Origin of the sequence: Mycobacterium kiyosense, assembly GCA_021654635.1 — a bacterium.
Taxonomy (GTDB): Bacteria; Actinomycetota; Actinomycetes; order Mycobacteriales; family Mycobacteriaceae; genus Mycobacterium; species Mycobacterium kiyosense.
Genome location: AP025179.1, coordinates 5,410,114 through 5,523,211 on the forward strand (window position 1 = coordinate 5,410,114; position 113,098 = coordinate 5,523,211).

Genomic DNA, 113,098 nt, shown 5'->3' on the forward strand with positions numbered 1-113,098 from the left:
GCGTCCCACCATCGCGCCGGCCACCAGCATCGCCGAGGACAACAACACGATGAGCTGTCCCGCCCCGAACCCACGGGTGTGCGGCAGGCTGCCGTGGACGCCTCCAATCGCACTGGCCCAACCGCCCTTCGACGTCAGCCACGGCAGCCAGGTGCTGGCCGACAGCACCACGGCGCACAGCGCAACCAGCCAACCGGGGCGGGGACGGCGACTCATGGTTGCGAGGTTAACCCGTCGCCTCCCGCAGGCCGGCGCGGTGACACCGTCCGAGCCGACGCAGGTGGAGTTTTCCCACCAATACCAGGGAAAACCCTGGTTCGCCGACGCCCGCCGCGGACTATCGTTGCGTCAGTGAGCCCGCCGGCCGAGCCGTACTTCCTGGTCGAGTGGTATCGCCCTGACCTAGTCGAGCGGTACCGCGACGAGCCGATCGACTGGCTGGGTTTGCCGACGGCAAACGCGACCGCTGCGAGTCATCCGGTGCGGTTGCTGTTGACGGTGGCCACCCCGGCCGACGAAACGGTGTTCGGCCTGTTCAGCGCCGACTGCGCGGATGCGGTGGTTCAGAGCTGCCAACTGGCCGGCTGGCCGGTCGACCGGATCACCTCCGGCGTCGACGTGAAATTCAGACCGACGACGGCCGACCGCCGACGGTGAGGCTCAGCCGCGACTCGCGGCGTTATCGCCGCCGCTGAGCTTGGCGTGCAGCTGCGAGCGCGAGCGGACGCCGAGTTTGCGGTACACCCGGGACAGGTTCATTTCCACCGTCTTCGGCGAGACGAACAGCTCGGCGGCGATGTCGCGGTTGGACAGCCCGACGGCAGCGCGCTCGGCGATACGCAACTCCGCCGGGGTCAGCCCACCCCCGTCGGAGGCGGCGGCGTTGACCCGCGCCAAGTCGGCCCGGGCGCGGGCCGCCCACAACGGCGCGCCGACGGCGTCGAACCCGTCGAGCGCCTCGGTGAGCGTTTCGACCGCCGCCTGCCGCCGCCGGCGACGGCGCTGCAGCTGGCCCAACAGCAACTGGGTGCGTGCCCGCTCGAAGGGCATCGGCAGCCGCGCATGGTGTGCCAGCGCCTGCTCGGCGAGCTCCGCGGCGGCGCCCAGGTCCCCCTGCGCGGAAAGTAGCATCGCCCGGCCCCGCGCCGCCGTCGTCAACATCCAGGGCCGGTCCAGCCGTGCGCCGTTGGTTTCCAGCGCGGCCACCAGGGGTTCGGCGTCATCGAGGTGACCCAGGGCCACCAGGGTCTCGATCGCGTCGGGCAGGAATCCACCCACCACGATCTCGGTGCCGTGGATCGGGTCGAATACATCCAGCATCGGCTTGAGCAACATATGGGCGGCTTCGTAATTGCGCAGCGACACCTCCAGGAAGACCAGGGGCGCGGTGGCCGCCGCGATCTTGAAACCGAAGCCGTTCCCGGCGGCGGCGTCGATCGCCGCGTTGGCCGCGAGCCGAGCTTCGTCCTCGCTGCCGCGGTGAGCGGCGACGGCGGCCTGGCACGTCAGCGCGTCGATGAGCGACAGCGCGCCGCCGATCTGCTTGGCATGCTGCACCATCTCGTCGGCGGCTTGCGCCGCATCGTCGAAATTGCCCAGCCAGAGTTCGACCGTCGTGCTGAATTGGGCGGCCCAGACGACGTCGACCTCGTTGCCGCGATCTATGCAGCGTTGCGTTATCGCGGCCATCTTGGCGCGCGCGTCGTGCAGGTTGCCGGTCCAGGTCTGATTGACCGCGGCCACTGCGCTGGGTTGCAGGGTGATCGGAGCGGGGACATCATGGTTCTCCAGTTCGAGCGCGGTACGCAGCGCGTCCTCGTCGGTGCCCAGTCCGTACATGAAACTCACGTGCGCCCACAGCGCGAGTGCGTGACTGCGTGCCGTCGCGTCGCCTGCCTTTTCGGCGTCGGCGACCGCGCGCCGGGCGTAGTCGACCGACGAGCTCATGTCGCCGGTGAGGCCGACCGCGAGCGCCAGCAGCAACAGACCCTGCACACGCAGGCCCGGGCTGTCGTCCCCCACCTCGGCGAGGCCCTGCTCGAGCATCGGTACGGCCAGCGTGAAACGGTCACCATATCCATACACGGCGCCACGCAGCATCAGCGCCAGCGCTCGCAGCGTGCCCGGCGGTGTCGTGTCGATGACCTGTTGCAGGTGCTGGTCAGCGCGATCGAAAGCGCCTGCGCGGAAATGCTGTTCGGCGACACCGAGACGCCGTAACGGGTTGTCGCCGCCGAGTCCGATGGCCAGTTCGATCAGTTCGGCGGCAGCGCTGGGCGCGCCGCGCGCGGCTGCTGCGGCGGCAGCTGAGTCCAGCGCCTGCAAGGTCGCCTCGTCGGCACTGACCGCCGCCAGAGCCAGATGTCGGGCACGCAGCTCCGGAATGCCGGTCAGCGACGCCAGGGTGCGGTGCATGGCGCGACGTTGCGAAGCACCGGAATGGACGTACACGCCGTAGGACAACAACGGGTGAGTGAACTGCACCCGGTTTCCATCCAGGACGATAATGCCCTGCTGTTCAACGCTTTCCAGCAGTGCAACCACTTGTTCGACCGAAGTGGAGGTGGCTTGAGCCAGTTCCTCGACGGTGGGATCCGCCGCGCACGCGGTCGCCAGGAGCAACCGGATCGCCTCGGAACCCACAGTCTTCAGATGCTGTTCCACCAGTTCCCGCAATGACGGCGGGAATCCGAGGTGGCCGTCCGCGCGATCCGCGTCGACGGTGCGGGCCAATTCCAGCGCGTAGAACGGGTTGCCGCCCGAGATCTGGTGGATCCGGGTGATCACCGGTCGCGACAAGGTCCGACCCAGCCGGGTAGCGAGCACGGCGTGCAGAGCACCGAGACTCAGTGGACCGAGCTTCAGTCGGTCCACTGCGTCGGGATGGGCGAGTTGCAGCCATGAAACGTCCGGGACTTCAGCAACATTGGTGGGTGCGGTGACCAGCACCCCGACCGGGCCGTTGAACCGGCGCGCGGCATAGCCCACGACGGCCTGACTGGCCGCATCCAGGAACGGCAGGCCGTCGATGGCCACCAGCACCGGCGACTGCCGAGCCATCGACTCCACCACCGACCGAAAAGCCGCAGCAGCCACCCGCTCGTCGGTGGCCGGCCCTTCGGCGCCGCGCAGCAGCACTCGATCCAGCGCCAGATGCTGCACACTCGGCAACCGTTCCAGGACGGCGGGTTCGACGTCGTCGAGCAAGTCTGCCAGCACGGAGAATGTCAGGCGTGTCTCCGACGGGCTGGCCCGCGCGGTGAGTACCCGAAACCCGGCCTGCGCCCCCCGCTGTAGGACTTCGGCCCACAACGTGGTCTTGCCGATACCGGCCTCGCCCTCGATCAGCAACCCTGCCGGGCCCGCGGCGGCGCGCGCTAGAAACGCGCTGACCGCGCGCGTCGCCGCCCCAGCCTCCCTGGCCCGGTGATGCCCCATCGCGCCATGATTTCAGTTATTAGACAGTCATCTCACAGGAATCGCCAAACTTTTTGCTATTGATCTCACGTAGTTGATCAGCTAGCTTGCTTCGCTCGGCAACGACTGCCGATGATCACCGTCCCGCCGTTGTCGACCAACACGTCAGCGGTGCAGAACGCTGTCGCCGTTCGTACCGGGATCGGGACGGGCGAACACCCTGACGAAGTTCTGCAGCGACTCGCTGATGTCGCTGCGCAACGCGGCGGCCACCACCATTCCGATCGGCCCGAACAGCGCCGGCCCGCCGAGGTGGACGTCGAAGCCAACCACCGAGCCGTCGTCCTTCGGCGACACCTTGGCAATCAGCTTCACCTTCACCCCGCCGACACCGTCGCCGTTGAGGGTCATGCCCTCGGGCGGCTTGTACCGCACGATCGTCCACTTGATCCGGTTGGTCATACCTTTGACCTCCACATAGGACTCCAGCACGGTGCCCTTCTCGATGACCTCGGGCAAGGTGCTGCGCCAGACCTTGTGGATGGTCAGCCACTCCTTGTACCGGGACAGATCCGAGGCGTGTTGCCACGCCCGTTCGGGCGGCAACGGGACGTCGATGGCTCCCGACAGTTTCGCCATGCCCGGTTACCCCTGCTGCTCGCCCGGTGCGGCGACCTTCTTGGCTTCCTCCTGCACCTTGTGGATGGTGTCGGAGTATTTGTGCTGCGTCTTCTCGTCGACGAATTCGCCGGCCTTGTTGATTGCCGTCTCGACCTTGTCGGCGTTCTGCGACAGCAGGTCCTTCGCTTTATCCATGAAACCCATGGCAGTGTTCCTTTCCCCGGTCCTGTCCCAGCGCTGCTCCCCCGGGAGCCCTGACTCGCTCGGCAAAACCCTACTTGGCACGCCACACTCGCGGTTTGACGCCCAGTATCCGCGCCCGAATCCACCACATGGCCTCGATAGCCCCCGCTCCCAGCGCGCCGATCCCCAGGGCCGTCGCGGTTGCCGTCAGGTTCGACGGGTCGAGGAAGAACTTCTGTTGCGTCCAGGGCAGGCTGAAGATCACCAGGTATGCCACGGCCGAGACGACGACCAGTGCCAAGCGCCACCACTGGTAGGGCCGGGCGGCCACCGCCAGCACCCACACCGCGCACACCAGCAGCGTGATGAGGGCGGTCGTGGACGCCTGGTCGTGCTGCACGCCCGTCGCATTCCGGCCGTGATAGGCGGTGAGATACGACGCGAAGGTCGCGATTCCGACGATCAGTCCCGACGGCAGCGCGGAAGTCAGCACCCGCCGCACGAAGCCCGGGTAGGCGCGTTCGTTGTTGGGGGCCAGCGACAGGATGAACGACGGGATGCCGATCGTGAACCACGCTGCGATGGTGACGTGAATCGGCTGGAAGGGAAAGAGCAGCGGGTCGACCCCGAACGGCTTGGCGAGCAGGCACTCCAGGCCCACCAGCAGCGCCAACAACGCCGAGTACACGGTCTTGGTCAAAAACAGGCTGGCGACGCGTTCGATGTTGCCGATCACCCGCCGGCCCTCGCCAACCACGTAAGGCAGCGTCGCAAACTTGTTGTCCAGCAACACAAGTTGCGCCACGGCGCGGGCTGCCGGGCTGCCGGCCCCCATCGCGACGCCGATGTCGGCGTCTTTGAGGGCGAGTACGTCGTTGACGCCGTCACCGGTCATCGCCACGGTGTGCCCGCGGGCTTGCAGCGCGTGCACCATGGCACGTTTCTGGTCGGGGCGGACCCGGCCGAAGGTGGTGTGGGTGTCCAGCGCTTCGGCCAGTTCATCCGCGTTGTGCGGCAGTCGGCGCGCATCCATCGTCTGACCGCGCAATCCGAGTTCGCCGGCCACCGCGCCGACCGACACCGCGTTGTCCCCGGAGATCACCTTCACCGTGACATCCTGCGCGGCAAAGTAATCCAGCGTCTGGCGCGCGTCGGGGCGCACCTTCTGTTCGAGCACCACCAACGCGACCGGGGTGACCGTGCCCGGGGCGTCGGGCTGATCCACCCCGGCCGTGGCCGAACCCAGCAGCAGTACCCGCAGTCCCTGCGCGCCGATCTCCTCGGCCCGCGCGGCCGCCGCCGAATCCGGTTCCAGCAGCACGTCGGGAGCGCCGATCACCCAGTTGCCGTGCTCGCCGAATGACACCCCGCTCCACTTTGTTGCGGACTTGAAAGGCGCTGTGGCGGTGGCGGTCCAACCCGGATCCGTGTCGTAGGCCTCGGCGATAGCCTGCATGCTGGCGTTCGGTCGGGGGTCGGCGGCGGCCAGGGCGGCCAGTACGTCGGCGACTTTCTCGGTGGCCGAGTCGAGGTCTTCGACGGCGGATATCCGCATGCCGTTCTCGGTGAGGGTGCCGGTCTTATCCGCGCAGACCACGTCGACCCGGGCCAGTCCCTCAATCGCGGGCAGTTCCTGCACCAGGCACTGCCGCCGGCCGAGTCGTACCACGCCGACAGCGAACGCGATCGACGTCATCAGCACCAGGCCTTCGGGCACCATCGGCACCAGCGCACCCACCGTCGCCAGCACCGACTCGCGCCACCCCACGTTGGTGGTGAACAGTTGGGTGTAGATGGTCAGCAGGCCCACCGGAATCAACAGGTAGGTGATGAACTGCAGGATCCTGTTGATGCCGTTGCGCAGTTCGGATTTCACCAAGGTGAACTTGCTCGCTTCGGCGGCGAGCTTGGCCGCGTACGCCTCATGGCCCACCTTGGTGGCCCGATAGGCGCCCGATCCGGAGACGACGAAGCTGCCCGACATCACTTGTTCGCCAATGTCTTTGGCGATCGGGTCGGCCTCACCGGTGAGCAACGATTCGTCGATCTCGAGGTTGTTGGCTTCCAGGATTTCTCCGTCGACGACGATCTGGTCGCCCGGGCCGATCTCGATGATGTCGTCGATCACAACTTGGTAGGGTGGCACGGTGCGGGTGCCGGACTGCCTGCGGACCAATGGTTTTGCTTGCCCGACGATGGCGAGCTTGTCCAGCGTCTGCTTGGCGCGGATCTCCTGGACCATGCCGATCACGCTGTTGGCGATGATGAGTATGCCGAACAAGCCGTTGATCACCGAGCCTGTTACCAGCACGATGGCGAACAGCACGCCCAGGATGGCGTTGATGCGGGTGAAGACGTTGGCCCGCGCGATGTGGGCGATGCTGCGGGTGTTGCGTTGCGGAATGTCGTTGGCATGGCCTTCGGCAATCCGTTGCGCCACTTGCGCATCGGACAGCCCGGTGACCGTCATCGGTTGAACGTCCCCAGCTTGGCGGAGTCGAAGTACTCGAGGTTGAGTGACGCGCCCGTGAAGGTGGCTTTCGAAATCGATCCGGGCAAAGCGTTTTCGGTTGCCAGCGGGAAGGTGAAAGTGTCGCCGTCCCAGTGTGTCAGCTCGAAGGTCTGGTTCTTCGGCCCGAGCGCCAACTGGAGTCGGCCGTAGTGGTCGGTGACGGTGGCCGGCCCCCAGAAGTCGTTGTGGTAGACACCGACGTAGTCGCTCAGCGGCCTGGGTGGCGCGGGGTTGGCCGGGGGGCGGCTTGCCGACCAGCGAACCGTCCGGGTTGTTCATCGGCGTGAGTATCTGGCGGTACAGGTTCGCCCAGTCCTCGCGCAGCTGGCCGTATTGCACCAGGTCCATGAATTCGGCGGTCAACGCCTCCGGCACACCGTGGGGTGCGGCGTTGGTCAAGGCGATGATGCCGACGTCCTCGGAGGGCAATACCACGAAATTGGTTGCGGCGCCCAGACCGAACGCGCCGGAGTGGCTGTACTGGGTGCGTCCGGAGGAGGTCACCGATACGTTGAAGCCGTGGCCGTAGGTGCCGGCGCGGGCCTTCGGGTTGCTCGCTGCGACCGAGATGACCTGCGGCGTGATAGCGGGGAGTAGGGCTTCCGGCGAAGTGATCCGCTGACCGTTGTAGGTGCCGTTGGCCATCACCATGGCCAGCCAGCGTGCCATGTCGTTGACCGATGAGCTCACCCCGCCGGCCGGCGTCTGGTCGTCGGGGTCGCGTTGGTAACGGGCTTCCCATTTGTCGCCGACCTTGATGTGGTTGACGGCGTGGTTGGGGCGGGCCAGGAAGTCGGCGAATTTCGAGCTGGTGGACGACATGCCCAGTGGGCGGTAGAGCACCTCGTCGGACAGCTCCTCCCAGGGCTTGCCGGCTGCGGCGGCGACCGCCTCGGCCGCGGCGGTTACGCCGAAGTTGGTGTAGGCGTAGCTGATTCGAAACGGCGCCAGAGAGAGGTACTTCAGCCTTTCCAGCACCTGTCGACGGTCGTAGCCCAAGTCTTCGAGGGCGTCGCCGGCGTGGTCGGGCAGCCCGGAGCGATGCGAGTAGAGGTCGGCGACGCTGACGTGCTGGGTGACGTAGGGATCGCTGAGGGTGAACCACGGCAGCTTCGTCACCACCGGGGTGTCCCAGGTGATAGCGCCTTCGGTTACCTGATGGGCCACCACCGTGGCACCGACCGACTTGGAGATCGAGGCCAGCTGAAAGACGGTGTCGGGGTTCACCTTATTGTCCGGATTATCCGGCTTGCTGGCGTCTCTGATGCCGAAACCCTTGGCGTATAACGTTTTACCGCGGTATACGACGGCAACGGCCATGCCGGGGATGCCGCTGTCCTTCATCAGCTCCGCCACCAGGCCGTCGACCTTGGCGACGGCTTCGTCGATGCGCCCGGCGGGGATCTGCAGACCTGACATTTCGTTAGGGGGCACGTTCGCGGATGTGGTTGCGGGGGTGGAGGTTGGTTGGGTCGGGCTGCAGCCCACCAGCGCCAGCAGCGTCAGGAGTGTGGCCGTTGCCCGACGTGTCCTCATTGCCGAACTTTAGCCCGGGCCTCAGCCCGGCGACGATGCGCGCCGCGAGCGGCGTGAGGAGGAGCCGGGCAATCGGGCTTCAGCCCGGCGACGATGCGCGCCGCGAGCGGCGTGAGGAGGCCGGCGAATCTACAACCGCCACCACGGGTTGAACCGCAGCGTCTCCCCCGAATCAATCCGCTGCCCCGGCGTCGGCACCGCCACCTGGACCTGATGAGGCTCAGCGGCCTTCAACACCCGCTCGACCGGCTCCGACCACGGGTGCGGCGCCAGCCGGAACGTTCCCCAATGGATCGGCACCAGCAGCCCCGAACCGGAGTCGGTGACGTCCAGGTGGCCGCGCACCGCCTCCTCGGGGTTCATGTGGATGTCGGGCCACGCGCTGTTGTAGGCCCCGATCGGCATCAACGTCAGATCGAACGGCCCGTGATCGGCGCCGATCTGCGCAAAGCTCTTGGTGTAGCCGGTGTCGCCGCCGAAATAGGTGCGGTGCGACGGCCCGATGAACGCCCAGGACGCCCACAGCGTGTTGTTGCGGCTGAAGAACCGGCCCGAAAAGTGCCGCGCCGGCAGGCAAATCACCGTCAGCTCGTCCACCGAAGCGCTCTGATTCCAGTCCAGCTCGATAATGCGCTCGTCAGGAACCCCCCACGCCCGCAGGTGCGCACCCACCCCGAGCGGGACGAAGAACGGTGCCCGCTGCATCCGGGCCAGCGCCAGCACGGTGTCGATGTCGAGGTGGTCGTAGTGGTCGTGGCTGATCACCACCGCGTCGACGGCGGGCAAGCCTTCCAGCAGCACCGGCGGCGGGTGCAGCCGCTGCGGGCCCACCAGGTCCGACGGCGAGCAGCGGTCACTCCACACCGGGTCGGTCAGCACCCGATAGCCGTCGATCTCGACCAGGGCCGTCGAATGCCCGAACCAGCTGACCGCCAGCGGCGCCGGCTCGCCCTGATAGATCGACGGTGCGGCCAGCGGGATCGGCTTGGCGGGCAGGCTGCCGCCTCGTCCGCCGACCAGCTCCCAGGCGATCTGCCGCATCTCTTCGCGGTTCATCACATACAGCGATGCCGGGTCGATATTGACGAACACCCCGTCGCGGTAGTTCGGCGAACCTTCCGACACCGCCGCGATCGCCGAGGGATCAGCGCCGAGCGCGGCGGGTGCGCCGTGCAGCGCCCGCAACAGCCAGCCGCCCGCCGCCAAGGAGGCGGTTCCGGCCGCCAGTCGCAGCGCCTGGCGCATCATGATCAAGCTCCCTGGAACCTCGGTGGCCGCTTCTCCACGCGCGCGACCTGCGCTTCGATCACATCCTGGCTGGCCCACGCCTTGTCGAACAGCTCCTTGTGCTCGGGCCGCTGCTCTTCGATGGAGCCGTCGTCGTTGAGCACCCGCTTGGCGTGCTGGATGGCCAGCGGCGCCAGCCCGGCGATCTCGGCCGCCCACTCCTGCGCGTCGGCCAGCGTCCCGATCCGGTTGGCCATCCCGGTGTGCAGCGCCGCATCGGCGGTCAGCTTCTCGGCGGCCAGCAGCATCGCCCGCGCCCGTCCGTGCCCGACCAGCGACGCCAGCCGGCGAATGCTCCAATTGTCCAAGGCCAGACCGTATTTCGACGTCGGGAATTGAAAGAACGCCTCCGGGGAGACCACCCGCAAGTCGCACTGCATGGCCAGCTGCAGACCGGCGCCGATAGCCGGTCCGTTGATGGCGCCGATGATCGGGATCAACGTGGCGTCCATGACCCGGTGCAGTTCGATGAGCCGGTCGGGGTAGTCGGCGGCGAAGGCATCCCCGGACAGGTCCGCGCCGGCGCAGAAGGCGGTGCCCTGCCCGGTCAGCACGATGGCGCGCGTGGCTCCGTCGCCTGCCTTCACCAACGCCTCCCGCAACTCCTCGACAAGCTGGGAGTTCAGGGCGTTGCGCCGGTCTGGCCGCTGCAGCTCAATGGTCATCACGGCTTCGTCGTGGGTGATACCGATCATGGGGGCCAGGATAACTAGCCTCGTCGCTGTGAGCCGTATCACGACCGACGAACTGCGCGACGCGGTGCTGGACGAGGGCACCTTCGTCAGCTGGGACAGCGACCCTGTCCAAGTCCCGACCTCCCCGGAATATGCCCGCGAGCTGGCCAAGGCGCGGCAGGCCAGCGGCCGCGACGAGTCGGTGTCCACCGGTGAGGGACGGGTGTTCGGGCGCCGGGTGGCGGTGATCGTCTGCGACTTCGATTTTCTGGCCGGCTCGATCGGGGTGGCGGCGGCCGAACGCATCACCGCCGCGGTGGAGCGTGCGACGGCCGAGCGGCTGCCGCTGCTGGCCTCGCCGTGCTCCGGCGGCACCCGGATGCAGGAGGGCACGGTCGCGTTCCTGCAGATGGTCAAGATCGCCGCCGCCGTCCGGCTGCACCGCCACGCCCACCTGCCCTACCTGGTCTACCTGCGGAATCCGACCACCGGCGGGGTGTTCGCGTCGTGGGGGTCGCTGGGCCACGTCACCTTCGCCCAGCCGGGCGCGCTGATCGGGTTCCTCGGCCCCCGGGTCTACGAGCTGCTGTACGGCGAACCGTTCCCGTCGGGTGTGCAGACCGCGGAGAACCTGCAACGCCACGGCGTCATCGACGATGTCGTCGAGCTCACCGAGTTGCGCGCCACGCTGGACCGGGCGCTGACGGTGATCGCCGACGACCCGGAGGCTCCGCCGGCGCCGGCAGCACCCGAGCAGGTTCCCGACGTACCCGCGTGGGATTCGGTGCTGGCCTCCCGTCGCCCGGATCGGCCCGACGTGCGCGACCTGCTGCGGCACGGCGCCACCGACGTGGTGCTGCTGTCGGGGACCGGACGGGGCACGACGACGTTGCTGGCGCTGGCCCGGCTCGCCGGTCAGCCGGTGGTGGTGCTCGGCCAACAGCGAACCGCGGGCGGGGCGGGCAACACCGTCGGGCCCGCGTCGCTGCGCGAAGCCCGCCGCGGCATGGCGCTGGCCGCCGAACTGCGGCTGCCGCTGGTGCTGGTGATCGACACCGCCGGACCGGCGCTCTCGGCCGAGGCCGAGCAGGGCGGGCTGGCCGGAGAGATCGCCCAGTGTCTGGCCGAGCTGGTCACGCTGGACACCCCGACGGTCTCGGTGCTGCTGGGGCAGGGCAGCGGCGGCCCGGCGCTGGCGATGGTGCCCGCCGACCGGGTGCTGGCCGCGCTGCACGGCTAGCTGGCGCCGCTGCCGCCGGAGGGCGCCAGCGCGATTGTGTTCCGCGACACCGACCACGCCCCCGAACTCGCTGCGGCACAAGGCATTCGGTCGGCCGATCTGTTGGCGTCCGGGATCGTCGACGCCATCGTGCCCGAGCATCCCGACGCCGCCGACGAGCCGGTGCAGTTCGCGCGGCGCTGGGCGCGGGCCGTCGCGGTCGAGGTCCACGCGCTGCGTTTGCTGCCTGATGTGCAGCGTCTCGGCGCCCGGCTGAGCCGTTATCGTCGCGTCGGTTTGCCCGACGACCTGTAGAACACCGCGGCCGCCGCCTGGCTGACCCAGCTGCCGAACGTCGTTCTGACCCGACAACCGCAGCCGGTTCCGCCTCCCACCGCCGCACCCGTCGATCAGGCAAGATGGGGCGCATGGACACTGGTGCCAACTCACCTCGCGTGTTGGTCGTCGACGACGACTCCGACGTGCTCGCCTCCCTGGAACGCGGCCTGCGGCTGTCCGGCTTCGAGGTGTCAACGGCGGTCGACGGCGCCGAGGCCTTGCGCAGCGCCACCGAAACCCGCCCCGACGCGATCGTGCTCGACATCAACATGCCGGTGCTTGACGGCGTCAGCGTGGTCACGGCGCTACGGGCCATGGACAACGACGTGCCGGTCTGCGTGCTCAGCGCGCGCAGCTCGGTCGACGACCGGGTCGCCGGGCTGGAGGCCGGCGCCGACGACTACCTGGTCAAGCCGTTCGTGCTGGCCGAGCTGGTGGCCCGGGTGCGTGCCCTGCTGCGGCGCCGCGGCGCCACCGCCACCTCGTCGTCGGAAACCATCACGGTCGGCCCGCTGGAAGTGGACATCCCCGGCCGCCGGGCCCGGGTCAACGGCGTCGACGTCGACCTGACCAAGCGGGAATTCGACCTGCTGGCTGTGCTGGCCGAGCACAAGACGGCGGTGCTGTCCCGCGCGCAGTTGCTCGAGCTGGTGTGGGGTTACGACTTCGCCGCCGACACCAACGTCGTCGACGTCTTCATCGGATACCTGCGGCGCAAATTGGAGGCCAACGGCGGCCCGCGGCTGCTGCACACCGTGCGGGGAGTCGGGTTCGTGCTGCGGATGCAGTGAGGCCGCGCCGTTGTTGATGAACATCCTGTCGCGGATCTTTGCCCGGACTCCTTCACTGCGCACCCGGGTGGTGATCGCGACGGCGATCGGTGCGGCGATTCCGGTGCTCATCGTCGGCGCCGTGGTGTGGGTGGGCATCACCAAGGACCGCAAGGAACGGCTGGACCGCCGGCTCGACGAGGCCGCCGGATTCGCGATCCCGTTCGTGCCGCGCGGCCTGGACGAGATCCCCCGCTCCCCCAACGACCAGGATGCGCTGATCACGGTGCGCCGCGGCAACGTGATCAAGTCGAACTCCGACATCGAACTGCCCAAGCTGCAGTCCGACTACGCCGACACCTACATCCACGGGGTGCGTTACCGGGTGCGCACGGTCGAGATACCCGGTCCCGAACCGACGTCGATGGCCGTCGGCGCCACCTACGACGCCACCTACGCCGAGACCAACAACCTGCATCGCCGGGTGCTGCTGATCTGTAGTTTCGCGATCGGCGCCGCGGCGGTATTCGCTTGGCTGCTAGCTGCTTTCGCGGTGCGCCCGTTCAAACAGCTCGCCGAGCAGACCCGCTCGATCGACGCAGGCGACGAGGCGCCGCGCGTCGAGGTGCACGGCGCCAGCGAGGCCGTCGAGATCGCCGAGGCGATGCGCGGCATGCTGCAGCGCATCTGGAACGAGCAGAACCGCACCCAGGAGGCGCTGGCCTCGGCGCGGGACTTCGCCGCGGTGTCCTCCCACGAGTTGCGCACCCCGCTGACCGCGATGCGGACCAACCTGGAAGTGCTGTCCACCCTGGATATGCCCGAAGACCAGCGCAAGGAGGTGCTGGGCGACGTGATCCGCACCCAGTCGCGGATCGAGGCGACGCTGAGCGCGTTGGAGCGGTTGGCCCAGGGCGAGCTGTCCACGTCCGACGATCACGTGCCGGTCGACATCACCGAACTGCTCGACCGCGCCGCCCACGACGCCATGCGCATCTATCCCGACCTGGATGTGTCGCTGGTGCCCTCGCCGACGTGCATCATCGTCGGGATGCCGGCTGGGCTGCGGTTGGCGGTGGACAACGCGATCGCCAACGCGGTGAAGCACGGCGGCGCCACCCAGGTGCAGGTGTCGGCGGTGAGCTCGCGGGCCGGGGTGGAGATCGCCATCGACGACAACGGCAGCGGGGTCCCCGAGCAGGAGCGCCAGGTGGTGTTCGAGCGCTTCTCCCGGGGTTCGACGGCGTCGCATTCGGGGTCGGGACTGGGTCTGGCGCTGGTGGCCCAGCAGGCCCAATTGCACGGCGGGACTGCGACGTTGGAGAGCAGTCCGCTGGGCGGCGCGCGGCTGGTGCTGCGCTTGCCCGGGCCGAGCTAGTCAGCTTTTCGCGCGCTGTTGCGGCCCGGCGTGAAAAATGCTCGGGTCGCGAAATCCTCGTTCTCGAACCAGACTTGGGCTTCGATGTCGTCGTAACCCTCGTCGTCGGGAGTGTAGAAGAGCCGAGAGTCGGTGCGCCCCTTCACCGGCCACCCCTCGGGCCCATTGCCGTCGGGGTCGGCGCGCATCGAACCGGGGCCGTACGGCGCATAGGGCACCAAGGGAGCCGGTGGCGCCTGCGCCTCGACAACCGAAATGCTTTCTCTCACGGGATCTTTCGGTCTGACCTTCTTCGCCGGCGCTTTCTTGCCGGGGACCTTCCGGCCCGGCACCTTCTTCGCCGGCCGCTTCCTGGCGACTGGAATCCGTTCCTTCGCCTCATCTCTGGGCACGGGCCGGCGTTTGGCTGGTGGTGCTTTGGAGACTGCTTTCTTCTTGACGGGCCGGGGCCTGGCGACGGGTATCTCCTCCGTCGGCGCCTCAGCGGCGGGCACTCTCATGGCCGGCGGCTCGGGCTGGGGGTGTGGCGCCGGTTGGGCAAGAACCCAGGCCGGCATCTGCGTTTTGGTGGGGCGGGCAGTCAGCGTGACTGTCAGCACCATGCCCAGTACAAACGAGGCGGCGGCCAGCCACCAGTGCATGTGATCGGTCACCGTCGTGCCCCCAGGCCGGGCCATTGGGACGGAGGGCCGGGCCACTTGGCTTGAGGCAGTTCATGCTCAGGGTCGGACTCCGACTCGTCGGACAGGGGGTCAGGTTCGGGCTCCGTGTGGAATTCGACCGGCTCCGGCTCCGGCTTAGGCTCCGACTCTGGCTCTGGCTCTGGCTCCGGCTTCGGCTTTGGCTCTGGCTCTGGCTCTGGCTCGGCGAGCAAATCAGAAATCCCCGAAACCGGCTGTGGTACTTGCGCTTCCGCGGGTGACTCGACCGCCTCCGGCCCGTCCACATCCGGCTCGACAACCTCGGGCTCAACCGCCTCGGGCTCGGCGAGCGCCCCTTCAGCTACCGCTGCCTCGGAAACCTCAGGGACCAGCTGGATTTCGTCCGTCTCGAGCTCCGGCGCCGGCTCTGGCTCGACGTGAAGCTCAACCGTCTCGGGTTCCGGCTCGAACGACGGGTCGGGCCAAAGCGGCTGCGGCGACTCGGATTCAGCCGGGTGCGCCTGCGACTCGGACATCTCCGGCTCGATCGCGGTTTCAGCCGGTTCGAGGCGTCCGGAATCAGCCTGCCTGGAACCGCTCCTGGTCATCACCGCGACAATCCCGTAGGCCACCGCGGAACCGGCCACGAAGGCGGCCAGGTAGATCAGCCACTGGATCACAAAACCCATGCCCGATTCTCCCTAGCCGACCACAAGCTCGACGCGCCGGTTCTTGGCGCGTCCCTCGGGCGTGTCGTTGCTGGTGATCGGGTTGGCCGAACCCAACCCCTTGGCGGTGACGCGGTCGCGGGCCACACCGTTGGCTATCAGGAACTCGGCAACCGCGGTGGCCCGCTGGGTGCTCAACGGAATGTTGATGGCTTCGGCGCTGGCGTTGTCGGTGTAACCGTTTACGGTCAACCGCGCGGTGGGACACGTCTTGAGCTTGTCAGCCACCCGGATCAGGACCTGGGTGTCCTGGGTGGTCAGGCTCACTCCGTCGTCGCCGAAGGTGAGCGGGCCTCCGGTCAGGGCGTTGAGGGCGGCCTGCAGATCGTTGCATCCGGTTGGCGGCGGCGCCCCAGGTGCCGGAGGGGCGCCCGGCGGCGCCGGGGCGCTGGGCGTGATCTGGGTTTTGGCGACGATCCTGTTGACGATGTTCACGTTGGGCCAGACACCCGCGACCGCCCGCGCCACCGCGTCCTTCTGATCGCGCGACGTGACGGTCCCACTCAACGTGACGGTGTCCCTCTCCACCGTGAGGTTGAAGTCGGGGATCGGTGCGACCGCGACGAACACCGGGTCCGCGCCGGTGAAATCGAGCGTCTGCACCGTCGGGTCGGTGCGGAGCTGGTCGACGACGTTGACGCCGGGGGCCAGCAATCCCCTGAGCGACTTCATCAATGCCGCCTTCGACACGGCGTCCGGCACGTCGCCGATCAGCGTGACGCTGTTGCCGGTGTGGCTGATCGACAGCAGCGCCAGCGACAGGCTCGGCGCGATCGACACGCTGGTCGAGGGTTTGGTGAGGGTCGGCAGATCGCCGGATGGACCGTTGACGGCCATGGGTCGCCCGTCGACGCCGTACCCGATCAGGGCGAGCAGCAACGGGATCACCGCCACGCCGATCAGCCACGGCCGACCCGGCCGCACCCGACGGAACTTCGGGGTCGACGGCGCGTGGTCGACGGCTTCGGCGGTTGCGGGCGCTTCGCCAACACCCACCTCGGTACCGACCATCGCTCCTCACTCGGCTGCTATTCGGGGTTTGTCCGCGATTTCCAGGCGATATGCAGCCTACCGAGTACTTGCCGGTGCCAGCGGCATCTACGGAGAACTGTCGGGCAGACTGAGGCGATGACCCACGGGAGAAAACCCAACGAACACGACACCCTGGCGCATATCCGCGACCTGGTCGCCCAGGAGAAAACGCTGCGGACCCAGCTACAGCAGGGCGAAATCTCGACCACTGAGGAGCATGAGCGGCTGCAACGGATCGAGATCGAACTCGATCAGTGCTGGGACCTGCTGCGACAGCGGCGGGCGCTGCGCGAAACGGGCGGTGACCCCCCGGGAAGCTGCCGTGCGGCCGGCCGACGAGGTCGAGGGCTACACGGGCTAGCCGCAGATGGACTACGACGTAGTCGTGGTCGGCGGGGGGTCACAACGCCCTGGTCGCGGCCGGCTATCTGGCCCGCGGCGGTCTTCGGGTGCGCGTCCTAGAGCGTCAAGGCCAGGTCGGCGGGGCGGCGATCTCGGCGCGGGTCTTCGACGGCGTCGACGTGCGACTGTCCCGCTATTCGTACCTGGTCAGCCTGCTGCCGTCGCGCATCCTGGCGGACCTGGGCGCGCAGGTCCGGCTGGTCCGGCGGGCGTACTCCTCCTACACCCCGGACCCCGGCACGGGCGGCCGCACCGGGCTGCTGGTGGGCGCACCCGGCGGGTTCGGCTCGATCGGCGCCGGCGCCGACGAGCACGGCTTCGAAGACTTCTACCGGCGCTGCCGACTGGTCACCGAGCGGCTCTGGCCCACTCTGCTGGAACCGCTGCGCACCCGCACCCAGGTACGTCGACTCGTGGTGGACGGGTCGGACCGGGACTCTGCGGTGGCGTGGCGGGCGCTGACGGAGGAGCCGGTCGGCCACGCGATCGCCGCTGCGGTGGACAACGACGTGGTGCGCGGGGTGATCGCCACCGACGCTCTGATCGGCACGTTCGCCCGACTGGACGACCCGTCGCTGATGCAGAACATCTGCCTGCTGTACCACGTGCTCGGCGGCGGCACCGGCGACTGGAACGTCCCGATCGGCGGGATGGGCGCGATGACCTCAGCGCTGGCCGCCGCGGCAACTCGCTTTGGGGTCGAGATATCAACGGGCGCTGACGTTTTCGCTATCGCCCCGGACGGCGAGGTGCGGTATCGCAGCGCGGGCGACGAACATGTGGTTCGGGGCCGGTTCGTGCTGTCCGGCATCGCTCCGTCGGTGTTGGCCGGCCTGATGGGTGACACAGCGCCTGCGTCGGCGCCAGGTGCGCAAGTCAAGGTGAACATGGTGCTGCGACGCCTGCCCTGCCTGCGCGATCAGACTGTCACGCCGGAGCAGGCCTTCGCCGGGACGTTCCATATCAACGAGACCTGGTCGCAGCTGGACGCCGGCTACCTGCGGGCCGCCGGCGGTTCGGTGCCGGATCCGCTGCCGTGCGAGGCCTACTGTCATTCGCTGGCCGACCCCAGCATCGTCTCACCCGAATTGACCGGGGTGCACACCATGACGGTGTTCGGCCTGCACACCCCGCACTCGTTGCGAGCCGATGCCGCCGCACTCACCGATGCCGTGCTTGAGTCGCTGAATTCCGTTCTGGCCGAACCGATTCAGGATGTGCTGCTACCCGACGCGCACGGCCGCCCATGTATCGAGACGACGACCACGTCGGACTTGCAGGACAAGCTGGGCATGACGGCGGGCAACATCTTCCACGGTGCGCTGGACTGGCCGTTCGCCGCCGACGACGATCCGCTGGACACCCCGGCCCGCCGATGGGGCGTGGCAACCGGGCACCCCCCGAATCATGGTGTGCGGTGCCGGCGCACGCCGCGGCGGCGCTGTTTCAGGCATCGGGGGTCACAACGCCGCGATGGCGGTGCTGGACACCCTCGGCGGTGGTGACCCACCCCCCCGCGAGCGGAGACTAGCGCCCGTCCATGCCGACGTAGTCGCGCTCGGTGTAGCCGGTGTAGATCTGCCGCGGACGGCCGATCTTGCTGTCGCCCTCGTCGTGCATCTCGCGCCAGTGGGCGATCCAGCCGGGCAGCCGGCCGAGCGCGAACAACACGGTGAACATCCGGACCGGGAATCCCAGTGCCCGGTAGATCAGGCCGGTGTAGAAGTCGACGTTCGGGTAGAGCTTGCGCTCGATGAAGTAGTCGTCGGTCAGCGCGGCCTCTTCGAGCTGCTTGGCGATGTCGAGCAGCGGGTCGCCGCCGAGCTTGGCCAGGATCTTGTCGGCCTGCTCTTTGACGATGCGGGCGCGCGGGTCGTAGTTCTTGTAGACCCGGTGGCCGAAGCCCATCAGCTTGACGCCCTCTTCGCGGTTCTTCACCTTGCGGACGAACTCGCCGACGTCGTCGCCGCTCTCCTTGATCTGCTCGAGCATCTCGAGCACCGCCTGGTTGGCACCGCCGTGCAGCGGGCCCCACAGCGCGTTGATGCCGCCGGAGATCGAGGTGAACAGGTTGGCCTGGGACGAGCCGACCAGCCGTACCGTCGACGTCGAACAGTTCTGCTCGTGGTCGGCGTGCAGGATCAGCAGCATGTCCAGGGCACGGACCACCTCGGGGTCGGCCTGGTAGGGCTCGGCCGGCAGCCCGAACGTCATGCGCAGGAAGTTCTCCACCAGGGTCAGCGAGTTGTCCGGGTAGAGGAACGGCTGGCCCACCGACTTCTTGTAGGCATAGGCGGCGATGGTGGGCAGCTTGGCCAGCAGCCGGATGGTGGACAGCTCGACCTGCGTGTTGTCGGTCGGGTCCAGCGAGTCCGGGTAGTACGCCGAGAGCGCATTGACCGTGCTGGACAGCACCGGCATCGGGTGGGCGTTGCGCGGGAAGCCGTCGAAGAACCGTTTGAGGTCCTCGTGCAGCATGGTGTGCAGCTGGATCTTCCCGGTGAACTCGGCCAGCTGGTCGGCGGTGGGCAGTTCGCCGTAAATCAGCAGGTAGGACACCTCGATGAAGTTGGACTTCTCGGCCAACTGGTCGATCGGGTAGCCGCGATAACGCAGGATTCCGGCGTCACCGTCGATGTAGGTGATGGAACTCTTGCAGGCTGCGGTGTTGACGAAGCCGTTGTCGAATGTGGTGTGTCCGGTCTTGGACAGCAGCGGACCCAGCGCAATACCGTCGGCACCTTCGGTGGCATGGACGACCTTCAGGTCGATCTCGCCACCCGGGTACTTCAGAGATGCGGTGTCGTCGGTGTCGCCCACGAGAACCCCTTTGCGCTCAGGCTTGATATGGCTGCCCGCCCCGGTGCGTACGCGTGTGCACTGGGTGCGTCATAGGTGAAGGTAGTCGTTATCGCAGCGGCGTGCCTGCCCGGGGTCGGGTCTGCAGGTCTGCGGGCCTCCGAGCGTCAGTCCGGTGTCGCGCTGGTGTTCGAGGATGACCCCCGAAGCCCCTCGGCTGACAGAAACTACGGGTAGCCGATCACAGCCGGGGCGGTGGTCGCGACAGCGCTCCCAATACCGGGCGTATCTGGACCCGGCGGCAGCGAAGCACGCGAACGCGCGTATCTCACCGTCGTGCCAGCAACGTTGCCGGCGCAGCGGTCGAGGGGATCAACCCACCCGTTCAATCCGCATAAATGTACGGATACGAAATCGGCGCCCCGGTGAGCACCTCGAGAAACAGCGTCAGGAACTGCTGAGCGACAAGGAAGGGGAGCAAGGGCAGAATTGGCCAGAGCAGCGGAATCACCAGAAAACCCACTATTGCTGTGGGGATGTTGACCAGCATTGATAGCAACGCTCGCCCGGCGGTCGTGTAGTAGGCCACGTTGGCATCCACTGCCTGCAAGAGCGATGCGATCGAATCCTCGGCGGCGGCGTAGGACGACCCGCTCGCCGTCAAGGCCTTGACGAACTGCTGCTGGTAGGTCGTCGCCTGCTGGGCCACCGCGTGAAAGTCCTGGGCGTGTTCAGCAAAGAGGCGCGCAATGCCGGCCGACACTTCGTCCGCGGCTGGCGGCGCCACGTCCAGGGTCGCGGGGGCCACCGCTTTCTGAACCTCGCCCAGCTTCGAACCGATAGATTCCAGATCCCCCGCCGCCGCCTGCACGACGTCCGGCGCCACCATCACCTGAGACATGTCGAAAGTCTCACCCGATGCAAGTCGACCAGCTTGAGTAGCCGACTACTCAATCTCGCCGTGGGAGTGACGATGGCGCGCGGTACCGGATGAATGCCGGCGCAATCAAGGCGGCGACGACCACACCGAGCACCACCAGCGCCCCGCCACCGGCCGCCGCTGCGGTCGTTCCGACCACCGCGGCCGCGGCGCCGTGCAGGGTGTCGGCCAGCCGCGGGCCGCCGCCGACCACCACGGCGAACACCCCTTGCAGCCGCCCCACCACGTCGTCGGAGGCAGCCTGCTGCAGGATGGTCGACCGGAATGCCGCCGACACCATGTCCGCCGCGCCGCCGACGGCCAGGAACGCCACCGCGCCCCACAGCACTGCGCCTGTCCGGCCGTGCGCCAGCCCGCTGGCCAGCCCGAACCCCACCATCGCCAGGCCCCACACCACGATCGAGACGACGATCACCAGCCCCTGGCGCCGGACCTTCGGAAACCACCCGGAGAACACTCCCCCGGCCACCGCGCCGACCGCGATGGCCGCCGACAGCAACGCCATCGCCGACCCTCCTTCGATGGGGCCGCCGAAGCTCTGATGCGCCAGCTGCGGGAACAGTGCGCGCGGCATGCCGAAGATCATGGCGATCAGGTCGACGACGAACGACATCAGCACCACGGTGTTGCCGGCCAGGTACCGGAAGCCGTCCAGCACCGCCCCAAGACCCCACCGGTTTGTGCCGTCGGGTTCCAAGGCGGGCATCGGCGCCAGCCGGAATGTCGCCCAGATCGGCAACAGGCACGTCACCGCGTCGAGCAGATACAACGCGGACAGGTCGACCCAGTTCAGCAGCACCCCGGCCAGCAGCGGACCGGCAATCGCGCCGAACTGCCCCACGGTCATGTTCAGCGCATTGGCGGCCGGCAGTTGCTCGCCGGGCACCATCCGCGGGATGGCCGCCGAGCGCGCCGGCGAGTTGACGGCGAAGAACGCCTGCTGCACCGCCAGTAGACACAGCACCACCCAGACGTCGTTGAGCGCCAGCAGCGCCTGCAACCACAGCAGCACCGAGGACACCGCCAGCCCGCAAGACGCGACGATCAGCAGCACCCGCCGGTCCATGGCGTCGGCCCAAGCTCCACCCAGCAGGCCGAACACCACCAGCGGCAGCAATGAGAACAAACCGGCCAGCCCGACATACGCGGAGTTCTGGGTCAGCGCGTAGATCTGGACCGGCACCGCGAAGATCGTCAGGTTGGCGCCGATGACGGTCGGAATCCCGGCAACCCAGAGTCGGCGGAAATCGGGCGAGCGCAAGGGCGCGGTGTCCGCGAAGAGGGGCATCGTCGACGAGCGTAGTGGTGCGCCGCGAGTCAAAACGCAGCTGGCAGGGCTAGGCTCGCTGCGTGCGCGCGTTCGCATGTCCGCTCTGCCACAGCTTCGTCCCTTTCGAGTCGCGACGCTGCCCGGGCTGCGCGGTGGAACTCGGCTTGCACGTCCCCAGCCGTGCCATGGTCGCGACCTCGTCGGGCGTGGCGAAAATCGACAGCCAGACCTGGATTCCGTGTGCGAAATCGACCAGCCTGGACTGCAACTGGCTGGTGCCCGACGAACACGAATTGGGCGGTAAACGAGGGCGGTGTCTGGCCCATTCCCTGATCCGTCGCGAACCCGAAGCCGATGACACCATCGCGCAGGAAAAGCTGGTGTCCACCGGAATTGCGTTGCGGCGGTTGGTTTATCAGCTGATCGACATCGGCTTGCCCGTCGACCCGTTCTGGCGCAAAGACGGCGGCCTGGCGTTTGATCTGCTGTCCAGTCACAGCGATGGTCAGCGAGTCACGATCGGCCACGCCGGCGGGGTGATCACCATCGACTTGGTGGAATCGCTGGACGCATACCGCGAATCACTGCGGGTCCGACTCGGCGAGCCCTACCGCACCATGCTGGGCCATTTCCGTCACGAGGTCGGCCATTACTACCAGAACATCCTGGTGGAAACCGGCGACCAGCACTATCTCGCCGAGTGCCGGGAGATCTTCGGCGACGAGCGCGCCGACTACCAAGCCGAGATTGCCTGGCACTACAAGTTCGGCGCCCCGCCCGATTGGGCCGACTCGTTTATCTCCGAGTACGCGACGATGCACCCGTGGGAGGACTTCGCCGAGTGCTTCGCCCACTACCTGCACATCACCGGCACCATCGACACCGCCCGGGAGTCCGGGCTGATCCTGCATGCCGAGAAGGTCCGTTTCTTGATGCAACGTGACGTCGTGCCCCGGGAGTCCTACGAGGATGCGCCGATCGAGGCGCTGCTGGAGGACTGGAAGTGGTTGGCGCTGAGCTTCAATCGCGTCAACACCGCCATGGGCAAGAACCCGTTGTACCCGTTCGAGATTCCGCCCGCGGTGGTCCGCAAGCTGGCGTTCGTGCACAAGGTGATCCGCGAGACGGCGCGTGCAGCGCATTAAGGAGCTCAGACATGTGTCGGTGGGTTGGGTACCTGGGTGCCCCGATCGCGCCCCGCGAGCTGTTGCATGATCCGCAGCGCTCACTGATCGAGCAGAGCCGTCGGCACGCGCCGAACATGGACATTCCCAACGGGGACGGCACCGGACTGGGCTGGTATGAGCACCGCGCCGAGCCGGCTCTGTTCCGCAGCATCACCCCGGCGTGGGGTGATGACAACCTGCTCGAGCTGGCTACCGAGATCCGCACCCGACTGTTCCTTGCGCATGTGCGTGCGGGTACCGGCACTCCGGTGCAACAGACCAACTGCCACCCATTCCGTTGGCGTAACTGGCTTTTCGTACACAACGGGCACGTCGGCGAATACCGGCGGCTGCGACGGGATCTGCTGTTGGCCGTGCGCCCGGACCTGTTCGACAACATCGCCGGCTCCACCGATTCGGAGCTGTTGTTTCACCTCGCGCTCACCTTCGGTCTCACCGACGACCCCCTCGGCGCCCTGGCGCGGATGGCGGGTTTCGTCGAAGCGGCCGCCACCGCGGCCGGAGTGGCCGAACCCGCGCTGCAGATGACATTGGGGGTCAGCGACGGGCAACGGCTCTATGCCGTCCGCTATGCGAGCGGCCCGGAGGCCAACACCTTGTTCGTGAGCGAAGATCCGGATTCGGTGCGGATGTTGTATCCCGAGAGTGAACGGTTGGGGCATTTTGGTGACGCCGCCCGAGTGGTTGTTTCCGAGCCGCTGACCGAGCTACCCGGGATGTGGCGCGAAGTGTCCGCAGGGTCGGCACTGGTCATCGGCGAGGACATTGAAGAGCAGCCGTTCCGGCCGATCGGTCCGTGACGCTGTCCGCGGTCTTTACTCGACCTTGACCGCGCGTTGAATCGTCTTACCGACGATGGCTGATGTGACTACCCTTCAAGACGTGGAACTGGGGGTTTTAGGGCCTCTTCAGGTCCGGCAGGGCGGCGCGCCCGTCGTCATACCGGGCGCCAAACCACGCGCTCTGCTCACCATGCTGGGCCTGCACCTCGGCTCCGTCGTCCCCGCGGACACCCTCCTGGAACTGCTGTGGGGCACCGATCCGCCCCGCACCGCGGACAAGGCCCTGCAAACCCACATCTCCGCGCTGCGACGCACCCTGGGCGACGGCTTCGTGTTAACCGAGGGCTTGGGCTGGAAGCTCACCGGGGCGGACATCGATGCCTCGCGTTACCGGGCGGCTGCCCGCGCGGGACGGGATGCGGCCGCCGCCGGCGACCCCGGACAGGCGGTGGCCCGCTTCGAGGAAGCGCTGGCGTTGTGGCGCGGAATCCCCGAACTGCCCGACGGCCGGCGCGGCATCTCGGAAAAGACCCGCTGGATCGAAGGCCACGCCGCGCTCGTCGAAGACCGGGCCGACGCACTGTTGGCAACCGGCCGCGCCGCCGAGATAATCGGCGACCTCGAAGCCGCGGTGGCCGAGGCGCCGCTCCGCGAAAGGCGTTGGGGCCAGCTGATGCTCGCGCTCTACCGGGCCGGCCGGCAAGGGGAGGCCCTCGGCGCCTACCAACGGGCCCGGACAATGCTCGCCGACGAGCTGGGAGTGGACCCCGGACCGGAACTGCGGCGCCTCGAGGCGGCTCTGGTCGCGCAGGACGCATCGCTGGACGTCTTTGTGGAACAACAACTCCCGTCCGTAACGCGGGCAGTTACCTTCCTGCTGACCGATATCGAGGGATCTACTGCCGCCTGGGAATTGGACGCCGGAGCCATGGCGATCGCACTGGCCCGTCACGACGAACTCGTCGAGCAGGTCGTGACCGCCCGCGGCGGACGGCTGGTCAAGACGCGTGGCGAGGGCGACGCGACCTTCTCGGTGTTCGAGCGTCCGTCCGCGGCGGCCGCCGCCGCCATCGAGATGCAGGAAGCGATCGGTCACGAACCGTGGGAGTTGGCGCAGCCGATGCGAATTCGGGTGGCGCTGCATAGCGGTGAGGTCGAGCTTCGCGACGGCGACTACTTCGGCCGGGCGGTCAACCGCGCTGCGCGGCTACGCTCGCTGGCCACCGGCGGGCAGATCCTATGCTCGGGTGCCGTCGCCGAACTCGTCGTCGACTCCCTGGCCGACGATGTCGTGCTCGACGATCTGGGTATGCGCAACCTGAAGAATCTGGCGCGACCCGAGCACGTTTTCGAACTGCGGCTGGACACCGCGCCGCAGCCGCGGCCGACGGCGGCGCCCATCGAGCGGCCGGCGCTGCCGCCGGTGCTGATCGGACCCGGCCCGTTCGTCGGCCGCGGGCCCGAACTCGCGCAACTCATTTCGGCCTGGCAGGCCCGTGGCACGCACGCCGTGCTGATCGCCGGCGAACCGGGCGTCGGCAAGACGCGCCTGGCCGGCGAATGGTCGCAACAGGCGTACGGGCACGGGGCGGCGGTCCTGTACGGCCGCTGCGACGAAGACCTCGGCGCGCCGTATCAGCCGTTCGCCGAAGCGTTGCGTTGGCTGGTGCCGTGCGTCGGTGCCGATCGGCTACGGGGACTGCGCGGTGTCGAAGCGCTGCTCCCGCTGGTTCCCGGATTGCCAGACATCGTCCCGGATTTGCCGGCACCGGCCAGTGCTGATCCCGACACGGAGCGCTACGCATTGTTCGACGCCGTCGTCGCTTTGCTCGAAATAACTTCTGCTGCAGCGCCTTTGGGTCTTATACTCGACGACTTACACTGGGCCGCCAAGCCGACGCTGCTGCTGTTGCGCCACCTGCTGCGCTTCGGGGACCACGCCCGTGTCCAGGTGGTGGGGACCTACCGCAGCACCGACCTGGACCGCTCTCACCCGCTGGCGGCGATGCTGGCGGACCTGCACCGTGACGGCACCGCGAGCCGGTTGAGCCTGAGCGGCCTGGACGAGCACGACGTGACCGCCTATGTCGCCGAGGCCGGTTACGAAGACGAGCAACTCGCCCACGCGTTGGCATCGGTCACCGGTGGTAACCCGTTCTTCCTCATCGAGGCCTTACGACATGTCGACGAGAGCGGCGGTGTGTGGGACCAGAGCACCTTGCCGCAGGGTGTGCGGGAGGCGGTGAGCCGCCGGCTTTCTCGACTCTCCATGGAGACCAACAAGGCCCTTTCCGCCGCGGCGGTGGTGGGCAGCCGGTTTGCGGTTGAGCTGGTGGAGCAGGTGGTCGGTGAGGATCTCGTCGACGCATTCGACGAAGCGGCCAAAGCCGGCCTGGTCATCGAGGAGCCCGGTGGTCGTTACCGGTTCAACCACGCCCTGGTTCGTCAGTCGCTGCTCGCCGAGTTGGCTTCGGTGCGACGCATGCGGCTGCACCAGCGCATCGCCACCACGCTGGAAAACCAGCCAGGCGCTGACGACCCGATGCTCGCCGAGTTGGCCCACCACTACTTCGAATGCGCCTGGGCCGGAAACGCATCCAAGGCAGTGTTCTACTGTCGTCGGGCCGCGGATCAGGCGATGGCCCGGCTGGCCTACGAAGGGGCGGCCGACTTGTACGGCCATGCGCTGCACGCGTTGGAGGAAATCGACGAGGAACTGCCTGACCGCGACGAGCAGGCCGCCGAGCTGCTGGTGGCGCGCTGCGAGGCGCTGCTGGCCGCGGGTGACATGGCGTCGGCATCGGGCGCCGTGGCGCAACTACGTTCGGCGACAGCTCATTTGATGCGGTTGGCGGCGTGGGCGACGTGCTTCGACGGGCAACTGTCCATGCTGATCCGCCCCGAACGGCTCGACGAGGTCGAAGCCGCGCTCGGCGCGGCAGCCGCCAGGCTGGCCGAACTGGACGACGCGGCAGGGGAAGCCAAGGCTCATACCGTTCGGGCCGGGTGCCTGGCCCGCCTCGGGCGTATCGGCGACTGCGAAGTCGCCCTGGACGACGCCCTGACCGCGGCCCGGCGGGCACGCGACCACCGCCGGGTGAACGCGGTGCTGGCGGGCGCACCCGTGGCGGCGCTGTGGGGTCCCAATCCCGTTCCGCGAGCCGGTGGTCGGTGTCTTGACGTGGTGCGACTGCTGCGCATCACCACCGAATCACCCACGGTCGAGGCCACCTCGACACGGTGCCAGGCCGTGCTGGAGGCGTTTCGCGGTCGCGCGGCCGCGGGCCGGCGCATGATCGACTCGGCCCGGCGCACGGTCACCGAGCTCGGCTTGCGGCACGCACTGCTCGAGGTGGAGCAGTTCGCCGGCATCGTCGAAATGGTCGCCGGTGATCCTGCCATGGCTGAGCGGCATCTGCGCAAGGCCTACAACGGTTTCCGTCGCTTGGGCTTGGATGCCGATACCGCCGAGACCGCCGCGCTGCTGGGTCGGGCCTGTCTGCTGCTCGATCGTGAACCCGAGGCGGCCGAGTTGTGTTCGGAAAGTGAGCGGTTGGCCGGCCACGTGTTGAAGGCGTCGATTGCGTGGCGCACGCTGCGGGCGCACTTGCTCACCCGCTCAGGCGATCACGAGCAGGCCAGAAGGATCGCCGAAGATGCCGTCGCTCTGGCCGAGCGTACCGACGCGTTGGTCGATCACGGCGATGCGTGCCTCACACTCGCAACGGTCCTGCACGGCGCCGGCGACATGGCGGGATCTCGCGCGGCCGCCGAGCGAGCCGTCGATCTGTACGAGCGGAAACAGGCAGCCGCACTTGCCGATACGGCACGTCTTCTGCTCGCCGGCCACAGTTCGACGTTGGCGCCCGCCGCAGCCGTAGCAGCCAGCGTCGAACTGGACAACGCCTGTGTGCGGTCAGCCGGCCAAGTCGCGGTGGCGGTGGATCGCGAAGCTTGGGACGAGCTGGAGCGGCTGTTTTCGCCGTCGGTAATCGTGGAGAGCCGCCGCCGAGTTGTCGGCTTTGCCGTCGATGACCTGCCTGCCGGCCCGTGGCCGCAGAAAGTCAGGCGGGTATGCGAGAACGGCGCACTGCGGTTCCGCATCGTCGGCGTCGTCGCTGTACGAGGAGACCGCCTGGCACTGACTCGACTTACGGTCGGGACCGCCGACGCGAGCGCGGGATCACCACACGACGAGTTCCTTCAACTCTGCCGCATCGACGCGGACGGGCGGATCGACCTTCAGGTGTGGTTCGACCTCGAAGACATGGACGTGGCGGTCACTGAACTCGACACCACTCACGCACGGCTGCAGCAGGCACGCCCGCGAACTACGTTGCACAACAGTGCGACTCGAGTGGGCGACCAGCGCTACGCATTCTGCGCTGCTGGACGGCTGGACGAAGTCGGCGCGTTGTACGCCGACGACACCCGAGTCGATGATCGACGGCAGGGGCTACGCCGCGAGACCGGCGGCCGCGCTGCAGCGATCGACAAGGTCCGCGCGATTTCGGGCTCGGCCGCGGGCATCGCCACGACACCGCTCGCGCTGCGAGGTGAACGCCTCTGCCTTCGCCGCGTGAAGTTCGAGGCGCCTGACCCGCGCTCCGACGCGTTGGGCGTCGAAACATTGGAGATCACTGAGATCGACACCACCGGGAGGGTCTCGGGCACGGTGATATTCGACCCCGCTGACCTCGACGCCGCCTTCGAGGAACTCGATCGCCGATATCTGGCTGGCGAGGCGTCCGCGTACGCCCACACCTGGTCGGTGATCATGCGGAACTTCGCGGCGTTCAACGGACGCGAACTCCCCTCCGTGACGCCGGACTGGGTGAATCTCGACCACCGCCGAGCAAGAGCGTTCTCTCCGGGCGACCTCGTCCCGTATATCCGCGCCACCTGGGAACTCGCGCCGCAGTCCACCATCTACGTGGTGGCCGTGCATCGACTGAACGACCTCGGGGCGGTCGTCGCCGAGGCGACGGATGTGACGTCGCCGGAGGGTTTCGACGCCGAGTGGCAAGAGATCAACCTCCTAACCATCGAAGGCGACCTGATCGACCGTAGCGAGGTATTCGATGAGGCGGACCTCGGCGCTGCGCTGGCAAAGTTCGATCAGCTCAGCGAACAGGTGGTACGACCCGAAAACGCAGCGACCAGAGTGTGCCGGCGGATCGACTCGTATTTCGTCGCCGGCGACTGGGACGCAGTGGCGCAAGCGCTGGCCACCAACGCCTTCTAGGACGATCGCCGCAAGGTGGTGGGGTCTGGACTTCGGCAGGGCCGCGGCGAGGTGATGGCCGAAATCTCGGTAGTCGCCAGGGCCGGGGTTGTGAGCATGGTCACTGACACCATCGCGACCCGCGGGGAGCGTGTCGTGCTGAACCGTGTCCGTACTGCGTTCGGCGACGATCGTCCGGACGCATTCGGCATCGATGTGCTCGCCGTGGTCGAAATCGATTCCGACGAGAAGATATTAGGGCGCGTCGTGTTCGACCTCGATGACTTCGACGCCGCCATAGCGAAACTCGATGACTGCTATCTGGCCGGCGAGGCCGCCCCCTACGCACGCACCTGGTCGGCCATCACTGATGGTTACGCCGCGCTCAATCGGCGCGAAATCCCGCTGACTACACCGGATTTTGTCAATATCGACCATCGCCCGGTGGCGTTCGCACCCGGAGAGCTCACCGAATTCTTCCGTGCCTCTTGGGATCTCTATCGGGAACAAACCGTCTATATCGAGGCCGTACACCGACTGGGTGAATCCGGAGCCGTTGTCATTCACGCGGCGCGAGGGACCTCGAATCAAGGACTGCAGACAGAGTCGCGGTATGTCAACCTCGCGATGCTCGACGGGGAGGTGTGCAACCGCTGCGAGATTTTCGACGAATCCGATCTAGACCTCGCGATCGCGAGATTCGATCAGCTCAGCCAGCCAACACCGCAGCTTGAGAGCGCAGCATGCCAGGTGTACGAACGTTTCTTCAGGCGCTTCGCCGCTCGCGACTGGACTGCCCTGGCGCAGATGTATGCCGAAGACATCTGCACAGACGATCGCCGCCAGGTGGTGGGCTCGGGAACGCTCCGCGGTCGAGAGGCCAATGTCGCGAATATGCGGGCCATCGCCGAAGCCGGTACCAGCGACCTGACTTCATCTCCAATTGCGAACCGCGGCACGCGTATCACGCTCACTCTTCTGCATTCTGCGATGTTCCAAACCGACGTGCTCAACCTCGTCGAGATCGATGCCGACGAGCGGATCAAGGCGGTCGTCGTATTCGACCCCGATGACGTCGATGCTGCCTTCGCCGAGCTGGACGCCCGCTACCGTGCTGGTGAGGCCGCGCCGTACCTGGACACCTGGTCGGCGATCAACCAGGGTTTCGCCGCGCTCAACCGTCGTGAACTCTTTGCAGCAACACCGGATTGGGTGAACATCAATCACCGCAAAGGGGCGTCGATTGCGCCCGGCGAGATGCCCGCGCTACTCGACGCGGCATGGCGGGCGCCGTCCGAGCTGAGTTACCGCATTGTGGCGGCGCCACGTTTGAACGAACGCGGAGCCGTCATCACCCACTTGACCCGCGAGACCTCGCACGAGGGTTTCCAAGCCGAGTGGCGGGTGATCAGCGTGATCATCTTCGAGGGCGAATTGGTGAGTCGTTGCGAGGTTTTCGACGAAAAGGACCTTGACGCCGCACTTGCCCGCTTCGACGAACTCTCGCGAAGGTAACCCCACCGCGAAATCCAGCCCCGAAAATCTCGGCCCGGTCACACTCGCGGCTAAGGCTCAAGCCGAAATCAGTTAGGGCTGCAGCCGCTCCACGACACCACCGGCTACCCGAATCCTGTTGTGCACCCGATTCTCTCGGCCCTGCCAGAACTCCACCACCTCGGGCGCGATCACATACCCACCCCAGTTCGGCGGCACCGGCACCCGCTCCATGTCGGCGAACCGCGCCGTCACCGCCGCGAGCTGGTCGAGCAGCGCCGCCCGCGAGGCGATCGGCTGCGACTGATGGGAGGCCCAGGCCCCCAATTGCGACCCGCGCGGCCGTTTGGACCAGTAATCCTCGGTCGCCTCCGGTGCGACCTTGGTGACCGCACCCCGGACATGGATCTGACGCCCCAGCAGATACCAAGGAAAGGTCGCCGACGCGTACGGCGTCGCCGCCAACTCGAGTCCCTTGGCCGAGTTGTAGTGGGTGAAGAAGGTGATCCCGTTTTCGTCGGCGCCTTTGCACAGCACCGATCGGCTCACCGGCCGTCCCTCGGAGACGGTGGCTACCACCATGGCGTTGGGTTCGGCGACTCCGGCGCGTTCGGCGTCGTCCATCCAGCTGCGGAACAGAACCAGCCAGCCATCGGCCAACCAGTTCGCATCGAGATCCGGGCTGCCGTCCTTCTCGACGGATCCATACTCCGCCCGCATCGCAGCCAGGCGATTCTCCTCAGGTCCGGTCACCGCGCCCACGCTACTCGTCGCCGGTTACCGGCCGGTAGTAACCGACCGGCGCGTAAGTGCAAGAATCAAGCCCCATGACTGTGGTCCCCGAGGATTTCGTCCCAGGCTTGGAAGGCGTGGTGGCATTCACCACCAAGATCGCCGAACCGGACAAAGATGGCGGCGCGCTGCGCTACCGCGGCGTCGATATCGAGGACCTGGTAGGCCGCGTCCATTTCGGTGACGTCTGGGCACTCCTCGTCGACGGTGACTTCGGGCGCGGCCTGCCGCCGGCCGAACCGTTCCCGTTGCCGATCCACACCGGCGACGTACGCGTCGACGTTCAGGCGGGCTTGGCCATGCTGGCGCCCATCTGGGGGTACAAGCCGCTGCTGGACACCAACGAGCCCACCGCTCGCGACCAACTCGCCCGCGCATCGGTGATGGCGCTGTCCTACGTCGCGCAATCTGGGCGCGGCATCTACCGGCCCGCGGTTCCGCAACGCGTCATCGACGAATGCTCAACCGTCACAGAACGTTTCATGACCCGCTGGCAGGGCGAACCGGACCCCCGCCACGTCGAGGCGATCGACGCCTACTGGGTGTCGGCGGCCGAGCACGGGATGAACGCCTCGACGTTCACCGCGCGGGTGATCGCCTCCACCGGGGCCGACGTGGCCGCGGCGCTGTCCGGCGCCATCGGAGCGATGAGCGGCCCCCTGCACGGCGGCGCTCCGGCCCGGGTGCTACCCATGATCGAGGAAGTCGAGCGCACCGATGACGCCCGCGGCCTGGTCAAGGGCATCCTGGACCGCAACGAGAAGCTGATGGGTTTCGGGCACCGCGTCTACCGCGCCGAAGACCCCCGCGCCCGGGTGTTGCGGACCGCCGCCAAGCGGCTGAACGCACCGCGGTACGAGGTCGCTGCGGCTCTCGAGCAGGCCGCCCTGGCTGAACTGCGGGAGCGCCGCCCCGACCGGCCGATCGAGACCAACGTCGAGTTCTGGGCAGCCGTGATCCTGGACTTCGCCCAGGTACCCGCGGAGATGATGCCCGCGATGTTCACCTGTGGCCGCACCGCCGGCTGGTGTGCGCACATCCTGGAGCAGAAGCGGCTCGGCAAGCTGGTCCGCCCGTCCGCGATCTACGTGGGCCCCGACCCGCGCAGCCCGGAATCCGTGCCGGGTTGGGACGCCGTCCTCGCCCGGGCGTGAGCGCCCGGCGCCCTCGCCCGCTAAGGCAACTGGCGAATTCCGAGCGCTGAACAGCGATGAGTTTTCGTCATGACCCTGGTCAATACCGGCGAAGGCACATCGAACCCTAGGAGTAAGCCATGGCCATCACCGTCCAACCCACGCTGTCCCCCCACCTCGTCGTCGACGACGCTGCCGCCGCGATCGACTTCTACGTCAAGGCATTCGACGGCGTCGAACTCGTCCGCATCCCCGGCCCCGATGGCCGGCTAATCCACGCCTCGGTGCAGATCAACGGCTTCATGGTGATGCTCGCCGACGACTTCCCGGAGATGTGCGGCGGCAAGTCGATGACCCCGAAGGCCCTGGGCGGCACCCCGGTGACCATTCACCTGACCGTCACCGACGTCGAAGCCAAGTTCCAGCGCGCTCTGGACGCCGGCGCCACCGTGGTGATGCCGCTGGAAGACCAGTTCTGGGGTGACCGCTACGGCGTGATCGCCGACCCGTTCGGGCACAACTGGTCACTGGGGCAGCCCGTCCGCGAGGTCAGCATGGAGGAGATCGCCGAGGCGATGTCCGCGCAGGCTTAGCGGCGCAGCCGTGCCAGCAGGCGCTGGCCCCGGGTCGGCGCCTGCGGCAGCTCGGCGGCAACCGCGAGCATCTCGGCGACGTCGGTGAACTTGACCCGCGGCCGTCCGACCGCGCTGCCGCGCGCAACTTCGGCGGCGTCGATGGCGCGCCATCCCGCGGAGTCGACGACTGCCGGCTGGCGGGCGGCCACCAGCTTGGCCAGAGCCGCGGGCTTGGCCGCCGGGTCAGTCAGCTTCCCGGCGTTGAAGTCGGCCACTAGCGCCTGGATGGTCTGCAGCGAGCACGACTTGTTGGTGCCGATGAAGCCGGTGGGTCCGCGCTTGATCCAGCCGGCGACGTAGGCGCCGACGACGGGCTGCCCGGCGAGGTCGACGACGCGGCCGCCGTCGTTGGGGACGACGGCCGCCACCTCGTCGAACGGCAGGTCGCGAATTGCCTTGCCGCGGTAGCCGATCGAGGTCAGCACCAGGCCGGCGTCGATGCGACGTGTCTCATCGGTGCCGGTGACGTCGAACTCGACCCCGGTGGCGTGCGCAGCACCGAGGACGCGTCGCGGCGTCAGGTGATAGGCCAGCCGGATACGCGGCCGCGACGCCGGCTCCGAGCTGCCACCGAGCGCGGCCAGGATCTCCAGCTTCTTGCGGGTCAGTCGATCCGACGCGGTGGCCAGGTCCTGCTGCGCCCGTCGGTGGTCGTCGGCGTCGAGCACCACATCGGCGGTCGCAGTAAGCCCGATCAGCTCGGGCAGGGTGAACGCCGAGTGGGCGGGTCCGCGGCGGGCCGCGATCACCACCTCCCGCACCGCCGACTTGCGAAACGCCTTCAGCGCATGGTCGGCGATGTCGGTGCGAGCCAATTCGTCCGGGTCGGCGGTCAGCAGCCGCGCGACGTCGAGCGCGACGTTGCCGTTGCCGATGATCACCACCCGCTCGTGGCTGAGATCGACTGGCAGCGAAGCATATTCGGGATGGCCGTTGATCCAGGCGACCAGTTCGGTGGCGGTGCCGGTACCCGGCAGGCCCATGCCCTCGATGTCGAGGCGACGGTCGTCGGGCGCACCCACCGCGTACAGCACGGCATGGTGGTGCTCCAGCAGTTCGGCGTGGCTCAGGTGTTCGCCGACTTCGACGTTGAGGAAGAACCGGAACCGATGGTCGGCGGTCACCCGGTCGAACAACCGCGTCACCTGCTTGGTGTGCTGATGATCCGGCGCCACCCCGGCCCGCACCAAACCATATGGGGTGGGTAGCTTTTCGAAGACGTTGACCCGCACATTCTGCTGGACCAGCAGTTCGTCGGCGGCGTACATCGCCGCCGGCCCCGATCCCACGATGGCCACCGTCAGCGGCTCGTGTCGGGCGCGCACCTCGGCTGCCGGAAGCACCGCGGCCAGCTTCGAAGTCGGCGGCAACTTCTCGCCGGCGGGGCGCTCCGGATAGAACGACGCGTTGATCTCCGCGAACGGCAACTGCTTGAGGTCCAGCTTGCTGTCGGGCACGATAGCGCCGACGGGGCAGGCACTGACACAGGCGCCGCAGTCTACGCAGGCCACCGGGTCGATATACAGCATCTCCGACGTCGCGTAGCCCGGCTCGTCCGGGGATGGGTGGATGCAATTGACCGGACACGCGAAAACGCAGGACCCGTCATTGCAGCACGACTGAGTAATTACGTGCGGCACAAGTGAACTCGCGGAATCTTCAGGCGGCCGGCACAGCGGTCAGGTGCTGGCGCTGCGGCTCGCTGCGGTAGCGCGACGGCTTGCCGTTGATCTTGCAGAGCCGCCACATCAGGCGGGCCGACCGGTTTTCCATCAAACCGGTGTCGTAGGCCAGCATCCTCACGTCGGAGAACATGTCTCGCAACCACTTTCGCGACTCCGGCGAGCGGAAGAACAGTTCCTTCTTCACCGAGCGCGGGATGTCGAACTCGTCCCAGAAGGCTTTCGGCGGGATCAAGATCGCGTTGCACAGCACCCGCATGGTCAGTGGGAAGTACAGCGAGACCCAGAACCGTTGCCGCCGAGTTAGATTCGGCAACCGCCTGCGCAAAAACTCGTGCGCGAAGGAGATGTGGCGGGCTTCCTCGGCCACGTGAATCGCCATCACCCGCTCCATGATCGGGTGCAGCGCCTTGCCCTCGCGAAGCACCTGCTTCTGGGTGTGGTCGATCGGCTCCTCGCCGGCGAGCACGCCGATGAAGAACGCCACCGGCAGCGGCCCGGCCACCAGCGGCACCAGCGGCGAGATCCACTTCAACCGGCGCGGCATGCCCGGAACATCGGCGCCGACCCGGTTCACCATCTCTTGGAACATCATGGTGTGGTTGCACTCTTCGACCGATTCGTGCAGGCAGTACCGGTATTCCGGCGAGCCGTTGGGCACCCAGAAGGTGTAGGTCATCAGGCCGCGGATCAGGATGGACTCGAAGTGCAGGCCGACCTTGGCCACGTTGGCCTGGCGCCACATCCCGATCTTGATCTTCACGTCGTCTGGCTGCGCCTGATACCAGGGGTGGCGGCCCAGCGGGTCGGTCGCCGGCAGGATCCAGCGGGGGTCGTTGTCGGTGACAGCGAATTCCGGTGAGTCCCAGTCGATATCGGTGTACGGGTTGAAGTTCCGCCGCACCGACCCCTCGGACAGTGTGGCGAGCATTTCCACGTACTCGGCGTCGTCTCGAACTTCCATGTTGCGGCGCCACCGTCGAACCATGCGCGTCCTAGCCATTCAAGCCTCCCCAACGAGGTGTTTACATCGGACGTGTAAACAACACGATACCGCCGGTACCGGGAATCCACCAGACTGCGCCAACCGACTGTGGCCTAGCCCGCACCGCCCGACTCGCTGTGGGCCAGGTCACATGGAGCGCCAGTCAGCGGCCTTGCGGGGTCCCGATTTGTCGGTCACCCCACGCCGCTCACTACCCTGATCGTCATGGCTGAACAGCTCACGACTTCCCTCGAAATTCCCGCCGACCTCAAACCACGCGACGGACGCTTCGGCTGCGGCCCGTCCAAGGTGCGCCCCGAGCAGTTGCAGGTGCTCAGCACTACCGCGGCTCACTTGTTCGGCACCTCGCACCGCCAGGCGCCGGTCAAGAACCTGGTGGGCCGGGTGCGCGAGGGCCTGTCGCAGCTGTTCTCGCTGCCCGACGGGTACGAGATCATCCTGGGCAACGGCGGAGCGACCGCGTTCTGGGACGCCGCCGCCTTCGGCTTGATCGACAAGCGCTCGCTGCACCTGACCTACGGCGAGTTCAGCGCGAAGTTCGCCTCGGGCGTGGCCAAGAACCCGTTCGTCGGCGACCCGATCATCGTCAAGGCCGACCCGGGCAGTGCACCCGAGCCGCAGTCCGACCCGTCCGTCGACGTGATCGCCTGGGCGCACAACGAAACTTCGACGGGCGTCGCGGTGCCGGTGCGGCGGCCGGCCGACTCCGGTGACGCACTCGTCGTCATCGACGCCACCTCGGGCGCCGGCGGGTTGCCGGTCGACATCACCGAGGTCGACGCCTACTACTTCGCGCCGCAGAAGAACTTCGCCAGCGACGGCGGCCTCTGGCTGGCTGCGATGAGCCCGGCCGCACTGGCCCGCGTCGAGGCGATCGCGACGTCCGGTCGCTGGGTGCCGGACTTCCTCTCACTGCCGATCGCGATCGAGAACAGCGTCAAGAACCAGACCTACAACACCCCCGCGGTCGGCACGCTGATACTGCTGGCCGAGCAACTCGATTGGCTGCTGGGCAACGGCGGCCTGGACTGGGCGGTCAAGCGCACCGCGGACTCGTCACAGCGGCTGTACTCCTGGGCCGAGGAACGCTCCTACACCACCCCGTTCGTCGCCGATCCGGCGCTGCGCTCGCAGGTGGTGGGCACCATCGACTTCGTCGACGAGGTCGACGCTGCGGCGGTGGCCAAGACGCTGCGGGCCAACGGCATCGTCGACACCGAGCCGTACCGCAAACTCGGCCGCAACCAGTTGCGGATCGCGATGTTCCCCGCGGTGGACCCCGACGACATCAGCGCCCTGATCGCCTGCGTGGACTGGGTGGTCGAGCGGCTCTGACCCGCGCCCCGCGTGTCAACCAGGTTAACGGCGTTCGGCGCATTAGAGTGCGCACGTGACGGGTCCGGCGCTGACCTGCACGGAACCTGCGAGGAGAAGCCATGCGGGAACTCAAGGTGGTTGGGCTAGACCCCGACGGCAAATACGTCCTCTGCGAAGGCGCCAGCTCGGCCGAGAAGTTCAAGCTGCCCGCCGACGACCGGCTACGTGCCGTGCTGGACGGCGAGCCGATGCCCCCCGAGCAACCCGCTCTTGACATCGTGGTGACGAACATGTTGAGCCCCAAGGAAATTCAAGCCCGGATCCGGGCCGGAGCATCGGTCGAGCAAGTGGCCGCCGCGTCGGGATCCGACGTCGCCCGCATCCAGCGGTTCGCCAACCCGGTGCTGCTGGAACGCTACCGCGCGGCCGAGCTGGCAACCGCTGCGCACCCGGTGCTGGCCGACGGTCCCGCGGTAATGAGTTTGCTGGAGACCGTGACCGCAGCGCTGGTGGGCCGCGGCTTGAGCCCCGACAAGCTCACCTGGGACGCGTGGCGCAACGAGGACAGCCGCTGGACGGTGCAGCTGGGCTGGCAGGCCGGCCGGTCGGACAACGTGGCGCACTTCCGCTTCACTCCCGGCGCACACGGCGGCATGGTCACCGCAATCGACGACGCGGCCAGCGAACTGATCGACCCGGACTTCAAGCCTCGCCAGCTCGCCCCGGTGGCGCGCCTGGCCTTCGAACCCACCGACGAATCAGCGCAACCCGCCCAAGCCGTCCCCCCTGCCCAACCCGCGCAGCCGGAGGCCGCCGCACCGGCCGAGCCGCCCACCCAGGCTCGACGCGGTAAGCCGGCCATCCCGGCCTGGGAGGACGTGCTGCTCGGCGTCCGCTCAAGCGGACAGCGCTAACGCCGCCAGCGCCAACCAGGCGCCGAGGACTCCGACTCCGGCGCCCAGGACGAACCAGCGCAACACCAGGGTTCGTCGCCATCCCCAGAAGGTCGGCGCCAGTCCCCCCGACCGCCACGATGTTGAGGCCGACGGCCAGCAGCGGGTGAACACGCATCAAACCCAGGCTGAGCACCACGATCGCCGCACCCACCACCGCGGCGACGAACGCGGCCACCCCCAAACCCGTTCCCCACGGCACGGACTCGTCGTTCACGACCGGAAGCCTATCCCGATCCCCGGCAAACGGTCCGTTCGTAGAACGCCAGCGCCGCGGCCGTGGCGACGTTCAAGGAGTCGGTGCCACGCGACATCGGTATACGGACCCGCGCGTCGCTGATTCGCAGCGCGGCCGGCGTCGGCGTCAGCCCCGGCCCCTCGGCGCCCACCAGCAGCGCGACCGGATCGTCGGCAACCGCCGCCATCGCCTCGGGTAACGGGAGCGCATCGTGGTGCGGGGTCATCGCCAGCAGACGAAAGCCCAACTCTCTGAGGCGGGCCAGGTCGGCGGGCCACTCGTCGGCGCGCGCATAGGGCACCAGCAGCGCGTGTCCCATCGATACCCGCACTGCGCGGCGGTACAGCGGGTCGGCACAGCCGCTGCCGAATACCACCGCGTCCACCCCGAGACCGGCCGCGTTGCGGAAGATCGAGCCCAGGTTCTCGTGGTCGTTGACGCCTTCGAGCACCGCCACGGTGCGGGCGCCGTCGACGACCTGGGCGACGGTGGGCTCGGCAACCCGGCTCGCCGCGGCCAGCACACCCCGGTTCAGGTGGAACCCGACAGCCTGCGCCATCACCTCTGCGGAGGCGCGATAGTAGGGCGCCGAGGCACCGGCCAGGTCGTCCCTGAGTTCGGCGAGGCGACGATCGGTACCCAGCAGCGCCCGCGGGGTGAACCGCGACGCCAGCATGCGCTGCACCACCAACACACCCTCGGCGATCACCAGGCCTTTGCCGGTGGGCAGGTCAGGACGGCGGTCGACGCTGTTCAGGTCGCGGAAATCGTCGAGACGCGGGTCGTCTGGGTCGGTGACGTCCTGAACATCGAGGCCCGGCGCCGGCGACCTCACGGACTTTCGTCGACCAGCATCGACATCAGATCGGCGGCCCTGCGCAGGATCTCGCGCTGCTCGTCGTTCAGGGTGGCCAGCCGCCCGGCCAGCCATTCCTGACGTGCCCGTCGGGCCGCCTTGACCAGCTCGGCGCCGGCTTCGGACACCGACACCAGCACCTGACGACCGTCGACCGGATGCGGAGCGCGGTCCACCAGCCCTTCGTCGGCCAGCGAGGCGATCACCCGGGTCATCGACGGCGGCCGGACGCGTTCGCGGATGGCCAGCGCACCGGGCGTCATCGCCCCCCTCGTTGGCCAGCGTGGTCAGCGCCGACAGCTGCGACAACGACACCGGTGACGAGGGGATTTCGGAACCGGAGCTGCCGGGACAACCGCATGACCGCCAACGACAGGTCGGCAGCCAGCCGCGCATCGCTGTCAGGCACAGCGCGAGGTTACAACGGAACCTGGCAAACAGCGACGAGAAACGGCGAACGCGCGGCACGGGTCGGCGCTGCCGGCCGGCACGTTATCTTGAGAACCGATGAGCACCGAGGCCACCGAACCCCAACCGCCGCCGCTGCCACCGGCGCTGCTCAAGATCTGGCCGATCATCATCGTCGGCGCCCTGGGCTGGGTGATCGCCGCCGCGGTCGCGTTCCTGGTCCCCAGCTGTCAGAGTTGGCGGCCCATCACCCTCGCGGGTCTCGGAGTGTCAGTGCTCGGCACCAGCATCTTCCTGCTGCAGTTGGCCGCCGCCCGGCGTGGCGCGCGCGGCGCGCAGTCCGGCCTCGAACGGTATCTCGAACAGAAATTGGAGGACTAATGGCAACCCCCACCGCCCTGTTACAAGCCCAGATCGATATCGATGCTCCGCCGGCGAAGGTGTGGGCGCTGATCTCCGACCTGCGGCGGATGCCCCAGTGGAGCCCCCAGTGCCGGTGGATGCGCCAGTTCGGGCCGTTGCGCACGGGTACCCGCACCCTGAATTTCAATCGGCGCAACAAGCTGTTCTGGCCTACCACCAGCACGATCGTGGAAGTCATCCCGGAGCAGAAGCTGGCGTTCCGGGTCGACGCCAACCGCACGATCTGGAGCTACGAGCTCGAGCCGCACGGTGCGGGCACCCGGTTGACGGAAAGCCGACACGCCGAGAACGGCGTCTCCGCGTTTTCCAGCATGACGGTCAACGCGTTGATGGGTGGGACCAGCAGCTTCGAACGCGAGCTGGTCGACGGGATGCAGACTTCGCTGGCCAAGATCAAGGCGGCCGCCGAGCAGGGCTAGTCGGCGGACGGTTCCTCCACGGCCGGTCCCTCGGCCGAGGGTTCCCGGGTCGCGTCTTCGGTGGCCGGTTGTACGACCGGTTCCGCCGCGACCGGCTCGTCCGGCACCGGCTCCGCTGCGACCGCGTCGCCCGGCACCGGCTCGCCCGTCACCGGGTCCTCCGCGACCGGCGCGGCCACGGTTTCCTCCGCCGCCACCTCGGCAACCACGGTCGTCTGAACCACCTCCAGCACGCCGTCGTCGTACGGCTCGTACATCGGCGACCCGGTGCCCGGCGGAGCCGGCGTGTCCGAGTGCGCACCGCAGCCGTACAGCTTGTCCACGACGTGGCCATCGGCGGACAGTTCGTTGCCGCACACCCCGAACATCGCGCCCAGCGACCCTGCCAGCGGCAGGAAGAACCCGCAGTCGCGGCACACCCGCTTGGTAGACCGCGACATCGCCGAATCCGGCCCGTAGTCGCCCTCGTGCCAGCGCTCGGCGGCATCCGCGCGGCCCCAGGCGCTCATCACCCAGCGACGGCCCAGCCCCAGCTCGTAGGCGACGTCGTCGACCTGCGGGTCACCGCTGGCGGTGTAACCCGGCACCAGCCGCGGGTCGTCCTTGACGGGGGCCAGCAGATCCCCCGGCCCCAAATCGCCGGGCCGCACCCGCTGCTCCCACGGCACCCACTCGGGCGCCAGCAGTGCCGTCGGCCCCGGGATCAGCACCACTTCGCTGATGGTGGCATGGTCCGCGCCCAGGTACGAGGCGACGACGACGGCCCACTGCCAACCCTGGTAACCCGGCAGGTGCGCCAGGAACCGATGGGTGGCGGCGTTCGGGTCCTCGTAGCTGACACCCAGGTAATCCCCTACGGCCTCGGCCCCGCTGAACTCCGCGACGGCGGCCCGGGCCTGCTCGGCCGCACCCGTGAGCACCTCCGCGATCTCGTCGGGCCAGGCCGTCGCCGTCACGGCACCAGCCGGCCGGGAGGACTCCTCGATGGGTCCGGTCACGCTCTCACCTCTCTGCATTGCCTCACCAATACTGCCGGAAGACACGTCCGCCCAGCCACACCGGTTTCCTCCGCCGGCAGCCGACATAAGACAGAATTGAACCGTGTCTGGACCGAGGCGTGATCAACCGGGCCGTATGGCCCCACCCCCGGGCCGCCGGACCCGAGACGAAGGATCCTTTCAGGAACATCCCGGGATGGCCAACTACCCGGCTGGCGACGCCGACCACCGCCGGTCCCGGCGGCCACCGCCGATGCCCAGTTCCAACCGGTACCTGCCGCCGCTGGGTCACGAACCGCCCCGTCGCGACACGACGCCTCCCCCGCCGCGCGGCTTCAACAACGGCGAACGCATCACCGTCACCCGTGCCGCGGCCATGCGCAGCCGTGAGATGGGCTCGCGGATGTACTGGATGGTGCAGCGCGCCGCCACCGCCGACGGCGCCGACAAGTCCGGCCTCACCGCGCTGACCTGGCCGGTGATGGCAAATTTCGCGGTCGACTCCGCGATGGCGGTGGCCCTGGCCAACACGTTGTTCTTCGCGGCGGCCAGCGGGGAGAGCAAGTCCAAAGTCGCCCTCTACCTACTGATCACCATTGCGCCGTTCGCCGTGATCGCGCCGCTGATCGGACCGGCGCTGGACAAGTTGCAGCACGGTCGCCGGGTCGCGCTGGCGCTGTCCTTCGCGCTGCGCACCGCGCTCGCGCTGGTGCTGATCATCAACTACGACGGCGCAAGCGGCAGTTTCCCGTCGTGGGTGCTCTACCCCTGCGCGCTGGCCATGATGGTGTTCTCCAAGTCGTTCAGTGTGCTGCGCAGCGCGGTCACCCCGCGGGTGATGCCGCCCAGCATCGACCTGGTGCGGGTCAATTCCCGGCTGACGGTCTTCGGGCTGCTCGGCGGCACCATCGCCGGCGGTGCGGTCGCGGCCGGCGTGGAGTTCGCCTGCACGCATCTGTTCAAGCTGCCCGGCGCGTTGTTCGTCGTCGTCGGCATCACGATCGCCGGGGCGCTGCTGTCCATGCGGATCCCGAGTTGGGTCGAGGTCACCGCCGGCGAGGTGCCGGCCACGTTGAGCTATCACCGCGACAGCGACACGATGCGGCGCAGCTGGCACACCGAGGCCAAGCCGGTTAAGGAGAAACCTCGACAGCCGTTGGGCCGCAACATCATCACCTCGCTGTGGGGCAACTGCACGATCAAGGTGATGGTCGGGTTCCTGTTCCTCTATCCGGCGTTCGTCGCCAAGGCGCACGACGCCGACGGCTGGGTTCAGCTGGCCATGTTGGGAATGATCGGTGCGGCCGCAGCCATCGGCAACTTCGCCGGAAATTTCGCCAGCGCGCGGTTGAAGCTGGGCCGCCCCGCCGTGCTGGTGGTGCGCTGCACCCTGGTGGTCACCGCGTTCGCGCTGGCCGCCGCGGTGGCCGGGCATCTGATCGCGGTCGTCGTCGCCACGCTGTTCACCTCGGGGTCCAGCGCCATCGCGAAGGCGTCGCTGGACGCGTCGTTGCAGAACGATCTTCCCGAGGAGTCGCGTGCCTCGGGTTTCGGGCGTTCCGAGTCGACCCTGCAGTTGGCGTGGGTGTTGGGTGGCGCCCTGGGCGTGTTGGTCTACACCGACCTGTGGGTGGGTTTCACCGCGGTCAGCGCGCTGCTGATCCTGGGTCTGGCCCAGACGGTCGTCAGCTTCCAGGGCCGCTCGCTGATTCCTGGGCTCGGCGGCAACCGACCGATCATGGTCGAGCAGGAGGGCTGGCACCGGGGCGCGCCGGAAACCCGGGTGACGCCGCAGTGAGTCCCCGGTGAGGCCGTCGCTCAAACCCCGCATCGTCGCACTGCTCGTCAGCGTGATCGTGCTTGCCGCGGCGGCGGGGGTCGGGACCTGGCTGCTGGTGCGTGATCGCGGCCCGTCCTACCCGGTGATCAGCGCCTATTCGAACGGTCACCTGACCAAGGTGGGCCCCTACATGTATTGCAACGTCCTGAATCTCAACGACTGCCAGGAGCCACGGACGCAGGGCGAATTATCGGTGAGCGAGCGTTATCCGGTGCAGCTCTCGGTGCCGGAGGCCATCAGTCGCGCACCGTGGAAACTGCTGCAGACATATGAGGATCCGACCAAGGACACCACCACCATCTTCCGGCCGAACAGCACGCTGGCCGTCACCATCCCCACCACCGACCCGCAGCGCGGCCGGCTAACCGGGGTGGTGGTGCAGCTACTCACCAAGCTCGTCTACAACGGGGAGGAATTCTTCCCGCCCCACGCCGAATGGTCTGTGCGCGTTAACTTTTGATCGTCCCCAGCCGGCGGGTTACGCGCCGTGACCGACCGGCACCCGTTCGCCATCGGGCGTCGGCCCCGGCGGCGTGCCGTCACCAAAAGGCCTGCCGCCCAACGCTTCACGGCCGTGCGGCGAAAGCCAGTTGGCCAGGTCCGGTCCCTTGGGGACGATACCTGTGGGGTTGATGTCGGAATGCACGATGTAATAGTGCTGCTTGATCTGGACGAAGTCGGTGGTATCGCCGAAGCCCGGGGTCTGGAACAGGTCTCGCGCGTAGGCCCATAACACCGGCATCTCGGATAGTTTCTGGCGGTTGCACTTGAAATGCCCGTGGTACACCGGATCGAAGCGGGCCAGGGTGGTGAACAATCGCACATCGGCCTCGGTAATGGTGTCGCCCACCAGGAATCGCTGAGCTCTCAAGCGTTCACTCACCCAGTCGAGCGCGGTGAACAGCCGGTCGTAGGCGGACTCGTATGCCTGCTGCGCGCCGGCGAACCCGCACCGGTAGACACCGTTGTTGATCTCGGTATAGATCCTCTTGCTCACTTCGTCGATCTCGGCGCGCAGTTCCTCGGGATACAGCTGCGGCGCCCCCGGCCGGTGGTAGCCGGTCCATTCGGTGGAGAAATCCAAGGTGATCTGGGCGAAGTCGTTGGTCACCACCGCGCCGGTCGGGATGTCCACGATCGCCGGAACGGTGATGCCCTTGGGATAGTCCGGGAATCGCCTGAAGTAGGCATCCTGTAGCCGCGGGATCTTCAGGACCGGGTCTACGCCGCCGGGATCGAGATCAAAGGTCCAACTGCGCTGGTCATGCGTCGGACCGCAAAAGCCAATGGAGAGAACCGATTCCAGACCCAGCAACCGCCGCACGATGATCGCGCGGTTGGCCCACGGACAGGCGCGGGCCACCACCAGCCGGTATCTACCCGGCTCGACCGGATAGCCGTCGCGACCATCGGCGGTGATGCGGGTGGTGATGTAGTTGGTGTCGCGGTTGAATTCGCCCTTGCCGGCCACATAAGAGGACATGTAGACAATCCTGCCCTCTCGGGCGCCGGCGTAGCACGCGCGGCGGGGCGTTACGCCTCGAACTCCCGCGCGACCGCCTTGACCACCTCGGAGATCTGCCGGGCGGTCTTGCGGTCCGGGTAGCGGCCCTTGCGCAACTCGGGCTGCACAGTGCTCTCCAGCAGAGTGATCATGTCCTCGACCATGCCGTGCAACTCGTCGGGACTGTGCTTGTGCTCGGCGGGTGGTTCCCGGCGTGAGGCCTCCCGGCGCGTCCGGGCCAGGCTCGGCGGCGGCTCGAGCAGCTTGAGGCTCAGGGCCTGCGGTCCCCGCCGTCCCGAGGCGATGCCGAACTCGACGCGCTGTCCCGCCTTGAGCCCCTCGACACCGGCGGGCAACGCCGACGAACGGACGTAGACGTCCTCGCCGTCCTCCTGCGACAGGAAGCCGAACCCCTTCTCGGAGTCGTACCACTTCACTTTGCCGGTCGGCACTGCTCTCACCTGCTTGTCTCACGGATGGGGTATTCCACACAAAGACGCGTCCCGCCTGCGCAGGACGCGATGACGATCACAGATCCTACTCGGCGCATCGGCCGCCGAGCATCCCGGTTTACCCCTAACTCGGTAGGCTGGCGGTACCGCTGGAGGAGATTATGCGCCTGATCCTGAACGTCATCTGGCTGGTATTCGGTGGCCTCTGGCTGGCCCTCGGATACCTGCTGGCCGCGCTCGTCTGCTTCCTGCTCATCGTCACGATCCCGTTCGGCTTCGCCTCCCTGCGGATCGCGTCCTACGCGCTGTGGCCGTTCGGTCGCACCATCGTGGACAAGCCCGGCTCCGGAGCGGGCGCCCTGATCGGCAACGTGATCTGGATCCTGCTGTGTGGGCTGTGGTTGGCGATCGGTCATCTGACCAGCGCGCTGGCGATGGCCGCCACGATCGTCGGCATCCCGCTGGCATTGGCGAATTTGAAGATGATCCCGGTGTCGCTGATGCCGCTCGGTAAGGAGATCGTTCCCGCCGACTGGCCGGCGCGGGCCCGAGCATGACGCCGACCGCGCTGGGATTGCCCGGGATGCCCGCCCCCAGCAAACATCGGCGGCCACCCGGCGCCGGACCGCTGCTCGACACGTACGGCCGGATCGCCACCGACCTGCGCGTCTCGCTGACCGACCGCTGCAATCTTCGCTGCACGTACTGCATGCCCGCGGACGGCTTGGACTGGCTGCCCGGCGACCAATTGCTGCGCAGCGACGAACTGGCTCGTCTGCTGCGGATCGCGGTGACCCGACTCGGCATCACCAGCGTGCGCTTCACCGGGGGTGAGCCACTGCTGGCCCGCCACCTCGAAGACGTCGTGGCCACCGCAGCCCGCCTCACTCCGCGCCCGGAGATTTCATTGACCACCAACGGCGTCGGACTGGCGCGGCGGGCGGCCGCGCTGGCGGCGGCGGGTCTGGACCGCGTCAACGTGTCGGTGGACAGCATCGACCCCGCCCACTTCGCGGCCATCACCCGTCGGGACCGGCTGGCCGACGTGCTGGCCGGACTGGCCGCCGCTGCGGCAGCCGGTCTGGCACCGGTGAAGGTCAATGCCGTTCTGGACCCCGCGACCGGTCGCGAAGACGTCGTCGAGTTGCTGAGGTTCTGCGTGGCGCACGGCTACCAGTTGCGGGTCATCGAGCAGATGCCGCTCGATGCGGGCCACCGGTGGCGCCGCCAAGCGGCGCTGAGCGCCGACGACGTGCTGGCTGCGCTGCGCCCGCACTTCCGGCTGCGACCCGATCCAGCGCCGCGCGGTTCGGCCCCCGCCGAACTCTGGCTGGTCGACACCGGCCCCGGCACGCCCGCCGCCAAGTTCGGCGTCATCGCCTCGGTGTCGCACGCGTTTTGCTCGGCCTGCGACCGCACCCGGCTCACCGCCGACGGCCAGATCCGCAACTGCCTGTTCTCCACCGAAGAGACCGACCTGCGCGCCCTACTGCGCGGCGGCGCCGGGGACGACGCCATCGAGGCGGCGTGGCGCGACGCGATGTGGGCCAAGCCCGCGGGGCACGGCATCAACGACCCCGGGTTCGTCCAGCCCGACCGCCCGATGAGTGCCATCGGTGGCTGAGGGCCCCGTTGACGCAGCTACGACGGCCGTCCGGATCGAGGTGACCGTCCGGTACTTCGCGGCCGCCCGGGCAGCCGCGGGTATCGAGTGGGAAACGGTCGAGTTGCCAACCGGCACCACGGTGGCCGGCCTGGTTCAGAATCTGGCGCGCCGGGGTACCCGCCTGGCAACGGTATTGGAACGCTGCTCTTATCTGCGCGACGGAATTGCCGTTCGAGATGAGGCCACCGCGTTATCCGCCGGCGACACCGTTGACGTACTCCCGCCGTTCGCCGGCGGTTAAAACTGTGAAATGCCTCACATAACGGAACGATAACGGCCCGGCCACGCTCCGGTTTCGGCCGCTCCGAGCTGCGCAAATGCAGACCGTTCCTGCGGTTTTTCGCGACTTTTGTGTCCAAAACGCCGGTTTCTTCTAGACGTGACGGGATCGCCGGAACCCGCTACCGTCTCGGAAGGTTCGTCAGCCAACCCGAAAGACGGACCCTCCCTCACCTGTTACGCGCCTAGCTCCATCCAGTAGGTCGAGGGATTCCGACCCGCGGATGGAGGCGGGGGACCCACCAGGTCCGCCGAGATCGGACTGGGGCCGTCATGGTCCCTAGGGGTGAAGCCGACGTCGTGGCGACAGCCGCGAGGCGGCCGGGTGACCTCTCCCACCCGAACCCGACAGCTGACCTCGCAGGCGTGTACACGAGAGGAATTTCTGGACGTATGAGTGGACGGCACCGCAAGCCCACTACCTCCGGCGTCAGCGTCGCCAAGATCGCCTTCACCGGCACGGTCCTCGGTGGCGGCGCCATCGCCATGGCCGGCCAGGCGACCGCTGCCACCGATGCGGAGTGGGACGCTGTAGCCCGCTGCGAATCCGGCGGTAACTGGGCCATCAACACCGGTAACGGCTTCTACGGCGGCGTGCAGTTCGCGGCCGGCACCTGGGCCTCGCACGGCGGCAGCCAGTACGCCCCGTCGGCGCAGATGGCCACCAAGGACCAGCAGATCGCCGTCGCCGAGCGCGTACTGGCGACCCAGGGCCGCGGCGCGTGGCCGGTGTGTGGCACCGCGCTGTCGGGACCGTCGCCCCGCAACCCCCTTCCCGAGCCGGCCGGCTTCGGTCCGTTCGACCAGCCGCAGGAAGTGCCCGCCGCGAACAGCGAGCTGCCACCGCCCGTGGAGGAGGCCCCGGCGCCGATCCAGATGACCGGCAACGAGCTGGCCCCCGCGCCGGCCGACCTGCCGCCCGCGCCGGCCGATTTGCCGCCCGCTCCCGCGGACCTGCCCCCTGCTCCCGCGGACCTGGCTCCTGCTCCCGCGGACCTGCCCCCGGCTCCGGCCGACCTGCCCCCGGCTCCGGCCGACCTCCCGCCGGCTCCGGCGCCTGTCGATGCCGGCTTCCAGCCCGGTGACGTGCCGCCGCCCGTCGACGCCGGCCCCACCGGGGTTCACGACGTCACCACCGTCGGTTACACGCAGCAGCTGTGGCAGTCGATCGTGGGCCAGGGCATCGCCGGCAACGACGCGCTCGACGCGCTCGTGGCGGGTCCCGTCCTGTAACCGTCAGGTTCGGCCTGCGCCGCGCCGGCTCAGGCCGAACCCACCCACTCTTCGGATCCGTCGTCGAAGAATTGGTGCTTCCAGACCGGAAGCCGCTCTTTGATGCTGTCTACCAACACGGCACACGTAGCAAACGCCGCTTGGCGATGGTCGGCGGCGACGGCAGCCACCAGCGCGGCCTCCCCGATGTGCAACACCCCGACCCGGTGACTGGCCGCGACCGCTCGGACGCCGCTGGCCTGCCCGGCTACGTCGGCAACCACCTCAGCAAAAACCTCGGGGGCTGACGGGTGCGCGGTGTACTCCAGCCGCACCACCCGACGACCGCCGTCGTGGTCACGGATCATGCCGACGAAGCCGACGACGGCCCCTGCGGATTGGTGACCCACCAACGCCTCGTGCTCGGCGAGAAGGATCGGCTGCTCGGTCACTGCGGCGCGCAGGACCAGGTTCATCGCCGGTGATCTTCGCCGGCGAGTTGGGCAAGCGCGTGATCCAGTACGCCCGCGAGCACCCCGAGGCCGTCCCGCACCCCGCCGGGTGAGCCAGGCAGGTTGACCACCAAGGTGTTGCCGGCCACCCCGCAGACCCCGCGCGACAGCACCGACGTCGGCACCCGCGGCAACCCGGCCTGCCGGATCGCGTCGGCCAATCCGGGAATGACGAAATCCAACACCGCAACGGTTTGCTCGGGGGTACTGTCGGTGGGTGAGATACCGGTTCCGCCGGAGGTGATGATCACATCTACGTTGTCGTCGAGCGCGTCGTTCAGTGCATCACCGACCGGATTTCCGTCGGCCACCACCCGCGCTTCGACAGATGAAAAGCCTTGATCCTCAAGCCATTCAGTGATGATCGGCCCGCATTCGTCGGCGTAGGCACCGGAAGCAGCCCGAGTGGACGCGATCACCACTCGTGCAGATCGGCTCATTGTCTCACCCAACTTCCGCTGCGACCGCCCTCTTTGCTGAGCACCCGGATATCGTCGATGCGCGCGCCCGGATCCACCGCTTTGATCATGTCGTAGAGGGTCAGGGCCGCCACGCTGACCGCAGTCAGGGCCTCCATCTCCACCCCCGTTCGGTCGGTGCTGCGCACCGTCGCGTTGATCTCGATATCTGAGGTGCCGACGCTGAAGTCGACGTCGACCCCGGTGAGCGCCAGTTGGTGGCACAGCGGTATCAGATCGCTGGTGCGCTTGGCGGCGAGGATGCCCGCGACCCGTGCGGTCGCCAAGGCATCGCCCTTGGGCAGGCCGCCGGTCGAGATCAACGCCACTACGTCCGGGGAGGTGCGCAGCGCGCCCGCCGCGACAGCGGTGCGCCGGGTGGTGCTTTTGTCGGTGACGTCGACCATGTGCGCGGCGCCCCGCTCGTCCAGGTGCGACAGCGCGGGAACCTCTGAGTGCTCAGCCGCCCCGGACATACCGGCGACTACCAGGTGGCAATGGTCACCGGATGAACATAGGGCAACTCCTCGGCGGGCACCGGGAACACCACTTCGCCAAAGGGTGACAGCGCGCCCGTGCGGTCGGTCACGAGTTCGCTCACCGCGTGGTCGTCGGGGTCCGTAGTGGGCCAGCCGTTGTCCACATACTTTGCCTTGCCTGCGTCAGCCACGCGGTCCATTCTGACAGGTCCGCACACCGTACGCGACGGAAGGCCACCGGTCGGGCCTACGCTTGATCAGCAATGACCGAACACACCCCGGATATCCCGCTGGGGTCTTGGCTGGCCGACCTGCCCGACGAGCGGCTGATCCTGCTGTTGGAGCTGCGGCCGGACCTTGCCCAGCCCCCACCCGGCAGCATCGCGGCACTGGCCGCACGCGCCCAGGCTCGACAGTCGATCAAGGCCGCGACCGACGACCTCGACTTCCTGCGCCTGGCGGTTCTCGATGCGCTGCTGGTGCTGCAGGCCGACGTCGAGCCGGTGCCGGTGGCCAAGCTGTTGGCCCTGATCGGCGACCACGCTCCGCAGCCGGACGTGCTCGCCGCACTTGACGACCTCAGACAACGTGCCCTGGTGTGGGGCGACGCGGCGGTGCGGGTGGCCGGCGACACCGGGACCGCCCTGCCGTGGCATCCCGGCCAGGTGACGCTCGAGGATCGCTCACCCACCGCCGAGCAGATCGCCGCCCTGATCGACGGACTCGACGCACCGGAACGAGACGTGTTGGAAAAGCTGCTGGAGGGCTCCCCGATGGGGCGTACCCGCGACGCCGCCCCTGGCGCTCCCCCGGACCGGCCGGTGCCACGGCTGCTGTCGGCGGGACTGCTGCGCCGCATCGACGCCGAAACGGTCATTCTGCCGCGCCACGTCGGGCAGGTATTGCGCGGGGAGAATCCCGGTCCCATCCGACTGACCGCCCCCGACCCGGTAGTTTCGGCCACCAAACCCGCCGATGCCGATGCCGCGGCCGCCGGGGCGGTCATCGATCTGCTGCGCCAGGTCGACGTCCTGCTGGAAAACCTCAGTGCCACACCGGTCTCCGAGCTACGCAGCGGCGGGCTCGGGATTCGCGACATCAAGCGGTTGGCCAAGTCGACCGGCATCGACGAGCCCCGCGTGGGCCTGATCCTCGAACTCGCGGCGGCGGCCGGCCTGATCGGTAGCGGGATGCCCGATCCGGAACCGACCTATGGCGAGGGACCGTACTGGGCGCCGACCACAGCCGCCGATCGCTACACCACTCTTACCGCCGCCGACCGTTGGTTCCTGCTGGCCGACACCTGGCTGGACCTGCCCGGTCGGCCCACGCTGATCGGCACCCGCGGCCCTGACGGCAAAACTTATGGCGCACTGTCGGACTCGCTGTTCTCCACCGCAGCCCCGTTGGACCGGCGGCTGCTGCTCGGCATGCTCGCCGAGTTGCCGGAGGGCGCCGGGGTCGACGAAACCACCGCGTCGGCGGCGTTGATCTGGCGCCGCCCGCGGTGGTCGCGACGGCTGCAACCCGGGCCGGTCGCCGATTTGTTGTCCGAAGCGCACGCGCTGGGCCTGGTGGGCCGCGGGGCGATCAGCACGCCGGGTCGAGTTCTGCTGGGGTCCGAAGATGATCCGGGTGCGGTCATCGCCGCGATGGCCCGCGCGCTGCCCAAGCCGATCGACCACTTCCTGGTGCAGGCCGATCTGACAGTGGTGGTGCCGGGCCCATTGGAACGTGAACTTGCCGACGAACTAGCCACCGTCGCCGACGTCGAATCTGCCGGCGCGGCAATGGTTTACCGAGTCAGCGAGCAGTCCATCCGGCACGCGCTCGACATCGGCAAGACGCGGGACTGGATGCAAGATTTCTTCGCCAACCACTCGAAAACGCCCGTGCCACAAGGACTCACCTATCTGATCGACGACGTCGCGCGGCGGCATGGACAGCTCAGGATCGGCATGGCGGCGTCGTTCGTGCGCTGCGAGGATCCGGCGTTGCTCGCCCAGGCGGTCGCTGCGGCAGCTGCCAACGATCTACAGCTGCGGGCATTGGCCCCGACGGTGGCGGTGTCCCCGGCGTCGATCGCCGAGGTACTGGCGGCGTTGCGGTCGGCGGGGTTCGCCCCGGCGGCCGAGGACTCCACCGGCGCGATCGTCGACGTGCGCAGCCGCGGCGCGCGCGTACCCGCGCCACAGCGCCGCCGACCCTACCGGCCCCCCGGCGCGGCCCGGCGCCGACACCCTGCAAGCGGTGGTGGCGGTGTTGCGCACGGTGACCGCGGCGCCGTTCGGCAGCAGCCGCATCGATTCCACCGTCGCCATCGCGCTGCTGCAGCGCGCCGCGAAAGACCAGGAAACGGTGCTCATCGGATACCTCGACGCCGCCGGCGTGGCGACTCAGCGGGTGGTGTCCCCGATCGTGGTCAAGGGCGGTCAGCTGATGGCGTTCGATTCGGCGTCCGGGCGGCTACGCGACTTCGCCATCCACCGGATCACCTCGGTGATGTCGCCCGACGAACGGTAGTTGTCGGTCCACCGACGATAATGAACTGATGTGCGCCGACGACGATGCAGAGCACAGCGACGGGGAAGGAGTGGCGCTGAAATGACTGACGGACCGTTGATAGTGCAGTCCGACAAGACTGTGCTGCTCGAGGTGGATCACGAGCTCGCGGGGGCGGCGCGCGCCGCCATCGCGCCGTTCGCCGAGCTGGAACGCGCACCCGAGCACGTGCACACCTATCGCATCACGCCACTGGCGCTGTGGAACGCGCGAGCGGCGGGCCACGACGCCGAGCAGGTGGTCGACGCACTGGTCAGCTTCTCGCGCTACGCGGTGCCCCAGCCGTTGCTCGTCGACATCGTCGACACCATGGCGCGATACGGGCGATTGCAACTGGTCAAGCACCCCGCGCACGGTCTGACGCTGGTCAGTCTGGACCGCGCGGTGCTCGAGGAAGTGTTGCGCAACAAGAAGATCGCGCCGATGCTGGGTGCCCGCATCGATGACGACACCGTCGTCGTGCACCCCAGCGAGCGCGGCCGGGTCAAGCAGCTGCTGCTCAAGATCGGTTGGCCCGCAGAGGATCTCGCCGGGTACGTGGACGGCGAGGCACACCCCATCAGCCTGCAGCCCGACGGCTGGGAGTTGCGTGACTATCAGCAGCTGGCCACCGATTCGTTCTGGGCCGGCGGGTCAGGTGTGGTGGTGCTGCCGTGCGGGGCCGGCAAGACGCTGGTCGGCGCGGCGGCGATGGCCAAAGCTCAGGCCACCACGCTGATCCTGGTCACCAACATCGTGGCGGCCCGGCAGTGGAAACGTGAGTTGGTGGCGCGCACGTCGCTGACCGAAGACGAGATCGGCGAATACTCCGGAGAAAAGAAGGAGATTCGCCCCGTCACCATCTCGACGTATCAGATGGTCACCCGTCGCAGCAAGGGCGAGTACCGGCACCTCGAACTCTTCGACAGCCGCGACTGGGGACTGATCATCTACGACGAGGTGCACCTGCTGCCGGCGCCGGTGTTCCGGATGACCGCCGACCTGCAGTCGCGGCGGCGACTTGGCTTGACCGCCACCCTCATTCGGGAAGACGGCCGCGAGGGCGACGTGTTCTCCCTGATCGGCCCGAAGCGGTATGACGCGCCGTGGAAGGACATCGAGGCGCAGGGCTGGATCGCTCCGGCGGAGTGCGTAGAAGTTCGGGTCACCATGACCGACAGCGAGCGGATGAACTACGCGACTGCCGAACCAGAGGAGCGCTATAAACTGTGCTCGACGGTGCACACCAAAGTTGCTGTGGTCAAGTCGATTCTGAAAAATCATCCCGGCGAGCAGACGCTGGTGATCGGCGCCTACCTGGACCAGCTCGAGGAACTCGGCGCCGAACTGGATGCACCGGTGATTCAGGGGTCGACGAAGACTCGGGAGCGTGAGGAGCTGTTCGACAAGTTCCGCACCGGCGAGGTCTCCACGTTGGTGGTGTCCAAAGTCGCCAACTTCTCCATCGATCTACCGGAAGCGTCGGTGGCGGTGCAGGTTTCGGGTACCTTCGGGTCCCGCCAAGAGGAGGCCCAGCGGCTGGGCCGGCTGCTGAGGCCGAAGGCCGACGGCGGCGGCGCCATCTTCTATTCGGTGGTGGCACGCGACAGCCTGGATGCCGAGTACGCCGCGCACCGGCAACGCTTCCTGGCCGAGCAGGGCTACGGCTACATCATCCGCGACGCCGATGACCTGCTGGGGCCGGCCATCTGAGCGACGCCGCGGCGGTCGAGGGTTTGTCGGCGGCTTCTAGGGTGAAGCGTCGGCGTTGCGGGTGAAGTGCAGGCGTTGCGTGTGAAGCCACGGCGTTGAGAGTGAGGCTTCGGCGTTGGGTGTGAAGCTTCGGCGTTGGGTGTGAAGCTTCGGCGTTGGGTGTGAAGCTTCGGCGTCGAGAGTGAACCCACGGCGGCCAAACGTCGAAAATCCCGCCACCACTACACAATCAACGCCCAGACTTCACACCCAACGCCCAGACTTCACACCCCAACGACCGCACACGCAACAACATTGCGCCGCCTGCTAATTGGGTGAACCCAAGGGATCGAGAGTGAACCCACGGCGTTGCGTGTGAAGCCACGGCGTCGAGAGTGAATCCACGGCGTCGAGAGTGAACCGACGGCCTTGCGTGTGAAGCCACGGCGTCGAGAGTGAACCCACGGCGGCCAAACGTCGAAAATCCCGCCACCACTACACAATCAACGCCCAGACTTCACACCCAACGCCCAGACTTCACATCCAACGCCAAGGCGTCGCACCCAAAGCCAAGGCACCGCACGCACCGACCCAGAGCCCACTCAAGCGACTGCAAACCCGCAAACCCACTGCGGCACAGCTAGAGCGACAGGATCGTCGCCGACGCGGTGCCCGGCGCCCCGTAGACCTGCGCCAGCCCGACCCGCGGATTGCCCGGCACCTGACGTTCACCGGCCTCCCCGCGCAGCTGACGCACCAGCTCGTGCATCTGCCGCAGCCCCGACGCGCCGATCGGCTCGCCGTTGGCGATCAGCCCGCCGTCGGTGTTGACCGGCATCGAACCGTGTATCTCGGTGGCGCCGTCTGCCAGCAGCTTCTCCTGCTCACCGTCGGCGCACAGGCCGGTCTCGGCCATGTGGATGACCTCGTTACCTGCATCGGTGTCCTGCAACTGGGCCACGTCGACGTCCTCGGGCCCGATGCCCGCGGCCTCGTACGCCGCCTTGGACGCATACACCGTCGGTGAGACGTCCTCGTCGAGCGGTGCGAACGTGGCGTGCACCTCGTAGGCGCCGTAGCGGCGGGTGCGGATTTCGCAGGCCCGCACGTAGACCGGCTTGTCGGTGTACTTGTGCGCCATATCGGCGCGGCACATGATCACCGCGGCTGCGCCCTCGTCGGGCGCGCAGAACATGTACTGCGTCAACGGGTAATTCAAAACCGGCGAGTTGAGGATCTCTTCGACTGAGATCTCCTTGCGCCGAAACGCATTCGGGTTCAGCGCACCGTTGCGGAAGTTCTTGTTCGCCACCCGCGCCAGTGTCTCTTGGGAGATGTTGTGGTCGTGCAGATACTTGTTGGCCTTCATCCCGAAGAACTTGGTGGTGACGAACTGCCCGTTCTGCGCATACCACTGGGGCAGCGCCAATTTGGCCGGGTCGTCGGTGAAGGCGCCGCGCGGGTGCTTGTCCAGACCGATGGCGATGCCGATGTCGTATTTGCCCAGCCGGATGGTGTCGGCCGTCTGCTGAATCGCGCTGGCCGCGGTGGCGCAGGCATTGAACACGTTGGTGAATGTGATGCCGGTCAGCCCGACCAGTCGGGTGACGGCGTCTGGGTTGGAGACCTCGTGGCTGCCGCCGAACCCGAACTGGATGTCCTTCCATTCCACTCCGGCGTCGGTCAGGGCGGACTGGATGGCCTCGGCGCCCATCTGCATGGCCGTCTTGTCGAACCGGCCGAATGGGTGCAGGCCCACACCGATGATCGCGACGTCGTTGGTCATCTCAGGCACCCTGTCCCACCGGCCGGAACGCGAACGTCACGACCTCGTTGCCGTCCTCGTCGGTGGTGAGCGGCACCATGGTCAGCTCGACCTCCTGGCCGAACTGCAGCTTGGCGGGGTCGTTCTCGGTGAGCCGGCCCTCGACCCGAATCACGTCGTCGAGTTGCACCAGGCCCACACCGAACGGCACGAAGTCCTTGCCGGTAGGCCCAGCATACGGGGCGCCGGGCGGGAAACCCTGCGTGGTCCATGCGACGACGGTGCCGCGGCGCGGCAGCAACACGTCGCTCATCTCACCCAGGCTGCAGCGCGGACAGCGCTCCTGCACGGGGAAGGTGGTGGCGCCGCAGCCGCCACAGCGACTGCCGATCAGCTGCGGGTCCTCGTCGGGCCAGGTCGAGATCTCCGGGGCGAGTGCCTTCTGCATCGAGGATCCTCCGTGGGACGTCAGACACGGGATAATGCAACTCACCAGACGGTACAACAGCGTTCCGCAAAAATGGAAATCTAATTCTCAGAGTCACGTGCCGGGCGCTCCCCGGCACCACCACTACTAACCGTTCGGCGAGCTCAGTGCGGGGATCACTTCCCGCTCGAACAACTCGATACCGGAGCGGTCGTAAGCCGCCTCGGGGAAGTAGCAGATCGCGTATTCGCAGCCCAGTTCGCGCACGTTGGTGAGCCGCTCGATGATCTGCTCGGGTGTCCCGGACGCCGAGTCCGGGATGGCACCCACCATCGACTCCGCCAACGACTCGGGCACGTAGCCGGCCAGCCGATCCTGGACACGTCGGACCCGGTCTGCAACCTCGGCCTCCGAGGCGCCGACAACGGCGGTGAAGTTTGCCGACCGGACGATGGCGTCGAAGTCGGTCCCGAGGTTGCGGCAGTGCTCGGCGAGGACCTGCGACTTGTGCGCAAACGCCTCCGGCTCCGGGGTGAAGTTGGTGAACTGCGCGTACTGCGCGGCGATGCGCAGCGTCTTCTTCTCGCCACCGCCGGCGATCCACAACGGAATACCATTGTCCTGCAACGGCTTCGGCGCAACGATCGCACCGTCCACCTGGTAGTGCCGGCCGTCGAAGCTGACTTTGCCGTCGCGCCAGGCATCCCGCATGATCTGCACGCCCTCGTCCAGCCTGGCCAGCCGCACGCCGGCCGACGGGAAGCCGTAACCGTAAGCGCGCCACTCGTGTTCGTACCAACCGGCGCCGATACCCATCTGGACGCGGCCACCGGAGATGATGTCGGTGGTGGCCGCCACCTTGGCCAGATAGACCGGGTTGCGGTAGCTCATTGCGGTGCACATCTGGCCGAGCTTGATCCGCGAGGTGACCGCCGCATACGCCGCCATCAACGACCACGCCTCGTGGGTGGCTTCGTCGCTGGGCAGCGGCACGGTGTGGAAGTGGTCGTAGACCCACAGTGAATCCCAGGCGCCCCCGTCCGCATAGGTGGCCAGCTCGCGCATCACCTCCCAGTGTCGCTGGGGTTCGATGCCGACGAGATCCATTCGCCAGCCTTGCGGGATGAAGAGACCGAAGCGCATGGTCGAACTCTAGCCGGGGCAGCCGACGGACTCACAGCACATCGATAAGTGCGGCCAATCCAGCGGCTAATAGCTAGCCGGAATATGGGAGCATGACCCCCACAGGCAGGACCGCTCGTCAAATACGCTTTGCGCAACTGGTATTCGCCGGCGCTGCAGCCGCGGGGTTGTTGGCGCTGTCCGGTCTTGGGCTGCTCGGTCAAACTGCCCCGGCCACGTCTGCGGTCGCTTCCCCGGGCAGCTTCGCCACCGACGACAACGGCAACTCGGTCAACGACCAGGGCCAGACGTCCGGCGACATCTTCACGCAAAACGCCCAGGACCAAAGCACCGCAGACGGGGCTGGAACGTAAGTTCCGGGCCGGGCCTCACATCTCCAATGCGGCCAGCGCTGCCTCCACCGAACGGGAGCGCAACTCGTCGTGAGGGGCCTCGGGAAACTGCATGCAGCAGTCCTGCAGGCTGCCGAAAGCGAGCACCGCGCGAGTCGCCTGCGCCAGCGTCGGCGCCGGACCGAACACCAGGCGTCCGAGCTGCTCGCTTCAGGCCAGCACGGTGTCGATCAGCCCGAGGTCGGCCAGCATGGTCAATTCGGCCAGCACCAGCACCAGATCCGTCGCCAAGTTGAACACGAAGGTCGTGCGACTCTTCGACACCATGCACTACCCGGACTACCCGTTTGGCAACATAGGACCAACCCACGGACGAGAGGCGACCTGAATGGAACTCAACGGTGTCGGAATCTGGAGTAGTCAACTGCGCTACGGTGATGCAGCCGAATCTGCCGAAGCCGCAGCCGAATTAGACGAATTAGGGTTCCCGGCGCTGTGGATCCCCGACGTCGGCGGACCGGTGTTCGACGCGGTGGGCCGCCTGCTGGCCGCCACCAAGCGCACCGTGATCGCCACCGGCATCCTCAACCTCTGGATGCACACCCCGCAGGACACCGCCGCGTCCTTCGCAAAGCTGACCGCCGAACACGGTGACCGATTTCTGCTGGGGATCGGCGTCAGCCACGCCCCACTGATCGACGCCGGCGCGCCGGGGCGCTACCGCAAACCCTTGGCCGCGACGGCATCGTTCCTGGATGGACTCGATGCTGCGGACCAGCCGGTGCCCACCGATCGGCGGGTGTTGGCCGCGCTCGGCCCAAAGATGTTGACGCTGGCGGCAACCCGGGCTCGCGGCGCGCACCCCTATCTCGTCACACCGGAGCACACCGCTTCTGCCCGTGCAACTCTGGGTCAGGGCCCGCTGTTGCTGCCGGAACAGACCGCGATCTTGACCGACGACGCCGAGGAGGCGCGCCGCATCGGAACCGATTGGCTGCGTGGCTATCTGGCGATGCCGAATTACGCCAACAATATGCTGCGCAGTGGGTTCTCCGAAGACGACGTCACCCAGATCAGCGATCGGCTGTTGAACGCGATCATCGTGTGGGGCGACGAGGCCGCAATCATGCGAAGGGTCGGCGAACATCAAGCGGCCGGCGCCGACCATGTCTGCGTTCAGATCCTCACGGCCGACCCCAAGGAGTTTCCGCGGGAGCAATGGCGTCGCCTGGCCGCGGCCATCCAGAGCTGAGACGTTTCAGCGGTCGGTCAACGGCCCGCCGGCGGCGCGCCAGTGGATCAGCCCACCACTCATGTTGACCGCCTCGAACCCGTTCTCCACGAGCAGGTTTGCCGCGCCAGCGGAGCGGAGGCCGCCGGTGCAGAAGGTGATGATGAGGCGATCCTCGGGAAGCTGAAGGCCGCGGTCCGCCAACGTCTCCAGCGGCATGTGCACGGCAGAGGGGATGTGCACCCGTTTCCACTCGAACTCGCGGCGAACGTCGACAACGAGCGCGCCCTCGCCGACAAGCCGGACGGCGTCGACCGCAGAAACGGCCGGTGGCCGGCGCAGATAGTGACGCAGACTCATGCGGCACCGGACGCGGCGAAACGCATACCTTCAGTTTAACTGAAGGTATGCGTTTCGGTAAGTGCGCGTCCGAGGTACGCGCGCAGCGCCTCGGTCAACTCGGGTTGCTGCGCGGCAAATTCGGCGTCGAGACGGTCGACCACCTCGGCGGCACGCCGCAGCAGGGCTTCGCCTGCCGGCGTCACCCGCAACGTGGACGCCGAACCCGCGTGCGCGGTCCCGTCGTCGACCAGCCCGGCGTCGACGAAGGCAGCCACCGCGGTGTGCGCGCTCTGCACGGTGATCCGCGACCGCCGGGCCAGCTCGCTGAACGAGATGCCGGGCGTGCCGCGGATATGCCCCAGTAGTCCGTACTTGCGGGTGGTCAGCCCGAGCGGTTTGAGCTGCTGCGCGAAGGCCGCCTCCCACACCCGCCCGACGGTCAACAACGCGACGGTGGGGCTGAACGGCGGTGGTTCGGCCATTCAGGCAGGCTACCGCCGGTCGCGCGAACAGACGCAAAAGCCCCCGAAAGCAAGGCTTTTCGGGGGCTTTTGCGTCTGCTCAACCTAGGTCAGCGAGTCCGGCGGCAGGAAACGGTCGCCGTACTTCTCGGCCAGCTGCCGGGCCCGGGCCACAAAGGCCTCCTTGCCCCGTCCCAGCGGGCCCTCGTAGCCGACGATGTACTGCGCGCTACCACCGGTCCACGGCGGGAAACCGATCCCCATGATGGATCCGATGTTGGCATCGGCCGTCGAGGTCAGCACGTTCTCGTCGAGGCACTTCTGGGTTTCCAGTGCCTCGGCGAACAGCATCCGGTCGATCATGTCCTGCAGCGGCGGCTGCGAGGAGCCCGACTTGAACGTCTCGCGCAGGCCCGGCCACAGACCCGACCGCTTGCCCTCGGGGTACTCGTAGAAGCCGGCGCCTTTGAGCCGACCCGAGCGGCCGAGCTCGATCATCTTCTCCACCACGGCTTCTGCCGGATGCGGCTCGTATTTGCCGCCGGCATCCTCGACGCCCTTGCGGGTAGCGACCGCGATCTTGTGCATCAGCTCCAGGTTGAGCTCGTCGGAGAGCTGCAGCGGCGGCGCCGGGTAGCCGGCCTGCGAACCGGCCTGCTCGATGGACGCCGGCTCCACGCCCTCGCCGAGCATTGCCAGCGCCTCGTTGACGAAGGTGCCGATCACCCGCGAGGTGAAGAAGCCGCGGCTGTCGTTGACCACGATCGGAGTCTTGCCGATGGCCAGCGTGTAGTCGAACACCCGGGCCAGCGCCTCGTCAGATGTCTTCTCGCCCTTGATGATCTCCACCAGCGGCATCTTGTCGACCGGCGAGAAGAAGTGGATCCCGATGAAGTCCTCCTGCCGCTTGACGCCGGTGGCCAGACCGGTGATCGGCAACGTGGAGGTGTTGGATCCCAGCACCGCGTTCGGTTCGACGATGTCCTCGATCTCCTGGAACACCTTGTGCTTGAGGTCCTGGTTCTCGAAGACAGCCTCGATGACGAAGTCGACGCCCTTCAGGTCGGCCGGGTCGGCCGTCGGATGGATCCGGCCCAGCAGCGCGCTGGACTTCTCTTCAGTGGTCTTGCCGCGCTGAAGTGCTTTGGCCTCAAGCTTTTCCGAGTATCCCTTGCCCTTCTGCGCCGCCTCCAGGGAGACGTCCTTGAGCACCACGTCATAGCCGGCCTTCGCCGACACGTAGGCGATGCCGGCCCCCATCATGCCGGCGCCGAGCACGCCGATCTTGTTGATCTTGACCGGCTGGATGCCGTCCGGCCGCGACCCTCCGCCGTTGATGGTCTGCAGGTCGAAGAAGAACGCCTGGATCATGTTCTTGGCGACCTGACCGGTCACCAGCGACGTGAAGTAACGGCTCTCGATACGGCAGGCGGTGTCGAAGTCCACCTGCGCACCCTCCACCGCGGCGGCCAGGATCGCCCGCGGCGCCGGCATGTTCGCGCCCTTGAGCTGCGAGCGCAGCAACGACGGGAACGACGGCAGGATCGCGGCCAGCGCCGGCGACGACGGAGTACCGCCGGGGATCTTGTAGCCCTTGACATCCCACGGCTGGGTGTGCGCCTCGGGGTTGGCCTTGATCCACGCCTTGGCGGCCGGAATCAGCTCGTCGACGGAGCCCACCAGTTCGTCGACCAGACCGATCTCCTTGGCCTTGGTCGGGTTGAACCGGGTGCCCTGCGAAAGCACGTTCATGAAGGCGTTCTGGATACCGAACATCCGCACGGTGCGCGCCACGCCGCCACCACCGGGCAGCAGTCCCAGGGTGACCTCGGGCAGGCCGACAACCAAGCCTTTGACGTCAGCGGCGATGCGATGGTGACAGGCCAGCGCGATCTCCAGGCCGCCGCCCAGGGCGGCGCCGTTGATGGCCGCCACCACCGGCTTGCCCAGCGTCTCCAGGGCGCGCAGGTCGCGCTTGACGCTTTCGACGAGAGCGAACGCTTCGCCCGCGTCCTCCGGGCCGAGCTTGATCATGCCCTTGAGGTCACCGCCGGCGAAGAATGTCTTCTTCGCGCTGGCGATCACCACGCCGGTGATCGTATCCTTCTCGGCGACAAGGCGTTCGACCGCCTTGTGCATGGACTCCTGGTAGTGCTCGTTCATCACGTTGGCCGACCCGGTCGGGTCGTCCAGCGTCAGGGTGACGATGCCATCGGCATCCTTGTCCCACTGAATCGTGTTCTCAGCCATGACTTTTCGAATGCCTCTCAGACTCGCTCGATGATGGTGGCGACACCCATGCCGCCGCCGACGCACAGCGTGATCAGCGCGCGTCGGGCGTTGCGGCGCTCGAGCTCGTCGACCATGGTTCCGGTGATCATGGCGCCGGTGGCGCCCAGCGGGTGGCCCATCGCGATGGCGCCGCCGTTGACGTTGAGCTTCTCGTCGGGAATGTGCAGGTCCTTCTGGAACTTCAGCACGACCGACGCGAAGGCCTCGTTGAGCTCGAACAGGTCGATGTCGTCGACGGTCAGCCCGGCCCGGTCCAGCGCTTTCTGGGTGGCCGGGGTGGGGCCGGTGAGCATGATGGTCGCGTCGGCACCGGTGGTGGCCGTCGCTACGACGCGCGCCCGCGGGGTCAGTCCCTGGGACTTGCCCGCCGCCTCGGAACCGATCAGCACCAGCGCCGCGCCGTCGACGATCCCGGAGCTGTTGCCGCCGGTGTGCACGTGGTTGATTTTTTCGACCCAGTGGTAGCGCTGACGGGCCACGTCGTCGAAGCCGGCCATCGCGGCCAGGCCCTCGAACGCCGGCTTGAGCTTGCCCAGCCCCTCGGCGGTGGTGTCGGGACGCATGTGCTCGTCGTGGTCCAGGATCACCAGGCCGTTCATGTCGCGGACCGGCACGACGGACTTGGCGAAGTATCCGCCGGACCACGCCTCGGCCGCCTTGGCCTGGGACCGCAGCGCGTAGGCGTCGACGTCGTCGCGCGAGAAGCCCTCGATGGTGGCGATCAGGTCGGCGCCGATGCCCTGCGGAACGATGTAGGCGTCGTAGCTGGTGGCCGGGTCGGCCATCATCGCGCCGCCGTCCGAACCCATCGGAACCCGGCTCATCGACTCCACACCGCCGGCGATCACCAGGTCGTCCCAGCCGGACCGCACCTTCTGCGAAGCGATGTTGACGGCTTCCAGACCCGAGGCGCAGAACCGGTTGAGCTGCACGCCGCCGACGGTGTCGGGCATCTTGGCCGCCAGCACCGCGGTGCGGGCGATGTCGCCGCCCTGGTCGCCCACCGGCGACACCACGCCCAGCACAACGTCGCTGATCAGGTTCTCGTCGAGGTCAGGGTTGCGCCGCCGCAGTTCGTCGATCAGACCGACGACCAGGTCGAGCGGCTTCACCTCGGTCAACGATCCGTTCTTCTGCTTGCCGCGCGGTGTGCGGATGGCCTCGTAGATGAAGGCTTCTTCGGACATATCGATTTCCTGTTCCAAAAGGGGTTTCGGATCCGTCTTACAGAGTAGGTCCAGTACAGGCACCCTAACAGGGCACTCGGCCAACCTGTTGGTTGGGAGCGATTTCGCAGGTCAGCCGCGCTTTGGCCGCCCCTTCTCCCGCCGAACGTCACGCCAGGGTGACGCTCGGCGCCCAACGCCACGCTGGCGTGACGCTCGCCGGGCGTGGGGGCCGCAGTCGGGCGCGGGGGCCGCAGCCGGGCGTGGGGGCCGCAGTCGGGCGCGGGGGCCGCAGCCGGGCGCGGGGGCCGCAGCCGGGCGTGGGGGCCGAAGTCGAGCGCGGGGGCCGCTGTCGGGCGCCTTAAGCTCGACCACCATGACCGTCCCGCGGCTGCGGCCCTACGCGACCACGGTGTTCGCCGAGATGTCGGCGCTGGCGGCGCGCCTCGGCGCGGTCAACTTGGGGCAGGGTTTTCCCGACGAGGACGGCCCGCCGGAGATGCTGCAAGCCGCACAGGAAGCCATCGCCGCCGGCGTCAACCAATATCCGCCGGGCCTCGGCATCGCACCCCTGCGCCAGGCCGTCGCCGCCCAGCGTCGCAGGCACTTCGGCACCGAGTACGACCCCGACACCGAGATCCTGGTCACCGTCGGGGCAACCGAGGCCATCGCCGCCGCGGTCCTCGGACTGATAGAACCCGGCTCCGAGGTGTTGCTGATTCAGCCGTTCTACGACTCCTACTCACCGGTGGTGGCAATGGCCGGTGCGCGCCGGGTGCCGGTGCCCATGGTCGCCGACGGTGACGGTTTCGCCCTGGACGCCGACGCGCTGCGCCGCGCCGTCACACCCCGCACCGCGGCACTGATCGTCAACTCCCCACACAACCCCACCGGCACCGTGCTCAGCGCCCACGAGCTGCAGGCCATCGCCGAGATCGCCACCGCCGCAGACCTTTTGGTGATAACCGACGAGGTGTACGAGCATCTGGTGTACGACGGTCACCGGCATCTGCCGCTGGCCAGCCTGGACGGCATGGCGCAGCGCACCGTCACCATTTCCAGCGCGGCCAAGATGTTCAACTGCACCGGCTGGAAGATCGGATGGGCTTGCGGCCCAGCACATCTCATTGCCGGGGTGCGGGCGGCCAAACAGTATCTGAGCTACGTCGGCGGCGCGCCGTTCCAGCCCGCGGTGGCCCTGGCGCTGAACACCCAGGACCACTGGGTCGGGGCGCTGCGAAGTTCGCTGCAGGCCCGGCGCGATCGGCTGGCCTCCGGCCTGACCGACATCGGGTTCGCGGTGCACGACAGCCACGGCACCTATTTCCTGTGCGCCGACCCACGTCCGCTCGGCTACCACGACAGCACCGCGTTCTGCGCGGCGTTGCCGGAGCGGGTCGGCGTGGCCGCCATCCCGATGTCGGCGTTCTGCGATCCGGACGCGCAGGCGGCCGAGCTTTGGAATCATCTGGTGCGCTTCACATTCTGTAAGCGCGACGACACCATCGACGAGGCGCTGCGGCGACTGGCCGCACTCAAAGACGGAATCAGGTAGGCGCGAGGACCTGCTCGCGCAGACCCTCTGTCGCCACCCACAAAACCTTGTCGCGGGCGCGCTTGACCATGAATTCCGGCAACAACGCCGAGGTCTCGACGGTGAGCGTGAATCGCACCCGGGTCCGGTCGTCTGCTTCGCGGCTGAAGTTGTACTCACCGTGCTGGGCGTGCTGCCGCCGCGTCTTTTTGGCGTCCCACACCACCCAGTCCGGGCCCCAGTGGTATTCCAGGATCTCCTTGTCGACGATGCCGGCGACCTTGACGATGACCTTGACATGCCGCGGCCGGCCGTCGGGCCAGGTATCGACGACCTTGGCCCGCTTGTGTACCGAGGACCACCCCGGCAGAGCCTCGATGTCTGCGATCGCGTCGATGATCGCCTCGGGCGGTGCGTCGATGACGATCTCGGAGGACGCTTGAACGGCCATTACTGGTTGTTCTCTGCCGGTTCGTCGTCGGCCTCGCCCAGCACCCGGTCGCGCAATCCCTTTGCGGCAGCGTCCAATACATGTTCGCTGGCTCGCCGGACGATGAAGCCCGGGATGGGACCGGCCGGTTCGACGGTGATGTCGAATCGCACCCGCGTTTTGTCGGGCCCCTCGGCTGTGACGTTGTACTCGACATGCTGGGCGTGCTGCTGGTTGGTCTTGCCGGCATCCCAGACCACCCAGTCTGGGCCCCAGTGGTACTCGAGGATCTCCTTGTCCACCAGTCCCAGGATCTTGACCGTCGCCTTCACGTGGTGCGGTTTGCCGTCGGGGTAATAGTCGAGCACTTCGACGCTCTTGTGCAGCGGCGACCACGACATCAGCACGCCAACGTCCGCCAGCGCCTCCATGACAGCTTCCTGGGGCGCCTCAATGACGAACTCTCGCGATGCTTTTACGGCCACCGCGTTCAAAACTAGCAACGTCATCCTGACATCGGGAGCGGTTGGGGCAAATTGTCTGTTACCACCCGATTTCGCTGGGCGCGTGGTGTCGGGCGGAGGGATTGCCCACCGGTCCGGGCGTCAGTTGGCCTTTTTCACCTTCAGCACCCGGTCGCGCAATCCCTTGGTGGCCGAGTCGATGGATCCCTTGACGGCCCGCTTGAGTACGAATCCGGGCAGCGGCACGTTCGGGTCGACGGTGACCTCCATCTTCACCAACGTGTCGCCACCTTGCGGCACCAGGGTGTATTTGCCGTCCTGCGCCTTCTGCTAACTGGAATTCACCAGCGTCCAGGTGACCTCGTTGCCGGCAAAGGTGTAGGCCACCACCTGGTCGTCGGTGATGCCCGCGGTCTTCACCTTCATCTTGACTTTGCTCGGGCGTCCGTCGGCCCCGGTCTCGAGGATCTCGACGCTCTGGTGCGGTTCGGACCACTCGGGCATCGCTTCGAAATCAGCGATGACATCCAGGATCTCCTGGGGACTGGCTTCGATGACGATGTCGCGGGACTCTTTGATTGCCATGGCCGCACGATATCGCGGGCGGTGTCCCGGGGGAATAGCGGTTGCGCCGAAATGTCGACCCCAAGGCGTACCGTCGTCTGCGTGACCGAATCCGTCTACACCGTCGGCGACTACCTGCTGGACCGCCTCGCGGAACTTGGCGTCACCGAGATCTTCGGCGTTCCCGGCGACTACAACCTGGCGTTCCTCGACCATATCGTCGCTCATCCGAAGCTGCGCTGGGTGGGTAACGCCAACGAGCTGAACGCCGGCTACGCCGCCGATGGCTACGGGCGTCTGCGCGGAATGTCGGCGGTGGTAACAACTTTCGGGGGTCGGTGAGCTCTCGGCGACCAATGCGATCGCGGGCAGCTACGCCGAGCACGTGCCGGTGGTGCACATCGTCGGCGGTCCGTCCAAGGACGCCCAGGCCACCCGGCGGGCGTTGCACCACTCGCTCGGAGACGGCGACTTCGAGCACTTCCTCCGGATCAGCCGCGAAATCACCTGCGCACAAGCCAATCTCATGCCTGCGACGGCTCGCCGCGAGATCGACCGGGTGTTGAGCGAAGTGCGCGAGCAGAAGCGGCCCGGTTATCTGCTGATGTCCACCGACGTGGCACGCTTCCCCCACCGAGCCGCGCGACGCGCCGTTGCCGCGCTACACCGGCGGCACCAGCCCACGGGCGCTGGCCATGTTCACCGAGGCCGCCGCCAAGCTGATCGGCGACCATCAGTTGACCGTGCTCGCCGACCTGCTCGTGCACCGATTGCAGGCGGTCGGCGAGTTGGAGGCGTTACTGGCGGCCGATGTGGTGCCGCACGCAACGCTGGTGTGGGGCAAGAGCCTGCTCGACGAGAGTTCACCGAATTTCCTTGGTATCTATGCCGGTTCGGCCAGTGCCGAGCGAGTACGCACCGCGATCGAGCAGGCTCCGGTGCTGGTCACCGCCGGGGTGGTGTTCACCGACATGGTCAGCGGCTTCTTCAGCCAGCGCATTGACCCCGCCCGCACCATCGACATCGGCCAGTACGAGAGCAGCGTGGCCGACGAGGTGTTCGCGCCGCTGGAGATGGGCGCGGCGCTGCAGGCGTTGGCCGCGATACTCACCGAGCGCGGGATCAGTTCGCCGGCGGTGGAGCCCCCGCCCGCCGCGCCGCCGTCGCCCATGCCGGGCCGCGACGAGGCACTCACGCAGCGGGTGTTGTGGGACCGGCTGTGCTCGGCGCTGACGCCGGGCAACGTGGTGCTGGCCGATCAGGGCACCTCGTTCTACGGTATGGCGGACCACGTGCTGCCGCAGGGTGTCACCTTCATCGGGCAACCCCTTTGGGGCTCAATCGGTTACACGCTACCGGCGGCGTTCGGCGCAGCGGTGGCACATCCGGAGCGCAGGGCAGTGCTGTTGATCGGCGACGGGGCCGCCCAGCTGACGGTGCAGGAGTTGGGGACGTTCGCCCGCGAGGGGCTGTCCCCGGTCATCGTGGTCGTCAACAACGACGGCTACACCGTCGAACGTGCGATCCACGGAGAAACGGCCCCCTACAACGACATCGTCGGCTGGCGCTGGACTGATCTGCCCGAAACGCTGGGGGTGCAAAACCACCTCGCGTTCCGGGCGCAGACCTATGGCGAACTCGACGATGCGCTCACCGCGGCCGCGCAGAACCGGGACCGCATGGTGCTCGTCGAGGTGGTGTTGCCGCGGCTCGAAATCCCGCCGCTGCTGGCCCAACTCGTCGGACCGATGGCGCCGCCGGGACAACGCTGAAGCTCAGGCAGGTTGCGAAGGACGTTTCACAGTCGCTGAGGAGATGATTGCCCGCACGGTACGACGGCACCGCCCACAATCGGCGCCCGCCCCGCAGGCGGCGGCGACCTCTTTGCTGGTGCAGGCGCCGGCGGAACGGCCTCAGCAACCATGTGGCTGGTGATGCCATTGCACAGACACACATACATGGCGCGCGGTCAGTCCGTTCCGATCCGGATCATGTCGGCGAAGCGCCCGACGAACAGCGGCGGGTAGGCACCGATGCCCACCCCCCTGAAGCCATTGCGCCGCCGCATCCGGGTGCTCGATCCATTCTCGGGCGCTGTCCTCGTCGGGAAACTCCTGCAGGATCAGCACCTCGTGCGAATCGTCGAAAGCCTGGAATACCCAGGTCTTGCGGATACCGGCGGCGGTGAACCGATCCATCGCATGCCCGACTTCGGCGCTCAGCGTCGGCACGCTGTCCACCGACGCGAACGCGGCCACCACCACCCCGGGCGCCTTGGGCGTTGCCGGTGGAGGTTCGGCGACAAAGCGGTCCACGATTTCGCCGGCGAATACGGCCGGGATGTCCTCGACTCCGACCGCGTCGAACCAGTCGAAGAACACCCGCGACCGCAGCAGTTCCACGATGGGCTCGCGGCTGTGCACGCCGATCATCACCAGCACACGGCCGTAGTCATGGGTGGAGGTGTAGACCAGCACATGGTGTGCACCGATGTCGGCCAGCGCCGCCTTGCGACGCTCCAACAACGGCCACACCTTGGCCGGGTCCGGAATGCGGTAGTCCGACGCGATCACCATCGAATGAATGTCGCCGTCGGTCATCGCGTTCCTAGGCCGGATTGAACTGTGAAATAAGCCATTTGCCGTCAGCCTTGACCACGGTGACCAGCACCGTGCTGGACGCCATGGACGGCTCCGGCCGGTCCTTGCTCTGGGTGGTCTGGTTGACGAACAACAGCACGACGGCGGAGTCGGGGTGGAATTCGGTCAGCGCTCCACGCAGCACCACCGCGGTGGTCTTCAGTGACTTCTGGGTGGCGGCCGGAGCGATGACCTGCCGCGAGAAATTGTCGTAGTAGGACAGGAAGTCACCGGTCAAACGCGTTCTGGCAGCGGAGAAGTCGTGGTCGAGCGTTTCGGGTGAATAAGACAGGATGGCGACCACCCCGTCGCTGGCGGCGGTGACTGCGGCCTTAGCGGCGTCCCCGTCGAGCGCCTTGTCCTGGCGGTAGGAGAACCAGTACAGTCCGCCGAGCACCGACAGCGACGCCACCACGAGCACCGCCAACGAGATGACACCGGCTTTCGAGGACCACCGGTTCTTGGCCCGAATCGTGCTCGACCGGACGCGAAGACGCGTGAACCGGCCCGGCCGCGGGTCGTCGGCGGTGACGGACTCCTCGGTCTCCTCGACGACGGGTGCTTGCTCGGCGCTCACGGCACGAACTCCACTCTGGACATCTTGAGCTGGCCGCCGTCGCGAGTCAGTGTCACGATCAGCCGGTACTTACGTGGATCCTGTTTAGCGCCAGCCGCATTCGTGATCTCGGCGGTGCTGGCCACCAGCACGACCGCCGAGTTCTCGGTCATGGTTTCGCGCTCCACAGCGGTGGCTTGAACGCTGCCCTGCGCCACCACCTTCGACTCCTCGACGGTGCGGGTGAAGTCGTCGGCCATCTTCAGGAAGTCGGCCTTGAAGTCGCCGGTGGCGACTTCCTCGATGCGCTGGACGCCTTCTTTGGCGTGCTCGAAGTCCAGCGAGGTCAGGGTCACCACGCCTTGGCGCGCGGCGGCGGCGTACTGCTCCACCTGCTGCCGCTCCCGGACCGCGTTGCGGTGCAGAATCGACATCTCGACGCCGGCCCCGAGCGAGGCCAGCACGATCAGCGCCGCCACCACCGCGGCGACTTCGGAAAGTTTCGGGCGGTGCAGGCCGAAGAAGCGCCGGGCCGGTTCGGTGGTGGTCGATTCCGCGTCGACGTCCGCTGCGGTTTCCTCGCCCTCGACCGCTGCCTCTTGCCGGGCCTCTTGCCTGGCCGCTTCTCGAGCCTCAACCGCCGCTTCCGGCTCGTCTGCTTTGCTCAGCTCCACCTTCGCGGGGCTGTTGGTTTCGGCCGCGTCGGCGGCCTCCGCTTCATCGGCGGCCTCCGCTTCATCGGCGGCCTCCGCTTCGTCGGCGGCCTCGACGGTCAGCGGTTCTGCGGTTTTCGCTTCGGCCGTGTCCGGGCTGGTCTTCTCGGATTCGACGAGTTCGGCCTCGCGGCGCAGCCGGATGGCCCTGGCTCTCGCCCGCGCGGCGGCGGCGAGGGCTTCGGCCTCGGCTGCCTCGGCCTCGGCTTCCTCGGCCAGCGACCACATTTCCGCGACGTCCCGCGGCGTCTCATACTTTTTCAGCGGAGACAACGTCGTGTCGGCAGCGTCCTGTCGGATACCGCCGCCCTCCGCTCGTCGGCTCGAGAGCGAGACTGCTTGTCGCTCAACCTGACACTCCTCTACCACCTACCCGCCGACGACTACCGGCATCGCCGACCGGCCCAAACCCTACTCGGCACCGGCAATGCTGCGCGACAACTCGAGCGTGATCGACTCCCCCGCGCCGGTAGCCCTTGGAGAGCGAGATTATCACTCCTCTCGCGCCAGCTGCCGGCAACGGCGGACGAACCGACCGTAACAGGCATCACTAGCTGCGGAAATAGCATTCTCACTTTCGACATATGCTCCTACACCGCGAGGCCGAGGGGTCAGCGCAGCAGATCCTTGACGACCTTGCCGGTCGCATTCAGTGGCAGCGCGTCGAGAAACTCCACCGATCGCGGCACCTTGAATCCCGCCATGCGCTCGCGGCACCAGGCGATCAGATCCTGGGCGTCGACAGGGCTGTTGCACACCACGAATGCCTTGCCGACCTGCCCCAGTCGCTCGTCGGGCGCGCCGATCACCGCCGCCTGCGCGATGGCGGGGTGCTCGAGCAGATAGCCCTCGATCTCGGCCGGATAGGCGTTGAAGCCGCCGACGATGAACATGTCCTTCTTGCGCCCGTTGATGCGCAACCGTCCGGCGGCGTCGATGCTGCCCAGGTCGCCGGTGTGCAGCCAGCCGTCGCTGTCGATCGCCTCGGCGGTCGCTGCCGGATCGTCGAGGTAACCCTGCATGACGCCGTAGCCGCGGACCAGCACTTCCCCGTCGTCGGCGATGCGCACCTCGACACCGTCGCAGGGCAGGCCCGCTGTGGTGGCTACATCCTCGAAGGAGTCGCCGGGCCGGGACAGCGTCACGTTGCCGGCCTCGGTCAGTCCGTAACCGGTCATCAACGTCTGGAACGGCAGTTCCTCGTGGATGCGGCGGACCAGTTCGACCGGAATGTCGGCAGCGCCGGTCACGCCCGCCCGCAGCGTCGACAGCCGGGACTTGTCGCGCACCGTCAGCAGCGAGTGGTACAGCGTCGGTGGGCCCGGGAGCATCGTGATGCGTTCGCGCTCAATGAGATCCACCACGGCGTCGACGTCGAACGCCGCGACCGGAAGCATTGTGGCGCCACGCAGAAACGACGTGACGAGGCCCGCCTTCAACCCGAAGGTGTGGAAGTACGGGTTGATCATCAGGTAGCGATCACCCTCGCGCAGATCGGCGAGAGTGGCCCATTCCTCGTACATCCGCAGCGTCTGCTGGTGATTCATCATCGCGCCCTTGGGACGCCCCGTGGTTCCCGAGGTGAAGATGATGTCGCAGATGTCGGTGCCCGCCGACGCCGCTTCGAACGGCGTACCACTTTGCAGGAAGCCTGATTTCAGGTCGATGACCGGTACGCCGGGTGGCGCGGTGTACTGCTGGCCGAGGAATCCCTGCTGGACCAGGACGGCCTTGGCTCCGCTGCGGACGATGACGTCGCCGGCTTCCTCGAACTTGAACCGCGTGTTGACCGGAACGAGCACACCACCGGCGGTCAGCAGACCGAACGACGCAATGATCCACTCTGCGGAGTTGGGAGCCCATAGCGCGACCCGATCCCCCTTGCCAACCCCCAGGTCAGCGAAAGCACCTGCCGCGCAGCGTATTTGCTCGATGAGCTCGCTGAAGGTGAAGCGCAGCGGACCGTCGACGACCGCTTCCGCGTCGCCGAACCGGTCCGCTGCACTCAAGACCATCTCGGGGATGGTCCGCCAGGTCGGCCTGGCCGAGTCGGTCACACCGTGACGAGACGACCGAGGTTGCCGCCCATGATCTTCGCCTGGTCGTCAACGGATAGATGCGACAGCGCGTTGACGTAGAAGGTCGGCTCTGCCAACCCTTCCGGATGTGGCCAGTCCGAGCCGTACAGCACCTGATCCACGCCGACCAGGTTGACCAGGTCGTCGATGCCGTCCTCGAAGAACGGGCTGACGTAGATCCGGTTCTTGACCATCTCGACCGGGTCGCTCGGGAAAGCCTCCGGTGCCTTGCGAAATACCTCGGCCAGGCCGTCGAGCAACGGCGTCATCCACTTCGAACCGGCCTCGACGATCGCGACCTTCAGCTTCGGGTGGCGGTAGAGCGCGCCGTGGATGACCCACGACCCGACCGAGTCCTGGATCGGCCGCCACTCGTTGAGGATCCCCATCGCATTGGTCTGGAACGGCAGCATCTCCTGGTCGGCACCGTCCCACTCGGAGGTGTAGCGAGAGTAACCACTGTCGCTCGAGTGCATGCCGACCAGCACGTCGTACTCGACGACGCGCTCCCAGAACGGGTCGAATTCGGGCAGCGCGAACGACCGGGGGCCGCGGAAGCCGGGGACCGGCGCCGGGCGGATCAGGATGCAGCGCGCGCCGCGCTTGACCGCCCACTCCAGCTCCTCGATCGCCTTTTCGACGATCGGCAGGGTGATGACCGGGGTGGTGAAGATCCGGTTCTGGTAATTGAAGCCCCAGACCTCGTCCAGCCACTGGTTCAGTGCGTGGACCAGCACATGGATGGCAACCGGGTCGTCGCGCAACCGCTCCTCGAGCAGGCTGGCCAACGTCGGGAACATCAGGGTTTTGTCCAGCCCCAGCTCGTTCATCACCTCCAGTCGCGGCCCAGGTTCGAAGAACGCCGGGATCGCGCGCATCGGCTCACCGAACAATTCGCGCTTGGTCTTGCCGTCCGGGTTGCCGTACTTGAAGTACTCCTCCCAGGCCCCCGGCCGGGCGACCACCTCGAAGGTCGGGTTGGGAATGTAGTTACTGATCTGGCCCCGGATGGCGATCTTGGTGCGCCCGTTGACCTGCACGTACTGGACGTAACTCCGGTACTCCTTGGGCAGGTACTTGGTCAGCGCCTCCGGCGGCTCGTAGAGATGATTGTCGGCGTCAAAGATCGGGAAGGGAACGTCCTCCCGATGCGATAACTGGCCCATGAAATCCTCCTTCGCAATTTGCGAGAATCATATTCTCTGCCCTCGCGCGCCGCAATGGCCCCCCCGGTTTAGCGGGAATCCCGCTCCGGACTCAGCCCGTCAGGGGGTCAGCACTTGGCCGCGATTTTGAAATCGACGCTGGTCGCCTCGTTGGGCTTGGCGGTGTTGGCCCCGTTGGCCGTACCGGTGATGGTGAACGTCTCACCGTCGAAGCGGGTGCCCGCCTTGTTGGTGTCGTTGCGCGCGAAGTCTCCGGTGAAACCGCCGAGGTTGTGGAACCGGACGGACAGCGCAGTGGCCGGGTGGTCGCGTTGGTCGAGGACCACTTTCGCCCCGGATGCGTCGTCGCCCAACTCGATGGTGCGGAACCACTCTTGCTGGTAGCAGCGGACGAGATGCGGGTGCACCTCGTGTCCGTTCAGCGTCACCGTCGCGGTGCTGGCGAGTTGGTGCTGAGACGGTGTGCTGCAGGCGCCCAGCACGGCGACCGCTGCCGCCGCTGCCGCAACCGCCGCCATTCGATTCCGCACCCGGCACCTCGATCCTGGGACTGCACGACCAATGGGCAACTTCTGGACCTGCAGCGATGATGCTATTCTCCTGAGACGAGAATGCCAATATCAGCCTGGTCTTTCCGGGTCTTTTAGGCTCAAGCCAAGGAGCTGAACACGCATGGTGGACCTGGAGTTCGACGAGCTGGACCCGGGCCTGGCGGTGCTCACCATCGACCGCCCGCATGCGCGCAATGCCATCGCGCTGCAAACCATGGACCAACTCGAGGACGCACTCGGCGCCGCGGCCGGCGCTCAAGCCCTGGTGATCAGGGGCGCCGGGGACCGCGCCTTCGTCTCCGGCGGCGACCTCAAGGAACTGAGCGCGCTGCGCACCGAGGAAGACGCCGCGGCGATGGCCAAGCGGATGCGGACCGTCTGCGATCGGATCGCCGACTTCCCCGCGCCGGTGATCGCCGCGCTGAACGGGCACGCCTTCGGCGGTGGCGCCGAGGTCGCCGTCGCCGCCGACATCCGGGTGGCCGCCGACGACGTCAAGATCGCCTTCAATCAGGTGCAGCTGGAGATCATGCCGGCCTGGGGCGGCGCCGAACGGTTGGCGACGCTGGTCGGGCGCAGCAGGGCGCTGTTGCTGGCCGGTTCCGGAACCGCGGTGGACGCCACCGAGGCGCAACGCCTCGGCCTGGTGGACGTGGTGCTGCCACGCGCCTCCTTCGACTCCTCCGACCACGGCTGGCGATCGATCGCCAGGTCGCTGGCCCGGCGTCCGGCGGCCGAGATAAAGCGGGTAATCGGGGGGAGTTTCCGCTGATGAGGCGATAGCATCGTTTGCACGGCTGTGGGTGTCGGATGCGCACTGGGAAGCTGCAGATCGGGTCGTCGTGAACCGCACAGCCAATCCGCGCCCGGCAGCCGGAGGAGCGAAATGACAACCACCGCAACGAAGCACGTGGTTTTTGGCGCTGCGATGCTGTTGGCCGCCGCGGCGACGGTGCCGGCGCTCGGCAGCGGCCGGGCGCACGCCGACGACGATCCGCCGCCCATGCACCAGGTGGTGTACACGATTTCGGCGAAGAATCCGATTTATGCCGACATCTACTACCAGGATCAAGATCCGCGGGTGTTCTCCGACTACAGCCACAACCCGTACACCTTCACCCCGAACGTTCAGGCCGACATCGGGCCGGGCCGGCCGTGGGTTCAGCAGGTGATGCTGTCCAATCCCGCGCAGTGGGCGATGGTCAGCGTGAGCACCGGACGGCAGTCAGCCGTCCCGCAATTTCACTGCACCGTGTCGGTCGACGGCGCGGTCGTCGTATCCAAGGACGGTGACCGGGGCGCGCTCTGTTCGCTACGGACCTGGTGAACCAGCCAGGTGGGCGGCAGGTCGGTGATCGGTTGCGGTTCGCCCTCGAGTCGGCGCAGGTGCTCTTCCACGAACGCCTTGGTCTCGGCGTGACCACCCGACATGCCCAACGCCTGCTCGAGCACCAGAAACCGGGACAGGCTGGTCATCAGGACGGTCCACACCATCGGGGGCACCTCGTCGTGTCCGTAGCGCTGCAAGGCCGCCGCCACCACCTGGGCTTGCTCTTCACGGAAACGCTCTGCGTAGTAAGCGATTTCGGCGCGCATCTCCTTGCGATGGTTCGCCAGCGCCATGAACTCCATCGAGATGCGGGTGAACGCGGGGTCGGTGCCGAATCGCCACAGCGCCCACAGCGGTTGCGGCAACTGGAGCAGCTGCGCCTGCGCCGACAGGCCCTCGTCGGCGCGCCGGCGGAACACGGCCAGGAAAAGCTCTTCCATGGTGCGGAAGTAGTAGTGGACCAGGCTGGGGCTTGAGGCCGGCCTTGTTGGCCAGGCGCCGCGACGTCACCGCGGCATAGCCCTCTTCGAGCATCAGCTGTTCGGCCGCATCGAGCAGCAGGCCGCGATTCTTCGCGTCCGGCGCCCCGATCCTGCGGGCCGAAGTCATGCCGTTACCTCGTCCTCTCTGCGCTCCCCGTACGGTCCCGACGCTCTCGAAGATCCTAGCCAGTACGTCCGGCCGCACCGGCCGTGTGACCTTGACCACGACAATACCGCCATGCTAAGCAGGTGCTCAGCACAGCATCTGATCCGGGCGGCACCAGCTCACGCCGCCGCCACATTCACTCGGTAACAGCCAGCTTCGGGAGGGCATGCACGACATGAGCGACTACGACACCATCGACTTCTTCACCGATCCGTCGCTGATCCCCGACCCCTACGAGTATTTCGACTACCTGCGCGGCCAGCACCCCGTGTTGCGGCTCCCCCACTACGGCGTCGTCGCCGTCACCGGGTATGAGGAGGCCACCGCGGTCTATAAGGACACCGATTCCTTCTCCAACTGCGTCGCGCTGGGCGGCCCCTTCCCGCCGCTGCCGTTCCAGCCCGAGGGCGACGACATCAACGCACAGATCGACGAGCATCGGGAGAGTTTCCCGATGTTCGAGCACATGGTCACCATGGACCCGCCCGACCACAGCCGGGCACGCTCGATCCTGAGCCGGCTGCTGACGCCCAGCCGACTCAAGCAGAACGAAGAGTTCATGTGGCGGCTGGCCGACCAGCAGCTCGACGAGTTCCTCGTCAACGGCAAGTGCGAGTTCATCGGCGAATACTCAAAGCCGTTCGCCACGTTGGTGATTGCCGACCTGCTCGGCGTCCCCGAGGAGGACCACAAGGAGTTCCGGGTGGTGCTGGGCGCCGACCGACCCGGCCGGGTCGGAGCCCTGGATCACGAATCGGTGGGCGTCAACCCATTGGAGTGGCTCGACGACAAGTTCTCCGCCTACATCGAGGACCGGCGCGCACATCCGCGCGACGACGTGTTGACCGCACTGGCCACCGCGAAGTACCCGGATGGGTCGACGCCTGAGGTGATCGACGTAGTCCGCTCGGCCACCTTCCTGTTCGCCGCCGGACAGGAGACCACGGCCAAGCTGCTCAGCGCCGCGCTGCAGGTGATCGGCGACCGGCCCGACATCCAGCAGCAGCTGCGCGACGACCGCAGCCTGATCCCGGGCTTCATCGAAGAGTCGCTGCGGATGGAGAGCCCGGTCAAGAGCGACTCGCGGCTGGCCCGCCGATCCACTCAGGTTGGCGGGGTGGACATTCCGGCCGGCACCGTCGTGATGGTGCTGCCCGGGGCGGCCAACCGTGACCCGCGCCGGTTCGAGAATCCACACGAATTCCGTCTCGACCGTAAGAACGTGCGCGAGCACATGGCTTTCGCGCGCGGCGTGCACTCCTGTCCCGGCGGACCGCTTGCCCGGGTGGAGGGCCGCGTCTCGATCGAACGGATCCTGGATCGGATGGCCGACATCGCCGTCGACGAGGCCGAGCACGGGCCGGCGGGCGCTCGCCGCTGGGTGTACGAGCCGACCTACATCCTGCGCGGGTTGAACCAGTTGCACCTCACGTTCACGCCGCAGTAGCTGTTGCCCCCTGCTCTTCGCGCCGAGCGTCTGCTCTTCGCGCCGAGCGTCACGCCAGCGCAACGGTCGACGCGCAGCGTCACCCTGGCGTGACGCTCGGCGTCAGTGCGGCGTCAGTGCAGGGCCAGGCCCACGAAGTAGCAGCTGAACATGGCCACGCCGATCAGCACCACCCAGGCGTCGGTCAGCCGGCGCAGCGCCGCCGGGGCTTCCCGGACCTCCATAAACTCGCGAAAGATGATGCGCACCTTCAGGAGTGCGATCACGATGACACTTGAGGTGATGACGGCGTTGGCTCTCGCCGAGTCACCGGCGGAGTGGTCTATTAACAGATAGCCCAGCGTGAGCAAGGCCAGTACCACCCACACGAGAAGAAGCCGTTTGTTCAACTTCATCCCTCATCTCACCACGTACAGCAGCGCGAAGATCATTACCCACAGGAAATCGACTGTGTGCCAATAGGTTGCGCAGGTTTCGACCAGCACCTGAGATTCCCGGGACTGCCGCGCCGGACTCCGGAGGCGGTAGACGATCACACCGAGGACCACGAAGCCGATCATCAGATGGACGAAGTGGATACCGGTGAGAAAGAAGTAGTAGGTGAAGAAGTCGTTGCTCTCGAACCCGTTTCCGGTGCGCACCAACCGGACCCACTCGAACAGCTTGAACACCAGAAAGACTGTCGCGAAAGCGGCGGTGAGGTAGACGTCCCGCAGTGCGGTCCGGTAGGCGCCGGCCCGAGCGGATTGCACGCAGCGTGCCACCGACCACGAACTCAGCAGCAGGACGAGAGTGTTGGACACGCCGATTCGCAAGTCCAGGTGCGCTTGGGAGTGCAGGAACAGCTCGGGACTTCGGGTGCGATAGAACAGGTAGAAGCCGAAATAGCCGGTGAAGACCAGTGTCTCGAACAACACGAAGGCCCACATGTCCGGCTGGCCCGGTACGAATGGTGCACGCTGCTTCTTCTCGGCGTGGTCGGTCATGACGCGCTCGCCCATCTCGTCCGCTGTCTGCGGGGCGGGTCAGGCAGCGGACCGGTTCCGAAGTCCTCCCGTCGAATCATCTTGAAGAGCATGACGACGAAAGTGACTTGGTAGATACCGAATACGACCATGTCCAGCCACCATGCGATCTGGCCGTTCCAGGCCAGCACGCCCCGCCCGAAGATCCAGCAGGGAGCCACGACGACCTCGGTGAGCGCGTTGCAGAGGTTGAGATAGCCGAACCATTTGGGGAACACCCGGTTCTTGTCGATCAGAATCGCGACCATCCAGATCAGCGAGCCGATCAGGAATACTCCCATGGTGCCGTCGAACGACAAGAAGGCGAAGTCGTAGAGCCAGCCCAGCACTTTGGGATCGCGTTGCGGGCGCAGCGTTCCGACGATCAGCGCGATGCAGAGCAGCAGCAAGCCCGGCAGCGCGCTGAGCGAGTAGATGATCAGATACGAATACCCGAACGCCGGGCTCACCGACATGCGTCGCATCGAGTACGCGATGAGGGCATTGTTGACGGCGGTCATGCCGGTGATCGCGAAGATGACGCCCAAGCCGATCGGAATGCCGAGGTGACGTTCGCTGAACCAGTGGACCTGCGTCGCGAGGTCCCAGGTGGGTTGCGGGGGAGGCTGAACCTGGGCCACCACGAAGACCATCGGAAAGAAAAGGTTGTAGAAGAGGACAAGTGCGCCCCACGCAAACCACAACTCGCGCTTGGGATTATGCCGCGCATGCCAGGCAATCCGGCGATGCAACGGACCGGACGGTGGCGCTGTCTCGAGGTTGCCACCCGGCCCGGGCGGGGTCGTCACGGTGCTCGTGGGCCGTCCAGCTCCGCACTGCGCCTTGCGATATCGGCGCGTTCCCGATACACCGCCGCGCGCAGCACGACGCCCATCACGACGACCCAGACGCCGATCGCGATGTTCTTCAACCAGAACGACAGCACGCCGTCCCACGCCAATGGGCCGGACAATGACAGCCCGACGAAGGTCGCCGGTACCAGCGCCGCGGCAACCAGCAGGTTGAAGACGGCAACCCAGCGCGGGAATATCGGCCGCGAGTTGTCGTCGAAATAGATTGCCAGGGCCAGGATTACGCATTGCCCGATCAGAAATGGCACCAACATGGTGAAGGTGATCCAGGCGAAGTCGTTGAGCAGTTGCGTCAACTCCGGGCTGCGCTCGGGCCGGAACGCGGCCAGCAGCCAGCAGACGTTGGCGACGAGGAAAAGGCTGGGGCCGCCGGCTACGCAGCCCAGCATCGCGTAGGAGAAGATCGGCGTGCGATGGGCCATCCTCCGGATCTGCAGCACGATCAGCGTCAGGATCGGAACGAGGCACACGCCGAACCAGTTGAAGACGATCATGCTGTACCGGATCTCCGGGAGATGCGCCGGATCGCGATAGAACGCCGCGACCTGCTCCGCCGACATCGTCGGCGACATCGGCGGGTTGAAGCCGGGAAACAGCACGAAGGCGGCGATCCAGATCACCACCGTGACGGGCAACGTCCAGAGCAGGATGAGCTCACCATCGTTACGTCGCAAGCGAATTCGTGGAGGTGCCGGATCTTGGTGTGCGCCGATCGCGGTCATAGACGACTCCTTCCCGCGCACGACATCGTGCGGCTACGGTCGGCTCAGCCAACGAAACTAGCCGATCGGCTATTTCGGGTCAATAGCCGGTCGGCTAGGCTGCACGTGTGGTCGATACGGAGTCGCGGAGCCAGTTCCGTTTCATCACGCGCAGCGCCGCGCAGACGCGGATCCTGGACGCCGCGTTGCAACTGATCGCCGAACACGGGGTCGGTGGAACCTCGCTGCAGATGATCGCCGACGCCGTCGGGGTGACGAAAGCCGCGGTCTACCACCAGTTCAAGACCAAAGAACAGATCGTCGTCGCACTCACCGAACGCGAACTCGGCGGTCTCGAGCAGGCTTTGGAAGCCGCCGAGGAACACCAGCAGGGGTCTCGGGCGCGCGAGGTGCTGCTGGATCGGGTCATCGACCTGGCGGTCGAACGTCGCGGCGCGGCCAGCACCCTGCAGTTCGATCCGGTCGTGGTGCGACTGCTCGCCGAGCAGGAACAGTTCCAGCAGTTCATCTCCCGGCTCTACGGGGTGCTGGTCGGCGACAGCACCGAGGACGCGCGGGTCACTGCGGCGATGCTCTCGGGCGCCATCGCGGTCGGGGTGATGCATCCTCTGGTCGCCGATGTCGACGACGCCGCGTTGCGTGCTCAACTGCTGCGAATCACCCGGCGGCTCTTCGATGCGGACTAGCCGGGTTTCGTTTTCATCGAGCGGTCGCTCGGATACCGTGCTTGGTATGAACACAGTTCGGCGTCTGGCCGCCGCGGCATTGGTGGTCAGCAGTGGCTTCGGATTGGCAAGTAATACCACCGCCGCGGCCGACGACCCACCCTGGCCGTTCGTGGGATATCACTGGTGTCCGGGCCTGCCCTTCGACCCGGCCTGGGGGCCGAACTTCGATCCGTCCACCTGCCACGACGCGCACCACCGCGATATGGACGGAACCATCCATAACCGGGATTACTTCGGGCCCAGCCCATTCCAGGACCTGCCCAACATTCCGAACAACCGGCCCTAGTCTCCTAGCCGCTCGGCCTTGGGGTGTCCGCTGTTCACCCCGAGGGTGAAAGTCCGCAAAATGCCGGTAAACCCGGCCGGTGACCGCACATTTGAGGACGCTGGCGCGAAAAACAAAGCGCAGGGCTCAGGTGTCGCCGCGTTCCCAGCGCTGCGTCCCGTCATGCGGATTGCAAACCAGGAACAAGCCGTCCGGCGCCTGTGCGACGTAGTACGACGGATACTCATTGCACGGCGAGTTCTCCACCTTGACGCCCACCATCGGTGGCGAGCGGAACCAGCGCGGCTCGTACCTGCGCGGCGAACCGCAGAACATCAGCCGGCCCGGTTCGGTCGCGAACGACACGTAATAGTCGGCGGTGCCGAATACGTAGTAGGTGGTGTTGTCACACGGGGCGCCGAGCACCATGTGACCGGCGATGCCCGGCGTGCAGTCTGGATAGTCACAGCTGGCCGGATCGGCGGCGGCCGGCGGGGCCCCCAGCACACCGACACTCAGCGCTGCGGCGACCGCTCCCACGATGAATCGCACCAACTAAATTTGCCACAGCCGTCCGGAAAATTCATTACCTTGGCCATAGCTGGTAAGAAAATTCTCCCTATCGGAGAGCGCATGCATCGAACACCACCGGAACCGGGCGGGCAGTCCCGGCAATGATAATGTGGCCCTCTCGATAGTTGCGGGCGAGGAGGTGATCCATGCCGCCGCGCGAGCTTTCCGACGAGGCGTTCGACGCCGATAATCCGCGGGCGGTTGTCCTCACCGAAGCGGCCTCGGACCCGGCGCCGACTTCGACGACCCACCACGACGATCTCGCGGCGATCGAAGCACGCGCCGAGTCCGCTCGCGCCAGAGCGACCGCCTTGCGCGAGCAGGCCGAGGCCGCCGCGGCGGGGGAAACACGCGCCGATCAAGCGGTCCGGGCGCCGCGCAGCCGCCGCAGGCTGCCTCAGCTGGGACGCAAAGGCCGAGCCGTCGTCGCTGCGCTACTGATCAGCTGCGCCGCGCTGGCGGGCAGCGGCTATCTGGTCTGGGACCACCACCAAGCCGAGCAGCAACGTCAGCGCGCCAAGGAATTCGCCGCGGCGGCCCGCAACGCCGTCCTGACGATGATGTCGATCGACGGCAACAGAGCGCGCGATGACATGCAACGGTTCGCCGACGAAACCACCGGACAATTCAAGGCCGGCGTCCTGATGGGCGCCGAGGACATGGTCAAGGCGCTCGAGCAGTCGAAGATCACGGCGAAGGCCACCATCCAAGCCGTCGGCGTGCAGTCGATGACCGAAAATTCGGCGGTGGTGCTGGTAGCCGCGAAATCCGAACTCACCAAACCCGACAAAGACAAACCCGAAATCCGGATGTGGCGGCTTGTGGTCAACGTCGAACGAGACGGTGGCCGGCTCAAGGTGGCCAAAGTCGAGTTCGTTCCATGACGGTTGTCGAGCAGCCCAGTCAGCAGTCGGCCGGTCGCCGCCGCCCGGTCCACCTCCTTGCGCGCGGGGCACGCAATTGTTTGGCGCATTGGCGTGCCATTCTCTTGACCGTTGTGGTCATTTCCACGGCCGGGTACGCCGTCGGCTACTACTTTTCCGTCTACCGCCCGGACCAGCAGACCGACCGCGCGGTGACACGCCAGGTGATCAAGGCTGCCAGCGAAGGTGCCGTGGCGTTGCTGTCCTACTCGCCGGAAACACTCGGTCGCGACCTGGCGAACGCGAAATCCCGGGTCACCGAGGATTATCTGACCTACTATCAGCAATTCGCCGATCAGATCGTGGGCCCGTCGACGCAGCGGGCCCGGATCACCACCACCGCCACCGTCGTCAAGGCCGCGGTCGCCGAACTCAACGCTAATTCGGCTGTCGTACTTGTTTTCATCAGACAGAAAACAGCGAGCAAGGAAAAGCCGGAACCCGTAGTGACATCCAACAGCCTTCGGGTAACGTTGAAAAAGGTCAACAGTTCGTGGCTTATCGAGAAATTCGAAGGCGTATGAGCGTACTAATTATTTCTGCAGAGCCGGGATTTGACGTCTGTCTATCAGTAGGTCCATAAGCAGCGCGTCGAGGAGTGACGGATGATGCGTTCGACAAAAGAGGTGACCGCACCCCTGACCGCACTGGTTGCCGCGAGTCTGGTCGGCGGCTTGCTGACAGCCGCTCCGGCGGCGGCCTATAACCCGGCCATCAACGGGACCTACACCGCCACCCAGATCGGCGACTGGGCCCGGACTCGGACCGTGTATCACGACGAGCCGGTGGTGCGCAGTACCTGGACCATCACCACGTCGTGCGAGACCGCCCAGGACTGCACGGGTCAGGTGGTCAGCGACCAGGGCTGGTCGGCGCCGCTGGTCATGCACGACGGATCCAACTGGTACCTCAAGCGCGATATCCCCAATTGGCAGACCTGCGAAGACGGCACCACCTGGGTTGGTCACGACAGTTTTTACTTCTATCCCGCCGACCCGGTGACCGGTCAGAACGTGCTCGGGTCACCGGTCCTGGCGGGCCGGGAACACACCACTTCGGTGAGCGGTGCCTGCGGCGTGAACGCCCCCCTGTATATCGAGCAGCCGTTCCGCCTGGACAAAATAGGCTGAGCCAGTCTGGCCGGCCGACGCCCAACCGCCGCGCCGACGCCCTACGGGCCCGCATGCCGAAAACCCGCTCAGATGGGGAACATGTCCTTCCACGTCTTCGGCGTCTTTGTGGGTACCAGGTCCGTCTGGCGGAAGACGTGCCCGTCCGGGGTGACGTAACTCCCGGTCTCCGGACTGTACTGAGCCACCGCAACGGAGGGTCCCGTCGGCGCACCCGATGGTAATCCGTTGTGTTCAAACGCACTTGGCGCCGCGGCGGGAGCCCCAGCCGGTGCGGCGGCCGGTGCGGGCGGTGCCGCCGCAGCCGGACCATCGAGTGGTGCGAGGGGCGATACCGCCCCCATCGGACTCAGCTGCGCCGGCGGCGGCAGATCGGGTGGCAACTGCGATCCGACCGGCGGCCCCAACCCTGGCGGTAGCGGCGCCGGTTGGCCGGGCGCAGGCGGTGCCCCCGGCGGCATCGGGGTGCCGTCCACCGGCCCGAAGATCCGTTCGCGGTTCCAGTTGACCCGGTCATCGGGCGGAATCCCCTGCGACAACAGGTTCGGGTCCAGCGGGTAGGTACCGAAGGCATGCTGCCTCATCGCCAGCGGCTGGAAAGGCTGGTCGCTGTCACAGATTTCGACGGTGGGTGCCCGCTTGCCGGGGTGCCCCATGCACGGGTAGTTGCGGGCGCCGCGCACCCCGATGGGTGAATCCTGGGGCAGTTTGCAGTACAACCCGTCCGGGGTGTCGATGGTGGTGGTGTCCGACGGCGACCGCCATTGACTCGGCGGCAGGAAGCCGACAGTGCAGGCGGGCGGGTCGCTGATGATGAGATTGAAAGCGCCCGTTGCCAATCCGGTCGGGCTCTTGGTGCCCAGGAACGACTGGATCGCCGCGGTGAACGGCGGCAACAGCACCAGGACCTGCTCGAGCGACGCGTGATAGGTGACACCGATCTGCCCGATCGTGGTGAGGTTGGCCAGCAGCACCGGCAATGTCGGCTTGATCTGGTCGAGCAACTTCGACGCCTCGTTGAAGGCTCCCGGTCCGTTGTCCAGCACGTTGCGGATCTGCGGGTCGTTGGTCGCCAGCTGCCCGGTGACTCCGGCCAGACTGCGCGCCCACGTCCGGATGTCGCCGGCGGTCTGCGCCTGACTGTCCAGCAGTGGCCCGGTGTCCTCGGTCAGCCGGCGCGTCTGCTCGGAAACACCGTTGAGGTCTCCGGAAATCTGCGTCGCCGAGTCGAACAATGACCCGAAATCGTAACTGGCACCGTTGAACGCCTTGAACGACTCGTCGAGCAACTGACTGATCTTGCCCTTGGGGATGCTGTTGATCAGGGCGCTGGTCTGGTCGAGTACCGGCCCGATCGGCTGGGGGACCTTGGTGTCTTTGACCGCGATCACCGAGCCGTTGTGCAGGTACGGCGGCGAGTCGGTGCGCGGCCGCAGGTCCACGTACTGCTCACCCACCGCCGAGATGCTGCGCACCTCGGCATCCAGACTCGCCGGGATCTTCGGCGAAGTGTCAAGGCGCATTTTGGCTTTCGCGCCGTGCCCGGTCAGCTCGACCGCAGTCACCTTGCCGATCTGCACCCCGCGGTAGGTCACGTTGCTGAACCGGTAGAGGCCGCCGGCCTCGGGCAGTTCGAGGGTGACGGTCATCTTGCCGATCCCGAGCAGCGTCGGTGCCTGGATGTAGTAGACGACCATCACGAAAATCCCGACGATCCCGACGATGGTGAAGATCGCCAGCTGGATTCGGATGAAGCGAGTCAGCATCTAGCCAGTCCCCTCCGCCGGTGCGACCGCGGCCGGCAGCCCTGGCGGCGGCGCGAACGACCCCGGTGTTCCCGGCGGTGCCCCGTAGCGGAACTGCAGATGCTCCGGGTCGCCGGGCGCCGGCACACCCTCCGCGCCCAGCCGTTCCCAGTGGGTGCCGCGCAGGATGCTCTTGCGCAGACCGGAATTCGTCAGGTCGATGATGAAGTACCCGTTGACGTAGTCGCCGCGCACATAGCGGTCGATGAAGCCCTGGGTGAACGGGAACGTCGGTGCATACGAGATGGCGGCGTCGAGGTCCGGGCCCACGTCGGCCAGGGCCTTGATGGTCGGCTCGAGGTTCTTCAGGTTGTTGACCAAGTCGGAACCCGCGTCGTTGACCAGCCGGGTGGCCGTGTCGCCGAACGTACCGAGCTTGTTCAGCGCGCTGGTGAGCCGGGGCCGCTCCCTGATCAGTACGTCGAGTGCCGGCGGAATCTTGTTGAGCGCCTGCGTGATCACGTCACGCTGACCGGCAAGTGTGTTGGACAACCGGTTCAGCGACTGGATCGAGGCGACGAGGTTTTCGCGCTGGGCGTCGAACGTGCCAACGAATTTGTCCAGCCGATGCAGCAGATCGCGGATCTCTTTCGGGTGTCCGGACAGTGCCGCGTTGAAGTTGTTGATGATGTCGCCGATCTGCCCCAACCCGCCGGCGTTGAGCACCACCGACAGCGAAGACAGCGTCTGCTCAGTCGACGGATACGTCGACGTGCGGTCCAGCGGGATCGTGGCACCCGGCTGCAGCTTGCCTTTCGGCTCCTGGCCCAGCGGGGTGTTCAGGGCCAGGTGCATCGATCCCAGCAGGCTGGTCTGCCCGACGCTGGCCACCGCATTGGCCGGGATCACCACACCGGGCTGGACCGAGATATCGACGTTGGCGTGCCAACCCCGCACCGACATGCTCCGGATGCTGCCGACGATGACGTCGTTGATCATCACCGGCGAATTCGCTTCCAGCGTACCGACATTGGCGATTTCGACGTGATAGTCGGTGGAACCCGGGCCGCGCCCGACCGCGCCGGGCAACGGCAGCGAGTTCAGGCCGCTGAACGCACACCCGGACGTGGTGAGCATCACGCAGGCGGCCACGCCCATCAGTCGTCGAATACCACGCCGCACGGTCATGGCTGCGGCCTTTCTGCCGGCAGCAGCAACTCCGGCACACTCGCCGGGGCGGGCGGCGGCTCCTGCGGCACGCTCGGGGGTGGCGGCTCGGGCATCGCGGCGCCAGGGATCCGCGCCGGCGGACCGGGCGGCGGCGGCGCCTCCGGAACATCGCCCGGCAGTCCGGTGTACGCCGACACCGCGGGCGGCAACTCCGGTGCTGCCGGTTTCGGACCGGCCCCACCGGGTGCCAATCGCTGCTCGCTGTACACCACGTTGCTCGGGTCGAAAGCCGGTGCCAGGATCGGGTTCACCGGGATGGGCAGGTAGTTGAAGTTGAAGAACGTCAACGGGTTGAACACCTTTAGCGCCGGGCTCAGGTACAGGCCGCACAACTTGCCCGTCTCGACCGAGGTGGCGTTCTCCAGCGCTCCGATCTGGGAGCAGAAGGCGTTCGTCGGATTGCTGAGGTTCTGCACGCCGACCCCACCGCGGACGTTGCCGACGTCGGGGTCATAGTCGTTGTAGGCGTTCGCGATTGCGTTCGGCGCCACGTGCAGCACGTTCTGCAGGGCCATCTTGTTGTCGACGAGAATCTGGGTGAGGTCAGCCAACCGGGTGATCTGCTCCGCGGTCTGTTCGCGGCTGCCCGCGATGAATCGCTGGACTTCGCCGACCGCGCTGGACAGGTCGGTCAGGGCCGCGTCGAGGGTGGGCTTGTTGTCGTCGAGCACGCTGCTCAGGGTGGCCAGCCGATCGTTGAAGTGCACGAGCTGGACGTTGCTGTCCCGCAGCGCGCCCACGAAGGCCTGCAAGTTCTTGATGATGTCGACGAAATTACCGCTGCCGCTGGCGAAAGTCCTTGCCACCGCTGACAATTGGGCCAGCGTATCGCGCAACTTCTGGCCGTTGCCGCCCAGAGCGTTGGCCGCCGAATCGATGAAGCGTGCCACCGCCGGCGTCGACACCTGGCTGTTGGGCCCGAAATCCGTTGCCAATTTCATCAATTGATCTTTGATCTCGTCCCATTCGACGGGCGTCGCGGTCCGCTCGACCGGTATCACCGCGCCGTCCTTCATGGTGGGGCCACTGGACCGATACGCGGGCGTGAGCTGGACATAGCGTGCCGCCACCAGGTTCTGGGCCACGATCACCGCTTTGGCGTCCGCGGGAATGGAGATCCCGTGATCGACGTGCATCACCAGTCTGGCCTGGGTTCCCGCCGGCTCGATCGCTTCGATGGTGCCCACTTTCAGGCCCGATACCCGGACATCGTCGCCGGGATAGATCGCGGTGGCGGTATGGAAGTAGGCGGTGATCTTCGTCGGCCGGAACACCGTGTTGCGGACGGCGATCACTGCGCCCACGACCACCAGCAGGGCCAGCAGGACGGCCAGCGCGACCTTGAACTTGTTGCGCAGCAACGACTCGAGCCGCGTCATCGCGACCCTCCCGGGTTCTGGTTGAAGGGGAACGGGAACAGTGCCCGCGGCCCGGCGTTGTCCGGCGGCTGCCCTGGCGCGCCGTTGGCGCGGAAGCCGAAGGAGTAATCGAACAACCACTGGAAGAACTGCAGCGTGAACAGGTTCGGGATGAACGGGTTGTAGTAGAACCCGCTGGACACCGTCTCGCCCTGGGTCAGTTCGAATTTCGCCAGCCCCGGTATCGCCTTGGCGAGGTTGTCCCGGTTGCTTTCCAGCATCGCGGTCACCGAGTTGAGCTTCGCCAGCGTCGGCGCCAGCTTGGCTTCGTTGTCGTGCACCAGACCGGACAGTTGCTTGGCCACCGCCGACGTGCTGGCCAGCAACCGCACGATCGCCTGCCGCCGCTCCACCAGCATGGAGAGCAGTGCGTCGGAGTTGAGGATCAGCGTGTTCACCTGCTGACTGCGCTCGGACAGGATGTGCGTGACGTCCGCGGCGCCCTTGAGCAGCTGGCTCAGAGTCTGATTGCGGGCGTTCAAGGTTGACGACAGCCGGCTCACCCCGTCGAACGTCGGACCCAGTTGCGGGGCGATCTGATCCAGCGTCGTCGACAGCGTGTTCAGGGACCGGTTCAGCGAGTCGGTGTCGGTGCCCTCGACGTCGGTGGCCAGGTCGCCCACCGCCTCGGACAACGAATACGGCGACGAGGTACGCGATATCGGGATCACCGCGTTGGGGCGCATGGTGCCGCTGCCGGTGGAGTCGACGGTGAGCACCCGCTGTCCGAGCAGCGAACCGGTCTTGATGTGCGCGGTGCTGGCCGAGCCCAGTTGCACCGCACCTTTTACGGTGAACGTCACCAGGACGTCGCCGTTTTTGAGTGACATGTCCGAAACGCTGCCCACTTTGATGCCCGACACCGTCACGTCGTTACCGGTTACCAGGCCGCCCGCGTCGGCGAACACCGCCTGATAGCGGACCGTCGTCGCCCGTTGCAGCAGCGCGTCGGGCGACAACCCGACGGCAATCACCAGCACGATCAGCACCACACCGATGAATCCGGCCCGAATGAGTTGAGTCCCGCGGTATTTAAGCATCGGGTTCCGCGCACCTCCCGGTGACCTGGTGGGTGATGCCGACTTCCACCGTCCGGTACTGCAGGTCGGAGACGCGCAACGCAAGCCCGCACAAGTAGTAGGGGAACCAGGCGCCGTAGGATCCCAGCCTCGTCAGCTTGCGGTAGTTGTTCGGCAACTTGTGCAGCGAGACATCGATGAGGTTCTTGTCCTTGTCCAAAATCGGTGCCAGCCGGTTCAATTGGTCGACGGTGCCGGCCAGCGGCGGGCGGGCCCGGGTGAGCAGGTCAGCGATCGAGGCGGTGCCGTTGTCCAGGGCGGTGATGGCCGCGCCGATGGTATCCCGGTCCGACGCCAGCCCGCTGATCAGCCGTTCCAGCCGATCGATCGCACCGGAGAACTTCGTGCCCTCCGCATTCACGGTGCCCACCACGGTGTTGAGGTTGTCGATCAATGCCTGCACGGTTTCACCGTTGTCGGCCAGCGTGTTCGAGAACGACGACGTTCGGGACAGCAACGACTGCAAGGTGCCGCCTTCGCCCTGGAAGACCTCGAGGAGCGCCGCGCTGAGCGCGTTGACGTCTTCGGCCTTGAGGCCTTTGGTGACCGGCTTCAGCCCGCCCAGCAGCAGATCGAGGTCAAGGGCCGGTGCGGTGCGGTCGATGGGGATCTGCGCGCCGGCGGGCAGTGGGCTGGTGGATCCGGGACCGTCGAGCAGTTCCAGGTATCGGTCGCCGACCAGGTTGAGGTAACGGATCACGGCCCGGCTGCCGTTGGTGAGCACGACGCTGCGGTTGGCGTCGAATTTCACCAGAACCTTTTTGTCCGACCGCAATTCGACGCTGTTCACCGTGCCCACCCGGACGCCCGCGACCCGCACCGTCTGCCCCTCCTTGAGGCGCGACACGTCGGTGAACAGCGCGGAATACTCTGTGGTGGAACCGGTTTGGTACTGCCCGAAGATGAAGAACAACGAAATGGTGAGCAGTATCATGATCAGCGCGAAGGCGCCGAACTTGATGATCATTCCGCGTGAGCCGGTCATCCGGGTTGTCCTACCTGGAAGGAGTTGCGTGGCGGTCCGTCGATCGGACCGTACAGCAACTGCTTGAGCCCGTCAGAGTTGAGCAGCAACTGCGGGTTTCCGTACTCCTGGGGGTTCGCGCCGACGTCGGCAACCACGAAGGGCGGCGCCTTGTCGAACGGCACCACCGGCAGGTCGTAGCATTGCGGCCCGCCGGTGGCGGCGACCTTGGGCAGGTTGCTCGGGTAGCGGTAGCGCTCGGCGCCGAAACCGAGATAAACCAGCACTTTGATCATCGGCTCGGGCAGGTTGGGTGCGTGCAGGTTGACCAGCGATCCGGACAGACCGCACCAGAGCGCTTCGTGGTACTCGTTGGTGAGGTTGGTGGTGGGCAGCAACAGGTGCAGGGTATCGGTGAGTCCCTGCCGGTTTCCACCGACCACCTCGTTGCCGATGTCGGCCAACCCGATGGAACTGATCAGGAACGCGTCCAGGTTCTGTTGTTCTTCCACGATCGACTTGCTGATCCGGATCGTGTTGTCGGCCGCACCGATCAAGTTGGGCGCCGCGTCCGCGTAAGCCGCACTGACCACCGGCAGCACGGAAAGGTCGTGACTGAACGCGGGCAGGGCCGGATCCTGGCTCGCCAGAAAGGCATCCAGGTCGGCCAGCGCCTGGCCGATCTTGTGACCACGGCCGTTCATCGCCGACGCGATGGCGCCGAGAGTCTCGTTGAGTTTGGCGGGATCGATGTTCGACAGCAGTGAGGTGAGCTGCTGGAAGACCGTGTTGATCTCCACCGTCACGTTCTTGCCCTGCAGCACCTGGTGGGGTTGCAGGCTCTGCTGCGACGGTTGGTCGGGTGCCATCAGTTCGACGAACTTGGCGCCGAACACCGTGGTGGACGCGATGTCGACGAGCACATTGTGCGGAATCAGATGCATCTGCGACGGCTGCATCGCCAGGTGCAGAACAGCTTCCCCGTTCGGGCGCTCCTCGATCGATTCGACCTTGCCCACCACCACGCCGCGCATCTTCACCTTGGCGTCCGGGTTCATTACCAGGCCGGCCCGCGGCGACACCACGGTGACGGGCACGCTCTCGGTGAAATCGCTACGGAACAAGCCCACTGCGACGGCGACGATCGCCAGGATCACAAGGATGGTCGCCAGGCCCGTCAGCGGGCGTAGATATGCGCGTGTTTCCTGCACCATCCTCCCTATCCCGACAGGTTGAAGTTGCCGTTGGCACCGTAAATGGACAACGAGATCAGCAGGGTCACCGAGACGACCACGATCAGCGAGGTGCGCACCGCGTTACCGGTGGCCACCCCGACGCCGGCCGGCCCGCCCGAGGCGAAGAAGCCGAAGTAGGTGTGGATCAACAGAATCGTGATCGCCATCAGCACCGCCTGCAGGAACGACCACAGCAAGTCGATGGGATTGAGGAATGTGGTGAAGTAGTGCTGATACAAGCCACCCGACTGGCCGAACAGGACCACGGTGGTGAACTGGCTGGCCAGAAACGACAGGCTGACGGCGATGCTGTACAGCGGCGTGATCGCCAGCATCCCGGCCACGATTCGAGTGCTGACCAGATACGAAACCGGCCGGATAGCCATCGATTCCAGCGCGTCGATCTCCTCGTTGATCCGCATCGCACCGAGTTGTGCGGTCACACCCGCGCCGAAGGTGGCGGCCAGGCCGATTCCCGCAACGATCGGCGCCGCGATGCGGACGTTGATGAAGGCGGCCAGGAATCCGGTGAGCGCCTCGATGCCGATGTTGCCCAGCGAGCTGTACCCCTGCACCGCGAGCGTGCCGCCGGCGGCCAGCGTCAAGAAGCCCACGATCACCAGCGTCCCGCCGATCATCGCCAATGTGCCTGCGCCCATGCTGATTTCGGCGATCAGGCGGATCACCTCGCGCCGGTAGTGGACGGTCGCGAAAGGTATTCCGGCTATTGCCTTCCCGTAGAACAGGGTGTGATCGCCAACCCGGCCCAGGCTGCCGACCGGCTTCTGCAGGGTCCGCGTCAAGCGCGGATAGGTGGCTCGCAGCGTCACAGTGTGTCCTTACACCCCCATCCGCTACTTCGCCGACATCCGGATACCGATGGCGGTTACCACCACGTTGACCACGAACAGTGACATGAATGCGTACACCACTGTCTCGTTGACCGCGTTGCCCACCGCTTTGGCGCCGCCGCCGGTGATCGTCAGGCCGCGGTAGCAGGCGACCAATCCGGCGATCAGGCCGAAAAGCGCTGCCTTGACACAGGAGATGATGACCTCGGGGACGCCCGTCAGCAGGGTGATGCCCGCGGCGAAGGCGCCTGGATTCACGTCCTGGACGAATACCGAGAAGATGTAACCGCCCAGAATCCCGATGATGACGACCAAGCTGTTCAGCAGCAGCGCCACCAGCCCGGAGGCCAGCATGCGCGGCGTCACCAACCGCTGAATCGGGTTGATGCCCAACACCTCCATGGCGTCGATCTCTTCGCGGATCGTCCGCGAACCCAGATCCGCGCACATCGCGGTGGCGCCGGCGCCGGCCACGATCAGCACCGTCACCAGCGGGCCGACCTGCGTCACCGCCCCGAACGCGGCACCCGCACCGGACAGGTCCGCAGCGCCCAGCTCCCGCAACAAGATATTGAGGGTGAAGCTGACCAGGACGGTGAACGGGATGGCCACCAACAATGTCGGCGCCAGTGCGACGCGGGCCACGAACCAGGACTGCTCCAGAAACTCCCGCCACTGAAAAGGCCGACGGAACGCGAACCTGATGGCGTCGGCCGACATCGCGAACAGAGCCCCGACCGCCTCCATGGGCTTGGAACCGCGCCCCAGCGAGATGCCGGCGGTCCAGCGCTCCGCGCCCTTACTCGCCATCGGCCACGGACCCCTTCCAGACGGCAGGAACGAACTGGGGCCTTACCGCAACGACGCTGTCCGGCATCGCGATCCACGGGGCGAATGCCAAGGGACGGCGCGTCCTTCCGGTGCGGCCCCTACCGATTACCATCCGCACGACCGTCCTCCGCTCCGTTGCGTGAGCTGGCGCTTCCAAGCGATGCCGGGCGCCCGAAGCCGCACGCCTTGACGCGTTCGGCGATTATTACTCATAGCTCGTCCAGTGGGAATGGAAAACGCATAACCGTTATCGGGCGATCCGAGTGCGCTTGAGCTGGCATCCGCGGTCCTAGGTGACCGCGCCGGCGGTCTTGAGTTCGATGATGCGATCCCAGTCCAGTCCGAGTTCTTCCAGAATCTCCTCGGTCTGCTCGGCGAATCCGGGAGCCGGCCCGGTGTGCGGAGCGGTGACGTCGAACTGCACCGGGTTGGCGACCAGTTCGAGTTCGCCTGCGCGCACGATGTATTCGTTGGCCCGGATCTGTGCGTCATCGGCCGCCTGCAGCGTGTCCTGCACCGGCGCCCATGGTCCCGCGAGCGTCGCAAAGCGTTCGCTCCACTCGGCAAGCGTGCGGGTGGCGATGACTTTGGTCAAGATCTCGACCGCATCCGCGGTGTTGGCTGCGATCGTCTCCGCGTCGGCGAACCGGGGATCGTCGATCAGGTCTTCCCGGTCGATGTGCCGGCACACGTCGGCCCAGAACTTGCCGGGCTGCATCATCACCAACGAGATGTAGCGGCCGTCGGCCGTCGGATAGACACCCACCAGGGGGTTCACCGGCGAGCCGTGGATGCCGGGCGGTGGGGACACCATGAGCTGCTTGAGGTGGTTGGTCAACGCCACCGTGTGTCCCAGCGACCACAGCCCGCTGCCCAGCAGTGACACATCCACGATCGACGGTTCACCGCTGCGTTCGCGCTTGAGCAGTGCGGCCGCGATGCCGCCGGCGAGGTTGGTGCCCGAGATGGTGTCGCCGTAGGCCGGGCCGGGCGGATTGATCATGCCCTCATAACCCATCGGCGTGATGGTGGCCGCCGTTCCGGCCCGGCACCAGAAGGCCGTCATGTCGTAGCCGCCCTTGACCGACTCCGCACCGCGCGGGCCGAGCGCACTGCCGCGCGCGTAGATGATCTTCGGGTTCACCGCGCGGATGTCGTCGACGTCGATGCCGAACTTCTGCCGATGGTCGGGCAGGAAGCTGGTCAGGAAAACGTCGGAGCGACGGGCGAGTTCATAGAGCACTTCCTTGCCTTCGGGCACCGACATGTCCAGGCCGATGCTGCGCTTGCCGCGGTTGGCGTGCTCGATGTTGGGATTGGGGTCACCTTCGACGCGCAGCATGCCGGTTTGGCGCAGCCCCCGCTGCGGGTCTCCGGTCACCGCGTGCTCGACCTTGATCACCTCGGCGCCCCACTCGGCGAGCACCGCACCGGCCGACGGGACGAACCCGTACATGGCGACTTCGAGAACACGGATTCCGTCGAGCGGCTTCATGCCGGGACTTCTCCTTCTGCCGCTGACACGGCTGGGATGACTGGGACGGCAAATGTCTTGCGCTCCAAGAACTCTTCGAGTCCGGCGACGCCCATCTCGCGACCCACCCCCGACTGCTTGAAACCGCCGAACGGGCTGTCGGCGCCAAAGTAGTTGCCGCCGTTGATGGAAAACGATCCGGCCCGGATTCTGCGGGCCACCGCCAGCGCACGATCCTGGTCGCGGCTGAACACCGCTCCGGCCAGTCCGTAGATGGAGTTGTTGGCGATGCGAACGGCGTCGTCGTCGTCCTCGAACGGGATCACCACCAGCACCGGTCCGAACACCTCGTCCTGGGCGATCTCGCTGTCCGGGTCGACGCCGGCGAGCAGGGTCGGCGCGTAGAAGTAGCCGGGGTCGAGTCTTTTGCCGCCGGTGACCAATGTGGCTCCGGCGGCGACCGCACGGGCCACCATGCCGTCGACCTTGTCCCGCTGGGCCTCGTTGATCAGCGGCCCCATGTAGGTCTTCGGGTCGGCCGGGTCGCCGTGCCGCACCTTGGCGAAGTTCTGCGCGATCAGGTCGACGATCTCGTCGTGGTGGGCACGGGGCACCAGCAGCCGGGAGGTGAGCGCGCACCCCTGCCCGGCGTGGGTGACCATGCTGAAGGCGGCGAACATGGCGGCGGCGGCGAAGTCGGCGTCGTCGAGCATGATGACCGCCGACTTTCCACCCAGCTCCAGGAAGACACGCTTCACGGTGTTGCTGGCGGCGGCCATGATCTTGCGCCCCACCGCGGTGGATCCGGTAAAGGTGATGACGTCGACGTCCGGGCTGGTGGTCAGTGCGACACCCGTCGCGGGGTCCGACGAACTCAGCACGTTGACGACGCCGGCCGGGATGTCGGTGTGGTCGGCGATCAGCTCACCGAGCGCCAGGGTGACCAGCGGGGTGTCCGGTGCGCCTTTCAAAATAACCGTGCAGCCCGCGGCAAGTGCCGGAGCCAGCTTGGCCAGCGCGAGCTGGTTCGGATAGTTGTAGGCGATGATCGCGCCGACGACGCCGGCCGCTTCCTTCTCCACCCAGCGGTGGTGCTTGATCCCCCGGGATTCCCTGATGCCGAGGTCTTCGGAGAATTCGTAGTCGCGCAGCAGGTCGGCGTAGAACCGTACGATGCCGATCGGCTCGTCGAGCTGAGCGCCGTGGGTCAGTGCGCGGGTGGCGCCGACTTCGGCGATCGTCAACTCACGCAGTTCCTCGGCGTGGTCGAGCAGCGCCTGATGCAGTTGGTCCAGGCAGCGGATCCGCAGATCGACGTCGGTGGACCACGTCGTGGTGTCGAACGCGCGCCGGGCTGCCGCGATAGCCTGTTGCGCTGCCGCGGCGCCGGCCTCAGGTGCGTATCCCAGCACTGCGCCGGTGGCCGGGTTGATCGAGGGAAAGGTCTGATCCGTGGTGACGAGTCGCCCGTCGATCAGCAGCCGGCGGGCAGCTGCGATCTCCACCGCGTCCTGCACTGACATGGCGAAACCCCCTACCCGGCCGGCTGATGTGGTGACGGTCACGATAATTTCATTCTCATCCCGGGCGAATCTTACATTCGGCAGACGAGAACTCAAGAAAGCCGCCGAACCGAATCCACCCTTCTGTAGGCTGTGCAATCGCTCAGCGGTCGGCCGGCGGCACCCCTTGTCGCAGGCCGGACGGGGTTTCACGGCTCACTTGCCACCAACTTCAGCAGGAGAGTACGATTCTCATAATTGTAAGGGAGATTCTTTGTGGGTGAGATGACTACGCCGCCACCCGGGCCCGGGGCGTCGCCGAAATGAGGACTGCGGTGGTCACCGGAGGCGGGTCCGGCATCGGGCTGGCCGTCGCGCAGCGACTGCGCGCCGACGGGCGCAACGTCGCCACGATCGACCTCAAACCTTCCGACGACGACCTCTGCTATACCGCCGACGTGACCGACCGTTCACAGGTGGACGCGGCGCTGTCGGCGATACGTGAGCGCCTGGGACCGGTCACCGTCCTGGTCAACGCCGCCGGCCTGGACGGGTTCAAGAAATTCACCAACATCTCGTTCGCGGACTGGCAGCGGGTGATCGACGTCAACCTCAACGGCGTCTTCCACATGATTCAGGCGGTGCTGCCCGACATGCTCGAGGCCGAGTGGGGGCGGATCGTCAACATCTCCTCGTCGAGCACCCACTCGGGGACTCCCTACATGTCGCACTACGTGGCGGCGAAGTCGGCAGTCAACGGGCTCACCAAGTCCCTGGCACTCGAGTACGGACCGAAAGGCATCACCGTCAACGCCGTGCCGCCGGGGTTCATCGACACCCCGATGCTGCGCAACGCGGAGACCCAGGGGTTCCTCGGCGACGTCGAGCAGAACATCGCCAGGACACCGGTGCGCCGGATCGGCAAGCCCGAAGACATCGCGGCGGCATGTTCGTTTCTGACGTCCGATGAAGCCAGCTACATCACCGGTCAGATTCTGGGTGTCAACGGCGGCCGAAACACCTGAGGAGGTTGCGTGAAAGTCTGGGTAGATCCGGAACGCTGCCAGGGGCACACCCTGTGCGCCATGATCGCGCCGGATTCGTTCCAGCTCAGCGACATCGACGGCAGCTCGTCGGCCGTCAATGAAGTGGTCCCGGAGGATCAAGTGGACGCAGTGCGCGAGGCCGCGCAGTCCTGCCCCGAGCAAGCCATCGTGCTCAGCGACTGAACATCAAGGGAGACCCGGCTTTGAGTGTGGATGACATCGTGACCGACAGCGATCGAGATCGTGATCCTGATCGCGAACGCAAGAAGAACACCTACCACTTCGACCGGCACTCTCCGGAGTACCGCTCGCAGTTCACCCGCATCACCGAGGAGATGCACGCCAAGTGTCCGATGGCGTGGACCGACACCTATGGTGGGCACTGGGTCGCCGCGGGCAGCAACGAGGTGTTCGAGTTGGCACGGTGCCCCGCGGTCTCCAACGACCATGACATCCACGGGGGAACGCCGTGGCTACAAAGGGGATTTCGATCCCGACCGCGCGACGGGTCAGCGTGGTGCGCGGTGGCATCCTGGAGATGGACGATCCCGAGCATCGCACCTACCGCAACGTGCTCAACCCCTACCTGTCGCCGGCCGCGGTCAAGCGCTGGGAGCCGTTCATCGCCGAGGTAACGCGGGCGTGCCTCGACGAGAAGATCGAAGAAGGCCACATCGACTTCGTCGACGACCTGGCCAATATCGTGCCCGCCGTGCTGACTTTGGCGATGCTGGGCATCCCGCTGAAGAAATGGAACATGTACAGCGAGCCGGTCCATGCCGCGGTGTACACCCCGGAGCACTCGCCGGACATCGAGCGAGTCACCGAGATGCACCGCAACATGGGACTCGACATGGTCAACAACATGATCGAGATCCGGGAGAACCCTCGGCCCGGAATCGTCAACGGGCTGCTGCAGATGCGCATCGACGGCGAACCGGCGCCGGATCTGGAGATCCTGGGCAATCTCGGTCTGGTGATCGGCGGCGGTTTCGACACCACCACCGCGCTCACGGCGCACTCGCTGGAATGGCTTTCGGACCATCCCGACGAGCGGGAGCGACTGCGCCGCGAGCGCGGCGCGCTGCTCGACGCGGCTACCGAGGAATTCCTGCGTTACTTCACCCCGGCACCGGGTGACGGCCGCACGTTCTCCGACGATGTCGAAGTCAACGGCACCCAATTCAAAGAGGGTGAGCGGCTATGGATTTCGTGGGCGATGGCCAACCGCGACCCGGCCGTATTCCACGACCCGGGCGAGGTCATCTTGGACCGCAAGGGCAACCGCCACTTCAGCTTCGGCATCGGCGTGCACCGCTGCATCGGGTCCAATGTGGCTCGCACGGTGTTCAAGTCGATGCTGAACGCCGTGCTGGACCGGATGCCGGATTACCGCTGCGATCCCGAGGGAGCGGTGCACTACGAGACCATCGGCGTGATCCAGGGCATGCGCAAGCTGCCGGCCGACTTCACCCCGGGTCCCCGCGTCGGCGCCGGCCTGGACGAGACTCTCGAGAAACTGCAACGCATTTGTGAGGAGCAGGAGCTGGCCCGGCCGATCACCGAGCGTAAGGAAGCCGCGGTCATCGACTGAGCCGGCCCCGCGCGAGCGCCACCCCCGGCGTCCCAGGCGTCGCCACTCAGGCGCGCGGCAGGCCCAGCACCCGCTGGGCGATGATATTGCGCTGGATCTCCGAGGTTCCGCCGGCGATGGTGCCGGAGAAACTGCGCGCGTACCGCTCGAACCAGCTCGCGAAGTAGTGGTCCAGGTTCATCGGGGCGTACGGTCCGGTGAGCCCAGGGTGCACCAAACCGTCGCCGCCCGCGGCCGCCAACGCATGCTCGGAAATCCGCAATTCCGCTTCGGAGCCAAGCAGTTTCAGCACCGAGATCGCCGCCGTGTCGTCCTCGCCGCGCGAGGCGCGGGCCAGCGCCACCGAGCCCAGCAGCCGCAGCGCCTGCTTGTCCATGATCGTGCTGGCGTACTGGTCGCGGTCCAGCTCCGACACGGGATGGAAGTCGGCGAGCATGTTGTCCATCCGGTCGGCGAAACCCAGCCACATCATCGTGCGTTCATGTCCCAGTGAGCCGTTGGCGACCCGCCAGCCCTGGTTGAGCTCACCGACCAGGTTCTCCGCCGGCACCTTGACGTCGGTGAAGAACACCTCGTTGAAGTCCAGGTCGTCGGCGGCGCACACCGATGGGAAGGGCCGCCGCACCACACCCTCGGTGTCGGTCGGTATCACCAAGGCGCTGATGCCCTTGTGTTTCGGCGCGTCCGGGTCGGTGCGGACGAACGTCAGCAGCACGTCGGCGTCGTGCGCGCCGGAGGTCCACACCTTCTGCCCGTTGACCACGAAGTGATCACCCTGCAGCTCCGCACGAGTGCGCAGCGAGGCCAGGTCCGAACCCGCGCTGGGCTCGCTCATCCCCAGCGAAGCGGTGATTTCGGCGCGCAGGATGGGCACCGCCCAGCGTCGCTTCTGCTCGTCGCTGCCGAACGAGATCAGCGATGCCGCAACAATATTCACACCCTGCGGGTTGAGGCTGTGGTAGATCCGGCGCCGGCACAGTTCTTCCAGGTACACGTACTGCTGCAGCACGGTCGCGTTGCGGCCGCCGAACTCCGGTGGCTGGGTCGGCAGCAGCCAGCCGTTGTCGAAAAGCAGCCGCTGCCAACGCCGGGCCCAATCCGGCATATGGGAGACGGAGCGGGGCCGCTCGATGCATTCGCTTGCCGGAGGCAGGTTTTCGTCGAGAAAGGCCGAGAACTGCGCCCGGAACTCCTCGACGTCGGCATCAAAAGTCAGCTGCACGGTACTCCTCGGCGATCAGGGCGCGGTGCTCTGCCGCGCCGCCGAGCATCAGCTCTCCCGCCTTCGCGCGCTTGAGCGCGAACTGCACGTCGTTCTCCCAGGTGAATCCCATGGCGCCGTGCAGTTGCAGTCCGTGCCGGAATACCAGCGACTGGCATTCCCCGGCCGACGCCTTGGCCATCGCCGCGGCCAGCCGTCGGCGGGGGTCGTCGGCCGAGATCGTCAGTGCCGCATAGTAGGACAACGCGCGGGCTCGCTGCACGGCGACGTGCATATCGGCGGCTTTGTGCTGCACTGCCTGGAATGAGCCGATGGGAACCCCGAATTGGTGGCGGCTGCGGACATGTTCGAGCACCATGTCCAGGATGCGTTGGCACGCACCGACCATCGTGATCGCCATGCCGGTCAGCGCGATATGACGGGCTCGCTCGCGGTCGACGACCAACCGGTCGCTGTCCGGCACCCGAATCCCGCTGAACGACAGATCGGCGACATGCAGCACCGGGTCGAACACCGATTCGCGCCGCGCCGACAATTGGCCGGCGTCGACGGCGAACACACCGGCCTCGGTCACCACCGCCACCCGCTCGACCCGGTCACCGTCCAGCACATGTCGCGCGGTGCCGTCCAGTACCCACCCGTCGGCGTCCCGGCGCGCCGACACCCCGCTGTACACGGCGGTGCCGGACTGGTTCGGATCGAACCGGTCCCCGGCCAATGGCGCGAACTGGGTCATGGTCGCCAGGAACGGGGTCGGGTCGGCGGCGTGGCCGAGCTGCTCGAGCACGATCGCCAATTCCACCGCACTGGCCGGGTCGTTGAGCTCCGTCCAGCCCAGTTCCCGGTAGAGCTTCCACAGCGGTTCGGTATCCGCGCCGTCCTCGGCGACACTGCGCACCAGGGACGGCGGACACTGCTTGGTGACGACGTCACGCACGGTGTCCTGCCACAGCCGCTGGTCGGCATCAAACTCCAAGAGCATCCACGGAGAATATCATTCTCACTGCCGGAAGTAGTAATCTCGAAATCCGGATACCGCGGTTAAGCCGATACCACGAAGGGGCCGGGATGCAGGACGCCGCAGCCGCGCTGTGGGAGGTCGAGTTGATCAAGCAACTCAAGGCCCGATACTGCCGCTACCTGGACACCAAGCGCTGGGACGAGTGGCGTGCGCTATTCGCCGACGATTTCGTCAGCGACACCTCACCGTCGGGCGGAAAGCGGATTACCGGTGCCGACGAGTTCGTCTCGTACGTCCGCGGGACGCTGGGTACACAACCCACCGTGCACCAGGTGCACGCACCCGAGATCGAACTGACCTCCCCGACCACCGCCGCCGGCGTCTGGGCGCTCGAAGACGTGGTGCGCCTGGCCCCGGGAGTCAACCTGAACGGTTTCGGGCATTACCAGGAGACGTACGCGAAGGTCGACGACCGTTGGCTGATCAAGACATCGACCCTGACCCGGTTGCGTGAAGACGTCTTCAATCCGCTGTTCTCCGTTCGGATCTCGCCTCGGCTGCGCGACGCCGGGGCAGCGTTGGCCCGCAGGTTCGAGCGATGATTGGGACCACTCTGGTCACCGGCGCCTTCGGCCAGGTGGGGACGCGCTGCGCGGAAATCCTGCTGAGCCGGGGGCACACCGTGATCGCGGTCGACCTGCCAAACGACAACGCGGCGGAAGCGCTGGCACGACAAGCCCACCCGGGCGCCTTGGTCACCGAGTACACCGACCTCACCGACGCCGGCGCGGCCGCCGCCGTGATGCACCGGCACCGCCCCCAGGCGATCGTGCACCTGGCCGCGATCGTGTCGCCGCCGTCGTATCGCAATCCGGGACTGGCCCGCAAAGTCAACGTCGAGGGCACCCGCAACCTGGTGACTGCGGCGCAGCGCCTCGCCGAGCCGCCGCTGTTCGTATTCGCCTCCAGCGCAGCCGTTTACGGATCCCGCAACCCGAACCGGCACCCGGAACGCATCACCGGTGCCACTCCGGTCAATCCGATCGACCAGTACGGCGAAGACAAAGTGCTGGCCGAAGCGGTCATCACCGAAAGTGGGCTGCCACACGCGATACTGCGACTGGCAGCGATCGTCTCCCCCGACGGCGCCACCAACTTCGACGGCGACTACATGACCCTGGTGCGCGCCACCCCGGTGGACAATCGCATGCACGCGACCGACGCCCGCGACGTCGCGTTGGCATTCGCCAATGCCGTGCAACGGCGCGACGCGGTCGATGGCAAGGTGCTGGTGATCGCGGGCAACGAAACCAATGTGCAGCTGATGAGCGATCTGCAGGACGACGTGATGGCCGCCGTGGGCATCGGCCGGCTGGGCCCCTCCGCCGGGCTGCCCGGCGACCCCGACGACGACCGCGGCTGGGCCTTCACCGGATGGTTCGACACCACCGAATCCCAAGCTCTGCTCGACTATCAGCAGCACGACTGGCGCGACAGCCTGACCTGGATCGGCGAGTCGATGGGCCGGCAGCGCATCCTGTTGCGTGCGATCGGGCCGGTGGTGCGGCCCGCGCTGCGTGCGTTTCTGGCGGTGCAGCGAAGACTCGAACACCGCGGCCGCTACGCCGACCCCTGGACGTTCCTGAGCCACAAGTACGGACCCCAGATGCTGGCACAGATCCCCGAGGCAACATGACCAAGAAACTCGTGATCGGAGCCAGCGGCTTTCTGGGCTCCCACGTCACCCGCCAACTCGTGGAGGCCGGCGAAGACGTCCGGGTCATGCTCCGAAAGACCAGCTCCACCAAGGGAATCGACGACCTGAAGGTGGAACGGCAGTACGGAGACATCTTCGACGACGCGGCGCTGCGCGCGGCCATGGACGGCTGCGACGTCGTCTACTACTGCGTGGTGGACGCCCGCATGTGGCTGCGCGATCCCGCGCCCCTGTTCCGCACCAATGTGCAGGGCCTGCGCCACGTCCTCGACGCGGCCGTGGCGGCCAACCTGCGCAAGTTCGTATTCACCAGCAGCTCCGGCACATTGGCGATCAACGACCACCGGCTGGTCACCGAGGCCGACCCACACAACTGGACCGACGGCGGCGCCTACATCGAATCGCGGGTGGCAGCGGAGAATCTGGTGCTGCAGTACGCCCGCGAAAAGGGGCTGCCTGCCGTGGCGATGTGCATTTCGACCACCTACGGGCCGCGAGACTGGGCACCGACGCCGCACGGCGGCGCCATCGCGCGGGTGGCCGCCGGCCAGATGCCCTTCTACATGGGCTTCGCCTTGGAGGCCGTCGGTATCGAAGATGCCGCCCGTGCAATGCTTCTCGCGGCCGAAAAAGGCCGCAACGGTGAGCGTTACATCATCTCCGACCGTTCGATCAGTACCAAGGAGCTACACGCCATCGCGGCCCGTGCCGTCGGCCGGCGGCCACCGCGCATCCCCATTCCGATGCCGGCCCTGCTGCTGGCCTCGCGCATCAACGACCTGGCCGCCCGTCTGCTGAACCGTGACCTGCCGTTCGCCTACGTGGGGGCCAAAATGGCGCAGCTGATGTCGCCGCTGGATCACAGCAAGGCCGAGCGCGAACTCGGCTGGAAGCCCGAGCCGGTCGAGGATTCCATCGCCAAAGCGGCGCAATGGTTTGCCGCGCAATCCGCGAGTAATCCGCCGCAGCGGTGATCACCCGCCCAGCGCTCACAGCGGGAACGGCTCGTCCCAGTGGTCGAGATTGACGGCCTCGGCGAGCGGGCGCCGGCGCACCGGCCCGTGATTGCCCCGAGGCCAGCCGATCACGATGTGACCTGCCAGCATCCAGTCGTCGGGAACGCCGACAGCCTCGCGCAAGAGTTGTTCGCCGCCATAAGACGCCCAGCTGGTCATGCAGGCGCCGAGCCCCTGCGCGCGGGCTGCCAACAGGAAATTCTGCATCGCCGGAAAGATCGATCCGCCGAGCAGCAGTTCGGACGCCGTCGGATAGTGCAGCTGCGCGAACAACAGGGAGGTGAATTCACCTGCCCGGTCATGCAATTCGTAGGTGGCTCGGTTGTCGCGGGCGCGGCGGCTGTTGTCACCGGGCTGGGGCCGGCTCATTCCGTAGACCGGCTCGATCACCTGCAGGGCCTGCGCGGCCGCCTTGGCCACCACGGCCCGCTGTTCGGGTGATCGGAGCACGATGTAACGCCAGGCTTGCGCGTTGGCCCCCGAGGGCGCCCACCTGGCTGCCTCCAGACAACGCTTCAAGGTTGCGTCGTCGACTGGGTCGTGGGTGAAGCGGCGAATGGTGCGGGCGGTGGACATCACCTCCCAGATGTCATCGCTTGCTCCGGAAGTCATGCTCGCGCCGACGAGTTTGTCGCAGCGTCGGTCATCGGTGATCACCCGGCGGGAACTCATCGAGAAACAGGTCGAGGATCGGGTCGGGCCCGCCGCCGTACTCGCTGAGGTCTCGTTTGCCCGCCGCCCGCAGCACGTCTGCATCGATCAGGCATTCCCCGGTCACCGAAACCGCCGGGCGGCAGACGATCTCCACGGCCGCGTCGGCCATGATGGTCGGTTGGCGCGATCTGGCCAGTTCGGTTTCGGCATCCGGCGAGTTGGCGACCGCGGCGGTGGCGATATACGTCTGCGGCCACAGACAGTTGAAAGCTATACCGTCATCGGCATATTCGGCGGCCCAACCGAGCGAGAGCAGCGTCATGCCGTACTTGGACAGCGTGTAGGACGGATGCGCGCCCAGCCATCGCGGGCTCAGGTTCAGCGGCGGCGCAATGGTCAACACGTGCGGGTTCGGCGACCGCCGCAGGTGCGGCACGCCGGCTTTGGTCAGCAGGAAGGTGCCGCGGATGTTGATGTCCTGCATCAGGTCGAACTTCTTGGCCGACAGCAATTCGGTGGGCTCGGTGGCAATCGCGCTGGCGTTGTTGACGCAGATGTCCAGGCCACCGAACTCCGCGACCGCGGCGTCGACCGCACGCTGCACATCCTCTTCGCGACGCACGTCGCCGACCACCGCCAGCGCCCTGCCACCGACGTCTTCGATCTCGCGTGCCGCAGTGTGGACAGTGCCCGGCAATTTCGGATGTGGCTCAGCGGTTTTGGCGAGCAGCACGACATTGGCCCCGAGCCGGCCCAACCCGATGCCGATGGCTAGGCCGATGCCCCGGCTGGCACCGGAGATGATCGCGGTGCGGCCCGCCAACGCGCTCATCGGTGCACCCGCACCGGGACGTTGGCGTAGCCGGCGACGCTGGTCATCGACACGCGCCGTAGGCCGTCCTCGTCGAGGGCGAAGTCGGGCATGAAGTCCAGCAGATGTTCGATCGCGATGACGCTCTCCATCCGGGCCAGTGCGGCGCCGAGGCAGCTGTGCACGCCGTAGCCGAAGCCCAGATTCGGCGCCTCGCTGCGGTTGCGGTTGATGTCGAAGACGTCGGCATCGGTGAAGGCACGCTCGTCACGGTTGGCCGAGGCACCCAGCAGCATCACCGCCTTGCCGGCCGGGATCGTGACGCCGTGCAGCTCAACGGGTTTGAGCGTGTAACGGCAGTCGTACTGCACCGGGCCCTCGTACCGCAGCACCTCCTCGACGGCGGCGGGAACCTTGCTGCGGTCGGCGAGCAGCTGCTGCCACTGCTGCGGGTGCCGGGCGAACAGCACCACGGCCGTACCGACCAGCTTGGTCACCGTTTCGGCGCCGCCGCCACCCAACAGCGTTGCGAAACCGGCGATCTCGACGTCGTCCAGGCGGGTCGTCCCGCCTTCGTCGCGTTGAATCTCGGCGTTGATCAGGGCGGTGATCATGTCGTCACCCGGTTTTTCGCGTCGTTGCTGGATCAGGTTGTAGTAGAGCATGCCGGTCTGCATCATCGCCTCGGCGCCGGCGCGGCTCATCTTCACCTGGCCGGGTTCGCGGTGCAGCGCCGCGTCGATCCACAGCCGGATGTTCTGCCGCTGGTCTTCGGGCACGCCCATCATGATGGTGATGATCTCGACGGGGAACAGCGCCGAGAAATCCTCGACCACGTCGAAGGCCTCGGGGTTCACGCGCGACAGGTGGTAGCGGATCCGGTCGCGGACCATGGCCTGCTGAGAGGTGATGGCGCGCGGGGTGAACACCTTGTTGACCAGGCTGCGCATCCGGCGGTGCTCGGGCGGGTCCATCCAGATGATCGATTGCTGGTGGGAATGCCGGCCGGTCTGGATTTCCTCGAGCGTGACGCCTTTCGACGACGAGTACGTCTCGAAATCCTTTGAACGCCGCCGCCACGTCTTGGTGGCGGCTCAGCGCATAGAAGTCGTACTGCTCGCTGTAGTACACCGGCGCCTCGTCGCGCAGCCGCCGGTAGGTCTCATAGGGATTGGCGTAGTACTCCGCAGAGAACGGGTCGAAAACCAACTGAGACGTGGTCACCGCATCATCCTTCGTACACTTCTCGGTCCGTCACCGGCGGCTACAGCGTGACAGTTTAGGGGAAATCTGTAAAGTCAGCTCCCGGCCAGCAGCTGCTGGATCCGTTCGTCGCGGGGCAGCAACCGGGCCGTCTTGCAGCGGTTCGTCGATACCGAGTTCGGCCAGCCCCGCCTTGGTCAGCAGCGCGGTGCCGTAGGAGGCGAGCACGAGTTTCTGGTCGTCGCTGTGGCCGTCCTCGATCAGCATCGCCCCAATCAGGCAGATGACCGCCATCTTGTAAGCATTGAAAGCGCGGTACCACGAACGATTTTCCAGCGTGATACCGCTGAGCCTCTGGTAGTGCGCCAGCAACTCGTCGATGGGCAGTGCGGCCGGGTGGCTGGTTATCCCGACCGGCTGCGCCCACAGCATCTCCAGCCAGCCGATGTCAGTGCGCGGGTCGCCGACCGTAGTCATCTCCCAGTCGAACACTGCACTCACCTCGCCGCCGGTGAACGCGAAGTTGCCGGGTTTGGCGTCGCCGTGCACCAGGCAGACCCGAGGGCAGGGTTCCGGCCGACGTTCCCGCAGCACCGCCAGCAGCCGCTGCAGCGCGGGCAGCTCCCCGCGCTGGACGCGATGCATTTCGCCGGCCCAGCGATCGAGCTCGCGGTCCAGGTGGTTGCGGCCGTCATCGAGGGTGACCAGCCCCGTCTGGTCCAGGTCGACGGCGTGGATAGCGGCGAGTTGTTCCGCCAGGCTCTGACACATCCGCACCACGGTCGCGTCGTCGCCGGCGGGGGTTTCCATCTCGTAGACGTCACCGCCGAGGTGTTCCATCACCAGGAACGGGCGACCCAGGACCTCGCCGCTGTCCTCCAGCCACAATGCCCGCGGAGCTCGCACATCGGTGCCTTCCAGGGCGCGCAGGATGTCGAATTGTCTTGCTAGATCATACGGTTCCAGCAGTGCGGGCGGCTTCGGCCGCAACCGCAGTACCGCTGCGATGCGGGTGTCGTCGGCCGCGATGGTGAGCAGCATCATCTCCGCGGAGTGCCCGAAGTCGACCCGGTCGAGGCCCTCGACCCGCACCTGCCGGGCGTCGGGCAACCGGGTGCGCAGCCAGCCGGTCAACCGCTCGGTTACGTCGGTGCCCGATGTCATTGATCTGCCAATCTTTCGGCCGGGGTTTTGTCCTGGGTGAACGCGGACATGTCCATCGCCGTCCAGTTCGGGTAGCGCCGGTATCCCTGCCCGCCGAGCAGCAATTCGAAGATGCCCCAACCGGTCTGGCCGCCGACTTCAAACCGCATCAGCTGGTCCAGTGCCATCGACTTGCCTTCGGCCTCGGCCAGTTGGTCGGGATCGTTGCTGTCCCAGCGGAAGTGGATGAAGTATCCGCCGCCACCCTGGTCCTGGTATTGGCAGTGCGCCATGGGCAGCCCGTAGTAGGCGTTGACATCCTGGTGTGGGGTGTCGGCGGTGACGCGGTAGGTCTTGCCGTCCTCGTCGGTGAAGTCGAGGACGGCGCGGGCCGGGCGCTTGCGGTCGCCGTCGAATTCGACGTCGTGGCTGATCCCGACGAACCTCTTGGACAGCGTGCCGTCGTTGTGGGTGATGCCGCCGTCGACGTAACGTACTGTGCCGTCATGTGATTCGATGATCCAGGCCTCGATGGCGCGGTCTTCGAAACCGGCGTCCAGCCACAACCAGAAGTCGATTTTGTCCGAAACCCGGACGCCGAACGTCCGGTCGCGGCCACCGTGGAAGCCGTCGACGCTGATGCGCTGGCCGTCGATCTGCACCCATCCGGTCCAGCGGCCCGGTTCTTTCATGTGGTACATGTCGGCCAGCAGTCGGCCGTCGGCATCGCGCACCTTCATGGGGAGCAACTCCCACATCGGTGCGGTGGGTTCGTAGTGAAGCTCCCATTCGATGCCGGAGTCGTTGGGTTCGACGTCGAGTCGCCACTGCTTCAGCGGTTCGACGCAGGTCCAGCGCATCGGCCCGGCCCGCAGGTCATCCCGATCGCCGCCGGCCACCGGTCGGCCCGCCAGCAGATCCCAGTGCCGGCCGTCGGCCAGACTGACCTTGACGTAGCCCAGGCCGGAAGCGGTGTTGGGGTTGTTGCCGTAGCCACTGGCCAGCAGCATGGAGCCGTCCGGTGCCGCCGCGAAAAAGTAGCAACGGTCCGACCACGTCGGGTCCGGGTCGTGCACCTGATCGAACGTGACCGGGAGTTGATGGGTGAACGACTCGTCGGCGGCGGAGTATCCCATGTCATTGCTCTTTCATCAGATAGTGCCTGGCGCAACGGATCCCGTAGCATCGCGGGATGGAACCGAGCCGGCGGTGGGGTGACGACCGGGCGATCCTCGACGACGAGGAGGCACGCCGACTGTTGCTGGACGCGGCCAGCCGGTGCATCGTGCGCCGGGGCAACGCACAGATCCGGATGGCCGAGGTCGCCGACGAAGCCGGTGTCTCCCGGTCGACGCTGTACCGCTACTTCCCCGGCCGCGACGACCTGCTGCTCGGCCTGATGCTGGCGCGCATCGATGCCGCGCTGGGTGCGCTGGTGCGTTCGCTGCGCCATCCCGACGATCCGGCTCGTTCGCTGCCGGAGATGATTCTGGCCCGGGTGGAATCGGTCGAGGGCGACCCGCTGAACGAGGCACTGTTCGCCGCGGAGAGCACCGCGGTGTCCAGTGCGCTGGAGCGCGGCTCGCAACCCCTGGTGGATCTGCTGCTGCGCCACTACGGTCCGCTGCTGCAGCGGTGGAAGGACTCCGGGCGCCTCTATGCTGATCTCGATCCCAGCGCCGTCGTGCAGTGGCTGAACACCACGACGCTGTTCCTGCTCGCACCCTCCTGGCGACACCGCTCGGTGGCCGACAAACGACGCTTCGTCGTGCAGTTTCTGGTGCGGGCGCTGGTGCCACAGATCAGACAATAACGAACTATTGTCTGATCTTTGCGAAATAGGCTATTTTCCTTGTGCCCGGGCGACGCGGCGGGCGCTGCCGGATCGGGCCGGCTCGACTGAGAATGGATCGTGATGAAAAACCCTGTACCACAAGCGATCGCCGCGCTCGGGTTGGCGATGCATCTGGGTCGGGGGGGTAGGCCGGGTCGCCACCGACGCTATTGTCGGGCGCCGCGCGGGCCTGCCGCGCAGCGTCGATCAACTCGACGCTGCCACCCTTTCCGATGTGCTGGGGACCAAGGTCAGCTGGGTGCGCCTGCTCGGCGACCACGCCGGGACGTCGTCGCGGGCACGCCTGGCAGTGAGCGGGGACGGCCTACCGGAGACGTTGTTCGTCAAGCTCACGGCCCAGACCGCCGCGACCCGATTGATGGGTGAACTCGGCCGGCTCGGGCACACCGAAGTGCGCTTCTACAGCCAGCTGGCTCCGGAACTTCCTGGGGTCCCGCAGTGCTACGGAACAGCTTTCGACCCGTGGACCGGGCGGTACCTGCTGGCTCTGGAAGACCTGCCGACCGACTCCTGCCAGTTTCCCGACACCCTGCACCCGCTGTCGGTGGATCAGGCCAGCCTGATCGTCGAACTGCTGGCCAAGCTGCACGCCACCTTCTGGGGACGGCTGCCGGTCGGTGGCCGCGGTCCGCTGGGCTGGCTCTACACCCCCTCGGGCGACGTCACGTCGCTGCTGACCGGCTCACTGATGAACACCTCGATCAAGCGGCTCGGTGAACGCACCGACATCCCGGTGGAGAAGGGCCGTTTCATCGCCGAGAACTACCGCGCCGTCGCCGCCGTCATCGACACCGAGCCGCACACCGTCATGCACGGCGACGCGCATCCGGGCAACGTGTACTTCCGCGACGGCGCGGCCGGCCTGCTGGACTGGCAGGCGGTGCGCCGCGGCCACCCGTCCCGCGAGCTGGCCTACACGCTGATCACCAGCCTGACCCCGGCGGACCGCATCGACGCGCAGCGCGAGTTGCTCGACGACTACCGACGCGCGCTGGCTGCCGGCGGTGGACCCCATCTCGACGCCGACGACCTCTGGCTACGGTTCCGGCAAGGCGCGCTCTATGCGTACGTGGCGTCGCTGATCACCGCGGGGATGGGCGGAATGCAAGTGGAAGACATCGCACTGGAGGGGCTGCGGCGCGGCGTCGCGGCTTTGGACGACCTGGAAACCATTGCCGCACTGAAGCTTTCCCTGTAGTCACGATCGAGCCCGGCAACGTTCCAGCAGGATCGCCGCCAGTCGTTCCGGTTCGCTGTACATCAGGTCGTGGCAGGTGTCCAGGCACACCAGCGTGTCGACGCCGCCGAGCGCGGCGACACAGCGCTGCTGCTGACTCGGTGACAACGCCCTGTCGCGCAGGGTCATGATCCAGGTCCGGGGAACCTCGTCGGGCAGGTCCGCGCGATCGACGCATTCGACGATCACACCGGCGTTCTCCGGATAGAGCCGTTTTCGGGCGAGGCGGCGCCGGTCCGCGGGCAGACCATTCCAGAACGTCAATCTTGCTGCCGCGGAAGGCATTACGAAGGACGAGCCCGGCCGCCCGAGCCGGGATCCGAACCTGGCCAGCGGCGCCAGCGGTCCCCGCAGGTTTTTCACCACGCTGGACCCCTGCGGCGGCACGAACGCGGCCGCCAGAATCAGCTCACGCACCCGGGCCGCACCGAGCTTCGCCGCCACCGCAGTTACCACCAATCCGCCCAGCGAATGCCCGACCACCACCACCGAGTCCAATCCGGCGCGGTCTACGTCGGCCACCACGCAGTCCGCCCAGTCCGCGATGCTCACCTTCGCCGGGTCGGCCTCGTTGCGGCCCCGACCGGGCAAATCGACCGCCAACACGCGCAATTCCGGTGCCCGGCTGAACAATTCGGCGACCGTAAGCTCCCAGCAGTCACCGGCATGAGCCCCACCGTGGATCAGCACCAGACCGGGCAGGCTCATCCACCCGATCCTGCTACAGCCCGGACCAAAAAGTCAGCCCGGCCGCCGCGCGAGCGTGTGCCCTGAGGACGGAAAACGGCGCTCCCCGCAAAATCTCGGTAGTGTAGAAGGCGCATGTTTCGTTCTTGTAAACATGTGCTCACATGACTGTCCCGCCACGATTCGAGAGAAAGGAAACGGCACATGACGACACGACAACGGCGTCGGGTCGCACGCGTATTCGCAGGTCTGGTTGCCGCCCTCGCACTGGTCGCCACCCTGGTTCAGCCGGCCCACGCCCGGGTCCACACGGACGCGACACCGCAGAACATTCCGCCGCTGCTCACCAAGTACGGCGCGATCGCCTACTCCCCGGACGGCAGCTCCGGCAAAGCGCGGCGACATGTGAGCAAACTGGGGGCCGAGCAGCTCGCGCTGTCCCGCTGCGGTTCGCCCTCCTGCATCGTGGTCAGCACTTTCACCAAGTGCGGCGCAGTCGCGCATGACGGCACCACGTACCACGGCGGCATCGGACTCACCCGCACCGCCGCCGAGATCCACGCGGTCAACAGGCTCGGTGGCGGCTGGCCGGTCGACTGGGCCTGCAATTAGCTGTCAATCCCGCGGCAGGACGCCGCGCAGGAACAGCTCGACGGCGTGCTGGACGTGTCGCTCATCGTCTTCGGCACTGCGGTAGATCCCGCAGTCGGCCAACCGCCCGGGCAGATGCTCGACCATGCCGATGAACTGGCCCGCCGCCACTTCGAGATCGTCGACTGCTATCGCGCCTTTCTCCTGATGGCGGCGCAGCAGGTCCATGACCTGCCGGTGGCGGGCCGACCACGTCATCGAATGCGCGCTGAGTGCGAACTCGGGAAACCGGGCCGATTCGTTAATCGCCAGCCTCGTCAGTCGCACGATGTCCGGGTCGATCGCGCGGGCGAGTCCTGCGCGTCCGATCGCCAGCAGAGCAGCACGCAGGTCGCCACTGTCCAGGTCCTGACTGCCGTCGTCCTCGGTCCGGCGCGTCAGCGCCCACGGGATGACGTCGAGAAAGACGGCTCGCTTGTCGGAGTAACGCGCATACAGCGTTCTGCGCGTGATCCCGGCTGCGCGGGCGATCGCATCCATGGTGGTGCCGTCGTAGCCGTACTCGAGAAAGGACGCGGCGGCGGCCCGGCGCAACTTCTGATGCAGCTTCTTGGCCTCGGCTTGAGTCGGCCGTCCGCGCCGGGCAGCAGTCACCACCCGGAAAAGTATACTGCTATGTATATTTAGAATCGTCCGTCAGCCGACAGGAGAGCCGTTGAACAGCGAGACGTACGACCGCGGGCGACAGATCCGCTCCGAGGTCCTGGGCAAGGACTACGTCGACAAGGCGATCGGCGAGGCCGACGACTTCACCGGTCCCCTGCAGGATCTGGTCACCGAATACTGCTGGGGCGCGGTGTGGGGACGCGACGGCTTGACCCGCAAGACGCGCAGCATGCTGAACCTGGCCATGACCTCGGTGCTCAACCGGCCCCACGAACTGCGCACTCACATCAGGGCCGCGCTGACCAACGGCGTCACCCGCGAGGAGATCCGTGAGGTTTTCCTTCAGGTCGCCATCTATGCGGGAGTGCCCGCCGCGGTCGACAGCTTCCGCGCGGCCGGCGAGATCTTCGCCGCCCTGGACAAGGCCGACACGTGAGCGTCGGATTCGTCGGGCTGGGGCACATGGGTTTTCCGATGGCGCGCCGTCTCGTCGAGGTCGGCCATGACGTTGTCGCCTTCGATGCACAACCAGCGGCCCTCGAACGCGTCATCGCCCTGGGCGCTCGAGGGGCGTCGTCGGCGAAAGACGTCGCCGACCGGGCCGAGACCGTATTGGCCAGCCTGCCGACTCCGGCCGCGTCGCTCGCCGTGGCTACCGGTCCGGCCGGGCTGATCGAGGGTTCGCGGATCCGTCGCTTCGTCGACCTGTCCACGGTCGGCAGCACAATGGCGGCGCAGATCCATGAACGGTTGGCCCGACGCGACATCGTCGCGATCGACAGCCCGGTCAGCGGCGGCGTCGGCGGGGCCGAAAAGGGCACGCTGGCCCTGATGGTGTCGGGTCCGCGCGCCGAGTTCGACGACGTGCAAAGCCTGCTCGCGACGCTGGGCCGGCCACTCTACGTCGGCGACAAACCCGGTTCCGCGCAGACCATGAAGC

General features: G+C 66.8%; 98 protein-coding genes, 19 pseudogenes and 1 riboswitch (2 of these 118 running past the window's edge). Of the genes and pseudogenes, 47 read left to right on the forward strand and 70 right to left on the reverse strand.

Features of this window, described 5'->3' with window-relative positions; all coding sequences use genetic code 11:
* Positions 1-216: the 5' portion of a hypothetical protein gene (locus L6444_RS25355; RefSeq protein WP_236977925.1), read on the reverse strand. The gene continues 210 nt to the left of window position 1, outside the view; only the first 216 of its 426 coding nucleotides appear in the window; its start codon is at positions 214-216; its stop codon lies off the left edge, out of view.
* Between the two features lie 135 nt (positions 217-351).
* Here L6444_RS25355 and L6444_RS25360 point away from each other — a divergent pair, with 135 nt between their 5' ends.
* On the forward strand, positions 352-657 hold the full coding sequence (locus L6444_RS25360) for a hypothetical protein (RefSeq protein WP_236977927.1): 306 nt from the start codon (positions 352-354) through the stop codon (positions 655-657).
* Between the two features lie 3 nt (positions 658-660).
* Here the strand turns inward: L6444_RS25360 and L6444_RS25365 are convergent, their stop codons facing one another.
* From L6444_RS25365 to L6444_RS25395, 7 genes and pseudogenes are all read right to left on the reverse strand, one after another.
* Entirely contained in the window at positions 661-3,438 is a 2,778-nt protein-coding gene (locus tag L6444_RS25365; protein WP_236977929.1) for a helix-turn-helix transcriptional regulator, read from the reverse strand.
* 144 nt (positions 3,439-3,582) lie between these two features.
* On the reverse strand, positions 3,583-4,056 hold the full coding sequence (locus L6444_RS25370; protein WP_236977931.1) for a type II toxin-antitoxin system Rv0910 family toxin: 474 nt from the start codon (positions 4,054-4,056) through the stop codon (positions 3,583-3,585).
* Between the two features lie 6 nt (positions 4,057-4,062).
* Positions 4,063-4,242, reverse strand: coding sequence for an antitoxin (locus L6444_RS25375; protein ID WP_236977932.1), 180 nt, complete (start codon positions 4,240-4,242; stop codon positions 4,063-4,065).
* A gap of 70 nt (positions 4,243-4,312) precedes the next feature.
* Positions 4,313-6,691 carry a cation-translocating P-type ATPase gene (locus L6444_RS25380; RefSeq protein ID WP_236977933.1) on the reverse strand — a complete coding sequence of 793 codons (2,379 nt, stop codon included), beginning with the start codon at positions 6,689-6,691 and terminating at the stop codon, positions 4,313-4,315.
* Positions 6,688-8,269 (reverse strand): annotated as a pseudogene (locus tag L6444_RS25385) (serine hydrolase). Before L6444_RS25385 ends, L6444_RS25380 begins: the two are co-directional and overlap by 4 nt.
* Before the next feature lie 129 nt (positions 8,270-8,398).
* Positions 8,399-9,517, reverse strand: a complete 1,119-nt coding sequence (locus L6444_RS25390) for an MBL fold metallo-hydrolase (RefSeq protein ID WP_236977934.1) — start codon at positions 9,515-9,517, stop codon at positions 8,399-8,401.
* 2 nt (positions 9,518-9,519) lie between these two features.
* Positions 9,520-10,251 (reverse strand): enoyl-CoA hydratase, encoded by a 732-nt coding sequence (locus L6444_RS25395; protein ID WP_236977935.1) that lies wholly within the window; start codon positions 10,249-10,251, stop codon positions 9,520-9,522.
* A 28-nt stretch (positions 10,252-10,279) separates the two neighbouring features.
* Between L6444_RS25395 and L6444_RS25400 the strand changes: the two are divergent.
* From L6444_RS25400 to prrB, 3 genes and pseudogenes are all read left to right on the forward strand, one after another.
* Positions 10,280-11,764: pseudogene (locus tag L6444_RS25400) on the forward strand (carboxyl transferase domain-containing protein).
* A gap of 104 nt (positions 11,765-11,868) precedes the next feature.
* A complete protein-coding gene (gene prrA, locus L6444_RS25405; protein WP_236977936.1) occupies positions 11,869-12,579 on the forward strand; it encodes a two-component system response regulator PrrA in 711 nt (236 codons plus the stop codon).
* Between the two features lie 16 nt (positions 12,580-12,595).
* Entirely contained in the window at positions 12,596-13,936 is a 1,341-nt protein-coding gene (gene prrB / locus L6444_RS25410) for a two-component system sensor histidine kinase PrrB (protein WP_236977937.1), read from the forward strand.
* Here prrB and arfC read toward each other — a convergent pair.
* The 3 genes from arfC to arfA are packed head-to-tail and all read right to left on the reverse strand — an operon-like array spanning position 13,933 to position 16,316.
* Entirely contained in the window at positions 13,933-14,589 is a 657-nt protein-coding gene (gene arfC / locus L6444_RS25415; protein ID WP_236977939.1) for a channel accessory protein ArfC, sunset domain variant, read from the reverse strand. The genes prrB and arfC overlap by 4 nt on opposite strands.
* The gene (gene arfB, locus L6444_RS25420; RefSeq protein WP_236977940.1) at positions 14,586-15,266 is read right to left on the reverse strand and encodes a channel accessory protein ArfB; all 681 of its coding nucleotides are present in this window, start codon (positions 15,264-15,266) and stop codon (positions 14,586-14,588) included. The genes arfC and arfB overlap by 4 nt, the downstream gene beginning before the upstream one ends.
* Before the next feature lie 12 nt (positions 15,267-15,278).
* Complete coding sequence (arfA, locus tag L6444_RS25425) at positions 15,279-16,316, reverse strand: channel-forming protein ArfA/OmpATb (RefSeq protein WP_236977941.1); 1,038 nt, start codon at positions 16,314-16,316, stop codon at positions 15,279-15,281.
* 117 nt (positions 16,317-16,433) lie between these two features.
* On the opposite strand from arfA, the pseudogene L6444_RS25430 reads away from it, so the two are divergent.
* Positions 16,434-16,698, forward strand: a pseudogene (locus L6444_RS25430) (DUF2630 family protein).
* A 6-nt stretch (positions 16,699-16,704) separates the two neighbouring features.
* Positions 16,705-18,242, forward strand: a pseudogene (locus tag L6444_RS25435) (phytoene desaturase family protein); the annotation flags it as partial.
* 24 nt (positions 18,243-18,266) lie between these two features.
* Here the strand turns inward: L6444_RS25435 and L6444_RS25440 are convergent.
* The 3 genes from L6444_RS25440 to L6444_RS25450 form a co-directional block, all read right to left on the reverse strand.
* Positions 18,267-19,559, reverse strand: coding sequence for a citrate synthase (locus tag L6444_RS25440; protein ID WP_236977942.1), 1,293 nt, complete (start codon positions 19,557-19,559; stop codon positions 18,267-18,269).
* A gap of 364 nt (positions 19,560-19,923) precedes the next feature.
* Positions 19,924-20,439: a PE family protein gene (locus L6444_RS25445; RefSeq protein ID WP_236977943.1), complete on the reverse strand. Its 516-nt coding sequence runs from the start codon at positions 20,437-20,439 to the stop codon at positions 19,924-19,926.
* A gap of 49 nt (positions 20,440-20,488) precedes the next feature.
* Complete coding sequence (locus L6444_RS25450) at positions 20,489-21,766, reverse strand: MFS transporter (RefSeq protein ID WP_236977944.1); 1,278 nt, start codon at positions 21,764-21,766, stop codon at positions 20,489-20,491.
* Between the two features lie 62 nt (positions 21,767-21,828).
* Between L6444_RS25450 and L6444_RS25455 the strand changes: the two genes are divergently transcribed.
* From L6444_RS25455 to L6444_RS31305, 4 genes are all read left to right on the forward strand, one after another.
* The gene (locus L6444_RS25455; RefSeq protein WP_236977945.1) at positions 21,829-22,893 is read left to right on the forward strand and encodes a zinc-binding metallopeptidase family protein; all 1,065 of its coding nucleotides are present in this window, start codon (positions 21,829-21,831) and stop codon (positions 22,891-22,893) included.
* Between the two features lie 11 nt (positions 22,894-22,904).
* Entirely contained in the window at positions 22,905-23,735 is an 831-nt protein-coding gene (locus L6444_RS25460; RefSeq protein WP_236977947.1) for a class II glutamine amidotransferase, read from the forward strand.
* 82 nt (positions 23,736-23,817) lie between these two features.
* On the forward strand, positions 23,818-28,962 hold the full coding sequence (locus tag L6444_RS25465) for a BTAD domain-containing putative transcriptional regulator (protein ID WP_444980226.1): 5,145 nt from the start codon (positions 23,818-23,820) through the stop codon (positions 28,960-28,962).
* A 96-nt stretch (positions 28,963-29,058) separates the two neighbouring features.
* Positions 29,059-30,456 (forward strand): Cif family virulence factor, encoded by a 1,398-nt coding sequence (locus L6444_RS31305; RefSeq protein WP_444980225.1) that lies wholly within the window; start codon positions 29,059-29,061, stop codon positions 30,454-30,456.
* 72 nt (positions 30,457-30,528) lie between these two features.
* On the opposite strand, the gene pdxH is transcribed toward L6444_RS31305, so the two are convergent.
* Positions 30,529-31,155, reverse strand: a complete 627-nt coding sequence (gene pdxH, locus L6444_RS25470) for a pyridoxamine 5'-phosphate oxidase (RefSeq protein ID WP_236984422.1) — start codon at positions 31,153-31,155, stop codon at positions 30,529-30,531.
* Between the two features lie 107 nt (positions 31,156-31,262).
* Here pdxH and L6444_RS25475 point away from each other — a divergent pair, with 107 nt between their 5' ends.
* Both L6444_RS25475 and L6444_RS25480 read left to right on the forward strand, forming a co-directional pair.
* Entirely contained in the window at positions 31,263-32,381 is a 1,119-nt protein-coding gene (locus L6444_RS25475; protein WP_236977949.1) for a citrate synthase 2, read from the forward strand.
* A gap of 119 nt (positions 32,382-32,500) precedes the next feature.
* On the forward strand, positions 32,501-32,953 hold the full coding sequence (locus L6444_RS25480) for a VOC family protein (RefSeq protein WP_236977951.1): 453 nt from the start codon (positions 32,501-32,503) through the stop codon (positions 32,951-32,953).
* On the opposite strand, the gene L6444_RS25485 is transcribed toward L6444_RS25480, so the two are convergent.
* Complete coding sequence (locus L6444_RS25485; protein WP_236977953.1) at positions 32,950-34,635, reverse strand: FAD-dependent oxidoreductase; 1,686 nt, start codon at positions 34,633-34,635, stop codon at positions 32,950-32,952. The two genes, L6444_RS25480 and L6444_RS25485, sit on opposite strands and share 4 nt — an antisense overlap.
* A 19-nt stretch (positions 34,636-34,654) precedes the next feature.
* The gene (locus L6444_RS25490) at positions 34,655-35,680 is read right to left on the reverse strand and encodes an AurF N-oxygenase family protein (protein WP_236977955.1); all 1,026 of its coding nucleotides are present in this window, start codon (positions 35,678-35,680) and stop codon (positions 34,655-34,657) included.
* Positions 35,681-35,887: 207 nt separating this feature from the next.
* Here L6444_RS25490 and serC point away from each other — a divergent pair, with 207 nt between their 5' ends.
* Together serC and sepH are read left to right on the forward strand one after the other, a co-directional pair.
* Entirely contained in the window at positions 35,888-37,018 is a 1,131-nt protein-coding gene (gene serC, locus L6444_RS25495; protein ID WP_236977957.1) for a phosphoserine transaminase, read from the forward strand.
* 101 nt (positions 37,019-37,119) lie between these two features.
* Positions 37,120-37,914, forward strand: coding sequence for a septation protein SepH (gene sepH / locus L6444_RS25500; RefSeq protein WP_236977959.1), 795 nt, complete (start codon positions 37,120-37,122; stop codon positions 37,912-37,914).
* On the opposite strand, the pseudogene L6444_RS25505 reads toward sepH, so the two are convergent.
* The 3 genes and pseudogenes from L6444_RS25505 to L6444_RS25515 form a co-directional block, all read right to left on the reverse strand.
* A pseudogene (locus L6444_RS25505) lies at positions 37,897-38,170 on the reverse strand (DUF2537 domain-containing protein). The gene sepH and the pseudogene L6444_RS25505 overlap by 18 nt on opposite strands.
* 10 nt (positions 38,171-38,180) lie before the next feature.
* Positions 38,181-39,026, reverse strand: coding sequence for a TrmH family RNA methyltransferase (locus L6444_RS25510; RefSeq protein WP_236977962.1), 846 nt, complete (start codon positions 39,024-39,026; stop codon positions 38,181-38,183).
* Positions 39,023-39,456, reverse strand: a pseudogene (locus L6444_RS25515) (Rv0880 family HTH-type transcriptional regulator). The gene L6444_RS25510 and the pseudogene L6444_RS25515 overlap by 4 nt, the downstream one beginning before the upstream one ends.
* Positions 39,457-39,554: 98 nt before the next feature.
* On the opposite strand from L6444_RS25515, the gene L6444_RS25520 reads away from it, so the two are divergent.
* Positions 39,555-39,836 carry a DUF2530 domain-containing protein gene (locus tag L6444_RS25520; RefSeq protein ID WP_236977964.1) on the forward strand — a complete coding sequence of 94 codons (282 nt, stop codon included), beginning with the start codon at positions 39,555-39,557 and terminating at the stop codon, positions 39,834-39,836.
* On the forward strand, positions 39,836-40,297 hold the full coding sequence (locus L6444_RS25525; RefSeq protein WP_236977966.1) for an SRPBCC family protein: 462 nt from the start codon (positions 39,836-39,838) through the stop codon (positions 40,295-40,297). The genes L6444_RS25520 and L6444_RS25525 overlap by 1 nt, the downstream gene beginning before the upstream one ends.
* A gap of 215 nt (positions 40,298-40,512) precedes the next feature.
* On the opposite strand, the pseudogene L6444_RS25530 reads toward L6444_RS25525, so the two are convergent.
* Positions 40,513-41,295: pseudogene (locus L6444_RS25530) on the reverse strand (DUF3027 domain-containing protein); the annotation flags it as partial.
* Between the two features lie 136 nt (positions 41,296-41,431).
* On the opposite strand from L6444_RS25530, the gene L6444_RS25535 reads away from it, so the two are divergent.
* Both L6444_RS25535 and L6444_RS25540 read left to right on the forward strand, forming a co-directional pair.
* Positions 41,432-43,093 carry an MFS transporter gene (locus tag L6444_RS25535; protein ID WP_236977970.1) on the forward strand — a complete coding sequence of 554 codons (1,662 nt, stop codon included), beginning with the start codon at positions 41,432-41,434 and terminating at the stop codon, positions 43,091-43,093.
* 7 nt (positions 43,094-43,100) lie between these two features.
* The gene (locus L6444_RS25540) at positions 43,101-43,595 is read left to right on the forward strand and encodes a DUF2771 domain-containing protein (RefSeq protein ID WP_370653033.1); all 495 of its coding nucleotides are present in this window, start codon (positions 43,101-43,103) and stop codon (positions 43,593-43,595) included.
* Positions 43,596-43,613: 18 nt separating this feature from the next.
* On the opposite strand, the gene L6444_RS25545 is transcribed toward L6444_RS25540, so the two are convergent.
* Positions 43,614-44,618, reverse strand: coding sequence for a glutathione S-transferase family protein (locus tag L6444_RS25545; RefSeq protein WP_236977971.1), 1,005 nt, complete (start codon positions 44,616-44,618; stop codon positions 43,614-43,616).
* A 50-nt stretch (positions 44,619-44,668) separates the two neighbouring features.
* Positions 44,669-45,091, reverse strand: coding sequence for a cold-shock protein (locus tag L6444_RS25550; protein WP_236977972.1), 423 nt, complete (start codon positions 45,089-45,091; stop codon positions 44,669-44,671).
* A 161-nt stretch (positions 45,092-45,252) separates the two neighbouring features.
* Here L6444_RS25550 and L6444_RS25555 point away from each other — a divergent pair, with 161 nt between their 5' ends.
* From L6444_RS25555 to L6444_RS25570, 4 genes are all read left to right on the forward strand, one after another.
* Positions 45,253-45,648 (forward strand): YccF domain-containing protein, encoded by a 396-nt coding sequence (locus tag L6444_RS25555; RefSeq protein ID WP_236977973.1) that lies wholly within the window; start codon positions 45,253-45,255, stop codon positions 45,646-45,648.
* Positions 45,645-46,715 carry a GTP 3',8-cyclase MoaA gene (moaA, locus tag L6444_RS25560; protein ID WP_236977974.1) on the forward strand — a complete coding sequence of 357 codons (1,071 nt, stop codon included), beginning with the start codon at positions 45,645-45,647 and terminating at the stop codon, positions 46,713-46,715. Before L6444_RS25555 ends, moaA begins: the two co-directional genes overlap by 4 nt.
* On the forward strand, positions 46,708-46,998 hold the full coding sequence (locus tag L6444_RS25565) for a MoaD/ThiS family protein (protein ID WP_236977975.1): 291 nt from the start codon (positions 46,708-46,710) through the stop codon (positions 46,996-46,998). The genes moaA and L6444_RS25565 overlap by 8 nt, the downstream gene beginning before the upstream one ends.
* A gap of 247 nt (positions 46,999-47,245) precedes the next feature.
* A riboswitch (cyclic di-AMP (ydaO/yuaA leader) is annotated at positions 47,246-47,420 on the forward strand.
* A 9-nt stretch (positions 47,421-47,429) separates the two neighbouring features.
* On the forward strand, positions 47,430-48,269 hold the full coding sequence (locus L6444_RS25570; RefSeq protein WP_236977976.1) for a transglycosylase family protein: 840 nt from the start codon (positions 47,430-47,432) through the stop codon (positions 48,267-48,269).
* A gap of 29 nt (positions 48,270-48,298) precedes the next feature.
* Here the strand turns inward: L6444_RS25570 and L6444_RS25575 are convergent, their stop codons facing one another.
* Genes L6444_RS25575 through L6444_RS25590 form a run of 4 tightly spaced genes read right to left on the reverse strand, consistent with a single transcriptional unit; the run spans position 48,299 to position 49,897 of the window.
* Positions 48,299-48,724 (reverse strand): molybdenum cofactor biosynthesis protein MoaE, encoded by a 426-nt coding sequence (locus L6444_RS25575; protein WP_236977977.1) that lies wholly within the window; start codon positions 48,722-48,724, stop codon positions 48,299-48,301.
* A complete protein-coding gene (locus tag L6444_RS25580; protein ID WP_236977979.1) occupies positions 48,721-49,200 on the reverse strand; it encodes a MogA/MoaB family molybdenum cofactor biosynthesis protein in 480 nt (159 codons plus the stop codon). Before L6444_RS25580 ends, L6444_RS25575 begins: the two co-directional genes overlap by 4 nt.
* Positions 49,197-49,694 carry a cyclic pyranopterin monophosphate synthase MoaC gene (gene moaC, locus L6444_RS25585; protein WP_236977981.1) on the reverse strand — a complete coding sequence of 166 codons (498 nt, stop codon included), beginning with the start codon at positions 49,692-49,694 and terminating at the stop codon, positions 49,197-49,199. The genes L6444_RS25580 and moaC overlap by 4 nt, the downstream gene beginning before the upstream one ends.
* 8 nt (positions 49,695-49,702) lie before the next feature.
* The gene (locus tag L6444_RS25590) at positions 49,703-49,897 is read right to left on the reverse strand and encodes a hypothetical protein (RefSeq protein ID WP_180919196.1); all 195 of its coding nucleotides are present in this window, start codon (positions 49,895-49,897) and stop codon (positions 49,703-49,705) included.
* A 63-nt stretch (positions 49,898-49,960) separates the two neighbouring features.
* On the opposite strand from L6444_RS25590, the pseudogene L6444_RS25595 reads away from it, so the two are divergent.
* Positions 49,961-52,220, forward strand: a pseudogene (locus L6444_RS25595) (helicase-associated domain-containing protein).
* A gap of 81 nt (positions 52,221-52,301) precedes the next feature.
* Positions 52,302-53,951, forward strand: a complete 1,650-nt coding sequence (locus tag L6444_RS25600; protein ID WP_236977982.1) for a DNA repair helicase XPB — start codon at positions 52,302-52,304, stop codon at positions 53,949-53,951.
* Between the two features lie 619 nt (positions 53,952-54,570).
* Here the strand turns inward: L6444_RS25600 and L6444_RS25605 are convergent.
* From L6444_RS25605 to L6444_RS25615, 3 genes are all read right to left on the reverse strand, one after another.
* On the reverse strand, positions 54,571-55,716 hold the full coding sequence (locus tag L6444_RS25605; RefSeq protein WP_236977983.1) for a thiolase family protein: 1,146 nt from the start codon (positions 55,714-55,716) through the stop codon (positions 54,571-54,573).
* Between the two features lies 1 nt (position 55,717).
* Positions 55,718-56,143: a Zn-ribbon domain-containing OB-fold protein gene (locus tag L6444_RS25610; RefSeq protein WP_236977984.1), complete on the reverse strand. Its 426-nt coding sequence runs from the start codon at positions 56,141-56,143 to the stop codon at positions 55,718-55,720.
* Between the two features lie 126 nt (positions 56,144-56,269).
* Positions 56,270-57,265: an LLM class F420-dependent oxidoreductase gene (locus L6444_RS25615; protein WP_236977985.1), complete on the reverse strand. Its 996-nt coding sequence runs from the start codon at positions 57,263-57,265 to the stop codon at positions 56,270-56,272.
* 92 nt (positions 57,266-57,357) lie between these two features.
* On the opposite strand from L6444_RS25615, the gene L6444_RS25620 reads away from it, so the two are divergent.
* Positions 57,358-57,618, forward strand: a complete 261-nt coding sequence (locus tag L6444_RS25620; RefSeq protein ID WP_236977986.1) for a hypothetical protein — start codon at positions 57,358-57,360, stop codon at positions 57,616-57,618.
* 15 nt (positions 57,619-57,633) lie between these two features.
* On the opposite strand, the pseudogene L6444_RS25625 reads toward L6444_RS25620, so the two are convergent.
* Positions 57,634-57,879: pseudogene (locus L6444_RS25625) on the reverse strand (TetR/AcrR family transcriptional regulator); the annotation flags it as partial.
* 106 nt (positions 57,880-57,985) lie between these two features.
* Between L6444_RS25625 and L6444_RS25630 the strand changes: the two are divergent.
* Positions 57,986-58,849, forward strand: a complete 864-nt coding sequence (locus L6444_RS25630; protein ID WP_236977987.1) for an LLM class F420-dependent oxidoreductase — start codon at positions 57,986-57,988, stop codon at positions 58,847-58,849.
* Between the two features lie 6 nt (positions 58,850-58,855).
* On the opposite strand, the gene L6444_RS25635 is transcribed toward L6444_RS25630, so the two are convergent.
* The 4 genes from L6444_RS25635 to L6444_RS25650 form a co-directional block, all read right to left on the reverse strand.
* On the reverse strand, positions 58,856-59,188 hold the full coding sequence (locus tag L6444_RS25635) for a rhodanese-like domain-containing protein (RefSeq protein WP_236977989.1): 333 nt from the start codon (positions 59,186-59,188) through the stop codon (positions 58,856-58,858).
* Positions 59,189-59,223: 35 nt separating this feature from the next.
* The gene (locus L6444_RS25640) at positions 59,224-59,652 is read right to left on the reverse strand and encodes a MarR family winged helix-turn-helix transcriptional regulator (RefSeq protein ID WP_236977991.1); all 429 of its coding nucleotides are present in this window, start codon (positions 59,650-59,652) and stop codon (positions 59,224-59,226) included.
* Positions 59,653-59,736: 84 nt separating this feature from the next.
* Positions 59,737-61,881 carry a 3-hydroxyacyl-CoA dehydrogenase NAD-binding domain-containing protein gene (locus tag L6444_RS25645; RefSeq protein WP_236977993.1) on the reverse strand — a complete coding sequence of 715 codons (2,145 nt, stop codon included), beginning with the start codon at positions 61,879-61,881 and terminating at the stop codon, positions 59,737-59,739.
* Between the two features lie 17 nt (positions 61,882-61,898).
* Entirely contained in the window at positions 61,899-63,110 is a 1,212-nt protein-coding gene (locus L6444_RS25650; RefSeq protein ID WP_236977995.1) for an acetyl-CoA C-acetyltransferase, read from the reverse strand.
* A gap of 355 nt (positions 63,111-63,465) precedes the next feature.
* Between L6444_RS25650 and L6444_RS25655 the strand changes: the two genes are divergently transcribed.
* Positions 63,466-64,644 carry a pyridoxal phosphate-dependent aminotransferase gene (locus L6444_RS25655; RefSeq protein WP_236977997.1) on the forward strand — a complete coding sequence of 393 codons (1,179 nt, stop codon included), beginning with the start codon at positions 63,466-63,468 and terminating at the stop codon, positions 64,642-64,644.
* Here L6444_RS25655 and L6444_RS25660 read toward each other — a convergent pair.
* From L6444_RS25660 to L6444_RS25670, 3 genes and pseudogenes are all read right to left on the reverse strand, one after another.
* Positions 64,637-65,074: an SRPBCC family protein gene (locus L6444_RS25660; protein ID WP_236977999.1), complete on the reverse strand. Its 438-nt coding sequence runs from the start codon at positions 65,072-65,074 to the stop codon at positions 64,637-64,639. The two genes, L6444_RS25655 and L6444_RS25660, sit on opposite strands and share 8 nt — an antisense overlap.
* Positions 65,074-65,538: an SRPBCC family protein gene (locus L6444_RS25665; RefSeq protein WP_236978001.1), complete on the reverse strand. Its 465-nt coding sequence runs from the start codon at positions 65,536-65,538 to the stop codon at positions 65,074-65,076. The genes L6444_RS25660 and L6444_RS25665 overlap by 1 nt, the downstream gene beginning before the upstream one ends.
* A gap of 120 nt (positions 65,539-65,658) precedes the next feature.
* Positions 65,659-66,102 (reverse strand): annotated as a pseudogene (locus L6444_RS25670) (SRPBCC family protein).
* 51 nt (positions 66,103-66,153) lie between these two features.
* Here L6444_RS25670 and L6444_RS25675 point away from each other — a divergent pair.
* Positions 66,154-67,853: pseudogene (locus L6444_RS25675) on the forward strand (alpha-keto acid decarboxylase family protein).
* A gap of 3 nt (positions 67,854-67,856) precedes the next feature.
* Here the strand turns inward: L6444_RS25675 and L6444_RS25680 are convergent.
* The 7 genes and pseudogenes from L6444_RS25680 to L6444_RS25710 all read right to left on the reverse strand — a co-directional run bounded on the left by L6444_RS25680 (position 67,857) and on the right by L6444_RS25710 (position 73,763).
* Positions 67,857-68,041, reverse strand: a pseudogene (locus L6444_RS25680) ((2Fe-2S)-binding protein).
* 9 nt (positions 68,042-68,050) lie between these two features.
* A pseudogene (locus tag L6444_RS25685) lies at positions 68,051-68,681 on the reverse strand (fatty-acid--CoA ligase).
* 7 nt (positions 68,682-68,688) lie between these two features.
* The gene (locus tag L6444_RS25690) at positions 68,689-69,297 is read right to left on the reverse strand and encodes a twin-arginine translocation pathway signal (RefSeq protein WP_370653034.1); all 609 of its coding nucleotides are present in this window, start codon (positions 69,295-69,297) and stop codon (positions 68,689-68,691) included.
* Complete coding sequence (locus tag L6444_RS25695; protein WP_236984424.1) at positions 69,294-70,217, reverse strand: hypothetical protein; 924 nt, start codon at positions 70,215-70,217, stop codon at positions 69,294-69,296. The genes L6444_RS25690 and L6444_RS25695 overlap by 4 nt, the downstream gene beginning before the upstream one ends.
* Before the next feature lie 383 nt (positions 70,218-70,600).
* Complete coding sequence (locus L6444_RS25700; protein WP_255731005.1) at positions 70,601-72,046, reverse strand: FadD3 family acyl-CoA ligase; 1,446 nt, start codon at positions 72,044-72,046, stop codon at positions 70,601-70,603.
* The gene (locus L6444_RS25705; RefSeq protein WP_236978005.1) at positions 72,043-73,233 is read right to left on the reverse strand and encodes an amidohydrolase family protein; all 1,191 of its coding nucleotides are present in this window, start codon (positions 73,231-73,233) and stop codon (positions 72,043-72,045) included. Before L6444_RS25705 ends, L6444_RS25700 begins: the two co-directional genes overlap by 4 nt.
* A gap of 107 nt (positions 73,234-73,340) precedes the next feature.
* On the reverse strand, positions 73,341-73,763 hold the full coding sequence (locus L6444_RS25710) for a lipoprotein LpqH (RefSeq protein WP_236978006.1): 423 nt from the start codon (positions 73,761-73,763) through the stop codon (positions 73,341-73,343).
* A gap of 142 nt (positions 73,764-73,905) precedes the next feature.
* Between L6444_RS25710 and L6444_RS25715 the strand changes: the two are divergent.
* Positions 73,906-74,674, forward strand: a pseudogene (locus L6444_RS25715) (enoyl-CoA hydratase/isomerase family protein).
* A gap of 38 nt (positions 74,675-74,712) precedes the next feature.
* Positions 74,713-75,111 (forward strand): hypothetical protein, encoded by a 399-nt coding sequence (locus L6444_RS25720; RefSeq protein WP_236984426.1) that lies wholly within the window; start codon positions 74,713-74,715, stop codon positions 75,109-75,111.
* Here L6444_RS25720 and L6444_RS25725 read toward each other — a convergent pair.
* Positions 75,027-75,723 (reverse strand): annotated as a pseudogene (locus L6444_RS25725) (TetR/AcrR family transcriptional regulator). The gene L6444_RS25720 and the pseudogene L6444_RS25725 sit on opposite strands and share 85 nt — an antisense overlap.
* A gap of 214 nt (positions 75,724-75,937) precedes the next feature.
* Here L6444_RS25725 and L6444_RS25730 point away from each other — a divergent pair.
* The gene (locus tag L6444_RS25730) at positions 75,938-77,209 is read left to right on the forward strand and encodes a cytochrome P450 (protein WP_236978007.1); all 1,272 of its coding nucleotides are present in this window, start codon (positions 75,938-75,940) and stop codon (positions 77,207-77,209) included.
* A 113-nt stretch (positions 77,210-77,322) separates the two neighbouring features.
* Here L6444_RS25730 and L6444_RS25735 read toward each other — a convergent pair whose 3' ends face one another.
* The 4 genes from L6444_RS25735 to L6444_RS25750 are packed head-to-tail and all read right to left on the reverse strand — an operon-like array spanning position 77,323 to position 79,807.
* The gene (locus L6444_RS25735; RefSeq protein WP_236978008.1) at positions 77,323-77,604 is read right to left on the reverse strand and encodes a cytochrome C oxidase subunit IV family protein; all 282 of its coding nucleotides are present in this window, start codon (positions 77,602-77,604) and stop codon (positions 77,323-77,325) included.
* Positions 77,605-77,607: 3 nt separating this feature from the next.
* On the reverse strand, positions 77,608-78,195 hold the full coding sequence (locus L6444_RS25740; RefSeq protein ID WP_236978009.1) for a cytochrome c oxidase subunit 3 family protein: 588 nt from the start codon (positions 78,193-78,195) through the stop codon (positions 77,608-77,610).
* On the reverse strand, positions 78,192-79,022 hold the full coding sequence (locus tag L6444_RS25745; protein ID WP_236978010.1) for a hypothetical protein: 831 nt from the start codon (positions 79,020-79,022) through the stop codon (positions 78,192-78,194). The genes L6444_RS25740 and L6444_RS25745 overlap by 4 nt, the downstream gene beginning before the upstream one ends.
* Positions 79,019-79,807 carry a hypothetical protein gene (locus L6444_RS25750; RefSeq protein WP_236978011.1) on the reverse strand — a complete coding sequence of 263 codons (789 nt, stop codon included), beginning with the start codon at positions 79,805-79,807 and terminating at the stop codon, positions 79,019-79,021. Before L6444_RS25750 ends, L6444_RS25745 begins: the two co-directional genes overlap by 4 nt.
* 107 nt (positions 79,808-79,914) lie before the next feature.
* On the opposite strand from L6444_RS25750, the gene L6444_RS25755 reads away from it, so the two are divergent.
* Together L6444_RS25755 and L6444_RS25760 are read left to right on the forward strand one after the other, a co-directional pair.
* A complete protein-coding gene (locus L6444_RS25755) occupies positions 79,915-80,493 on the forward strand; it encodes a TetR/AcrR family transcriptional regulator (RefSeq protein ID WP_236978012.1) in 579 nt (192 codons plus the stop codon).
* Between the two features lie 46 nt (positions 80,494-80,539).
* Complete coding sequence (locus L6444_RS25760) at positions 80,540-80,821, forward strand: hypothetical protein (protein WP_236978014.1); 282 nt, start codon at positions 80,540-80,542, stop codon at positions 80,819-80,821.
* A gap of 126 nt (positions 80,822-80,947) precedes the next feature.
* Here L6444_RS25760 and L6444_RS25765 read toward each other — a convergent pair whose 3' ends face one another.
* The gene (locus L6444_RS25765; protein WP_236978015.1) at positions 80,948-81,352 is read right to left on the reverse strand and encodes a hypothetical protein; all 405 of its coding nucleotides are present in this window, start codon (positions 81,350-81,352) and stop codon (positions 80,948-80,950) included.
* A 167-nt stretch (positions 81,353-81,519) separates the two neighbouring features.
* Here L6444_RS25765 and L6444_RS25770 point away from each other — a divergent pair, with 167 nt between their 5' ends.
* The 3 genes from L6444_RS25770 (at position 81,520) to L6444_RS25780 (ending at position 83,426) form a co-directional block, all read left to right on the forward strand.
* On the forward strand, positions 81,520-82,257 hold the full coding sequence (locus L6444_RS25770; protein WP_236978016.1) for a hypothetical protein: 738 nt from the start codon (positions 81,520-81,522) through the stop codon (positions 82,255-82,257).
* Positions 82,254-82,820 (forward strand): twin-arginine translocation pathway signal, encoded by a 567-nt coding sequence (locus L6444_RS25775; protein ID WP_236978017.1) that lies wholly within the window; start codon positions 82,254-82,256, stop codon positions 82,818-82,820. The genes L6444_RS25770 and L6444_RS25775 overlap by 4 nt, the downstream gene beginning before the upstream one ends.
* 84 nt (positions 82,821-82,904) lie before the next feature.
* Positions 82,905-83,426: an Rv2253/PknI dimerization domain-containing protein gene (locus tag L6444_RS25780; RefSeq protein WP_236984427.1), complete on the forward strand. Its 522-nt coding sequence runs from the start codon at positions 82,905-82,907 to the stop codon at positions 83,424-83,426.
* Between the two features lie 68 nt (positions 83,427-83,494).
* On the opposite strand, the gene L6444_RS25785 is transcribed toward L6444_RS25780, so the two are convergent.
* From L6444_RS25785 to L6444_RS25830, 10 genes are all read right to left on the reverse strand, one after another.
* A complete protein-coding gene (locus tag L6444_RS25785) occupies positions 83,495-85,192 on the reverse strand; it encodes an MCE family protein (protein ID WP_236978018.1) in 1,698 nt (565 codons plus the stop codon).
* The gene (locus tag L6444_RS25790; RefSeq protein ID WP_236978019.1) at positions 85,193-86,359 is read right to left on the reverse strand and encodes an MCE family protein; all 1,167 of its coding nucleotides are present in this window, start codon (positions 86,357-86,359) and stop codon (positions 85,193-85,195) included.
* Positions 86,356-87,780, reverse strand: coding sequence for an MCE family protein (locus L6444_RS25795; RefSeq protein ID WP_236978020.1), 1,425 nt, complete (start codon positions 87,778-87,780; stop codon positions 86,356-86,358). The genes L6444_RS25790 and L6444_RS25795 overlap by 4 nt, the downstream gene beginning before the upstream one ends.
* Complete coding sequence (locus L6444_RS25800; RefSeq protein ID WP_236978021.1) at positions 87,777-88,859, reverse strand: MCE family protein; 1,083 nt, start codon at positions 88,857-88,859, stop codon at positions 87,777-87,779. Before L6444_RS25800 ends, L6444_RS25795 begins: the two co-directional genes overlap by 4 nt.
* Positions 88,852-89,883 (reverse strand): MCE family protein, encoded by a 1,032-nt coding sequence (locus L6444_RS25805; protein WP_236978022.1) that lies wholly within the window; start codon positions 89,881-89,883, stop codon positions 88,852-88,854. The genes L6444_RS25800 and L6444_RS25805 overlap by 8 nt, the downstream gene beginning before the upstream one ends.
* On the reverse strand, positions 89,880-91,076 hold the full coding sequence (locus L6444_RS25810) for an MCE family protein (protein ID WP_236978024.1): 1,197 nt from the start codon (positions 91,074-91,076) through the stop codon (positions 89,880-89,882). The genes L6444_RS25805 and L6444_RS25810 overlap by 4 nt, the downstream gene beginning before the upstream one ends.
* Positions 91,077-91,081: 5 nt before the next feature.
* On the reverse strand, positions 91,082-91,927 hold the full coding sequence (locus L6444_RS25815; protein WP_236978026.1) for an ABC transporter permease: 846 nt from the start codon (positions 91,925-91,927) through the stop codon (positions 91,082-91,084).
* A gap of 24 nt (positions 91,928-91,951) precedes the next feature.
* Positions 91,952-92,758 carry an MlaE family ABC transporter permease gene (locus tag L6444_RS25820; protein WP_236978028.1) on the reverse strand — a complete coding sequence of 269 codons (807 nt, stop codon included), beginning with the start codon at positions 92,756-92,758 and terminating at the stop codon, positions 91,952-91,954.
* A 310-nt stretch (positions 92,759-93,068) separates the two neighbouring features.
* On the reverse strand, positions 93,069-94,274 hold the full coding sequence (locus L6444_RS25825) for a CaiB/BaiF CoA transferase family protein (protein WP_236978030.1): 1,206 nt from the start codon (positions 94,272-94,274) through the stop codon (positions 93,069-93,071).
* The gene (locus L6444_RS25830; protein ID WP_370653035.1) at positions 94,271-95,818 is read right to left on the reverse strand and encodes an aldehyde dehydrogenase family protein; all 1,548 of its coding nucleotides are present in this window, start codon (positions 95,816-95,818) and stop codon (positions 94,271-94,273) included. Before L6444_RS25830 ends, L6444_RS25825 begins: the two co-directional genes overlap by 4 nt.
* A gap of 260 nt (positions 95,819-96,078) precedes the next feature.
* Here L6444_RS25830 and L6444_RS25835 point away from each other — a divergent pair, with 260 nt between their 5' ends.
* From L6444_RS25835 to L6444_RS25845, 3 genes and pseudogenes are all read left to right on the forward strand, one after another.
* Positions 96,079-96,780: an SDR family NAD(P)-dependent oxidoreductase gene (locus L6444_RS25835; RefSeq protein ID WP_236978034.1), complete on the forward strand. Its 702-nt coding sequence runs from the start codon at positions 96,079-96,081 to the stop codon at positions 96,778-96,780.
* 9 nt (positions 96,781-96,789) lie between these two features.
* Entirely contained in the window at positions 96,790-96,984 is a 195-nt protein-coding gene (locus L6444_RS25840; RefSeq protein ID WP_236978036.1) for a ferredoxin, read from the forward strand.
* A gap of 20 nt (positions 96,985-97,004) precedes the next feature.
* A pseudogene (locus tag L6444_RS25845) lies at positions 97,005-98,395 on the forward strand (cytochrome P450).
* Positions 98,396-98,441: 46 nt separating this feature from the next.
* On the opposite strand, the gene L6444_RS25850 reads toward L6444_RS25845, so the two are convergent.
* Both L6444_RS25850 and L6444_RS25855 read right to left on the reverse strand, forming a co-directional pair.
* Positions 98,442-99,617, reverse strand: a complete 1,176-nt coding sequence (locus L6444_RS25850; protein WP_236978037.1) for an acyl-CoA dehydrogenase family protein — start codon at positions 99,615-99,617, stop codon at positions 98,442-98,444.
* Positions 99,601-100,599 carry an acyl-CoA dehydrogenase family protein gene (locus L6444_RS25855; RefSeq protein ID WP_236978038.1) on the reverse strand — a complete coding sequence of 333 codons (999 nt, stop codon included), beginning with the start codon at positions 100,597-100,599 and terminating at the stop codon, positions 99,601-99,603. Before L6444_RS25855 ends, L6444_RS25850 begins: the two co-directional genes overlap by 17 nt.
* An 86-nt stretch (positions 100,600-100,685) precedes the next feature.
* On the opposite strand from L6444_RS25855, the gene L6444_RS25860 reads away from it, so the two are divergent.
* Genes L6444_RS25860 through L6444_RS25870 form a run of 3 tightly spaced genes read left to right on the forward strand, consistent with a single transcriptional unit; the run spans position 100,686 to position 103,269 of the window.
* On the forward strand, positions 100,686-101,180 hold the full coding sequence (locus L6444_RS25860; protein WP_236978039.1) for a nuclear transport factor 2 family protein: 495 nt from the start codon (positions 100,686-100,688) through the stop codon (positions 101,178-101,180).
* Positions 101,177-102,274 (forward strand): NAD-dependent epimerase/dehydratase family protein, encoded by a 1,098-nt coding sequence (locus L6444_RS25865; protein WP_236978040.1) that lies wholly within the window; start codon positions 101,177-101,179, stop codon positions 102,272-102,274. Before L6444_RS25860 ends, L6444_RS25865 begins: the two co-directional genes overlap by 4 nt.
* A complete protein-coding gene (locus L6444_RS25870; protein WP_236978041.1) occupies positions 102,271-103,269 on the forward strand; it encodes an NAD-dependent epimerase/dehydratase family protein in 999 nt (332 codons plus the stop codon). Before L6444_RS25865 ends, L6444_RS25870 begins: the two co-directional genes overlap by 4 nt.
* 15 nt (positions 103,270-103,284) lie before the next feature.
* Here L6444_RS25870 and L6444_RS25875 read toward each other — a convergent pair whose 3' ends face one another.
* The 5 genes and pseudogenes from L6444_RS25875 to L6444_RS25895 form a co-directional block, all read right to left on the reverse strand.
* A complete protein-coding gene (locus L6444_RS25875; RefSeq protein WP_236978042.1) occupies positions 103,285-103,923 on the reverse strand; it encodes a nitroreductase family protein in 639 nt (212 codons plus the stop codon).
* A gap of 31 nt (positions 103,924-103,954) precedes the next feature.
* Positions 103,955-104,797, reverse strand: a complete 843-nt coding sequence (locus tag L6444_RS25880) for an SDR family oxidoreductase (RefSeq protein ID WP_236978044.1) — start codon at positions 104,795-104,797, stop codon at positions 103,955-103,957.
* A pseudogene (locus L6444_RS25885) lies at positions 104,794-106,000 on the reverse strand (cytochrome P450). Before L6444_RS25885 ends, L6444_RS25880 begins: the two are co-directional and overlap by 4 nt.
* Before the next feature lie 74 nt (positions 106,001-106,074).
* Positions 106,075-107,143, reverse strand: a pseudogene (locus tag L6444_RS25890) (phosphotransferase family protein).
* Positions 107,140-108,258 (reverse strand): DUF7064 domain-containing protein, encoded by a 1,119-nt coding sequence (locus tag L6444_RS25895; protein WP_236978046.1) that lies wholly within the window; start codon positions 108,256-108,258, stop codon positions 107,140-107,142. The pseudogene L6444_RS25890 and the gene L6444_RS25895 overlap by 4 nt, the downstream one beginning before the upstream one ends.
* 56 nt (positions 108,259-108,314) lie before the next feature.
* Here L6444_RS25895 and L6444_RS25900 point away from each other — a divergent pair, with 56 nt between their 5' ends.
* On the forward strand, positions 108,315-108,935 hold the full coding sequence (locus tag L6444_RS25900) for a TetR/AcrR family transcriptional regulator (protein WP_236978048.1): 621 nt from the start codon (positions 108,315-108,317) through the stop codon (positions 108,933-108,935).
* 102 nt (positions 108,936-109,037) lie between these two features.
* Positions 109,038-110,175, forward strand: a pseudogene (locus L6444_RS25905) (phosphotransferase).
* On the opposite strand, the gene L6444_RS25910 reads toward L6444_RS25905, so the two are convergent.
* Positions 110,176-110,922 carry an alpha/beta fold hydrolase gene (locus tag L6444_RS25910; protein ID WP_236978049.1) on the reverse strand — a complete coding sequence of 249 codons (747 nt, stop codon included), beginning with the start codon at positions 110,920-110,922 and terminating at the stop codon, positions 110,176-110,178.
* Positions 110,923-111,105: 183 nt separating this feature from the next.
* Here L6444_RS25910 and L6444_RS25915 point away from each other — a divergent pair, with 183 nt between their 5' ends.
* A complete protein-coding gene (locus L6444_RS25915) occupies positions 111,106-111,513 on the forward strand; it encodes a DUF4189 domain-containing protein (RefSeq protein ID WP_236978050.1) in 408 nt (135 codons plus the stop codon).
* A gap of 3 nt (positions 111,514-111,516) precedes the next feature.
* Here the strand turns inward: L6444_RS25915 and L6444_RS25920 are convergent, their stop codons facing one another.
* The gene (locus tag L6444_RS25920; protein WP_236978051.1) at positions 111,517-112,149 is read right to left on the reverse strand and encodes a TetR/AcrR family transcriptional regulator; all 633 of its coding nucleotides are present in this window, start codon (positions 112,147-112,149) and stop codon (positions 111,517-111,519) included.
* Positions 112,150-112,207: 58 nt separating this feature from the next.
* On the opposite strand from L6444_RS25920, the gene L6444_RS25925 reads away from it, so the two are divergent.
* Together L6444_RS25925 and L6444_RS25930 are read left to right on the forward strand one after the other, a co-directional pair.
* Positions 112,208-112,594: a carboxymuconolactone decarboxylase family protein gene (locus tag L6444_RS25925; protein WP_236978052.1), complete on the forward strand. Its 387-nt coding sequence runs from the start codon at positions 112,208-112,210 to the stop codon at positions 112,592-112,594.
* Positions 112,591-113,098 carry the 5' portion of an NAD(P)-dependent oxidoreductase gene (locus tag L6444_RS25930; RefSeq protein WP_236978053.1) on the forward strand. The gene runs 392 nt beyond the window's last position, so the window shows 508 of its 900 coding nt (coding positions 1-508); it begins with the start codon at positions 112,591-112,593; its stop codon lies off the right edge, out of view. The genes L6444_RS25925 and L6444_RS25930 overlap by 4 nt, the downstream gene beginning before the upstream one ends.

Excerpts from the sequence above, each read along its gene's own strand:
- L6444_RS25785 (WP_236978018.1), bottom strand. The coding sequence starts at position 85,192 with ATGCTGACTCGCTTCATCCGAATCCAGCTGGCGATCTTCACCATCGTC.
- serC (WP_236977957.1), top strand. The coding sequence starts at position 35,888 with ATGGCTGAACAGCTCACGACTTCCCTCGAAATTCCCGCCGACCTCAAA.
- L6444_RS25705 (WP_236978005.1), bottom strand. The coding sequence starts at position 73,233 with ATGGGCCAGTTATCGCATCGGGAGGACGTTCCCTTCCCGATCTTTGAC.
- L6444_RS25390 (WP_236977934.1), bottom strand. The coding sequence starts at position 9,517 with ATGATGCGCCAGGCGCTGCGACTGGCGGCCGGAACCGCCTCCTTGGCG.
- L6444_RS25630 (WP_236977987.1), top strand. The coding sequence starts at position 57,986 with ATGGAACTCAACGGTGTCGGAATCTGGAGTAGTCAACTGCGCTACGGT.
- L6444_RS25790 (WP_236978019.1), bottom strand. The coding sequence starts at position 86,359 with ATGACCGTGCGGCGTGGTATTCGACGACTGATGGGCGTGGCCGCCTGC.
- L6444_RS25600 (WP_236977982.1), top strand. The coding sequence starts at position 52,302 with ATGACTGACGGACCGTTGATAGTGCAGTCCGACAAGACTGTGCTGCTC.
- L6444_RS25730 (WP_236978007.1), top strand. The coding sequence starts at position 75,938 with ATGAGCGACTACGACACCATCGACTTCTTCACCGATCCGTCGCTGATC.
- L6444_RS25445 (WP_236977943.1), bottom strand. The coding sequence starts at position 20,439 with ATGTCTCAGGTGATGGTGGCGCCGGACGTCGTGCAGGCGGCGGCGGGG.
- L6444_RS25860 (WP_236978039.1), top strand. The coding sequence starts at position 100,686 with ATGCAGGACGCCGCAGCCGCGCTGTGGGAGGTCGAGTTGATCAAGCAA.
- arfB (WP_236977940.1), bottom strand. The coding sequence starts at position 15,266 with ATGGGTTTTGTGATCCAGTGGCTGATCTACCTGGCCGCCTTCGTGGCC.
- L6444_RS25650 (WP_236977995.1), bottom strand. The coding sequence starts at position 63,110 with ATGTCCGAAGAAGCCTTCATCTACGAGGCCATCCGCACACCGCGCGGC.
- L6444_RS25780 (WP_236984427.1), top strand. The coding sequence starts at position 82,905 with ATGCGTTCGACAAAAGAGGTGACCGCACCCCTGACCGCACTGGTTGCC.
- L6444_RS25810 (WP_236978024.1), bottom strand. The coding sequence starts at position 91,076 with ATGGTGCAGGAAACACGCGCATATCTACGCCCGCTGACGGGCCTGGCG.
- L6444_RS25580 (WP_236977979.1), bottom strand. The coding sequence starts at position 49,200 with ATGAGCCGATCTGCACGAGTGGTGATCGCGTCCACTCGGGCTGCTTCC.
- L6444_RS25855 (WP_236978038.1), bottom strand. The coding sequence starts at position 100,599 with ATGCTCTTGGAGTTTGATGCCGACCAGCGGCTGTGGCAGGACACCGTG.
- L6444_RS25555 (WP_236977973.1), top strand. The coding sequence starts at position 45,253 with ATGCGCCTGATCCTGAACGTCATCTGGCTGGTATTCGGTGGCCTCTGG.
- L6444_RS25800 (WP_236978021.1), bottom strand. The coding sequence starts at position 88,859 with ATGCTTAAATACCGCGGGACTCAACTCATTCGGGCCGGATTCATCGGT.
- L6444_RS25645 (WP_236977993.1), bottom strand. The coding sequence starts at position 61,881 with ATGGCTGAGAACACGATTCAGTGGGACAAGGATGCCGATGGCATCGTC.
- L6444_RS25480 (WP_236977951.1), top strand. The coding sequence starts at position 32,501 with ATGGCCATCACCGTCCAACCCACGCTGTCCCCCCACCTCGTCGTCGAC.
- prrA (WP_236977936.1), top strand. The coding sequence starts at position 11,869 with ATGGGGCGCATGGACACTGGTGCCAACTCACCTCGCGTGTTGGTCGTC.
- L6444_RS25590 (WP_180919196.1), bottom strand. The coding sequence starts at position 49,897 with ATGGACCGCGTGGCTGACGCAGGCAAGGCAAAGTATGTGGACAACGGC.
- L6444_RS25795 (WP_236978020.1), bottom strand. The coding sequence starts at position 87,780 with ATGACGCGGCTCGAGTCGTTGCTGCGCAACAAGTTCAAGGTCGCGCTG.
- L6444_RS25615 (WP_236977985.1), bottom strand. The coding sequence starts at position 57,265 with ATGCGCTTCGGTCTCTTCATCCCGCAAGGCTGGCGAATGGATCTCGTC.
- L6444_RS25520 (WP_236977964.1), top strand. The coding sequence starts at position 39,555 with ATGAGCACCGAGGCCACCGAACCCCAACCGCCGCCGCTGCCACCGGCG.
- L6444_RS25475 (WP_236977949.1), top strand. The coding sequence starts at position 31,263 with ATGACTGTGGTCCCCGAGGATTTCGTCCCAGGCTTGGAAGGCGTGGTG.
- L6444_RS25695 (WP_236984424.1), bottom strand. The coding sequence starts at position 70,217 with ATGTGGTCGCTGGCCGAGGAAGCCGAGGCCGAGGCAGCCGAGGCCGAA.
- L6444_RS25570 (WP_236977976.1), top strand. The coding sequence starts at position 47,430 with ATGAGTGGACGGCACCGCAAGCCCACTACCTCCGGCGTCAGCGTCGCC.
- L6444_RS25635 (WP_236977989.1), bottom strand. The coding sequence starts at position 59,188 with ATGAGTCTGCGTCACTATCTGCGCCGGCCACCGGCCGTTTCTGCGGTC.
- L6444_RS25805 (WP_236978022.1), bottom strand. The coding sequence starts at position 89,883 with ATGACCGGCTCACGCGGAATGATCATCAAGTTCGGCGCCTTCGCGCTG.
- L6444_RS25575 (WP_236977977.1), bottom strand. The coding sequence starts at position 48,724 with ATGAACCTGGTCCTGCGCGCCGCAGTGACCGAGCAGCCGATCCTTCTC.
- L6444_RS25490 (WP_236977955.1), bottom strand. The coding sequence starts at position 35,680 with ATGGCTAGGACGCGCATGGTTCGACGGTGGCGCCGCAACATGGAAGTT.
- L6444_RS25880 (WP_236978044.1), bottom strand. The coding sequence starts at position 104,797 with ATGAGCGCGTTGGCGGGCCGCACCGCGATCATCTCCGGTGCCAGCCGG.
- L6444_RS25370 (WP_236977931.1), bottom strand. The coding sequence starts at position 4,056 with ATGGCGAAACTGTCGGGAGCCATCGACGTCCCGTTGCCGCCCGAACGG.
- L6444_RS25735 (WP_236978008.1), bottom strand. The coding sequence starts at position 77,604 with ATGAAGTTGAACAAACGGCTTCTTCTCGTGTGGGTGGTACTGGCCTTG.
- L6444_RS25820 (WP_236978028.1), bottom strand. The coding sequence starts at position 92,758 with ATGGCGAGTAAGGGCGCGGAGCGCTGGACCGCCGGCATCTCGCTGGGG.
- prrB (WP_236977937.1), top strand. The coding sequence starts at position 12,596 with ATGAACATCCTGTCGCGGATCTTTGCCCGGACTCCTTCACTGCGCACC.
- L6444_RS25910 (WP_236978049.1), bottom strand. The coding sequence starts at position 110,922 with ATGAGCCTGCCCGGTCTGGTGCTGATCCACGGTGGGGCTCATGCCGGT.
- L6444_RS25895 (WP_236978046.1), bottom strand. The coding sequence starts at position 108,258 with ATGGGATACTCCGCCGCCGACGAGTCGTTCACCCATCAACTCCCGGTC.
- L6444_RS25915 (WP_236978050.1), top strand. The coding sequence starts at position 111,106 with ATGACGACACGACAACGGCGTCGGGTCGCACGCGTATTCGCAGGTCTG.
- L6444_RS25620 (WP_236977986.1), top strand. The coding sequence starts at position 57,358 with ATGACCCCCACAGGCAGGACCGCTCGTCAAATACGCTTTGCGCAACTG.
- moaA (WP_236977974.1), top strand. The coding sequence starts at position 45,645 with ATGACGCCGACCGCGCTGGGATTGCCCGGGATGCCCGCCCCCAGCAAA.
- L6444_RS25870 (WP_236978041.1), top strand. The coding sequence starts at position 102,271 with ATGACCAAGAAACTCGTGATCGGAGCCAGCGGCTTTCTGGGCTCCCAC.
- pdxH (WP_236984422.1), bottom strand. The coding sequence starts at position 31,155 with ATGCGGGCGGAGTATGGATCCGTCGAGAAGGACGGCAGCCCGGATCTC.
- L6444_RS25900 (WP_236978048.1), top strand. The coding sequence starts at position 108,315 with ATGGAACCGAGCCGGCGGTGGGGTGACGACCGGGCGATCCTCGACGAC.
- L6444_RS25380 (WP_236977933.1), bottom strand. The coding sequence starts at position 6,691 with ATGACGGTCACCGGGCTGTCCGATGCGCAAGTGGCGCAACGGATTGCC.
- L6444_RS25545 (WP_236977971.1), bottom strand. The coding sequence starts at position 44,618 with ATGTCCTCTTATGTGGCCGGCAAGGGCGAATTCAACCGCGACACCAAC.
- L6444_RS25875 (WP_236978042.1), bottom strand. The coding sequence starts at position 103,923 with ATGACTTCCGGAGCAAGCGATGACATCTGGGAGGTGATGTCCACCGCC.
- L6444_RS25775 (WP_236978017.1), top strand. The coding sequence starts at position 82,254 with ATGACGGTTGTCGAGCAGCCCAGTCAGCAGTCGGCCGGTCGCCGCCGC.
- L6444_RS25760 (WP_236978014.1), top strand. The coding sequence starts at position 80,540 with ATGAACACAGTTCGGCGTCTGGCCGCCGCGGCATTGGTGGTCAGCAGT.
- L6444_RS25835 (WP_236978034.1), top strand. The coding sequence starts at position 96,079 with ATGAGGACTGCGGTGGTCACCGGAGGCGGGTCCGGCATCGGGCTGGCC.
- L6444_RS25605 (WP_236977983.1), bottom strand. The coding sequence starts at position 55,716 with ATGACCAACGACGTCGCGATCATCGGTGTGGGCCTGCACCCATTCGGC.
- L6444_RS25450 (WP_236977944.1), bottom strand. The coding sequence starts at position 21,766 with ATGCCCCTCTTCGCGGACACCGCGCCCTTGCGCTCGCCCGATTTCCGC.
- L6444_RS25365 (WP_236977929.1), bottom strand. The coding sequence starts at position 3,438 with ATGGGGCATCACCGGGCCAGGGAGGCTGGGGCGGCGACGCGCGCGGTC.
- L6444_RS25640 (WP_236977991.1), bottom strand. The coding sequence starts at position 59,652 with ATGGCCGAACCACCGCCGTTCAGCCCCACCGTCGCGTTGTTGACCGTC.
- L6444_RS25865 (WP_236978040.1), top strand. The coding sequence starts at position 101,177 with ATGATTGGGACCACTCTGGTCACCGGCGCCTTCGGCCAGGTGGGGACG.
- L6444_RS25610 (WP_236977984.1), bottom strand. The coding sequence starts at position 56,143 with ATGCAGAAGGCACTCGCCCCGGAGATCTCGACCTGGCCCGACGAGGAC.
- L6444_RS25750 (WP_236978011.1), bottom strand. The coding sequence starts at position 79,807 with ATGACCGCGATCGGCGCACACCAAGATCCGGCACCTCCACGAATTCGC.
- arfA (WP_236977941.1), bottom strand. The coding sequence starts at position 16,316 with ATGGTCGGTACCGAGGTGGGTGTTGGCGAAGCGCCCGCAACCGCCGAA.
- L6444_RS25740 (WP_236978009.1), bottom strand. The coding sequence starts at position 78,195 with ATGACCGACCACGCCGAGAAGAAGCAGCGTGCACCATTCGTACCGGGC.
- L6444_RS25655 (WP_236977997.1), top strand. The coding sequence starts at position 63,466 with ATGACCGTCCCGCGGCTGCGGCCCTACGCGACCACGGTGTTCGCCGAG.
- L6444_RS25525 (WP_236977966.1), top strand. The coding sequence starts at position 39,836 with ATGGCAACCCCCACCGCCCTGTTACAAGCCCAGATCGATATCGATGCT.
- L6444_RS25535 (WP_236977970.1), top strand. The coding sequence starts at position 41,432 with ATGGCCCCACCCCCGGGCCGCCGGACCCGAGACGAAGGATCCTTTCAG.
- L6444_RS25720 (WP_236984426.1), top strand. The coding sequence starts at position 74,713 with ATGCTGTTGGCCGCCGCGGCGACGGTGCCGGCGCTCGGCAGCGGCCGG.
- moaC (WP_236977981.1), bottom strand. The coding sequence starts at position 49,694 with ATGTCCGGGGCGGCTGAGCACTCAGAGGTTCCCGCGCTGTCGCACCTG.
- sepH (WP_236977959.1), top strand. The coding sequence starts at position 37,120 with ATGCGGGAACTCAAGGTGGTTGGGCTAGACCCCGACGGCAAATACGTC.
- L6444_RS25395 (WP_236977935.1), bottom strand. The coding sequence starts at position 10,251 with ATGATCGGTATCACCCACGACGAAGCCGTGATGACCATTGAGCTGCAG.
- L6444_RS31305 (WP_444980225.1), top strand. The coding sequence starts at position 29,059 with ATGGTCACTGACACCATCGCGACCCGCGGGGAGCGTGTCGTGCTGAAC.
- L6444_RS25770 (WP_236978016.1), top strand. The coding sequence starts at position 81,520 with ATGCCGCCGCGCGAGCTTTCCGACGAGGCGTTCGACGCCGATAATCCG.
- L6444_RS25825 (WP_236978030.1), bottom strand. The coding sequence starts at position 94,274 with ATGAAGCCGCTCGACGGAATCCGTGTTCTCGAAGTCGCCATGTACGGG.
- L6444_RS25460 (WP_236977947.1), top strand. The coding sequence starts at position 22,905 with ATGTGTCGGTGGGTTGGGTACCTGGGTGCCCCGATCGCGCCCCGCGAG.
- L6444_RS25660 (WP_236977999.1), bottom strand. The coding sequence starts at position 65,074 with ATGGCCGTTCAAGCGTCCTCCGAGATCGTCATCGACGCACCGCCCGAG.
- L6444_RS25375 (WP_236977932.1), bottom strand. The coding sequence starts at position 4,242 with ATGGGTTTCATGGATAAAGCGAAGGACCTGCTGTCGCAGAACGCCGAC.